This window comes from Formosa sp. Hel1_31_208, from assembly GCF_900104785.1.
GTDB lineage: Bacteria > Bacteroidota > Bacteroidia > Flavobacteriales > Flavobacteriaceae > Psychroserpens.
The window spans coordinates 2,760,344-2,875,686 of record NZ_LT629733.1; the positions used below are offsets into that span (position 1 = coordinate 2,760,344).

At 35.0% G+C, this 115,343-nt stretch carries 100 protein-coding genes, 2 tRNA genes and 1 riboswitch (2 of these 103 running past the window's edge); of the genes, 58 read left to right on the top strand and 44 right to left on the bottom strand.

Annotated features, from left to right (window positions below):
* Positions 1-527: the start of a molecular chaperone DnaJ gene (gene dnaJ, locus BLT57_RS12505; protein ID WP_091426115.1), read on the bottom strand. 598 nt of this gene lie to the left of the window's left edge; the window shows 527 of its 1,125 coding nt (coding positions 1-527); it begins with the start codon at positions 525-527; its stop codon lies beyond the left edge, outside the window.
* Between the two features lie 7 nt (positions 528-534).
* Positions 535-1,080, bottom strand: a complete 546-nt coding sequence (locus BLT57_RS12510; protein WP_091426117.1) for a nucleotide exchange factor GrpE — start codon at positions 1,078-1,080, stop codon at positions 535-537.
* A gap of 159 nt (positions 1,081-1,239) precedes the next feature.
* Between BLT57_RS12510 and BLT57_RS12515 the strand changes: the two genes are divergently transcribed.
* Positions 1,240-1,914 (top strand): YceI family protein, encoded by a 675-nt coding sequence (locus BLT57_RS12515; RefSeq protein WP_091426119.1) that lies wholly within the window; start codon positions 1,240-1,242, stop codon positions 1,912-1,914.
* An 83-nt stretch (positions 1,915-1,997) separates the two neighbouring features.
* On the opposite strand, the gene BLT57_RS12520 is transcribed toward BLT57_RS12515, so the two are convergent.
* Positions 1,998-2,510, bottom strand: a complete 513-nt coding sequence (locus tag BLT57_RS12520) for a fasciclin domain-containing protein (protein ID WP_091426817.1) — start codon at positions 2,508-2,510, stop codon at positions 1,998-2,000.
* Between the two features lie 127 nt (positions 2,511-2,637).
* On the opposite strand from BLT57_RS12520, the gene BLT57_RS12525 reads away from it, so the two are divergent.
* A complete protein-coding gene (locus BLT57_RS12525) occupies positions 2,638-3,195 on the top strand; it encodes an RNA polymerase sigma factor (RefSeq protein WP_091426820.1) in 558 nt (185 codons plus the stop codon).
* 2 nt (positions 3,196-3,197) lie between these two features.
* On the top strand, positions 3,198-3,971 hold the full coding sequence (locus tag BLT57_RS12530; protein ID WP_157717187.1) for an anti-sigma factor: 774 nt from the start codon (positions 3,198-3,200) through the stop codon (positions 3,969-3,971).
* Positions 3,972-4,298: 327 nt separating this feature from the next.
* On the opposite strand, the gene BLT57_RS12535 is transcribed toward BLT57_RS12530, so the two are convergent.
* Both BLT57_RS12535 and BLT57_RS12540 read right to left on the bottom strand, forming a co-directional pair.
* Positions 4,299-5,024 (bottom strand): energy transducer TonB, encoded by a 726-nt coding sequence (locus BLT57_RS12535; RefSeq protein WP_091426123.1) that lies wholly within the window; start codon positions 5,022-5,024, stop codon positions 4,299-4,301.
* Between the two features lie 89 nt (positions 5,025-5,113).
* On the bottom strand, positions 5,114-7,264 hold the full coding sequence (locus tag BLT57_RS12540) for a carboxypeptidase-like regulatory domain-containing protein (RefSeq protein ID WP_091426125.1): 2,151 nt from the start codon (positions 7,262-7,264) through the stop codon (positions 5,114-5,116).
* Between the two features lie 134 nt (positions 7,265-7,398).
* Here BLT57_RS12540 and BLT57_RS12545 point away from each other — a divergent pair, with 134 nt between their 5' ends.
* From BLT57_RS12545 to BLT57_RS12560, 4 genes are all read left to right on the top strand, one after another.
* The gene (locus BLT57_RS12545) at positions 7,399-8,067 is read left to right on the top strand and encodes a lysoplasmalogenase (RefSeq protein WP_091426127.1); all 669 of its coding nucleotides are present in this window, start codon (positions 7,399-7,401) and stop codon (positions 8,065-8,067) included.
* Between the two features lie 138 nt (positions 8,068-8,205).
* Complete coding sequence (locus tag BLT57_RS12550) at positions 8,206-8,700, top strand: RNA polymerase sigma factor (RefSeq protein WP_091426129.1); 495 nt, start codon at positions 8,206-8,208, stop codon at positions 8,698-8,700.
* A 4-nt stretch (positions 8,701-8,704) separates the two neighbouring features.
* Positions 8,705-9,343 carry a hypothetical protein gene (locus tag BLT57_RS12555; protein WP_091426131.1) on the top strand — a complete coding sequence of 213 codons (639 nt, stop codon included), beginning with the start codon at positions 8,705-8,707 and terminating at the stop codon, positions 9,341-9,343.
* A 3-nt stretch (positions 9,344-9,346) separates the two neighbouring features.
* Complete coding sequence (locus BLT57_RS12560) at positions 9,347-9,811, top strand: hypothetical protein (protein ID WP_091426132.1); 465 nt, start codon at positions 9,347-9,349, stop codon at positions 9,809-9,811.
* Here the strand turns inward: BLT57_RS12560 and BLT57_RS12565 are convergent, their stop codons facing one another.
* Positions 9,812-10,612: a 1-acyl-sn-glycerol-3-phosphate acyltransferase gene (locus BLT57_RS12565; protein WP_091426134.1), complete on the bottom strand. Its 801-nt coding sequence runs from the start codon at positions 10,610-10,612 to the stop codon at positions 9,812-9,814.
* A 47-nt stretch (positions 10,613-10,659) separates the two neighbouring features.
* Positions 10,660-11,301, bottom strand: a complete 642-nt coding sequence (locus BLT57_RS12570) for a CoA pyrophosphatase (protein WP_091426136.1) — start codon at positions 11,299-11,301, stop codon at positions 10,660-10,662.
* Positions 11,302-11,336: 35 nt separating this feature from the next.
* Here BLT57_RS12570 and BLT57_RS12575 point away from each other — a divergent pair, with 35 nt between their 5' ends.
* The 4 genes from BLT57_RS12575 to BLT57_RS12590 all read left to right on the top strand — a co-directional run bounded on the left by BLT57_RS12575 (position 11,337) and on the right by BLT57_RS12590 (position 15,353).
* Entirely contained in the window at positions 11,337-12,014 is a 678-nt protein-coding gene (locus BLT57_RS12575) for a peptidylprolyl isomerase (protein ID WP_369825381.1), read from the top strand.
* A 93-nt stretch (positions 12,015-12,107) separates the two neighbouring features.
* Entirely contained in the window at positions 12,108-14,255 is a 2,148-nt protein-coding gene (locus BLT57_RS12580) for a M3 family metallopeptidase (RefSeq protein ID WP_091426139.1), read from the top strand.
* A 105-nt stretch (positions 14,256-14,360) separates the two neighbouring features.
* A complete protein-coding gene (locus tag BLT57_RS12585) occupies positions 14,361-14,888 on the top strand; it encodes a hypothetical protein (RefSeq protein WP_091426142.1) in 528 nt (175 codons plus the stop codon).
* A gap of 12 nt (positions 14,889-14,900) precedes the next feature.
* Entirely contained in the window at positions 14,901-15,353 is a 453-nt protein-coding gene (locus BLT57_RS12590) for a nuclear transport factor 2 family protein (RefSeq protein WP_091426144.1), read from the top strand.
* 37 nt (positions 15,354-15,390) lie between these two features.
* Here BLT57_RS12590 and BLT57_RS12595 read toward each other — a convergent pair whose 3' ends face one another.
* Entirely contained in the window at positions 15,391-16,002 is a 612-nt protein-coding gene (locus tag BLT57_RS12595) for a trimeric intracellular cation channel family protein (protein ID WP_091426145.1), read from the bottom strand.
* A 145-nt stretch (positions 16,003-16,147) separates the two neighbouring features.
* Positions 16,148-16,891 (bottom strand): RDD family protein, encoded by a 744-nt coding sequence (locus BLT57_RS12600; RefSeq protein WP_091426148.1) that lies wholly within the window; start codon positions 16,889-16,891, stop codon positions 16,148-16,150.
* 23 nt (positions 16,892-16,914) lie between these two features.
* Between BLT57_RS12600 and BLT57_RS12605 the strand changes: the two genes are divergently transcribed.
* The 7 genes from BLT57_RS12605 (at position 16,915) to BLT57_RS12635 (ending at position 23,754) form a co-directional block, all read left to right on the top strand.
* Positions 16,915-17,892 carry a stage II sporulation protein M gene (locus BLT57_RS12605; RefSeq protein ID WP_091426822.1) on the top strand — a complete coding sequence of 326 codons (978 nt, stop codon included), beginning with the start codon at positions 16,915-16,917 and terminating at the stop codon, positions 17,890-17,892.
* Positions 17,879-18,820, top strand: coding sequence for a hypothetical protein (locus BLT57_RS12610; RefSeq protein ID WP_091426150.1), 942 nt, complete (start codon positions 17,879-17,881; stop codon positions 18,818-18,820). Before BLT57_RS12605 ends, BLT57_RS12610 begins: the two co-directional genes overlap by 14 nt.
* Entirely contained in the window at positions 18,813-19,571 is a 759-nt protein-coding gene (locus tag BLT57_RS12615; protein ID WP_157717188.1) for a DUF4129 domain-containing protein, read from the top strand. Before BLT57_RS12610 ends, BLT57_RS12615 begins: the two co-directional genes overlap by 8 nt.
* Positions 19,568-20,764 carry a DUF4350 domain-containing protein gene (locus BLT57_RS12620; RefSeq protein ID WP_091426153.1) on the top strand — a complete coding sequence of 399 codons (1,197 nt, stop codon included), beginning with the start codon at positions 19,568-19,570 and terminating at the stop codon, positions 20,762-20,764. Before BLT57_RS12615 ends, BLT57_RS12620 begins: the two co-directional genes overlap by 4 nt.
* 3 nt (positions 20,765-20,767) lie before the next feature.
* Positions 20,768-21,862 (top strand): MoxR family ATPase, encoded by a 1,095-nt coding sequence (locus BLT57_RS12625; protein ID WP_091426155.1) that lies wholly within the window; start codon positions 20,768-20,770, stop codon positions 21,860-21,862.
* A 24-nt stretch (positions 21,863-21,886) separates the two neighbouring features.
* Positions 21,887-23,218 carry a DUF58 domain-containing protein gene (locus tag BLT57_RS12630; RefSeq protein ID WP_231928701.1) on the top strand — a complete coding sequence of 444 codons (1,332 nt, stop codon included), beginning with the start codon at positions 21,887-21,889 and terminating at the stop codon, positions 23,216-23,218.
* A 122-nt stretch (positions 23,219-23,340) separates the two neighbouring features.
* Positions 23,341-23,754 carry a DUF2141 domain-containing protein gene (locus BLT57_RS12635; protein ID WP_091426158.1) on the top strand — a complete coding sequence of 138 codons (414 nt, stop codon included), beginning with the start codon at positions 23,341-23,343 and terminating at the stop codon, positions 23,752-23,754.
* Between the two features lie 76 nt (positions 23,755-23,830).
* Here the strand turns inward: BLT57_RS12635 and BLT57_RS12640 are convergent, their stop codons facing one another.
* From BLT57_RS12640 to BLT57_RS12650, 3 genes are read right to left on the bottom strand one after another with little or no spacing between them, the layout of a single operon-like run.
* A complete protein-coding gene (locus BLT57_RS12640) occupies positions 23,831-26,131 on the bottom strand; it encodes a TonB-dependent receptor domain-containing protein (RefSeq protein WP_091426159.1) in 2,301 nt (766 codons plus the stop codon).
* Positions 26,128-27,054 carry a FecR family protein gene (locus tag BLT57_RS12645; protein WP_091426161.1) on the bottom strand — a complete coding sequence of 309 codons (927 nt, stop codon included), beginning with the start codon at positions 27,052-27,054 and terminating at the stop codon, positions 26,128-26,130. Before BLT57_RS12645 ends, BLT57_RS12640 begins: the two co-directional genes overlap by 4 nt.
* A gap of 50 nt (positions 27,055-27,104) precedes the next feature.
* The gene (locus BLT57_RS12650) at positions 27,105-27,617 is read right to left on the bottom strand and encodes an RNA polymerase sigma factor (protein ID WP_091426162.1); all 513 of its coding nucleotides are present in this window, start codon (positions 27,615-27,617) and stop codon (positions 27,105-27,107) included.
* 133 nt (positions 27,618-27,750) lie between these two features.
* On the opposite strand from BLT57_RS12650, the gene BLT57_RS12655 reads away from it, so the two are divergent.
* Positions 27,751-29,073 carry a Kazal-type serine protease inhibitor gene (locus tag BLT57_RS12655; RefSeq protein WP_091426164.1) on the top strand — a complete coding sequence of 441 codons (1,323 nt, stop codon included), beginning with the start codon at positions 27,751-27,753 and terminating at the stop codon, positions 29,071-29,073.
* 74 nt (positions 29,074-29,147) lie between these two features.
* Here the strand turns inward: BLT57_RS12655 and BLT57_RS12660 are convergent, their stop codons facing one another.
* Positions 29,148-29,627 (bottom strand): Dps family protein, encoded by a 480-nt coding sequence (locus BLT57_RS12660; protein WP_091426166.1) that lies wholly within the window; start codon positions 29,625-29,627, stop codon positions 29,148-29,150.
* A gap of 109 nt (positions 29,628-29,736) precedes the next feature.
* Here BLT57_RS12660 and BLT57_RS12665 point away from each other — a divergent pair, with 109 nt between their 5' ends.
* Positions 29,737-30,675 carry a LysR substrate-binding domain-containing protein gene (locus BLT57_RS12665; protein WP_091426168.1) on the top strand — a complete coding sequence of 313 codons (939 nt, stop codon included), beginning with the start codon at positions 29,737-29,739 and terminating at the stop codon, positions 30,673-30,675.
* Positions 30,676-30,734: 59 nt separating this feature from the next.
* Here the strand turns inward: BLT57_RS12665 and BLT57_RS14250 are convergent, their stop codons facing one another.
* From BLT57_RS14250 to BLT57_RS12680, 3 genes are all read right to left on the bottom strand, one after another.
* Complete coding sequence (locus tag BLT57_RS14250; protein WP_091426169.1) at positions 30,735-30,932, bottom strand: hypothetical protein; 198 nt, start codon at positions 30,930-30,932, stop codon at positions 30,735-30,737.
* 130 nt (positions 30,933-31,062) lie between these two features.
* Positions 31,063-31,860 carry a TIGR00266 family protein gene (locus BLT57_RS12675; RefSeq protein ID WP_091426170.1) on the bottom strand — a complete coding sequence of 266 codons (798 nt, stop codon included), beginning with the start codon at positions 31,858-31,860 and terminating at the stop codon, positions 31,063-31,065.
* A gap of 60 nt (positions 31,861-31,920) precedes the next feature.
* Positions 31,921-32,376, bottom strand: coding sequence for a DUF4442 domain-containing protein (locus BLT57_RS12680; RefSeq protein WP_091426172.1), 456 nt, complete (start codon positions 32,374-32,376; stop codon positions 31,921-31,923).
* Positions 32,377-32,520: 144 nt separating this feature from the next.
* On the opposite strand from BLT57_RS12680, the gene BLT57_RS12685 reads away from it, so the two are divergent.
* From BLT57_RS12685 to BLT57_RS12705, 5 genes are all read left to right on the top strand, one after another.
* Complete coding sequence (locus BLT57_RS12685; protein ID WP_091426174.1) at positions 32,521-32,967, top strand: DUF4870 domain-containing protein; 447 nt, start codon at positions 32,521-32,523, stop codon at positions 32,965-32,967.
* Positions 32,968-33,138: 171 nt separating this feature from the next.
* On the top strand, positions 33,139-33,483 hold the full coding sequence (locus BLT57_RS12690; protein ID WP_091426176.1) for a PadR family transcriptional regulator: 345 nt from the start codon (positions 33,139-33,141) through the stop codon (positions 33,481-33,483).
* A complete protein-coding gene (locus BLT57_RS12695) occupies positions 33,476-35,329 on the top strand; it encodes a PspC domain-containing protein (RefSeq protein ID WP_091426177.1) in 1,854 nt (617 codons plus the stop codon). The genes BLT57_RS12690 and BLT57_RS12695 overlap by 8 nt, the downstream gene beginning before the upstream one ends.
* A gap of 117 nt (positions 35,330-35,446) precedes the next feature.
* Complete coding sequence (locus tag BLT57_RS12700; RefSeq protein ID WP_091426179.1) at positions 35,447-36,175, top strand: head GIN domain-containing protein; 729 nt, start codon at positions 35,447-35,449, stop codon at positions 36,173-36,175.
* Positions 36,176-36,284: 109 nt separating this feature from the next.
* Positions 36,285-37,118 carry a GIN domain-containing protein gene (locus tag BLT57_RS12705; RefSeq protein ID WP_091426180.1) on the top strand — a complete coding sequence of 278 codons (834 nt, stop codon included), beginning with the start codon at positions 36,285-36,287 and terminating at the stop codon, positions 37,116-37,118.
* Positions 37,119-37,193: 75 nt separating this feature from the next.
* Here the strand turns inward: BLT57_RS12705 and trxB are convergent, their stop codons facing one another.
* The 4 genes from trxB to BLT57_RS12725 all read right to left on the bottom strand — a co-directional run bounded on the left by trxB (position 37,194) and on the right by BLT57_RS12725 (position 40,718).
* The gene (trxB, locus tag BLT57_RS12710; RefSeq protein WP_091426182.1) at positions 37,194-38,171 is read right to left on the bottom strand and encodes a thioredoxin-disulfide reductase; all 978 of its coding nucleotides are present in this window, start codon (positions 38,169-38,171) and stop codon (positions 37,194-37,196) included.
* A 194-nt stretch (positions 38,172-38,365) separates the two neighbouring features.
* A tRNA-Pro gene (locus BLT57_RS12715) sits at positions 38,366-38,440 on the bottom strand.
* Between the two features lie 38 nt (positions 38,441-38,478).
* Positions 38,479-38,567 (bottom strand) — tRNA-Ser (locus tag BLT57_RS12720).
* Between the two features lie 105 nt (positions 38,568-38,672).
* Complete coding sequence (locus BLT57_RS12725; RefSeq protein WP_091426183.1) at positions 38,673-40,718, bottom strand: HD family phosphohydrolase; 2,046 nt, start codon at positions 40,716-40,718, stop codon at positions 38,673-38,675.
* 164 nt (positions 40,719-40,882) lie between these two features.
* Between BLT57_RS12725 and BLT57_RS12730 the strand changes: the two genes are divergently transcribed.
* The gene (locus BLT57_RS12730) at positions 40,883-42,061 is read left to right on the top strand and encodes an acetyl-CoA C-acyltransferase (protein ID WP_091426184.1); all 1,179 of its coding nucleotides are present in this window, start codon (positions 40,883-40,885) and stop codon (positions 42,059-42,061) included.
* Between the two features lie 9 nt (positions 42,062-42,070).
* Positions 42,071-42,820, top strand: coding sequence for a C40 family peptidase (locus BLT57_RS12735; protein WP_091426186.1), 750 nt, complete (start codon positions 42,071-42,073; stop codon positions 42,818-42,820).
* 48 nt (positions 42,821-42,868) lie between these two features.
* On the opposite strand, the gene BLT57_RS12740 is transcribed toward BLT57_RS12735, so the two are convergent.
* Together BLT57_RS12740 and gyrA are read right to left on the bottom strand one after the other, a co-directional pair.
* Entirely contained in the window at positions 42,869-44,140 is a 1,272-nt protein-coding gene (locus BLT57_RS12740; RefSeq protein ID WP_091426187.1) for a tetratricopeptide repeat protein, read from the bottom strand.
* 25 nt (positions 44,141-44,165) lie between these two features.
* On the bottom strand, positions 44,166-46,715 hold the full coding sequence (gyrA, locus tag BLT57_RS12745) for a DNA gyrase subunit A (protein WP_091426189.1): 2,550 nt from the start codon (positions 46,713-46,715) through the stop codon (positions 44,166-44,168).
* Positions 46,716-46,972: 257 nt separating this feature from the next.
* Between gyrA and BLT57_RS12750 the strand changes: the two genes are divergently transcribed.
* Positions 46,973-49,522, top strand: a complete 2,550-nt coding sequence (locus tag BLT57_RS12750; RefSeq protein ID WP_091426824.1) for an ATP-dependent Clp protease ATP-binding subunit — start codon at positions 46,973-46,975, stop codon at positions 49,520-49,522.
* Positions 49,523-49,606: 84 nt separating this feature from the next.
* Positions 49,607-49,972 carry a hypothetical protein gene (locus BLT57_RS12755; protein ID WP_091426191.1) on the top strand — a complete coding sequence of 122 codons (366 nt, stop codon included), beginning with the start codon at positions 49,607-49,609 and terminating at the stop codon, positions 49,970-49,972.
* A gap of 246 nt (positions 49,973-50,218) precedes the next feature.
* Here BLT57_RS12755 and BLT57_RS12760 read toward each other — a convergent pair whose 3' ends face one another.
* Both BLT57_RS12760 and hutH read right to left on the bottom strand, forming a co-directional pair.
* Positions 50,219-60,370 (bottom strand): T9SS type A sorting domain-containing protein, encoded by a 10,152-nt coding sequence (locus tag BLT57_RS12760; protein WP_157717189.1) that lies wholly within the window; start codon positions 60,368-60,370, stop codon positions 50,219-50,221.
* A gap of 370 nt (positions 60,371-60,740) precedes the next feature.
* The gene (gene hutH, locus BLT57_RS12770) at positions 60,741-62,252 is read right to left on the bottom strand and encodes a histidine ammonia-lyase (protein ID WP_091426195.1); all 1,512 of its coding nucleotides are present in this window, start codon (positions 62,250-62,252) and stop codon (positions 60,741-60,743) included.
* Between the two features lie 127 nt (positions 62,253-62,379).
* Here hutH and BLT57_RS12775 point away from each other — a divergent pair, with 127 nt between their 5' ends.
* Entirely contained in the window at positions 62,380-63,759 is a 1,380-nt protein-coding gene (locus BLT57_RS12775) for a TlpA disulfide reductase family protein (protein WP_091426825.1), read from the top strand.
* Between the two features lie 60 nt (positions 63,760-63,819).
* On the opposite strand, the gene BLT57_RS12780 is transcribed toward BLT57_RS12775, so the two are convergent.
* Positions 63,820-65,367 carry an NAD(P)H-hydrate dehydratase gene (locus tag BLT57_RS12780; RefSeq protein ID WP_091426197.1) on the bottom strand — a complete coding sequence of 516 codons (1,548 nt, stop codon included), beginning with the start codon at positions 65,365-65,367 and terminating at the stop codon, positions 63,820-63,822.
* Between the two features lie 318 nt (positions 65,368-65,685).
* On the opposite strand from BLT57_RS12780, the gene thrA reads away from it, so the two are divergent.
* The 3 genes from thrA to thrC are packed head-to-tail and all read left to right on the top strand — an operon-like array spanning position 65,686 to position 70,358.
* Positions 65,686-68,130 (top strand): bifunctional aspartate kinase/homoserine dehydrogenase I, encoded by a 2,445-nt coding sequence (thrA, locus tag BLT57_RS12785; protein ID WP_091426198.1) that lies wholly within the window; start codon positions 65,686-65,688, stop codon positions 68,128-68,130.
* Positions 68,130-69,050, top strand: coding sequence for a homoserine kinase (locus tag BLT57_RS12790; RefSeq protein WP_091426200.1), 921 nt, complete (start codon positions 68,130-68,132; stop codon positions 69,048-69,050). Before thrA ends, BLT57_RS12790 begins: the two co-directional genes overlap by 1 nt.
* On the top strand, positions 69,051-70,358 hold the full coding sequence (gene thrC / locus BLT57_RS12795) for a threonine synthase (RefSeq protein WP_091426201.1): 1,308 nt from the start codon (positions 69,051-69,053) through the stop codon (positions 70,356-70,358).
* Positions 70,359-70,386: 28 nt separating this feature from the next.
* On the opposite strand, the gene BLT57_RS12800 is transcribed toward thrC, so the two are convergent.
* Positions 70,387-71,865 carry an aminopeptidase P N-terminal domain-containing protein gene (locus BLT57_RS12800; protein WP_091426203.1) on the bottom strand — a complete coding sequence of 493 codons (1,479 nt, stop codon included), beginning with the start codon at positions 71,863-71,865 and terminating at the stop codon, positions 70,387-70,389.
* Positions 71,866-72,053: 188 nt separating this feature from the next.
* Here BLT57_RS12800 and gcvT point away from each other — a divergent pair, with 188 nt between their 5' ends.
* The 5 genes from gcvT to BLT57_RS12825 all read left to right on the top strand — a co-directional run bounded on the left by gcvT (position 72,054) and on the right by BLT57_RS12825 (position 77,317).
* Positions 72,054-73,136 (top strand): glycine cleavage system aminomethyltransferase GcvT, encoded by a 1,083-nt coding sequence (gene gcvT / locus BLT57_RS12805; RefSeq protein ID WP_091426205.1) that lies wholly within the window; start codon positions 72,054-72,056, stop codon positions 73,134-73,136.
* A 22-nt stretch (positions 73,137-73,158) separates the two neighbouring features.
* Positions 73,159-73,995, top strand: coding sequence for a sugar nucleotide-binding protein (locus BLT57_RS12810; RefSeq protein ID WP_091426207.1), 837 nt, complete (start codon positions 73,159-73,161; stop codon positions 73,993-73,995).
* 110 nt (positions 73,996-74,105) lie between these two features.
* Entirely contained in the window at positions 74,106-74,396 is a 291-nt protein-coding gene (locus BLT57_RS12815; RefSeq protein ID WP_091426210.1) for a 4a-hydroxytetrahydrobiopterin dehydratase, read from the top strand.
* Positions 74,397-74,442: 46 nt separating this feature from the next.
* Positions 74,443-76,500: a carboxy terminal-processing peptidase gene (locus BLT57_RS12820; protein ID WP_091426212.1), complete on the top strand. Its 2,058-nt coding sequence runs from the start codon at positions 74,443-74,445 to the stop codon at positions 76,498-76,500.
* A gap of 94 nt (positions 76,501-76,594) precedes the next feature.
* Complete coding sequence (locus BLT57_RS12825) at positions 76,595-77,317, top strand: YebC/PmpR family DNA-binding transcriptional regulator (protein WP_091426214.1); 723 nt, start codon at positions 76,595-76,597, stop codon at positions 77,315-77,317.
* A 52-nt stretch (positions 77,318-77,369) separates the two neighbouring features.
* Here the strand turns inward: BLT57_RS12825 and BLT57_RS12830 are convergent, their stop codons facing one another.
* Positions 77,370-78,605, bottom strand: coding sequence for a glycosyltransferase (locus BLT57_RS12830; RefSeq protein ID WP_231928702.1), 1,236 nt, complete (start codon positions 78,603-78,605; stop codon positions 77,370-77,372).
* 7 nt (positions 78,606-78,612) lie between these two features.
* Entirely contained in the window at positions 78,613-79,080 is a 468-nt protein-coding gene (locus BLT57_RS12835) for a heme-binding domain-containing protein (protein ID WP_091426216.1), read from the bottom strand.
* A 48-nt stretch (positions 79,081-79,128) separates the two neighbouring features.
* Between BLT57_RS12835 and BLT57_RS12840 the strand changes: the two genes are divergently transcribed.
* The gene (locus tag BLT57_RS12840) at positions 79,129-79,695 is read left to right on the top strand and encodes an adenylosuccinate lyase (RefSeq protein ID WP_091426218.1); all 567 of its coding nucleotides are present in this window, start codon (positions 79,129-79,131) and stop codon (positions 79,693-79,695) included.
* Here the strand turns inward: BLT57_RS12840 and BLT57_RS12845 are convergent.
* Positions 79,692-80,672 (bottom strand): DUF1028 domain-containing protein, encoded by a 981-nt coding sequence (locus BLT57_RS12845; protein ID WP_091426221.1) that lies wholly within the window; start codon positions 80,670-80,672, stop codon positions 79,692-79,694. The genes BLT57_RS12840 and BLT57_RS12845 overlap by 4 nt on opposite strands.
* 88 nt (positions 80,673-80,760) lie before the next feature.
* Between BLT57_RS12845 and purB the strand changes: the two genes are divergently transcribed.
* Complete coding sequence (gene purB, locus BLT57_RS12850) at positions 80,761-82,104, top strand: adenylosuccinate lyase (RefSeq protein WP_091426223.1); 1,344 nt, start codon at positions 80,761-80,763, stop codon at positions 82,102-82,104.
* A gap of 409 nt (positions 82,105-82,513) precedes the next feature.
* On the opposite strand, the gene BLT57_RS12860 is transcribed toward purB, so the two are convergent.
* The 4 genes from BLT57_RS12860 to BLT57_RS12875 are packed head-to-tail and all read right to left on the bottom strand — an operon-like array spanning position 82,514 to position 84,650.
* Complete coding sequence (locus tag BLT57_RS12860) at positions 82,514-83,059, bottom strand: DUF4252 domain-containing protein (protein WP_091426226.1); 546 nt, start codon at positions 83,057-83,059, stop codon at positions 82,514-82,516.
* A gap of 4 nt (positions 83,060-83,063) precedes the next feature.
* Positions 83,064-83,633, bottom strand: a complete 570-nt coding sequence (locus BLT57_RS12865) for a DUF4252 domain-containing protein (protein ID WP_091426228.1) — start codon at positions 83,631-83,633, stop codon at positions 83,064-83,066.
* A 5-nt stretch (positions 83,634-83,638) separates the two neighbouring features.
* Positions 83,639-84,154: a hypothetical protein gene (locus BLT57_RS12870; protein WP_091426230.1), complete on the bottom strand. Its 516-nt coding sequence runs from the start codon at positions 84,152-84,154 to the stop codon at positions 83,639-83,641.
* Entirely contained in the window at positions 84,141-84,650 is a 510-nt protein-coding gene (locus BLT57_RS12875; RefSeq protein ID WP_091426232.1) for an RNA polymerase sigma factor, read from the bottom strand. Before BLT57_RS12875 ends, BLT57_RS12870 begins: the two co-directional genes overlap by 14 nt.
* A 169-nt stretch (positions 84,651-84,819) precedes the next feature.
* Here BLT57_RS12875 and BLT57_RS12880 point away from each other — a divergent pair, with 169 nt between their 5' ends.
* The gene (locus BLT57_RS12880; protein WP_091426233.1) at positions 84,820-86,259 is read left to right on the top strand and encodes a S41 family peptidase; all 1,440 of its coding nucleotides are present in this window, start codon (positions 84,820-84,822) and stop codon (positions 86,257-86,259) included.
* Between the two features lie 36 nt (positions 86,260-86,295).
* Here BLT57_RS12880 and BLT57_RS12885 read toward each other — a convergent pair whose 3' ends face one another.
* Complete coding sequence (locus BLT57_RS12885; protein ID WP_091426235.1) at positions 86,296-88,227, bottom strand: TonB-dependent siderophore receptor; 1,932 nt, start codon at positions 88,225-88,227, stop codon at positions 86,296-86,298.
* Positions 88,228-88,291: 64 nt separating this feature from the next.
* Positions 88,292-88,499, bottom strand: a riboswitch (cobalamin riboswitch).
* Positions 88,500-88,691: 192 nt separating this feature from the next.
* Between BLT57_RS12885 and BLT57_RS12890 the strand changes: the two genes are divergently transcribed.
* From BLT57_RS12890 to BLT57_RS12910, 5 genes are all read left to right on the top strand, one after another.
* On the top strand, positions 88,692-89,846 hold the full coding sequence (locus tag BLT57_RS12890) for an ABC transporter substrate-binding protein (protein ID WP_091426237.1): 1,155 nt from the start codon (positions 88,692-88,694) through the stop codon (positions 89,844-89,846).
* Positions 89,847-90,869: an iron ABC transporter permease gene (locus BLT57_RS12895; RefSeq protein ID WP_091426238.1), complete on the top strand. Its 1,023-nt coding sequence runs from the start codon at positions 89,847-89,849 to the stop codon at positions 90,867-90,869. It begins immediately after the preceding gene.
* A gap of 6 nt (positions 90,870-90,875) precedes the next feature.
* Complete coding sequence (locus BLT57_RS12900) at positions 90,876-91,673, top strand: ABC transporter ATP-binding protein (RefSeq protein WP_091426240.1); 798 nt, start codon at positions 90,876-90,878, stop codon at positions 91,671-91,673.
* Between the two features lie 75 nt (positions 91,674-91,748).
* Positions 91,749-93,071, top strand: coding sequence for a DNA recombination protein RmuC (gene rmuC / locus BLT57_RS12905; protein WP_091426242.1), 1,323 nt, complete (start codon positions 91,749-91,751; stop codon positions 93,069-93,071).
* Positions 93,058-93,633 (top strand): acyl-CoA thioesterase, encoded by a 576-nt coding sequence (locus BLT57_RS12910; RefSeq protein ID WP_231928703.1) that lies wholly within the window; start codon positions 93,058-93,060, stop codon positions 93,631-93,633. The genes rmuC and BLT57_RS12910 overlap by 14 nt, the downstream gene beginning before the upstream one ends.
* A 72-nt stretch (positions 93,634-93,705) precedes the next feature.
* Here the strand turns inward: BLT57_RS12910 and BLT57_RS12915 are convergent, their stop codons facing one another.
* The 3 genes from BLT57_RS12915 to rpmH all read right to left on the bottom strand — a co-directional run bounded on the left by BLT57_RS12915 (position 93,706) and on the right by rpmH (position 97,818).
* Positions 93,706-94,569 carry a T9SS type A sorting domain-containing protein gene (locus BLT57_RS12915; RefSeq protein WP_157717190.1) on the bottom strand — a complete coding sequence of 288 codons (864 nt, stop codon included), beginning with the start codon at positions 94,567-94,569 and terminating at the stop codon, positions 93,706-93,708.
* A gap of 135 nt (positions 94,570-94,704) precedes the next feature.
* The gene (carB, locus tag BLT57_RS12920; RefSeq protein ID WP_091426246.1) at positions 94,705-97,557 is read right to left on the bottom strand and encodes a carbamoyl-phosphate synthase large subunit; all 2,853 of its coding nucleotides are present in this window, start codon (positions 97,555-97,557) and stop codon (positions 94,705-94,707) included.
* A 99-nt stretch (positions 97,558-97,656) separates the two neighbouring features.
* Positions 97,657-97,818: a 50S ribosomal protein L34 gene (gene rpmH / locus BLT57_RS12925; protein ID WP_091426250.1), complete on the bottom strand. Its 162-nt coding sequence runs from the start codon at positions 97,816-97,818 to the stop codon at positions 97,657-97,659.
* Positions 97,819-98,067: 249 nt separating this feature from the next.
* Between rpmH and BLT57_RS12930 the strand changes: the two genes are divergently transcribed.
* From BLT57_RS12930 to BLT57_RS12940, 3 genes are all read left to right on the top strand, one after another.
* A complete protein-coding gene (locus BLT57_RS12930; RefSeq protein WP_091426251.1) occupies positions 98,068-98,967 on the top strand; it encodes a DUF6263 family protein in 900 nt (299 codons plus the stop codon).
* The gene (locus BLT57_RS12935) at positions 98,957-99,514 is read left to right on the top strand and encodes a hypothetical protein (RefSeq protein ID WP_091426252.1); all 558 of its coding nucleotides are present in this window, start codon (positions 98,957-98,959) and stop codon (positions 99,512-99,514) included. Before BLT57_RS12930 ends, BLT57_RS12935 begins: the two co-directional genes overlap by 11 nt.
* 138 nt (positions 99,515-99,652) lie before the next feature.
* Positions 99,653-100,339: a hypothetical protein gene (locus BLT57_RS12940; protein WP_157717191.1), complete on the top strand. Its 687-nt coding sequence runs from the start codon at positions 99,653-99,655 to the stop codon at positions 100,337-100,339.
* Positions 100,340-100,379: 40 nt separating this feature from the next.
* Here the strand turns inward: BLT57_RS12940 and BLT57_RS12945 are convergent, their stop codons facing one another.
* Positions 100,380-101,324, bottom strand: a complete 945-nt coding sequence (locus BLT57_RS12945) for a lytic transglycosylase domain-containing protein (RefSeq protein ID WP_091426255.1) — start codon at positions 101,322-101,324, stop codon at positions 100,380-100,382.
* A gap of 41 nt (positions 101,325-101,365) precedes the next feature.
* Positions 101,366-102,034 (bottom strand): alpha/beta hydrolase, encoded by a 669-nt coding sequence (locus BLT57_RS12950; RefSeq protein ID WP_091426257.1) that lies wholly within the window; start codon positions 102,032-102,034, stop codon positions 101,366-101,368.
* Positions 102,035-102,151: 117 nt separating this feature from the next.
* Here BLT57_RS12950 and BLT57_RS12955 point away from each other — a divergent pair, with 117 nt between their 5' ends.
* Positions 102,152-102,448, top strand: a complete 297-nt coding sequence (locus tag BLT57_RS12955) for a GNAT family N-acetyltransferase (RefSeq protein ID WP_172827456.1) — start codon at positions 102,152-102,154, stop codon at positions 102,446-102,448.
* A gap of 56 nt (positions 102,449-102,504) precedes the next feature.
* Here the strand turns inward: BLT57_RS12955 and BLT57_RS12960 are convergent, their stop codons facing one another.
* The gene (locus BLT57_RS12960; RefSeq protein WP_091426258.1) at positions 102,505-103,032 is read right to left on the bottom strand and encodes a hypothetical protein; all 528 of its coding nucleotides are present in this window, start codon (positions 103,030-103,032) and stop codon (positions 102,505-102,507) included.
* Positions 103,033-103,095: 63 nt separating this feature from the next.
* Complete coding sequence (gene mtaB, locus BLT57_RS12965; protein WP_091426260.1) at positions 103,096-104,421, bottom strand: tRNA (N(6)-L-threonylcarbamoyladenosine(37)-C(2))-methylthiotransferase MtaB; 1,326 nt, start codon at positions 104,419-104,421, stop codon at positions 103,096-103,098.
* 91 nt (positions 104,422-104,512) lie between these two features.
* Here mtaB and BLT57_RS12970 point away from each other — a divergent pair, with 91 nt between their 5' ends.
* Positions 104,513-106,147 carry an ABC transporter substrate-binding protein gene (locus tag BLT57_RS12970; protein WP_091426832.1) on the top strand — a complete coding sequence of 545 codons (1,635 nt, stop codon included), beginning with the start codon at positions 104,513-104,515 and terminating at the stop codon, positions 106,145-106,147.
* 31 nt (positions 106,148-106,178) lie between these two features.
* Here BLT57_RS12970 and BLT57_RS12975 read toward each other — a convergent pair whose 3' ends face one another.
* Both BLT57_RS12975 and BLT57_RS12980 read right to left on the bottom strand, forming a co-directional pair.
* Positions 106,179-107,360: a GlmU family protein gene (locus BLT57_RS12975; RefSeq protein ID WP_091426262.1), complete on the bottom strand. Its 1,182-nt coding sequence runs from the start codon at positions 107,358-107,360 to the stop codon at positions 106,179-106,181.
* 101 nt (positions 107,361-107,461) lie between these two features.
* Positions 107,462-107,716, bottom strand: coding sequence for a type B 50S ribosomal protein L31 (locus BLT57_RS12980; RefSeq protein WP_091426263.1), 255 nt, complete (start codon positions 107,714-107,716; stop codon positions 107,462-107,464).
* A gap of 160 nt (positions 107,717-107,876) precedes the next feature.
* Here BLT57_RS12980 and BLT57_RS12985 point away from each other — a divergent pair, with 160 nt between their 5' ends.
* The 7 genes from BLT57_RS12985 (at position 107,877) to BLT57_RS13015 (ending at position 114,897) form a co-directional block, all read left to right on the top strand.
* On the top strand, positions 107,877-108,407 hold the full coding sequence (locus BLT57_RS12985) for a DUF4199 domain-containing protein (protein WP_091426265.1): 531 nt from the start codon (positions 107,877-107,879) through the stop codon (positions 108,405-108,407).
* A gap of 43 nt (positions 108,408-108,450) precedes the next feature.
* Positions 108,451-109,398: a glycosyltransferase family 2 protein gene (locus BLT57_RS12990; protein WP_091426266.1), complete on the top strand. Its 948-nt coding sequence runs from the start codon at positions 108,451-108,453 to the stop codon at positions 109,396-109,398.
* Positions 109,399-109,496: 98 nt separating this feature from the next.
* Entirely contained in the window at positions 109,497-111,224 is a 1,728-nt protein-coding gene (locus BLT57_RS12995; RefSeq protein ID WP_091426268.1) for a phospho-sugar mutase, read from the top strand.
* Between the two features lie 3 nt (positions 111,225-111,227).
* Complete coding sequence (locus BLT57_RS13000) at positions 111,228-113,054, top strand: ABC transporter ATP-binding protein (RefSeq protein WP_091426269.1); 1,827 nt, start codon at positions 111,228-111,230, stop codon at positions 113,052-113,054.
* A gap of 291 nt (positions 113,055-113,345) precedes the next feature.
* A complete protein-coding gene (locus tag BLT57_RS13005) occupies positions 113,346-113,897 on the top strand; it encodes an RNA polymerase sigma factor (RefSeq protein WP_091426270.1) in 552 nt (183 codons plus the stop codon).
* Between the two features lie 32 nt (positions 113,898-113,929).
* Positions 113,930-114,433: a hypothetical protein gene (locus BLT57_RS13010; protein WP_091426271.1), complete on the top strand. Its 504-nt coding sequence runs from the start codon at positions 113,930-113,932 to the stop codon at positions 114,431-114,433.
* Between the two features lie 14 nt (positions 114,434-114,447).
* Complete coding sequence (locus BLT57_RS13015) at positions 114,448-114,897, top strand: sensor of ECF-type sigma factor (protein WP_157717192.1); 450 nt, start codon at positions 114,448-114,450, stop codon at positions 114,895-114,897.
* Between the two features lie 29 nt (positions 114,898-114,926).
* On the opposite strand, the gene BLT57_RS13020 is transcribed toward BLT57_RS13015, so the two are convergent.
* Positions 114,927-115,343, bottom strand: partial view of an oxidoreductase gene (locus tag BLT57_RS13020; protein ID WP_091426274.1) — the 3' portion only. Its footprint extends 678 nt past the window's final position; only the last 417 of its 1,095 coding nucleotides appear in the window; its start codon lies off the right edge, out of view; the stop codon is at positions 114,927-114,929.

The window sequence follows — 115,343 nt, forward strand, 5'->3', positions numbered from 1 at the left end:
GTATTCGTTACTCGAGTAACTTGACCTGCCCCGTTGCAAGTGGTACAGGTTTTATAAGTGGTTCCTGACGCTTGAACTTTTCGTTTTACCTTAATTTTTTTCTCTACACCATTGGCAATTTCCTCAAGTGATAATGAGACTCTAATTCTGAGATTACTTCCTTTTACTCGTCTTTGGCCTCCACCAAATCCGCCTCCAAAACCAGAGAATCCACCACCTCCAAAAGCACCTCCAAAAATATCTCCAAACTGACTAAATATGTCATCCATATTCATGCCACCACCACCAAATCCACCGGCACCCTCAAAGGCTTGGTGACCAAATTGGTCGTAACGTGCTTTTTTATCTGCATTGCTTAATACTTCATAGGCTTCAGCTGCTTCTTTAAATTTAGCTTCAGCATCTGTGTCATCTGGATTTTTATCTGGATGAAATTTTAAAGCCATTTTTCGATACGCTTTCTTAATTTCAGCTGCGGAAGCGTTTTTATCAACTCCTAATACTTCGTAATAATCTTTTTTTGCCATGTCTTATTTATTGTCCAATTACAACTTTAGGAAATCGAATCACCTTATCGCCTAATTTATAGCCCTTTTCAATCACATCAATAATCTTACCCTTCATATCATCACTTGGTGCTGGTATTTGTGTAATAGCTTCGTGATCATCTGGATTAAAAATATCTCCTTGAGAGACTTCAATTTTTTTCAACCCTTTTTGCTCCAAGGTATTAATCAGTTTTTGATAGATTAATAAGACGCCTTTACGCAATTCTTCAGCCTCTTTATCCTCTTCAATATGTGCAAGCGCACGCTCAAAATCATCGAGAACTGGTAGCATGGCTACCATCACCTCTTCATTTGCAGTTTTAAAAAGATCAATACGTTCTTTTGTAGTTCTCTTTTTATAGTTTTCAAATTCTGCAAATAAACGCATGAACTTGTCTTTCTCTTTCTTTAATTCCTCTTGTAGCTGCTCTTCAACCGTTAATGTTTCGGTGTGATTAGCTTCAGCTGTATCGATAGTTTCCTCTTGTTGTTGAGGCTCTTCTATGGTTTGTCCTTTATCTTTCTTGCTCATGTTTCAGGATTGTTAAATAAATCTTCGATTTAAAGATGGCAAAAGTACTGCCATTATTATAAAAATGTCAAAATGTCATCAATTTATTTTTGTTGAGATTAAAAGATCTTAAAGCAATATGTATTTTTACAAATTCAAACACTAAAACGCATACATACTATGAAAACAAAATTTTTAAAGCTTTCTTTATTATTAACGATTATACTGACCTTCTCAAACTGTAAGGACAAGGCAGATGCAGCAACCATTTCTGAAGCTGAAGAAGCAGCCAAAAGCGAAAACACTTCTGAAAAATATACTGTTAATGTGGTGGAATCCTCTATTCATTGGAAAGGATTTAAACCTACAGGTACACATATGGGAACTATTAAGCTACAAAATGGCTTTATGAATGCCATTGATGGCACATTAGAAAGTGGTTCTTTCGAAATAGATATGACATCTATTAATGTTACCGATTTAGAATCAGGTGACGGCAAAGAAAGTTTAGAAGCGCATTTAATGGGCACTGTTGAAGGTAAAGAAGGTGATTTTTTTAATGTCAATGAATTTCCTACAGCTGCTTTTGAAATTACTGGAATAACACCTATGGATAATGGTATTACTAAACTTTCTGGAAACTTAACAATAAAAGGAAAAAAGCAAAATATCTCTTTTCCTGTAAATATATATCCTGAAGGTGACAGTATGATTATAAAAAGCGAGCCGTTTTTGATTGATAGAACACTTTGGGGAATTAATTACGGTTCTAAATCAATCTTTGATAATCTTGGAGATAAATTTATCAATGATGATATGGAATTACAAATTGTAGTCATTGCTAAAAAAGCATAAGACCCTACTACGATTTTTATTTAACACAAAAAGCATTCACGATTGTGAATGCTTTTCTCTTTTTCATAGCAGTTATTCCCTAATTATTTAGGCATTACTACTGTGTTAATTACATGGATTACACCATTACTTCCCATTACATCCGTTGCAGTAATCTCACTGTAATTTCCGTTTTGGTCTTTCAACCATATTTTTCCATCTTTTTGCATTACAGTTAATGTTTGTCCGTTAAGTGCTTTTAACTCCACTGTGCCATTACCCTTCTTTAAAGCAGCTACAACATCTGATGCAACAAGTTTTCCTGATACCACATGATATGTTAAGATATTAGCTAATGCTTTTTTATTTTCTGGCTTTAATAATGACCCTAAAGTATTGGAGTCGATTTTGCCAAACGCTGCATTTGTAGGTGCAAACACTGTAAAAGGACCATCACCTTGTAGAGCTGTTACTAAATCAGCAGCTTTTAAAGCTGTTACCAACGTTGAGAAATTTTCATTTCCAACTGCTGCGTCTACAATAGTTCCTTGTGCTTTTGCATTTTGACTAAATGTTAATGCCGCGAATGTCGTTAAAATCAATACTAACTTTTTCATAATTTTTGTGTTATTGGTTAAACTATTTGGAGTACTTGTTTTGTTTTGAAGTACTTTCATTTATATTTACACAGCAATGCAATCTGTGGATGAGCTACGGATTTATTTTGTGAAATCTTTAACATTAATGAGTGACGACAAAACCCTTATTTTAAAACTCCAAAACAGAGACGAAACTGCTTTTTCACTGGTTTACGACAAGTATTCTGCTGCACTTTATGGTGTCATTATTAGACTTTGTAAAGATGAGCACGACGCAAAGAATTTACTTCAGGACACCTTTATGACTATTTGGGATAAAGCGGATGGCTACGACTTTGATAAAGGTCGTTTTTATACTTGGGCACATCGCATTGCTAGAAACAAAACGTTAAATTTTTTGAGAAAATCTGATAAACTCATCCAAGTTGAAGATTTAAGTGTATATAAAAATAGAACCGAAGAAGTAACTGATAAACTAGATGACCTAAAACTGAAAGGCACGATTAAGCGCTTAGATGCTCATCACCAAAGAGCTATTGAACTTGTTTATTTTAATGGGCTGACCCATCGAGAAGCACATGAAGAAATGAATGTTCCTTTAGGAACTTTTAAATCTTACATAAAACAAGCTTTAAAACAATTGCAACAATCGTACATAAAGATTACAGTATTTATTACAATCTTAATTGAAGTAATGAGATGATGATGGATAAGACTTACATATTAGATAATGGTATATTAGAACTATACGTGTTAAGCGAACTTAGTCAAAGCGAGCAACAACAAGTGCAGCGTGTCATACAACAACATCCTGAATTAAAAACAATAGTAGAGACCATTGAATATAGTTTTGAATCTTTAGCCTTTGAAAACGCTATTGATCCTCCTACTTCGGTCAAAACAAACCTACTGAGAGACATTTCAACTTCACCTACAAAAATTATTGCTATAAGTCCACAAAAATCATTGCGTTCATATCTTGCAATTGCAGCGAGTATTGCTGCGTTTTTGTTTGTTGGTACTATTTATATGTACACCCAACTAAATACCACAAAAAATCAGTTAAAAATTGTGGAACAAGAGAATACCAAACTCAATAATAACATTAACAATCTGAATACGTCTTTGGAAGAAACGAGCACCTGGTATGTCATGATAAATAATCCAGATGTTGAAAAATATATTCTTACTGGGAACTCCCAAATGCCAGAGGCTAAGGTCATAAGTTATGTGAACAATACTGATAAAACCGTTGTGATAAACACGGCATATTTACCAGAACTCGATAAAGATCATGATTACCAAATGTGGGCAGATGTAGAAGGGGAAATGATCAACATGGGTGTAATACATAAAAATAAAGACATGCTCGCAATGACTTATATTGACCATGCTGAGTCACTAAATATCACTATAGAACCTGCAGGCGGTAACGATCATCCAACAGTATCTCAGTTGATTACTAATATCTATTTATAATAAGATAACCATTTATTTCACGGAAATTTTAAATAGCTTACATCATTCCGACCAAAGAAAAACTTAAAGACTACTATCGGGATTTTGAAACGAATCAGCTCTTTAGTATGACCCTGATGTTTTTTTAATAACACGCGAGACACATCTAAAATTTATCGACAAGAATTGAATTTACTTTAAAACATTTAGGAACACTAATAAATAAAAAAAGCGCATGTGTAAAACAAGCGCTTTTTTCTAAATATGAATTTATATCATTGGAAGTTAAAAATTCCTTAATTAATTCACTATCCACAGATCTGATATCTGCCCTTCGTTTTAGATTAATTAGTTACGTAGCACGAAACTAATTGGGATACTGTATGGCATTTTTACTGCTCTTCCACGTTGTTTACCAGGTACCATTTTAGGCAATAACCCGATAATACGTTCTGCTTCTTTTTCTAATATTTTATCCGGACCTCTAGATCTAATTCCAGATACGTGTCCTGTTTGATCGATAGCGAACAATACATACACCTTACCTTGCATCCCTAATTCTAAAGCTGTTTCGGGATACTTAAAATTCTTTTTAACGTGCTGTTGGATAGAACGCTCAAAACAAGCTATTTTTTCTTCTTTTGTGCCAGACTCACATCCAGGAAATACAGGAACATGTTCTATAACTGAAAACGGTACAGAAATTTCTTCTTCTACCTCTTCTACATCGACATCATCCACACTAACAATAGTTTCAATTGCGTCAGACTGACTTACTTCACTACTTTCGATAATAGTTTCTTCAATTTCTACCACATCTTCAACAATTTTTAAATCTTCCGATACAATAGCTGGAGGTGGTGGAGGTGGCGGTGGGACATCAATATTAATAATTGGAATATCTTCCTCTACAAGCTTATCCATTTGAACAATATCTCTTACGTAACTATCATCTGCGTAAAATTTATGCTCAAACATGAGATAAGTTGTTAATAACATCAAATTTAAGCCGATTGCGAAATAGAGACTACTATTTCGTCCGACATCTACTTTTGGGTTCTTTTTAACTTCCATGATTACAATGATTTATACCTTAAAGTTAAATTAATATGCTCTGGAAAAATATGACTTATGTCATATTCTATTTTTTATCACCAATTTTTTTACAAATTATCCAATTGATTATCTGTTCCATCTTCACTGATAGTCCAAAAGAATCCCACAAAGAAAAACTGATCTGCCGCAGGTTTCAATGCTCTTCGTGCAAAATTCCCATTCATATCCGGGGTATTAGCATACTGGTAGCCATTAATGTTTTTAAAAGCTAAAACATTGTTCACTGATAGATATAATATTTTCTGCGGACTTAATAAATAAGCCCAATTCAAACTCAAACTATTAAAACTCTTGGTCTTCTCGCCTAAAAACTGAGTGGTATTTGGGTTGGTATATGGTCTTCCGGAAGCAAAGGTATATGCAAATCCTACCTGACTTTTCCAGTCTTCAATCCAATACTTTGCTACCGCAGAAAAATTATGTGTGTTAGCAAAACTTGGTTGCGACTGTGTTGGGAAATTGCGGTAATCACGTTCTGTATCTAAATAAGAATAACTAAGCCAGTAATCTACATTTTTAATACTTTTATTATCTCTCCAAAACAGATCTATTCCTTGAGCAAAACCAGAACCTGAATTGTTAATATTAGAATCAAAACTCGCGAATTCTGTATCAAACTTGATGAGTTTATTATAATCCTTACGATAGGTTTCAGCTCTAAAAATTTTGCCATCATTAACGTATTGATAGTTCATGATATAGTGTTTGGTATTTTGAGTTCCTACCTCAGGATTGAATTTTAAAGTAGCACTTGTGGCATTTTGATAAAAGTCTCCATAAGCTAAAGATAGTTGTCCGTTTTTTGAAGTCTTATACGCAATTGAAACTCTAGGGGCCACTTGAAACTCGTCAGAAAGCTCATAGTTATCAGCTCTTAGCCCTACTTTTAAAGCAAGGTTTTTATTAAAAATGATATCTGACTCTACAAAAGCTGCTGAATTATTATTGATATAACCATATGTGGCATTAACACCTTCCGAAGCATATGTTTCATCAAAATTGGTAGTAAAATGCTCAAGTCCAAAATTTAGTTTAAATCTACTACTAAACCTTTTCTTAATTTTAATTTTCGCGTGCAATGAGTTTTCATCGTCATTAATAGCGTCATTCACAATACCAATATCCGTTTTAGCAATGGTACAGCTCAAACCTGTATTAAGTGTCCATCCTTTGCCAAGGACACTCACATATGAGGTATTTGTATAAAAGTTTCTGTTTTTTAATTTAAAACGTAAGCCTTCTGTGCTATTAATATCCTCTTGAGTCAATTCAAAATTAGTCGTATCAAAAGCCGCATAAATTTTAAGGAGTCCATATTCAAATTTTTGACGAAATACGGCTTCTCCCTGTGCACCTTCAAATGGCTTTTCCCAATCGTTACGATCTGAATATATCGCTAAATATGGCGCCAAATTAATATAAGACGCGTTAACGCTTAAAGAAGAGTTCTCCCATTTTTCAGTGCGTCCCAAGCTACCTCCTACGGTCATGAGACCAATATCAGTTTTTTCCTGATCTGGTTCGTTGATGGTGTTTAATAATAATACGCTAGATAGAGCATTGCCATATTCTGCAGAATAACCACCAGTAGAAAATGTTATCCCATCAAATAAAAAAGGTGAATATCGACCTCGTGTTGGAATATTATTTGTAGAAGGCGTAAATGGTGTAAATACACGAATTCCATCAATGAAAATTTGTGTCTCTTCAGCATCGCCGCCTCTCACGAATAATCGACCATCTTCAGATACGGTAGACGTTCCTGGCAGCGTCTGTAAGGCTCCAACAAAATCTCCTAGGGCACTAGCCGTTGTTACTACATCTAAAGAATTTAACACCGATACTTTACTGTTATCATTAGCCTCAAAAGTTCCTGCAGTAATTACCACACCATCTAACGCTTCGACATCCTCTCTTAATTTTATTTGTAAATTATGTAACGTAGATACCTCACCAACAATAGTTTTAGTTTCATAGGAAATAAAGGAAATCTTAAGAATCTGAGCACCGGTTTCTTCTGTAGTAAAACTAAAATCCCCATGTTCATCTGTAGTATCGCCATCGTAAGTCCCGTCTAAATAGACATTGGCTCCCGGAATAGGTTCACCCTTAATATCTGTTACTTTTCCGTTGATTATTGTTTGCCCAAATGTCATGGTAGATATGAGAAGTATTAAAAATGTAGTTAGCGTTTTCATGATTGATGATTTTAACTGATTGTTATTGATTGATAGTTCAAAGGTGCAATAAGAGTAGTACCAATTAAATTCTATGATACCGAATTGTTAAAAATCACGACCGAATTGCATATTTTTGAAAAAACGCACTATAAATGCTCTCCGAAACCGAAAAAAAATTCAGCATTATCTTTAGCTTGATACTAATTTCCGAATTAATAACCGGCAGTCATCCAGATTATGAAGTCCTGCATTATATCTGTAAACCAGCCATTGTAATATCCTTATTAGTATTTTTCTGGATTCACAGTAAGAGATTCAATGTAAAGCTGAGATATTTAACGGTTTTAGCGCTTCTGTTTTCATTGATGGGTGATATTTTACTCATGTTTGTTGACCGCTCTCCAAATTATTTTCTATTTGGCTTGGTTGCCTTTTTAGTCGCACATACCATGTATATATCAGTGTTTTTATTGCATCGCAACAAACAGATATATCCATTTAGGTTCTCTGCTATATTAATTGTTTACGGTTTGGGATTATACTCTTTTTTACAAGACGGATTGAATGATATGCTTTTTCCGGTACTCATCTACATGCTCGTAATTTTGATAATGGTAAATACGGCCTTTTTAAGAATAAAACAAACATCCAGCTTAAGTTATAAATTGGTGTTTATTGGTGCTATTACATTCGCAATCTCTGACAGCATATTAGCTTTAAACAAGTTCAACACACCCATAGCCTATTCCAATATAGGCATCATGTTCACTTATGGTCTTGCTCAATATTTAATAGTTTTAGGCATATTAAAACATCGCTAAAATTAAGCTAAAACTCTTAAAATAAGTTGATTACCAAAAAATAAACGAATAGAGAGAATGGCTCTATTAAAAAAAAAGAACATTGGCTGTAACATATCCTAATATTCGTCTACAAATAAGTAACTAACTAATAAAAATTTGGATAAAAAACTCGAACATAGTTTTGTTGAATTACTTGAAAAGCATCAAAATATTGTGCATAAAGTTTGTCGATTATACACTAATAATCAAGATGCACATAATGATTTGTTTCAAGAGATTACCATACAATTATGGAAAGCGTATCCAAAATTTCGAGGGGATGCCAAGTTTAGTACCTGGATGTATCGCGTTGGTTTAAATACAGCCATAACACTGTACCGAAAGTCAAAACGCACCATTAAAACACAAGAGTTTGAATCGGTGTCTTTTAAAATTAAATCGGAAGATTATGATGATACTCAAGAACAGCAGCTCAAATTATTATACACAGCGGTTCATCAGTTAAATGACATTGAAAAAGCACTAGTATTGTTGTATTTAGAAGATAAAAATTATAGCGAAATAAGTGAAACCCTGGGTATTTCAGAAGTTAACGCGCGCGTTAAAATGAATAGGGTAAAGAAAAAATTAAAAACAGTTTTAAATCCGTAACACTATGGATGAATTAGATATATTAAAAAAAGATTGGCAAGCCAATAATTCGAAAGACGCGTCTAAATTGACAAGTCAGGAGATCTATCCAATGATGCATAAAAAATCATCTTCGATAGTAAAAACTTTATATTACATCAGTATTGCTGAACTCTTGTTCTGGGTATTGGTTAATAGTATTCCATATTTCTATTCGGAAGAGTATAGAGCTGAATTAGCGGATATGTACGGCAATAGTGCAGTAATATTGGGGCTAACGATATTCAGTTATGCTGTTATTTTAATCTTTGTGTATTTACTTTATAAGTCACATCAATCCATTTCGGTGACTGATAATGCCAAACGATTAATGGAAAGCATCATTAAAACTAGAAAAATCATTAAATACTATGTGATTTACAATCTGGTTATGGCCTTTTTATCAATGACGTTTGGATTGTATTATACCATCTATGAAAACCCGGAAATATCTCAGCAATTTGCTCAATTTTCAGATAAACAAATGTTCATAGCAATGCTAGTAATGGTGTTTGCTACAGCATTATTTATTTTGGTGTTTTGGATCTTTTATCGAATCATTTACGGCATTTTACTTAGTCGCTTAAACAAGAATTACAAAGAACTTAAAAAACTTGAAGTCTAATATATGAAACAAATAGAATTCTTAGTAGACAATCATATCATTATATATCGTTTGAACTGGTTGGGTATTGAAACGATTATAATGGATGGAAGGATTATTTCTAAAAAACTGTCACTAGGTAAAAGAGTACATACCTTTAATCTTACAGTAGATGATATAGTTCATTCATTTCATATCGAATCAAAACAAAGCTTTTCTACCAGTAGTGTGAGAATTCAATTGTTTCAAAATGGTAAACTTATAGATACAGATTATGTTGAGTTTTTTGAAAACACGAAGAAGGAGACTGCAAATTTTGATAATTCATCATTAATGATCGGTGTCCTATTTATTGCAATGACGCTATGCTTTGGATGGTCTAAGTTATTTCTATTTGTCGGTTTGGGATTTCTTTTTGATGCTATGAGTAAAACACATAAGGTTAACGAAAAGGCTAAAACGGATAAAAACCAACAGACTAACGATTAGTTACCAATTGCGAAGTTCTCTATTCAAGCGCTCTTTTTCTTCTAGCTCCTCCTGTGGAATCACTTTTAAAAAGGAAGGATGTTGTTCAATGGCGTATTCAATCTTTTCTACGATCTCTGCTATTGATTCATTATCATAATCAATTTGAAGCGGTTCTTTAATTTCAAAAGACTGATAGACGTTTTTCTTTTTAACACGTAATCCCTTTTTATCAAACGAACGTCTAAAACCATCAATGACAATTGGAACAACGATAGGCTGATACTTTTTAATAATATGAGCAGTCCCCTTACGAATAGGTTTAAATGGTGTGGTTGTCCCTTGCGGAAATGTAACCACCCAACCATCATCTAATGCTTTTTTTATACTCGTGATATCACTCATTTTCACTTGTCGATTCACATCTTTACCCTCAGAACGCCAAGTACGTTCAATACTTATAGAACCTGTGTAAGCAAATATCTTTGGTATTAATCCCGACTTCATGGTTTCCTTTGCCGCAACATAGTACATATTAAGCTTTGGATTCCATAGGTAACCAACGTTTTTAATATTATCCAATCGACCACTCAAGCTAGCATTAAACACATGAAACATGGCAATGACATCAGCGAAATAAGTCTGGTGATTAGAGATAAATAATACATTGGTATCTGGAAGGTTTTTAATGATTTCCGAACCTTCAATTTGCAAATCGTTAAAGCCTCTAAATCTGCGATGTGTAAGAAGACCTAGTATTCTGATCAACCATTTCTTAATAAAAAGTATGTGCCCAAAAGGGTTTCTTTTAAATAATGCCATTCATTTTAATTCTTAAGCGGAACGACAAACTTACAAAAATCTAAAACTTATAATGTCATTTTTAACAAGTCTTTTAGTTCGCTCATCATCATAGCTGTAGCACCCCAAATCACATGCCCATTAAGTTTAAAAGCTGGCACTTCTAATTCTACATTTAAGGAGGTCATCACTTTAACATCGGTTGTATTTGAATCATCCAAAAAATCTATAATAGGAACTTCTATCAGATCTTCGACTTCTTCTTCTTGTTTAACGAAATTTGGTGTTTGATGAGTAATTCCTAGGAATGGTGCTACCGTAAAATTACTCGGCGGAATATATAATTGTGTCATGGGTTTAATCACCTCAACCGTATTCATAAGCACACCTACCTCCTCTTGAGTTTCTCTAAGTGCAGTAAATTCTAAGTTAGGGTCTTCAGTTTCGAACTTTCCACCAGGAAAACCAACCTGTGCCGAATGCACACCTTTATAGGTCTTTCTTAAAATTAACACCAAATGCGTTTCTACCTTATTATCAGGATAAAACAAAGCCATTACTCCTGCCCTTTTTGCATATTTCATTTTCTCCCGGTTTTCATCAATGAGTTCTTTTCTAAAGGGAGGTGACATTTTAAACTGAGAGGGTTCACCTGGTAGATTTATATTTTTTATTTTTGATACCGATTTAATAAACGTTTCAAAATTCATTACTTATGAGGTTTTTGCTGCTAACCGCATGCTGCTTGCTATTATTCAATTGTGAAGATAAACAATCTCAAAAGAAAAGTCCTACTCAAAATACAGTTTCTAATAAGGTAGAAACTCAAACTAAGGCAAAACCAAAAGACACAACCAATACCCAAGTACCAGAAGAATTTCTCCTCACCAAAGACAATGCTATGGAATTCTTTTTGCAGTATGATAAAAAGCACAAAGAGAATAAAGTGCGTATTGTCACAGACTACGGAAACATCGACATCTTACTATTTAATGAAACTAAATTTCATCGCTCTAATTTCATTTATCTAGCAAAAAAAGGCTATTTCGACAATACTCAATTCTATCGCGTAATAGAAAATTATATTATTCAAGGTGGTAGTACCGATGATAGACACGTCATGCGGAAACGACGTTTTATTGGTAAATATTTATTACCTACTGATACCAAGCGTGGATTTCATCATGACAGAGGCATGATTTCTATGCCAAGTAGTGATATTGAAAACCCATATAAGCTAGCGTCACCATATGAGTTTTTTATCATGTTACGCGATGTGCACGAATTAGATGGCGATTATACCATCTTCGGAAAGGTCATTAGCGGATTAGACGTGGCTGACAAAATTGCTAATGTCGACACAGATGATGCCGATTGGCCTCTTAAAAATGTCTACATACGACGTGTTGAAATTTTAGAATAATGACGCTTAGTATCCAGTATATTTTTAAGTAATCGTTACGAGATTTATTGAAAATTGAGTATCTTCAAGCTCATAAAATTAAACCTAATTTTCATGTTCACAAAACACCTAAAAGCTGCAATCCTATGTAGCTTAATACTCTTTGCTAGCTGCAAAGAAGAAGCAAAAATCGAAGATAATAACACAATGAGTGACAACCTACTATTACAAGAATGGACTGGTCCATATGAGGGTGTGCCTGCTTTTGATAAAATGAATGTGAATGATATTAAAGACGCTGTAGAAACTGGAATGGCTCTTGGCTTAGAAGACATTGAGGCAATCGCTAATAATTCTGAAGCACCAACATTCGAAAACACCATTGTAGCATTAGAGGCCTCTGGCGACGAATTAAATCATGTATTTACATATTACGGCATACTAAGCAGTAATATGTCATCACCAGAATTTAGAGCAATACAAAGTGAATTGGCACCTAAACTTTCCGAATACAACTCAAAAATATCGCAAAATGAAAAGCTCTTTCAACGCATCAAAGCGGTTTACGACGCGTCACAAGAAATTCCATTACCAGCAGACCAACAGCGAGTTGTTGATTTGACCTATAAACAGTTTGAAATGAATGGCGCTAACCTAAATATTGAAAAGAAAAAGCGCTATGCCGAAATCAACAAAGAACTATCGTCGTTGTACACCACATTTTCTAATAATGTACTTCATGATGAAGAGAACTATGTAACGTATTTGAATAAAAATCAGTTGGGTGGTTTGTCAGAGTCTTTTATTAATTCCGCAGCTAAGATTGCAACCGATAAAGGGCAAGATGGGAAATACGCGATTACAAATTCTCGATCATCAATGGATCCGTTTCTTACATATTCTACAGAAAGAGAACTGAGAAAAATCGTTTGGACCAATTATTATTCAAGAGGTGATAATGGTGACGACTATGATAATAACACCCTTATCGCCGACATTTTAAAACTCCGAAAAGAGCGTGTTGGCCTACTAGGATATGAAAATTATGCCCAATGGCGCTTGCAAGATCGAGTGGCGAAAAACCCTGAAAACGCCATGGCTTTAATGGAAGCTGTTTGGCCTGCTGCGATTGCACGTGTTGACGAAGAAGTTGCTGATATGCAAGCCATTGCAGATACTAATGGAGATAACATCACCATTAAACCTTGGGACTATCGCTACTATGCGGAAAAAGTCCGACAAAATAAATACGATCTCGACAGCGATGAAGTAAAGCAATATTTGCAATTAGACAAACTCACCGAAGCTTTATTCTATACTGCTGGTCGTTTATTTAATTATAAATTTACACCCGTTGAAAGCGGGAAAGTTCCAGTATTTCATCCCGATGTAAACGTTTGGGAGGTTAACGATAAAGACTCTGGTAAGCATATCGGACTCTGGTACTTAGATCCATTTGCACGTCAAGGCAAGCGTTCTGGTGCATGGGCAACAACTTATAGAAGCTACACCTCCTATCAAGGAGAAACAAATGTTTTAGCGTCTAACAATTCAAATTTTGTAAAACCAGCACCAGGAGAGGCTGTACTTGTCTCTTGGGATGATGCGCAAACCTTTTTCCATGAGTTTGGTCATGCTCTGCATTTCTTCTCTAGCAACGTTAAATACCCAACGCTAAATGGAGGTGTAAGGGATTATACAGAATTCCAATCACAACTTTTAGAACGTTGGTTATCCACTGACGACGTGATCAATCAATTCTTAGTACATCATAAAACAGGAGAACCAATTCCAGCATCCTTGGTAGAAAAAATTAAAAAAGCATCGACTTTTAACCAAGGTTTTGGCACTACTGAATATTTAGCATCGGCACTTATTGATATGAAGTTGCATTTAGCTGATCCCACTGACATTGACATTGACACATTTGAACGCGAAACATTGGCAGAGTTGAACATGCCTGATGAATTGCCAATGCGCCATCGCACACCACATTTTGGTCACGTTTTCTCAGGCGAAGGTTATGCCACAGCTTATTATGGATACATGTGGGCAGATGTATTAACCAGTGATGCTTCAGAAGCATTTAGAGATGCCCCAGGCGGATTTTATGATGAGGAAGTAGCTGCGAAATTAGTGAAGTATTTGTTCGCACCAAGAAATTCTATGGATCCAGCTGAAGCCTATCGCCTATTTAGAGGTCGTGATGCAAAGATTGAAGCATTAATGCGTGATCGCGGTTTCCCAGTGCCTCAGAACTAAATTAAATAATATATGTTCCGCCTATCTTGTCTTCAATAGATAGGTGGAATTATCAAAATAAAATTAAAATTCTTACGTTTAAAGACCAAATTTTACATACCAATTATGAAACCTATTTTTAAATTTCTTTGTATTGCAATATTCTCGTGTGCACTTGTCGCATGTTCATCAAGTGATGATTCTACTGAAGATTGTACTAAAACCATTACTATTCCTCAAATTTATTTTGTCAATAATCAATCTTATAACTATGACATTTCTCAAGAAGTTCCATGTGATTTTCCAGAACCTGAAGATGCTGTTGTTGTTGAGCCTCCAACATTAGATAACTTTAACTATCAAGTATTAAGTTTCGTTTTTACACCAGATACAGGAAATAATACATCTCGCCTTCAATTTGAAATACAACTCAATAATCCAAATGATTTTGTTGCTAATGGTGTGCCTATATTAACAATTAGTTCTGACGAATTAGAGTTTTCGGGAAGCTATTCAAACAATGCAGCTGTGCCCTGTTATCAAATAGATGCCAATTCCAATTGCATCTTAACATTTGACATGGAAGAATCTTTAGACCTGGGTGCTCCAAGTTCAGTTGAATTATTAGATGTTGTGTATTATTTGACCAACTAAGCTTTAAAAAATATGCGAACTATTACGCTTTTATTACTATTTATTACGAGTTCATCTATGGTGTTTGCTCAAAACAACAATGACATAGAGCTGATTTCATCTACTATTGAGAATTATTATGAAGGGTATATTGAACGTGATATTAATAAACTGAATAAAGCCTTCGACACAGTTCATGGCACAATGAAGGTACCCGTCGTTGAAAATGGCAAGATTACCGCTTATGAGAATAGGTATTTTAAGGAGCTTATGCCTAAGTGGGGAAACAGAGAAAAACTTTCTGCTGTCGCATTACAAAACTGTGCGCTGACAATTTTAAATATTGATATTGAAGATGAAACCATTGCCTCCGCGAAAATGAGTATGAAAGTGGATAAGGTCACTTATATTGATATCTTGTCGTTACAAAAAATTGATGACCAATGGAAAATTACAAATAAAATCTTCAGTGTTGACAATCAATAACTTGATCTTTAATCTCAAGCATATGAATCAAACTAAATTATACTTGATTTTTATACAAACTCGGTAAACTAATCTTTAATCGCACAGCCAATAGTCTTGTAATAATTACAATGAGGCCAGCAATTACAAATATGAAATTGGTATCTGCAACGAATTCGCGCATCAAGAAATAAGAAAAACCACCCAAAATACAAGGTGTTGCGTAGATTTCCTTTCTAAAGATAATTGGAATTTCATTACATAAGATATCTCTTAATACACCTCCAAAACAAGCGGTCATGGTACCAAGTGCAATACAAATAATGGGATGTAAGCCTGACACTATACCCGTTTCAATACCTACAACCGTATACAAACCAATACCAATGGTATCGAACAAGAAGAGTGATTTGCGTAGGTAATTGATTTTGTTTTTAAGTAAAACCGCAAAAACCACTGAAGCAATAATGACATAAACATAGGTCATATTTGTCATCCATGACACTGGATGAATACCAACCATCATATCACGAAGTGAGCCTCCTCCTACTGCTGTTACAAAAGCAATAATTAACACGCCAAAGGCATCCATGCGTTTATCTAACGCAACCAAAACACCTGAAATTGCAAAGGCAATAGTTCCTAATATATCTACGACTTGAAAAAACATAGGTCTTTTTTAAAACAGTTCAACAAATTTACTTTTCAAATTTGATATGTCATGACTATTCTAGGAAAAATTGGAATTATCAAATTTCGAACTTGTTTCGAGAAAAGCGACTCACAAAATTTTCAAAGAACATTTTATTCGCCACTTACATGCCTTGAGTATAGTAGTTATAATCTTTTAAGATGATATCAATAAATTCCAAATCATTTGAATTGTAACCTTTAATTTCCATGACTTCCACAATCTTTTTTCGAAGTTTGATTAAGGTCTCATAGTCTCTCGAAGCTTTGGCTTTAACATATGTTTCTTTAATAATGCGTGCATCATTATCAGAAAGTTTAATAACATTAGGATACGTCGGTACATAACTATCATCCAACTCTTCTAATATGGTATGGCTGATATTCACATTGTTTTTAAGCGTAATCACAGACGTACCAGCTGTCATATCCCCTAGTCGTTGGCTCTTTTTACTGGTAACAATTGCAATAAGTGCCACAATACCAGACATCATATTTAAATCGATAATCCTAAAAAACCAACGCACCAAATAATCGGCTAACGCAGCTTGGTAACCATCAATTTTGACCACTTTGATTTTCATAATGCGCTTACCAATCGTTTGACCATCTAAAAATGTTTCAAAGATTAAAGAATAGAAAACCACTGGTAAATAGAAAGAGACGAGTATGGCTATTCTTGACCAATCATCCATGTCCTCTATTATCTTATCAATCTCAAATAAATTAAATACAATTTGATAGGTTACCACGAGATAAGCAATCTTTATTATCCAATCAATAACGTACGCCAGAATGCGCTCACCAACACTTGCTGCGATGAAATTTATATTGACGTTTTGTGTGGTATTTATTTGTAACTCTACCATTAATTGCTTTAATTTGAATGCGTATGAGAGAAGTTGCTTTTATTAAAGAAAATAAAGAAAAATGGCTCAATTTTGAAAAGGCTATTTTTGGAAAAACCCTTAAAAATCCTGATGAACTTGCATCTCTTTATATTCAATTAGTAAATGACCTATCCTACGCTCAGACTTACTATCCCAAAAGTAAAACAATTCTTTATTTAAACAACCTCGCAGCTAAAGCATTTCAAAAAATTTATAAAACCAAACGTGAAGACACGAACAGGTTCGTACATTTTTGGAAAACTGAAGTTCCGCTTATTGTCTATGAATACCGACGATATGTGCTCTATGCTTTTATCATCTTTATAAGTTTCATGACAATTGGAGCTGTTTCTGCAGCTTACGACGATTCTTTTGTGAGATTAATTTTAGGAGATAGCTACGTGAATCAAACCCTTGAGTATATCGAAGAAGGCGACCCGGTAGCCGTGTATAAAAGTGGTAGTAATTGGGGGAGTTTTATTGGCATTACCCTAAACAACCTTTATGTAGGTATTCGCGCTTTTATTTTTGGCATATTTGGCGGATTAGGTACGGCATTAGTTATGTTGTATAATGGTATTATGGTTGGTGCTTTTCAGTATTTTTTCTTTAAAGAAGGTGTGTTATGGGAGAGTGTTCGTGGCATATGGATTCACGGATCTATGGAAATATTCGCCATTGTTATTGAAAGTGCCGCAGGCTTGATTCTTGGCGCTAGTATCTTATTCCCTAAAACCTATTCAAGAATAACCTCATTTAAAATGGGTGTAAAAAATGGTGTTAAGATCTTAATCAGTACCTTCCCGTTCACCATTGCTGCTGGTTTTCTCGAAGGTTATGTTACGAGGTATTCCAATATCATGCCCAACTGGTTGTCTGTTGGTATTATTTTAGTAACCCTGAGTATCATTTCATTTTACTACTTAGTATATCCATTTCTTTTAAACAAAAAAATCAGAAAAGCCCATGCAATTATATAAATCCAGAGGTTTTGGTGAGTTCTTTCAAGATACCTTTGCATTTTTAAAGCAAAATGGTAGACACCTATTCAAACACTTTTTCATTGTTAATGGCATCTTTCTTTTGATCTTAATGGTCATGGGGTATTTCTTTAGTAAATTCTATACAGACATTCTTTTTGGAGGCCTTATGACAGGGAATACAAATGCCGTTGATGCATACATGAATGAAAATGTAGGGCTCTTCATTATACTAGTCTTTGTGTTTGTGATAGTAGGGCTGATTGCTGGTATTATTTCCTACTCATTTGTACCAATCTATTTGAAACTTTTTAACACCAATGAAGGTAAACAGTTTACCGCAACAGACATTATTAATGCTTACAAAGAAAATATCGGTAAAATTTTAATCTTTCTGGTTTGTAGTATTATTATTGCTATTCCTTTAATGATTTTTGTCGGGTTGATTGCTTTTGTGCTTACCATAACAATTATAGGGATATTAGGTCTGCCTTTAGTTTTAGGAGCTGTGAGTTTATACTATCAAGGTTCGCTAATGGAATACCTAGAACACAAAAAAGGAATTTGGAGCAGCTTTGGCTATTCATGGAAACTCATGAGTTCTAAATTCTGGGCGGCCATTGGCTGCGTGGGAATTTTTTACCTAATGAGTTATATTGCCCAAAACATCATAGCCCTCATACCTTATATCTTTTTTATTGTAGATATGGTGGCCGAAATACAACCAGGCGTTAATCCCGACCCTCAAGAACTTGGTAAATCAATGACGGTAGTTATGCTAGCTATTTTCTTATTAACCTTCTTGGTGAGTACCTTTTTGAATATTATTGTACAACTTAATCAAGGCATTGTATTTTATAGCTTAAAAGAAGACAATGAAAATATTAATACGAAGAGTGATATTGATCTCATAGGTGCAGGTGAATAAATATTTGTACCTACATATCATCCTATTGTTCTTCGGAATATCCTATCACGCTCATGCATTGGATACTGACACCGCAGTTATTTTGCAAACTTTGCAAGACTCGGTCTATATCGACAAAGAACCTATAGAGAGGCGTCAATATAACGATCTTAAAGATAAATATAGCGGTAATGAATTTATCTATGAGCGGACGGTAGAGAACTCGGGGTGGTGGTCGAGATTTAAACAATGGCTATCCGATTTTTTTAAAAATCTTTTCGATATCAATTCAGATGCTAGAGCCTCAGATTTCACTGATACAGCCTTAAAGATCTTTTATATAGTCATCTTTTTATTAGTAGTCTATTTCATTGTAAAAGCCATCATTAATAAAGAAGGAAATTGGGTCTTCGGAAAATCATCCGACAAGAATATCATTCCTGTTGTTGATGTGGAACATAATATTCACGAAGCCGATTTCAAAACCCTGATTTCTAAAGCTGAAAGTGAGGATAATTATCGATTAGCCATTCGATATTATTACTTATGGCTACTTAAAACACTTTCTCAGGCTGAAGTTATTGAATATGATGTCGAGAAGACCAATAGTGACTACTATCTGGAAATAGACAACGAAACGATTAAAAAAGAGTTTTCATATACCTCATATCTTTACAATTATATATGGTATGGCGAATTTGATATCGATTCCCAGCAGTTTGACAAAGCCAAAAATGCATATACTCAATTTTTAAAAACCCTTTGGAAATGAGTAGAACGCTAAAAATATATGTCGGTATTTTGGTCCTGCTATTAGTAGGCATCATCGCTATTGAATTCTCAACACCTGTCCCAATAAATTGGACCAAAACGTATAATGAGACACATAAAATCCCTTATGGTACCTTCGTGTTCTATGAGGAACTAGATTACTTGTTTCCTGAAAGTAAAGTGCAAGATATTAAAACAACCCCTTACGAGTTTTTTGATGATTATTTCAGTTGGGAAGACAGCACCTATTTAACCACAGGCACCTATATTCTTATTGATGATTATCCTGAAATGGATAATACATCTGCTCAAGAATTGCTAGATTTTGCCTCTTTTGGTAATGATATTTTTATCTCAAGTAACTACTTCCCTGATCGCCTATTGGATTCTCTCGGATTTAGTATTCGGAATAAATATAATTTAAAAGGAAAGGCGGAGTTTACATTAACCAATCCGCGCTTTAAAAATGACTCTATTGCTGTTGAAAAAGGCATGAGTAATATTTATTTCTCAGATATTGACACGTTGTATACCACTGTTTTAGGACATCAGAAATTTGCAGATTCCACCTATACCAACTTTATCAAAACATCTTGGGGTGATGGCTATTTCTATATTCATCTTCAACCAGTAGCTTTTACCAATTATAATTTATTGAAAAAATCAAATCAAAAGTATGTGTCTAGTGTCATGTCATATCTTAGTGACGATACCATCTACTTCGATTCCAGAAACAAAAGAGGCAAAGAACTGGGTAGTTCTCCATTACGATTTATATTTAGTCAACCACCATTGAAATGGGCTTGGTATCTCGCTTTGATTACTACCTTACTATTTATGATCTTCAATGCCAAACGAAAGCAACGTGTTGTAAAAGTGATTACACCACTAAAAAATACGACGGTAGATTTCACTAAAACCATCGGAAACTTATATTATGAAACTAAAGATCATAACAATCTCATAGAGAAAAAAATCACTTACTTCTTGGAGTATATACGTCGTGTCTACTATTTAGACACACAGCTTCTAGACGATAAGTTCGTCAAAAATTTATCTTTAAAATCTGGAAAAGATAACAGCGACGTTAAAAAATTAATAAACCAGATTGTATATTTAAAAGCAAAAACAAATTGTAGTGAAGGAGATTTATTACGATTAAACAACGCTATTGAAGATTTTTATACCACATAATTTATGGAACATTTAGACGACAAGCAGAACGAAGATTTAACGCCAAATAACGAGCAATTTGATGAGTCCTTGTTAGGTAATACATCAAAAACCAATACTTCGGAAGAAGGGGCAAGCACAGATGCTGATATTAGTTTTAAAAATCGTATCGACCTGAGTGAGCTTCAGGACGGTATTGAACTTATTAAAAATGAGATTGGGAAAGTTATCGTTGGACAAAAAGGCATGATTGATATGCTCATCGCCTCTATCTTAGCTAACGGTCACTCCCTTATTGAAGGTGTTCCCGGAGTTGCAAAAACCATTTCTGCTAAATTATTAGCCAAATCCTTAAATATTGGATTTAGCCGAATTCAATTTACGCCAGATTTAATGCCTAGTGATATCTTGGGAACCTCTGTATTTAACATGAAAAATTCTGAATTTGAATTCAAACAAGGTCCTATTTTCTCAAATATGATCTTAATTGATGAGATCAATAGAGCACCTGCAAAAACACAAGCTGCGCTTTTTGAAGTGATGGAAGAACGCCAGATTACTATTGATGGAAACAAATATAAAATGGATCTCCCTTTTATTGTGTTGGCAACTCAAAACCCAATAGAACAGGAAGGAACGTACCGCTTACCAGAAGCACAGTTAGACCGTTTTCTTTTTAAAATAGATATTGATTATCCAAATGTAGAAGAAGAAGTAGAGATACTCGTACGTGAACAAAACCTTCAAGGCGCCCTTAAAACTGACCAAGTGACTGCACATTTAAGCAGGGCACAGATTAACAAATTTCAAGGTTTAGTAGATCAGGTGATTATTGAATCACACCTCATCAAATACATTGCAGATATGATTATCAGTACTCGTAATAATCCGTTCTTGTATTTGGGTGCTTCGCCAAGAGCATCTATTGCTATTTTAAAAGCAAGTAAAGCTTTTGCGGCCATGGACGGTCGCGATTTTGTGACGCCTGAAGATATTAAACGTTCTGCCATACCAGTATTACAACATCGTGTAATAGTGACTCCAGAGCGGGAAATGGAAGGTGTCACTACAAAACAAATTATTAAGCAAATTATTGAAGCCGTAGAAATTCCGAGATAATCGAGAACCCTATAACATAAACCATTGAAACGCATTAAACCCTTTTATTTACAAAACAGATTTTTCTATGCTTGCATAGGCATCATGGTATTGTTTGTTTTGAGCTTTATCTTTCCAAGAGGTTTTGCCGTTGTAAAGCTGTTACTGCTGTTATTAGTAACCCTTACCGTTTTAGATACCATTATTTTATTTGTGGCAAAAAATGGTGTTAAAGGGAATAGAAACTTACCCGAGAAGTTTTCGAATGGGGATCAAAATCCGGTGCATTTAGTGATTAATAACTACTATACGTTTCCCGTACATGTAAAAATAATTGATGAAATTCCTGAGCAATTTCAAGTACGGAATTTTAGCATCGAACGGAAACTCGACCCGTCGAGCTCATCGGAAATACAATACCAATTAAGACCTGTAGATCGCGGTGAGTATCACTTCGGAAAATTGAATATTTACGTCACCTCTGTTTTTGGATTAATTGCACGACGCTTTATTTCCGAAGATAATGCCATGATACCAACCTATCCAAGTTTCATGCAATTGAGAAAGTATGATCTTATTGCCATTAGCAATAATTTATTGCAATATGGTATCAAGAAAATTAGAAAGATTGGTCATACCATGGAATTTGAGCAAATTAAAGAGTACGTGCTGGGTGATGATTTACGTACCATTAACTGGAAAGCGACAGCTAAAAGCAACCAATTGATGGTGAATCAATTTCAAGACGAAAAATCACAACCCGTTTATTCTATTATCGATAAAGGTCGTGTGATGAAAATGCCTTTTGAAGGTCTCACACTTTTAGATTATGCGATCAATGCCTCATTGGTGATTTCTAACGTTGCACTAAAAAAACAAGATAAAGCTGGGATTTTAGCCTTTTCAAAAAAGGTTGAGAATATTGTAGTTGCTCAACGACGTACCTCACAAATGAATCTCATATTAGAAACACTCTACAATGTGAGTACCGATTTTTTTGAAAGTGATTACAGCAGACTTTATGCCGATGTGAAACGAAATATCACACAGCGCAGTTTAATGCTCTTGTATACCAATTTTGAAACCTTAGATAGTCTACACCGACAATTACCGTATTTGAAAGGTATTGCTAAAAACCATTTATTGGTGGTAATTTTCTTTAAGAATACTGAATTAAATACGCTAATTACAGAAAAAGCAGAAACCGTTCAACAAGCTTACGATAAAGTTATTGCAGAAAAATTTGCCTTTGAAAAACGACTTATCGTTAACGAACTCCAAAAATATGGCATCCAATCTATACTCACCTCTCCACAAGATTTAACCATCGATACCATTAACAAATATCTGGAAATAAAGGCGCGAGGACTCCTTTAAATGCCCTTATACTACAATTCAACCATAACATTTGACAATTCAGTGAGACACTTTAGGTAACATTTTATTTTCGTTTGATATTTGAGCTATTAATAACAATCAAACCATTAAAACACAATATCATGAAAACTTTATTTTTAAGCTTCGCATTACTTATGTCCACTTTAGGATTCGCACAAGATACAACAGGACATTCCATTACAGTTACTGTAGAAAACTTTCTGACTAACGACGGAAAAGCAGTCATCTCGTTACATACTTCTGAAACCTTTATGAGAGGCCCAGGATTACAAAATCTAGATGCTAATATCGTAGATGGAAAAGCAACATTCACATTTAAAAACGTACAAAGCGGAGAATATGCCCTATTAGTTCTTCACGACAAAAACGGAAACAATCAAATGGATTTTGAAGATAATGGCATGCCTAAAGAAGCTTATGGCACATCTAATAGTCCGAGAAGTTTTGGACCTCCAAACTACGATGAGGCTAAATTTAAATTAGAAAAAGACGTAGAACTTTCCATCCGACTTTAATACTAATTACTGTCATCAATCGAATAGTTAGTCAATTCTTATAAAAAAGAGCCTTAATGGATAAGGCTCTTTTTTATTACCAATAGACTCTGAACATCAGATTTGGCGTTAAACCTATTGAGAATTTATCAAGCACTTCAATAGCGCTATTTAAATCGTTATTTCCTATATATTCTCTACTGATTAAATTTTTTCGATTGTAAACATTGCGTATGGAAAACCCAACCTTAGCTCTTAATTTACTATCTCTTGAAAACCTAAACTTATAAGTTGATGAAATATCTAAACGATGATAGGTTGGTAAGCGTTGCGTATTAATACCGTCATTGAACTCTAATCCATTAACGCCATTGGTAGATTGGGTAAAGGGTTTACCTGTTTGCAAACGCCATCCTAAGGCTACTTGAAAATTAGATAGCTTATAGCTCAATGATGATGACACGGCATGTATTACATTAGATCTTGAAGTAAAAAACTCCTCATTATTTAAGTTTTGATAGCGACTTTCAGAATTATTAAACGAATAACTCACCCAAGTATTAAAACTGTTAAAGCGTTTTTTTAAAAACACATCAATACCAAAAATGCGTTGTTCTCCAATCTTAAACTGACTATTTTCCGGATTTAAAAACCCAAATGATAAAGCCGTAATATTATCTAAGGTCTTGTAGTAATTGTCGATATCTATGGTCCAACCGTTATTTGCATATATCAAACCTGCAGATACTTGTTTACTATTAATAATTGGAAACTCATTACCATTAGCCAAACGCCACAAACGGTTTTCTAAGGACAGATCCGAAATGATGGTCTCATCAATTTCACTAATAATCTGATTTTTAATTTCACCAGAAACTTGAAGCTTTACATGTTTAAAAAGCGGTTTAAAAATCAACAGTCTTGGTTCAAATCTAAACGTATCTAATTCATCAAAATAAGTAGCTCGCACACCAAAAGACAAATCAAATAATTTGGGATTACTATACTCATAGTTTCCATATACACTGTGGGTTTGGACCACCGTTTTATCTTCGTCTAAAACAAATTCTAAATTCGTCGTGTTTAAAAATGCATAACCCACATCTTTTAGCACATATTGATACCCAAAAGTCGCTTTATTTTGCTCATTAATCTCTTGAGTTAATTCTGTCGATATTCCTGAATCAAATATGACATTTCGTTTCTCAAAATCAGATATCTGCTGTTCATCTTCCGAAACAATATAATTATAATTAAGCTCATACTCAGAAAAATAGGCATTGGTAGATTGCGTTAATTTTGAACTCCAAACGGTATCCCATCCTAAGCCGTAACCTCTATTTAAGATCGACATTTGATCATTGAAGGTATCATTTGTTGCAGCATCAGAAACAGTATAATCTAAGTTGTTATCAATTGCAATCGCACTCGCATAGATCTTGTGTGATGAATTAGGCTGGTAATTAAGTTTGATATTATAATCGAAAAAATCAAACTCGTTATTAGGGTTGTTCCCGTTTTCTATTTTAGTGCTTTCAAAAACCTTATCTGCCAACTGATCAAAGGTATAAGTCTGATAAAGATTGGTGTAACTAGAACGCACCGAAGCTTGAAGGCCAAGTTTGTTTTTTATGATTGGAATATTTACATAAGCATCGCCATTAATACCGTTGAATCCCATTTGCGCTCTCACCCTATTCTCAATTTTAGAAGTCGATGTCATAGAAATTACACTGGATGCTCGCTCACCATATCGCGGATGGGAACCTTTATTAATAAAACTTACTGCTTTGGTGGCATTGGGATTAAAGGGAGAGATCATTCCAAAGAGATGACCTTTATGATACATATTAATCCCATCCCAAATTAGACGGTTTTGATCCATTTTACCTCCTCGAACTAAGAATCCAGAAGCCGTTTCATTTGGACTGATAACACCTGGTAATAATTGGATACTTTCTAAGACATCAGGTTCGGTTAGACCCGGCAAAATACCCAAGCTTTGTGGTCGAATTTGATATGTTGCATCCTTTTGTTTTGATATCCCGTTTGCTAAGTAACTATTGAGTACGATCTTTTTTAATTGCTGTAAACGTATTAATTCTTTAGCGTCATTTACAATAATATATCGTTTTGCAACCACTTCAAATTTCAGATTGATTTGATTGGATAAACTATTCAAGAGCTGCGATAAAGTGCGCTTCTCCTTAGGTAAATTAACAGTTTTGTCTTCGATAACCTGGTCTTGATAAGAAAATCGCACGTCATAAAGCGCTTCAATTTGTTCAAACGCATCTTCTACCGAATCATTATCGAAACCCATGTAAAATTTAGCCTCTTCTTGCGAAAAGGCTAAAACGGGTAAAATTAGTACAATACTAAAAATCAGTTTTCTCACTTTGTGCTCAAATAGATGTTTCCTTTTTCTTTTTCAATATATTGTATTTGTAAAGACTTAAAGACCGTTTGTAAAGCAACGTCTTTGTCTTCATGTGTAAAACTACCCGTATAAATTAGTGTGTCATCAACTTGCTCGGTATAGATTGAAATATCGTACTGCGATTCTAAAGCAGCAATGACATATTTCAGTGGTACACTTTTGAACGTACGCTCACCATGAATCCATGACGGATCCGTTTCGGCAGTTTTAGATGCTTCAGCCTTAAAACCATTAATACGTCGAACGGACTGCTTAGGCATTAAAATGTAATCTTCACTAAGTGTATTTACACTCACTTTTCCTTCAAAACAAACCACTTCAAAGTAATCGCTAACCGAATTCACATTGAACTGTGTCCCTAAAACATGTACACTTCCATTCTCAGTGTTTACTGTAAAAGTACTGCCTTTTTTTACTTTAAAATATGCTTCACCATCAAGCGTCAAAGATCGGTTTGATTCCCAATCTTCTTTATTATAGCTTATGGTAGATTTGGAATTGATAATAACCTCAGAACCATCTAACAAGGCAATAGATTTTTGCTCACCATAATTCGTCGTGATTGTCATAACATCATCACCCATTAAGGAAAACAATCCAAAAAGTAATATGATAGAAGCAGCAATACCAATCAACCAACTATTAGAATTCAATTGACGGACTTTCACTTTAGGCTCTGAAATATGACGTTGAATTTTAGCAAACGATGTTGCGGTTGATGATTCTAAAGACACATGGGTATCAATACCTTTTCTTAGTTTTTGAAAGGCATCAAAATCGTCTTCAGACACTAATTGTTTTAGCTCATCATCAGTGAGCTTACCTTCCATCCACTTGGCTAGAAATGTCTCATTATCGCTATGTAAGTTTTGTTCTTTCATGACTTATCTATTACTATGACAACTACAGACTAAAAAACCCTACTTTTATTTTAAATATTTCCAATATCTCGCCTCATGACGATTAAAGCTTGGTGCATTCGCTTTTCCACAGCCTTTACTGAAATATCTAATTGTTGGGCAATCTCCTTATAGGTTTTCTTTTCAATTCTACTCAGTAAAAACACTTCTTTTTGTTTCGCAGGAAGCGCATTAATCGTACGCTCCAATTTTTCCATGAATTCACTTTCTATCATTATAAATTCTGGAGATTCATTGGTTTGAGAAGACGACAGAGTTGCTTGATGTTTTCTTTTAACCGCTTGATGTTTCACCGTATTTAAAAACGAATTTGATGCCACGGTGTATAGGTAACTTTTTACTTTCTCAAATTTTACTTTACCACAATTATCCCACAATTTAATAAATGTCTCTTGTAAGATGTCTTCGGCGGCATCAACGTCTTGAGTTTTATAGAAAACAAATCGTCTTAAATCTTTTGCATACTTTTGGTAAAGCATTTCAAAAGTTTTAGACTGACAAATATGATGTTGCTCTTTTGACATTCTGAGTTTTGATAATAACGTCTCAAAACTAAATAAAAAAAAATTAGAGAAAAAAAGTAGGGTTATGTTCTTGAGTGTTGTCTTAGTATTGATTAATCACTCAAAATAAATTGTTAACTATAAAAATACTATGATGAAAAATTTGAAATTATTCTTTTTAAGCTTCGTATTAATAACAGGTGTCTTAACGTCTTGTACCAATGATGAGCCTGTAATTGAAGAACAAAACATTGACGAAAGTCAAGCGATAACCACCTCTTTATCTGCATTAAGCCTTCAGTTTAATAGCCAAGGTGATGTAGAGCCAACCGATAACCCATCAGGAAATATTGTTTTTGATTTCTGTTTTGATTTTGTTTATCCCTTAAATTTATCTTACAATACAGGAACGACAGTTACGGTAAATAGTCTTGAAGATTTAATTGCTATTATTATTAACTCAAACCAAGATTTATTTATTAACGGTATTGCATTTCCTTTTGATGTAGAAACCTATAACGATGATAGTGATGCTATTGAAATCGTTACTATTAACAATGAAGACGAATTTATTGACCTCCTAGAAGATTGTGATTTTGATAATGAATTTGATTGTGAGTGCTCTGAAGAATACGATCCGGTATGTGTGGAAATTGAAGCTCCAGACGGACAATCATTTGTAGTAACCTATCCAAATGAGTGTTACGCACTTTGTGATGGTTTTACAGAAGATGACTTCACCGAAAACTGTGAAGATGACTTCAATAATACAGGTGGATACGAATGTTTTACATTTAATTTCCCATTAACTATAGTTACCGACAACAACGAAACTATTACAGTAAACTCTCAAGCTGAGTTAGATACAGCTTTATATAACTCTTATTATTTTGATTTTGTATATCCCTTCAGCGTTACTGATGATGAAGGTGAAGTTGAAACTATAGAAGATGAAATTGACTTTATTGAGCTCCTTGAAGATTGTTATGATGATTTCGAAGATTGTGATTGTTCAGACGAGTTTAATCCGGTATGTGTGCAGGTAACTGGTCCAACTGGTAATATTGAAATTTTTGTTTTTCCAAATGAATGTTTCGCCTTATGTGAAGGGTTTACCGGAGAAGATTTTATAGAATGTGAAGATAATAACACAGGTGATTGTACTGAAAATGACTACGTTTTAAATTTAACGCAATGTAATCACTTTGCCTATTTTTTAAATGGTAATGATCAGCAAGCATATCTAGTTGAATTCTCAGCTAATGGTACTTTAACAATCACTAATGAAGATGAATCGTTCAGTACTACTGGGATTTGGGAATTTGGAGCTACAACAGCAGATGGTTTTGCGACAATTGAAATTGACGCAGTAGCTGATGATTTTGATGATGTTTGGGGAATAACAGGCTGTGAAGCTGAGTTCCTTTATATGTTTTCAACGTCGCAAACTTTTGTTATCGACGTCATTTGTGAGTAATTATAAAAGTTGATTTTGATTATAAAGAAACCCTTCAAAAATATATCTGAAGGGTTTCTTATTTGTATACCTGATTAGATACTTTCTCCTAACCATGCTTTCATCATCCATACTGTTTTTTCCTGTTGTGTTATAAAATCACTCATCATAGAATTTGTTCCTTCATCATTAGCCTCACCTGACGATTCTAGAATTTGACGTTCAATCTTCAACAATTCAGTTAAAGAACTAACAATTAATTTCACAGCTTTTTCATCTTCGGAGATGTCTTTGCCAACCGGTACTTTAGCTGCCTTTGAATAATCATCAAAGGTGTGTAAAGGCGTTGCTCCAAGGGTTAAAATACGTTCTGCTATTTCATCCACTTTCAAATTAGCATCTGTATACAACTCTTCGAACTTTACATGTAAATCGAAAAAACGCTTTCCTCTTATGTTCCAGTGAATACCTCGTAAATTTTGATAATATATTTGAAAATTTGCTAAAAGCTGATTTAAATCTGTTGCGATTACTTTTGTTTTTTTGGTGTTTAAACCTATACTATTTAATGTCATATCTTATATTGTTTTTATGAATACGAAGTTAACATGTAATTCATTAAATTTATTATAGTATTTATGAATAGTTTTTATATCTTTATAGTCTTAATGAATAGTAACGCGTATGACAATCACACAATTACATTATGTACTGGCGATAGCTGAATATAAAAACTTTACCAAGGCTGCAGAAAAATGCTTTGTAACACAGCCCACACTAAGTACTCAAATTCAGAAATTAGAAGAAGAATTAGACATTCTTATTTTTGATAGAAGCAAAAAACCTATAGAACTCACAGATGTGGGTAGAAAAATTGTTCAGCAAGCCAAAAATATAGTCAATGAATCTGATCGCATTCAAGATATTGTAGATCAGCAAAAAGGATTTATAGGAGGTGAATTTAAACTGGGTATTATTCCAACGGTAATGCCAACGCTTTTACCTATGTTTCTGAAAAGCTTTATCAAAAAATATCCGAAAGTAAAACTCAAAATAGAAGAGCTTACCACAGAAGAAATTATTACTCGTATCATGGATGGTCATTTAGATGCCGCAATTGCTGCAACACCATTAGAACATGAAAGTATCAAAGAACGTGTCTTATATTATGAACCATTTGTGGCGTATATTCCAGATGATCATCGCCTAAAAGACAAGAAAAAAATAGCCATTTCTGATTTAGATATCAATGACATGTTACTTCTTGAAGATGGCCATTGTTTTAGGGATGGTGTTCTTAATTTATGTAAAGCTTTTAAAAGTCATGAAGACGATCAATTTCAATTAGAAAGTGGTAGCATTGAAACTTTAGTGAAATTATCTAACGAAGGGCTTGGCATGACCTTGCTGCCTTACTTGAATACTTTAGACCTCAATGAAAAGATGTCAAGCATGCTGCATCATTTTAACGAACCCTCTCCGGCTAGAGAGGTTAGTGTTATTTATCATAAAAGTGAATTAAAAATGCAGATTATTGACGCACTACATAAGGTAATATCGGGTATCATTAGAGGCGCCATTGCGTTTCAAAATGTAGAAATTATAAGTCCATTACCTAAATAATAATGCTCATTATTTGGAAGCGATTAAAATAAAAAAAGCGACTCGTAAGTCGCTTTTTTCTATTCTTTTAAATAAATTAAACATTGATCTAAGTTTGGGTTCTGCAAAATCAAAGATTTTATAAAAATCTTTAGCTCTTCAATTTCATAAGGTAATAGTCGTTGAAGTGCTTTTTGTAATTCTTTACAGAACAATGTCGCGTCAAAACTAACTTTATTAAGCACAGTTTTGGTGTACTCATACATCGCTCTTGCCATTCTTTAATTGGGTTTAGGGTTTCTAAGTAGATTTTTTTTATAGGCTCTTTTTTAAATTATACTTCAATAAATTTAGTAAAAAAAATTTTGTGATTGAAGTTTCATTAAAATTTTAACAGCTAATACATTGTTAAAATCTATTATCACCATCCAATAAATCGCCCAAACCACCAAGTATACTGCCTTCGCCTTTGCTATTTCCACCCTTAGGCAAAGAAGCTACAATTCGTCCTGCTAATCTGCTAAACGGTAAAGACTGGATATAAACAACTCCTGGCCCTTGTAATGTTGCGAAAAACAAGCCTTCACCACCAAAAATAGTATTTTTTATTCCGCCAATGAATTCTATATCATAATCGATGTCTTGGGTAAAACCAACGATACAACCTGTATCTACTTTTATTACTTCTCCAGGCTGCAATACTTTACGAGCCATAGTGCCACCTGCATGTACAAAAGCCATACCATCTCCCTCTAATTTTTGCATGATAAAACCCTCGCCTCCGAAAAGTCCGCGACCTAATTTTTTCGTAAATTCAATTCCAACGCTTACGCCTTTTGCAGCACAAAGGAATGCATCCTTTTGACAAATAAATTTCCCTTTAAATTCAGTGAGATCTATTGGGACAATTTTTCCTGGATATGGAGATGCAAAAGAAACATTACGTTTCCCAGATAAATCATTATAAAAAGCTGTCATAAACAGACTTTCACCAGTGAGAATACGTTTTCCAGCACCTAAAATCTTACCTAAAAACCCTTTATCTTTTTGTGAACCGTCACCAAAAATAGTTTCCATTTTGATACCATCGTCCATCATCATAAAGCTACCAGATTCTGCAACTACCCCTTCTTGAGGGTCGAGCTCTATTTCAACAAATTGCATTTCTTCTCCGTAAATTCTGTAATCGATTTCGTGTGATGTCATTTTAAATATGTTTTTAATTGATTACCTATATGTTTCTTCTTCTATGAATTTGTTACACTATCAACTTTTTACTTTTAAAGTCCACTCAAAATTAAAGTCGGAAACTTGAACACCTTCTTTATTAATACCCTTAGAATTTAATGTAACCGTTTGTCCTTCTCCAGTTTTAATAGCCTTATTAATAGCACTATCAATAGCTTCTCCTTGGTGACATGTAAAAGTGATTCTACCCGTTGCTTTTTTTGTAAACAATGCATTATTACTAGCAACAAGTATAGATATGTTTTTTCCGCTTTCTTTCACTTTAGACATCACTAATGCCCCTGTGGTTAGTTCAGCTGCCATACCTTGTACGGCCCAAAACATAGATTTAAACGGATTTTGATTAATCCAACGATGCTTTACTGAAACTGTGCATACGTCGGCTGTTATGGATGTTGTGCGCACACCACAAAAATATGCAGCAGGTAATTTGAATAATAAAAAAAGATTAAGTTTTCTTGTTGAAACAGGCATATTTATTGGATATTTCAGCTAATGTATTGAAAATTATTGAGACTTCTATTTGTTAATGTTATGTTAAATTATAGTACTGTGCGTAACATAATACCTTCTTTTAGACATATATTTGTATAAGAAATTACTATATGTTTTAAAATCATGCTAGACAATCATCAAAAAAACATTGCGACATTTATTCATTTATCCACCTTTAGTCGCTTCATTATTCCTTTAGGAAATTATATTGGTCCTATAGTGTTATGGATGGTCAACAAGGATAAATCAGAATTTATAGATAACCATGGTAAGCAAGCTATCAATTTTCAGATTTCCATTTTGCTTTACACCTTAATTATTGGAACATTAACTATTCCGTTTTTCATTTTCAAATTTTTTAATGGTTTGGACTTTGTAGATTTTCATGGATTTAATGACTTCCATATCAACATTGGAGAGCCATCTCCCTTATTATTTATTACCGGAGGTTTAGGGTTCTTAGCTATTATTGGGTTTATTTTGGAATTAGTATTTATCGTTATCGCAAGCTTAAAAGCAAGAGATGGGGAGATATATCAATATCCACTAACTATCAACTTTTTAAAATAACAGGTTGCTAAATCAATCACATTATATCATCAATCAATCAAAAAATGAACAGTTTATTAAAAATTAATCTCATCAAAATATGACACGAGCATCTTATCGTAAAATATTACATGACCTAAATGTCTTGAATGCGAACCGCATAAGACCTTTAAAAAACCTTAGTAGAAACTTATGAAAATAGAAAACACAAAAGCACAAATGCGCAAAGGTGTATTAGAATACTGTATTTTATCAGTATTAAAAGATGATGATGCTTACGTTGCAGAAATCTTAGGTACACTTAAAGACGCTAAACTTCTTGTGGTTGAGGGAACAATTTATCCGCTTCTCACAAGACTTAAAAATGCTGGACTCCTCAATTATCGTTGGGAAGAATCCACTTCAGGGCCACCAAGAAAATATTATGGTCTTACCGAAACAGGGCAATTATTTTTGAAAGAATTAAACACGACCTGGAACGAATTACAAAACGCAGTTAACTTAGTAACAAGAGAAAAAACAAAAAATAATGAATAAAACAGTCAACATAAATTTAGCAGGTATTTTCTTCCATATTGATGAAGAAGCATACTTAAAATTACAGCGCTATCTTGAGGCTATAAAACGTTCATTTACTGACTCTCAAGGTCGATCAGAAATCATATCAGATATTGAAGCGCGTATCGCAGAATTATTTAGTGAACGTGTTCAAAACGAAAGACAAGTAATAGGTACAAAAGAAGTAGATGACGTCATCACCATTATGGGACAACCAGAAGACTATCTGGTTGATGACGAAATCTTTGAAGACGAACCTAGACAATCGTATTCGTCTACATCGTCCTCTTCTCCTTCTAAAAAACTCTATAGAGATACAGATAACTCCTATATAGGCGGTGTATCTGCCGGCTTAGGTCATTATTTCGCAATTGATGCGTTATGGATTCGTTTAATTTGGATACTCCTCATTTTTGGTGCAGGTACAGGTGTCTTACTATATATCTTGCTATGGATCTTTGTTCCAGAAGCAAAAACTACGACTGAAAAACTCATGATGAAAGGTGAACCCGTCAATATAACAAACATCGAAAAAAAAATCAAAGATGGGTTTGACAGTGTAACCACAGCAGTTCAAAATGTAGATCTAAAAAAACAGGGAGAGAAAATCAAAGAGGGATTTGAACATGTCTCAGACTCCATTTCTGAAAGCGTAAAAAAAGTCGATTTACCAAAACAGGGTGAACGCATTAAATCAACATCTACCTCGTTTTTTGAAACTTTAGGGAACATCATTATGTTTTTCCTTAAGATATTTGCAAAATTCTTCGGATTAATATTAATGTTCGTTGGGGCTGTTACGATTATTTCATTAGTTGTGAGCTTACTGAGTTTAAGTTTATTAGAATCGGTACATATTCCTGGAACCAATTTCTTTGATATAGCTGATGCTGCCAGTGTACCACTTTGGTTAATGTCACTCTTGGTCTTTTTCTTTGTAGGTATCATTGCATTTTTCGTCTTCTATTTAGGATTAAAAATATTGATTACCAATTTAAAATCTATAGGGAATGCTGCAAAGTATACCTTACTCGGATTATGGTTGATATCTTTTGTATCCCTAATCATATTGTCGGCAAGATTCGGATTGAGTTTTAAAGAGGAAGGGTCCTTGATTAAAACGGAAAAATTAGTAACACTAACTTCCAATGACACCATTACTGTAAGAATGAGTAATAACGATTTGTTTGCCAGTCGATATAGTAGAAATTATGGTTTTGACACCGCCTATGATGAAAATGATAATAAAGTATTGTACTCTCAAGGTGTGCGCCTTATTGTTAAATCTACAAAAGATAGTATCGCCAAAATTAGAATTGAACGCAGTGCCCGTGGATTTGATTTTGAAGATGCAAAAACAAGAGCAGAACGCATAAGTTACAAATACGATTTACAAGGCAAGGAGCTCTTATTAGATAGCTACTTAACAATCCCTTTAAAAGAATCTAGAAAAGGTCAAGAAGTAACTGTTACCATTTATTTACCAGAAGGCTCTGTGTTATTTGCTGATAGAAACACTTATAATTTCCACAGTAATCAATATTATTATAATGATATTCTTGATCACGACATGGAAGAACGTCACCTTAAGATTATAACTAATGGTGTAGAATGTTTAGACTGTCCTGAAGATGAAAATTTTAAGGTCAAAGTAGATGTCGAAGACGAAGGGTCTAGTTTGCAAATTGACGAAGACGGTATCAAAGCTAAGTCTGACAATAGCAGTCTTCAAATAGATGAAGATGGTATTAAAGCCACCTCAGATGACGTTAAAGTGAATATTGACGACAGCGGCATTGAAATAACGACAGAGGATGACAATTAACAGGTCATCCTAAGCTAACAACGGTTCAGATATTTAAATTAGAACTAATCAACCATTTTTTTAATATTTGAACCATCATCAATCAAAAACAAACAGTTTATTTTAAAACAAACAATCATGACAACACTAACAAAAATTACCATAGCAGTAGTCTTAAGTATATTGCTTATGTCTTGCAACTTTGATCTTAATTTAAGTCCCGGAGTTAATGGAAATGGAAATGTACAAACCATTGAACGCATACTTGAAGATGACTTTAATCAAATTGAGGTGAGTCGAGGTATCGATGTTTATTTAACTCAAAGTGATAGGCCTATGCTGAAAGTACAAGCAGATGAAAATTTACATAATATTATCATTACTGAAATTGACAACGGTGTATTGAAAATATATGCTGATGAAAACATTAGCTCTTCCGAATCGAAAAAAGTAATGGTAAATGTGAATACCCTAGATTTAATAGGCGCAACCAGTGGAAGCCACGTTTATACTACAAACACTATTGAAACTAACAGCATTAAACTAAATTCAACAAGCGGAGCCCACATCGAAATTGATTTAGATGTACAGTCAACCGCTTTGAGTTCAACTAGTGGCAGTTTTATCAAGGTATCTGGGCGCACTATACAATTGAGTGCTAATGCTACAAGTGGCGCTAATATTAAAACCAAGTCACTCATCACCCAAAATTGCACAGCTTCTGTAACAAGTGGCGCTAATATTGTAATATATGCTGAAGAAAAATTAACTGCAAGTGCATCAAGTGGCGGGAACATATCTTACCATGGAGATCCGAAATCAGTAAGCAAAAGTGCCGGTGTATCTGGCAGTATAAGAAAGCTATAACTCCTAGCTAGCAACCAATTAATCAATCATTTTTTAAACCATTTCAAACTTATTACTGAGTTTGGGATGGTTTTTGTTTTATATTTGTTCTAATACTTAATTTATTATAATGAAAAACATTGCCTTATTTCTATTGATTATTTTTGGTGTTGGTTCAACTAGTTTTGCGCAAGACACCGAAAGAATAAAAGGAGATAAAAATTTAACCATTAAACAAACCTACGTTGATGGTTTTAAAAAAATTGTGATTGGTGGAGACTTTGAGGTTGAGCTATATTACAATAAAAAACCTTCTGTAGAAATTGAAACCGACGATAATCTTCATGAATATATCAATGTACAAGTTATTGATAGTGTTCTCACAATTACAACAAAACGTGAGATTAGAGCAAAAAAACTAGAAGTAAAAGTTAATTATGGTGATGCATTCTCTACCATTGAAGTTAAAGACAATGGGGAAGTTAGATCTGTAACATCGTTAGAATTAAACAATGCTTCATTGAAAACCAGTGGTTCTGCTAGAGCTTATTTAAATATTAAAACAAATGATTTTAATTTTATAAGCACCGACAAAACTAAGGTGAAATTAAATGTAACCGCTACAAATGTGAAAGCAGAAATTAGCGATAACACCAAATTAGATGCACTTATCAATGCAAATGATCTAAAGATAGATTTATACCAACGTGCTAATGTGAATATCGAAGGCACAGTAGACTCTCTCAATTTGAGAACAGATAACAACTCACAGTTTAACGGTAAGAATTTCACCTCTAAAACGTGTAATATTATTGCAGAAATGGCCAGTGATATCTATGTAGAAGTTACCGAAAATATTATCATAGAAACTTCGGGTTCAAGCGAAATTTATTTGTTTGGAAATCCGAAAATCATTATTAATAGGTTTACAGATACTGTTAAACTCCAAAAGAAAGAGAAATAGATTTATCCCTGTTTATAACACAAAAAAAATCCGAAATCATATGACTTCGGATTTTTTTTGTTGTAATTCTAGACTTTAATATACAGGAGTAGAAACTTCAAAATCCGACTCTTTTGCTGCTAAGTAACGTTCTGCATCTAAGGCTGCCATGCATCCAGTACCTGCAGCTGTCACTGCTTGACGGTAGACATGATCTGCCGCATCACCTGATACAAAAACGCCATCAATATTCGTTTTTGCTGTTCCAGGCACATTAATTATATAACCTGTTTCGTCTAAATCTAAATAGCCTTTAAAAATATCTGTATTGGGTTTATGACCGATAGCCACGAAGAATCCTGTTGCTGGGATTTCAAACTTCTCTTTGGTTTTATTATTAAATGCTCTCACTCCAGTTACAACTTGACCATCTCCTAATACCTCATCGGTTTCGGTATTGTAAAGAATCTCAATATTAGGTGTGTTAATAACACGATTAGCCATAATTTTTGAAGCTCTAAACTCATCTCTACGAACTAGCATTGTCACTTTGGTACATAATTTTGACAAATAGTGAGCTTCCTCACAAGCGCTATCTCCTGCTCCAACAATTACTACTTCTTGGTTTCTGTAGAAAAATCCATCACAAACCGCACAAGCAGAAACACCTCCACCTAATTTTAAATACTTTTGTTCAGACTCTAATCCTAAGTATTTAGCAGATGCGCCAGTAGAAATAATTACGGTTTTACAATGTATCTCTTTTGTATCGTTAACCCACACTTTATGTACATCTCCAGAAAAATCAACTTTAGTTATCCAACCATCACGAATATCAGTTCCAAATCGTGCAGCTTGATTTTGTAATTCGATCATCATTGCCGGACCAGTAATTCCGTCAGGATAACCAGGAAAATTCTCAACATCATTAGTCGTTGTTAATTGACCTCCTGGCTGAGTTCCTTGATATAATACAGGTTCCATATTTGCTCTTGATGCATATATTGCTGCGGTATATCCTGCCGGTCCCGAACCTATAATAAGGCACTTTACTTTTTCTATTGTATCAGACATATTCTTATTTCAATTTATATTCAACAAAAGTAGGATTTTTGATGAAAACCTTACATCAAAGTTATCAACAGTTCTAATAAAGATATTAGTAAATTCAATGCGTTTTAATTAGGTAAAGCGGTGACTAATATTATCACCGAGGTTTCTAAGCGTCTAAAAAAAAAAAGCTGAACAATATTGTTCAGCTTTTTTAGTCGGGGTGGCAGGATTCGAACCTGCGACCTCCGCGTCCCAAACGCGGCGCGATAACCGGGCTACGCTACACCCCGAATTGGCTATCTATTTCATCCATTACAAATGAAATTTGCGGAGAGACAGGGATTCGAACCCTGGGTACCTATTTCTAGGTACGACGATTTAGCAAACCGCTCCTTTCGGCCACTCAGGCACCTCTCCAGTTTTTTATTAGAACTTAGCATTTTTTGTTTCAAATGCGGATGCAAATGTAACTTTTCATTAGCAACAATACAACAGTTTTTTGGATTTTTTTCTACGAAAATATTATTCTGGGTATTCAATTCTCAGATGAAAGATATTAGCTAACTTCATTTTGAGAACTTTCTTGATAGACTGTATTTCTTTAAACGTAATATTTGCATTTAAAAACTGATCGTCTTCCATTTGTTTACTAATAATACTCTCTACGAATTTATCGATTTTTGTGGTAGTAGGTTCTTTTAAACTCTTTGAGGCTGCCTCAACACTATCACACATCATTAATATTGCCGTTTCCTTGCTGAATGGCTTTGGACCCGGATATCTAAAATCGGCATCATTTGTTTCATCATTCAGGTCTTTTTCTTTTCGATAAAAATAATACACCATACTCGTGCCGTGATGCGTTCTAATGAAATCTATGACACGATCTGGCAGGTTATTTTTCTTTGCAATTTCAATACCATCTAGTACATGATCAATTATAATTTCGGTGCTTTCTCTTGAAGATAATTCATCATGAGGATTAATACCTGTGGCTTGATTTTCAGTAAAATATGTAGGATTCTTCATTTTGCCAATATCATGATACAATGCACCTACTCTAATAAGCATCGCATTAGCACCTATTTCGTTAGCAGAAGCTTCCGCCAAGTTAGCCACGTTTAAAGAATGATGGAATGTTCCTGGCGCCTTATTGGAAAGCTCTTTTAAGAGTTTCGTATTGGTATCAGATAATTCTAAAAGTGACACATCAGATACAAGTCCGAATAGTTTTTCATAAATATATATCAACGGTTGAACGAACAATGTTGCCAAACCACAAAGCACAAAAAGCCCAAAAGTTCTAGGGTCCAAATTTGTGATATCACCTTCCTGTATCACAAAAAACGCAAAATAGGCTATGATGTAAATAAGCGTAATCTGTCCTACTGAAATAAATAAATTTGCTCTTTTATATAATTCTGAAACCGTTAATATAGTAACGATACCCGCAATGATTTGTAAAAACATATACTCATAACTATTGGGTACTATAAACCCCAAAAGAAGTACTGTTAATACATGGGCAAACAAACCTAATCTCGCGTCAAAAAAGGCTTTTAGTACTAATGGAAGAATACATAAAGGTACTACATAGACGTATTGTGCATTATAATTGATGACCAACGTAGTCAAAAGAATCATCAATAAAATATTAAAAAATATGAAGGTGACTTTGGTGTTATCTAAAAACACCTCAATTCTATATTTTCTTAAAAATAAAAGTAACATCAATAAGGCTAAAGCAACTAATAAAGCATATGCAAATATGATGAGATTATAGTTAGATTCATTCCAAACCTGAGATTCGTACTCTGACTCTAGCGACTTTAATTCTTCATATTTTTCTCCTTCTACAATTTCGCCTTTAGAAATGATAAGTGTTCCTTTTTCAATACTTCCTCTAACCGTAGAAATACTACCAAGACGCTCCTGAAGTGCGTTTTGTGTAAATGAAGTATTTAGCTTTAAATTTGGTTGTATGACATCGAAAAAAACAGAAGTCAAGGCTGCGTTAAACTGTTCTAGTCCGCTATTTGAAAGGTTATCACCCAAAATATTAATAAACCCATCAAGCTTAGTGAGGTTCGCAAACTTTGTTTCTCCAAATTGTCGCTGTGCATCGAGTAAAATAACATTTTTATTGGAAGAATACTTATAGTCTTCATCTAAAACACCGAAGGTATACAGCTCATTAATAGTTCTTTCTCCAATGTCATATAAATTTCTGTGTTTAGCAATAATACTATCAGAAAATGTCTTACTAAACTGTTCCGAATAATCAGTCAAAACACTATCTATAATAGCCTTGTCGATATCAAAATATAGCGAACTCTTTTCGGTGGCTTCAATTCGTTCTTTTTCAATTTCTTCAGAAGATTTCTTAATAGCGAAGTCAAAAGGAGCCAATAAGCTTTCTGATTGCCAGGGCTTCCCTTTATCAAAATCGTATTTAAATTTTCCACTCTTCGGAAAGAGATACACAATTAAAAAGGTCGTACTTAAAAACAATAGCACTTTATACATTAGTGCATGATTTTTATACCACTTATTCACCCAGTCATTCATTTGAAATCTGATTTCAGCACAGAAATACCATCTATTCCTTTGGTTCTATTTGTGCTCATACTGTCAAAAGTAAGAAAATATAATAGAATTGAGGTTATTAGTTCATAGGGGCTATTTAATTAAAAATTGATTAATTTTGCAGCTAGAAAATAAAAAGATTTAAAATGAGTAGAGATGTCGTAATTGTATCAACAGCAAGAACTCCAATAGGAAGTTTTTTAGGTGCTTTATCAACCATACCTGCACCAAAACTAGGTGCTATTGCCATTAAAGGCGCATTAGATAAAATCAAGCTGAATCCAGAACTTGTGGAAGAGGTTTTAATGGGAAATGTTGTACAAGCTGGAACTGGTCAAGCTCCTGCTAGACAAGCTGCCATTTATGCAGGTATTCCCGATTCAGTACCATGTACTACGATTAATAAAGTATGTGCCTCTGGAATGAAGGCGGTCATGCAGGCTGCTCAATCAATTGCACTTGGCGATACTGATATTATTGTAGCTGGAGGAATGGAAAATATGAGTATGATTCCACACTATCTTCATGCAAGAACAGGAACCAAATTCGGACCTGCCACCTTGATAGATGGTATGCAAAAAGATGGATTGGTTGATGCCTATGATCAAAATGCAATGGGTGTTTGTGCCGATGCTTGTGCTACAGAATATGAGTTTTCAAGAGAGGACCAAGATACGTATGCCATTCAATCCTACCAGCGCTCTTCTGCTGCTTGGGATGCTGGAAAATTTGACAACGAAGTTGTTCCTGTTGAAGTACCACAAAGACGCGGAGAACCAATAGTGGTCTCAAAGGACGAAGAATATACGAATGTTAAGATGGAAAAAATTCCAGCGTTAAGACCTGCTTTCACCAAAGAAGGAACTGTAACCGCTGCGAATGCGTCAACTATAAATGATGGTGCCGGAGCTATGGTATTAATGAGTAGAGAAAAGGCCGATGAATTAGGATTAACACCTCTTGCAACGATTAAAAGTTATGCCGATGCCGCACAAGAACCAAAGTGGTTTACTACTGCGCCAGCCAAAGCTTTACCAAAAGCTTTGGACAAAGCAGGCATTTCAATAAAAGATGTTGATTATTTCGAATTTAATGAAGCATTTTCTGTTGTTGGATTAGCCAATATGAAAATTTTAGGGTTAGAAGACAGTACTGTCAATGTAAATGGTGGCGCTGTCTCGTTAGGGCATCCATTAGGCTGTTCTGGCGTTAGAATTATTATTACCTTATTGAGTGTACTTCAACAAAATAATGCAAAAGTAGGTGCTGCCGCAATCTGTAATGGTGGTGGCGGTGCATCAGCAATTGTAATAGAACGTAATTAATATAACCTAATGCAATACGGAATTTGTAATCTGAGTATTGTTCCTCTTAGAGTTGAACCAAGTGATGCTTGTGAATTAGTTTCTCAAGTATTATATGGCGAATTATTCAAAGTACTAGAACAACGTAAATCTTGGAGTAGAATTCGATTGGCATTTGACAAATATGAAGGTTGGATTGACAACAAACAGTATCTTGAAATTACAGAGGATAACTATAAGAATATAACGCAACAGCAACCGATCCTTTCTAGTGATCTCATTGAGTATGTTCAGGATGAAAACGACCAATTATACACGATTCCGATTGGCTCATCTCTTAATGGTTTAGAATTGTTAAATCACACACATGACGGTAATTCAATAGCATTAAAACAGGACAAAACCAACCTGATCAAAACAGCATTTACCTACCTTAATGCCCCCTACCTTTGGGGAGGAAAAACTCCGTTTGGGATAGACTGTTCAGGTTTTACTCAAATGGTATATAAAATCAATGGTTATCATTTACTTCGTGATGCATCACAACAAGCAACACAAGGTATAGCATTAAGTTTTATTGAAGAAAGTGAACCAGGTGACCTCGCATTTTTTGATAATTCTGAAGGTCATATCACCCACGTGGGTATCATCATGGAAGATAATTACATCATTCATGCGCATGGCAAAGTTAGAATAGATCGACTAGATCACTCCGGAATTTATAATGTAGACAAAGGAATGCATTCTCACAAATTGAGAGTTATTAAAAAGATTATATAAAAAAAGCGATTAGAATTCTAATCGCTTTTTTTACGCTTATTTGCTAAATTAATTTCCTGCTTCTAATTCTGCAACTTTAGCTTTCATGGCCTTAAACTTATCAGTTTCGCCAATAGCACTATATATATTCATTAGCGTTTGTGCAGCTTGAATATCTTTAGGCTTCAATTTTAAAGTTGTTTCAAGGTAAGGAATAGCAGACTCATAAATACTTGTACGTTGCGCCTTTAACTCATCATAGCGCTTATTGTCAGCTTTTGATGTGCCTAGAGAATTCATCTCTGCTACTAAATCTTTTTCAGTACTTAATAAAAGTACAGCCATATTATTATAAGCATCTGTATATGATGGATCTAATTCTATTGCTTTTTCATAATAAGCCATAGCTGATTCGCTATCGCCTGATTCTGCCGAAATAACTCCTAAGTTATACTGAAGTTCAGCATTATTAGGATCTTTCGCTGTAGCTTCTTGCATTAAGTCTTTAAAGCGATCTGTGTTTCCCATTTTAAGTTGCACATTGGCTTCAGAAAGCAATAAACCTAAATCATCAGGGTTTTTCTCTCGAGCCAACTTCATAGCTTCAACTGCCTTCTCATCATTACCGTTAGCAACGTGGATTAAAGCAATATTTTTTACAATCTCTGCAGCTTTCGAATCCGTTTTCTTATCCTTTGGAGCGATATGTGTGCCAGCTCTAACCGAATAATCTCTCAGACTTTTAGTATCAAATGGATCTATTTCTCCAGTTTCTTTATTCGTTGCAGTGTACTGAATTGCGATTCCTTCAAAACCTAAATCTCTTAATTCTTCATAATATTTTAAAGAGGTATTATAGTCTTGTGCCGTCACCGCTGTTGATGCTGCATAATAAAGATATAAGGTGTCTTTTGGCGACATGCGATACGCCTTTTCAAAATCTGCTGAAGATTTTAGATAGTCTTTACTTGTTAAAGATGCGTTTGCTTTCGTAAGAAAATTATTGAGCATTTGAGATTTTAAATCCTCAATCTGCCCACTATATTTCCCACTGCCACCTTCAATAGTTCCTACCATATCAAAGCTTTCAATAGCTTTATCGATATCAGCATTTGATGCTGTACCATTCGCGTACAGCGCTTGACCCATTAAAAAATGGTATTTTGCTTTTGATTTATCATCTGCTGCACCCATCAATGACTCTGCCGATTGTAAAGCCGATTTAGCATCGGCAAAGTTTCCTGTTTTAATTGCTTTTTCAGCTGTTTTAAGTTCTTTCTTTTGTGAAAATGAAACAGTACCTACCAAAAGTGCTAGAGCAACTACAATTTGTTTTTTCATTGTTAATTGTTTTTATTATTAATCGTTATTCTTCTTCTTGGTTATTATCAAGAGTTGTGCCATCATCATTAACGTCTTCAATATCAGTGTTTTCAGAATCAATATCTTCTTCATCTTCTTTCATGACTTTTGCCACAGCGGCTATTGAATCACTCCCTTTAAGGTTAATGAGCTTCACACCTTGTGTGGCGCGTCCCATGACCCTTAAATCATTGACTCCCATTCTTATGGCAATACCAGACTTATTAATGATCATTAAATCATCATCATCTGTCACCGTTTTAATCGCGACTAAATGACCTGTCTTCTCAGTAATAGAAATGGTTTTAACACCTTTTCCTCCACGATTCGTAATACGGTATACAGCTTCTCCATCTTCTGGATCATCAATATAACTGCGTTTTCCAAATCCTTTTTCAGAAACAACTAAAACAGATTCTTCTTGTGGATTTTCTATAGCAATCATTCCAATGACTTCATCTTTATCATTTGCTAATCGAATACCTCTCACACCTGAAGCATTTCTTCCCATTGGTCTTGTTTTCTCTTCTTCAAATCGAATTGCCTTACCAGATTTCAATGCCAACATCACTTGACTATTACCAGTAGTTAATTTCGCTTCGAGTAGTTCGTCATCCTCTTTAATTGTAATCGCATTGATTCCATTAGTACGAGGTCTAGAATACTGTTCTAAAGAGGTTTTCTTAACCTGGCCTTTTTTAGTTGCCATGATGACGTAATGACTATTGATATACTCTTCATCTTTTAAATCTTGAGTACAAATGAACGCCATAACTTTATCATCTTGCTCAATATTAATCAAATTTTGAATGGCTCTACCTTTGGAAGTCTTGCTACCTTCTGGAATTTCATAAACACGCATCCAGAAACATTTCCCTTTTTGAGTAAAGAACAACATGTATTGGTGATTCGTTCCTACAAATAAATGCTCTAAGAAATCTTCGTTACGCGTTGTTGATGCTTTTTGTCCAACACCACCTCTATTCTGTGTTTTATATTCCGTTAAAGATGTTCTTTTAATATATCCAGCGTGAGAGATGGTAATCACCACTTGCTCATCTGGAATCATATCTTCAATACTCAAGTCACCACCTGCGTATTCAATAAGTGAACGACGTTCATCACCATATTTATCTTTGATAACAAAAAGTTCATCTTTGATAATCTCATAGCGACGTTCTTTCTTATCTAAGATATCTTTAAGATCTTCAATTGTCTTCATCAACAGGTCGTATTCAGAACGTAATTTATCTTGTTCTAATCCTGTAAGTTGACGTAATCGCATTTCTACAATTGCTTTAGCTTGTATTTCTGATAGCTTAAAGCGCTCAATTAATTTGGCTCGGGCTTCGTCTGCATTTGAAGATGCACGAATAAGCGCAATAACTTCATCTATATTATCTGAAGCAATAATTAAACCTTCAAGTATATGAGCACGTTCTTCCGCTTTGCGCAATTCATAAACAGTACGCCTTACAACAACATCATGTCTATGCTCTACAAAGTAATGAATCATTTCTTTCAGATTCAATAACTGCGGACGGCCTTTAACTAAGGCAATATTATTAACACTAAATGATGACTGTAACGCTGTATATTTATATAAGGTATTTAATACAATATTTGGAATAGCGTCACGCTTTAAAATATAAACGATACGCATTCCATTTCTATCCGATTCATCTCTAATAAGAGAAATACCATCAATTTTCTTGTCATTAATTAAATCGGCAGTCTTTTTAATCATATCTGCCTTATTGACTTGATATGGTATTTCAGTAACAATAATAGTTTCTCTACCTTGCACTTCTTCAATTCTAGCCTTTCCTCTAATCACAATTCGCCCACGACCTGTTTTAAAAGCCTCACGAACACCATCATAACCATAAATGGTTCCTCCCGTAGGAAAATCTGGTGCTTTCACATGCTGAATTAACTCATCAATCTCAATATCGTTATTATCTATATAGGCAATCGTTCCATCAATGACCTCTGACAAATTGTGAGGTGGCATGTTAGTGGCCATACCTACTGCAATACCAGATGCTCCGTTTACAAGTAATCCTGGGATTCTAGTAGGAAGTACTGTAGGTTCTTCAAGCGTATCATCAAAATTTAATTTGTGATCAACAGTTTCTTTATCGATATCTGCCAGCATTTCTTCAGAAATCTTTTTCATTCTGGCTTCAGTATAACGCATTGCTGCAGGACTATCACCATCAATAGATCCAAAGTTCCCTTGTCCGTCCACAAGCATATAACGCAAACTCCATTCTTGAGCCATACGCACCATGGCGTCATATACCGAAGTATCACCATGAGGGTGGTACTTACCTAATACTTCACCGACAATTCTTGCTGATTTTTTATGAGCAGTATTTGATCTAACACCTAGTTCATGCATTCCATAAAGGACACGTCTGTGAACTGGTTTTAAACCATCTCTTACATCAGGTAATGCACGTGACACAATGACCGACATTGAATAATCAATGTAGGCTGATTTCATTTCATCCTCAATGTTAATAGGAATCACTTTCTCTCCGTCTTCCATAAATATATAAATTAGATTTTTTGTAGGTTTTCAAATCGTGCTAAGATAACTATTCTCATAGTGTTTGAGAAGATTTAAGACCCAAAATTTAAAACTTTTTATTAACAAATTTTAGGGCAATTTTTAATAAGTATGTTGTTAAATCTTTTGAATTTCTAAAGTTTTTTCACTCTATTAGTAGCAGTCCTATATTTAAGGTACAGTTTTTGCTTTTTTATAGGTAGATTTTATTATTTTTAATGCAGAAAGAGTTTACTATGGATGATAATTTTTCCCCAAGAGTTAAAGATGTAATTGCATACAGCAAAGAGGAAGCATTGCGACTAGGTCACGATTTTATTGGTACCGAACATTTAATGTTAGGGCTGCTCCGTGATGGTAATGGGAAAGCAATAGATATATTGAATGCGCTGGATATAGACCTCAATCATTTAAGGCGAAAAGTCGAGATTCTAAGTCCGGCAAACCCCAATATAAGTGTAGCTTCAAATGAGAAAAAGAACTTACACCTCACACGACAAGCCGAACGCGCACTGAAAACCACGTTTTTAGAAGCTAAATTATTTCAGAGCACGTCGATAAATACAGCACATCTTTTATTGTGCATTCTAAGAAATGAAAACGATCCTACCACGAAACTTTTAAATAAGCTCAAGGTAGATTATGATAATGTAAAAGAACAATTCAAATTTATGATAACTAATGATGATGACTATCTAGACCTTCCAAAATCAGAGTCGTTCTCTGATGACGAACCTAATGATGAAGGTGAAGCTAAAGAAAATCCGTTCGGACAATCTTCAGCGAAATCAACAAAAAAATCTAAAACACCTGTGCTTGACAATTTTGGTCGAGATCTCACCGTAATGGCCGAAGAAGGTAAATTAGATCCTGTTGTGGGACGTGAAAAAGAAATTCAACGTGTGTCTCAAATATTGAGCCGACGTAAAAAGAATAATCCCTTATTAATCGGCGAACCAGGTGTTGGTAAATCGGCTATTGCTGAAGGACTTGCACTTAGAATCGTAAAACGTAAAGTATCAAGAATACTTTTCAATAAACGCGTCGTAACCCTTGATTTAGCGAGCTTAGTAGCTGGTACAAAATATCGTGGTCAATTTGAAGAGCGCATGAAAGCCGTGATGAACGAATTAGAGAAGAATGATGATATTATTCTTTTTATTGATGAAATTCATACCATTGTTGGTGCTGGAGGTGCCACTGGAAGTTTAGATGCTTCTAATATGTTTAAACCTGCCTTAGCACGTGGAGAAATTCAATGTATTGGTGCCACCACATTAGATGAATACAGACAGTATATCGAAAAAGATGGTGCCTTAGAGCGTCGTTTCCAAAAAGTTATTGTAGAACCGACTACCGTAGAAGAAACCGTAGAAATTCTTAATAATATTAAAGGAAAGTACGAAGAACATCACAATGTAGATTACACACCTGAGGCCATTCTAGCCTGTGTAAAACTTACGAATAGATATATGACCGAACGCTTTTTACCAGACAAAGCTATTGATGCTTTAGATGAAGCGGGTTCGCGGGTTCACATCACAAATATTGATGTTCCTAAACAAGTTATCGAACTTGAAAAGAAGCTCGAAGAAGTCAAGGAAACCAAAAATACAGTTGTTAAAAAACAAAAGTATGAGGAAGCCGCAAAATTAAGAGATGATGAAAAACGTCTTGAAAAGGAACTTGCTATTGCTCAAGAAAAATGGGAAGAGGAAACCAAACAGCACCGTGAAATTGTCACTGAAGACAATGTTGCAGATGTGGTGTCAATGATGACTGGCATCCCTGTAAATCGCATTGCACAAACCGAAAGTAATAAGCTTGCAAAGCTCCCTGAACTCATCAAAGGAAAAGTTATTGGTCAAGACGAGGCAGTTGCGAAGGTTGTGAAAGCCATTCAGCGTAATCGTGCCGGACTTAAAGATCCTAATAAACCCATTAGGTCATTTATATTTTTAGGGCAAACAGGCGTCGGAAAAACGCAATTAGCAAAAGTACTGGCTCGTGAACTCTTTGATAGTGAAGACGCACTGGTTAGAATTGACATGAGTGAATACATGGAAAAATTCGCTATTTCAAGATTAGTAGGTGCACCTCCAGGATACGTCGGTTACGAAGAAGGAGGTCAATTAACCGAAAAAGTGCGTCGTAAGCCTTATGCGGTGATTTTGTTAGACGAAATAGAAAAAGCGCATCCAGATGTGTTTAATATGTTATTGCAGGTATTAGATGATGGCTATTTAACAGATAGTTTAGGTCGTAAGATCGATTTCAGAAATACCATCATCATTATGACCTCAAATATTGGTGCGCGTAAACTGAAAGATTTCGGACAAGGCGTTGGATTTGGAACCTCTGCAAAAGCAGCACAAGCGAATGACAATTCTAGAAGCATTATTGAAAATGCGCTTAAGAAAGCTTTTGCGCCCGAATTCTTGAATAGAATTGATGATGTCATGGTCTTTAACGCTTTAGAGAAAGAAGATATCAATAAGATTATTGATATAGAATTAGCGTTTCTTGTGAAACGTATTGAAGATCTTGGCTATCAACTAAAATTAAGCAAAAAAGCGAAATCATATATCGCTGAAAAAGGCTTTGATAAAGAATATGGTGCGCGACCTTTAAAGCGTGCAATTCAAAAGTATATCGAAGATGCTTTAGCAGAAGAGATTATTAACTCACAGCTTCAAGAAGGTGACACGATTCATATGGATCTAGATACTAAACTGGATGAGTTAACGATTAAGATTGTTAAATCTGAAACACAAACAAAATCGTAGGGTTACCCCTCGAAATTAAAAACCTCTTTTTAAATAAAGAGGTTTTTTTTTGCTTCAAATTTTAAGATTGCCTAACTTTAAAATATGGCAGATCATTTAACACTTGATTTTTGTGAGGTTCATCTCTACGATAACTATATGGTTGTAACCGTAAATACTGGTGAAAATATCAGTTTGGAATACCATCATGTATTACAAGGTATTGCCGACACCCATTTTAAGGATACCCCTTTTGTCTATATCACACATAGAATTAATTCGTATTCTGTAGACCCTTCTGTTTATGCAGAAACTTCTAAAATCAAAAACCTTGTAGGGTTTTGTGTGGTTTCTAAAAACTATATGGCCAAGAGTGCTGCGAAGATTGAGCAGTTGTTTCTGGATAAGCCCTTTGAAATTTTCGATACGTTACCAGAAGCCATTGAATGGTCAAAAACTATTACTAAATAATATCCTTTTCTTTTGTCTTAAGCGCACCTCATATGAATTCTCATATCATACTGCTGTCATCTAGACAATTTTAATAGCTAGCTTCACAAGTCTTGGCTTCATATTACTTGAATAGATTTATTATATGCAGTAACGTGTATCCTCTCAAACTATAAACTTTGAAATAATGGTATAAAAAAAAGGCAGCTATTTCTAGCTGCCTTTTAGTTATACCCTTAGGGAATAATGTCCCTAATTATTTATCAATTACTTCTTACCAGAAGATACGATCTTCTTAGTAACAGAACCTTGATTAGTTGTCAACTTCACATAGAACAATTGGTTTGAGTATCTAGATAAATCGAAAGTCGATGTACCTTTAGATCCTGTAACATATCTAGTGTTAGTTTCAGTGAATACTAATAAACCTTTAGTATCAAATAACTCAATAGTTACGTTAGTTTCAAACTCAAATGAGTATGCAATATTAACTTCTTTATCAAATGGTACTGGATAAGCAGTAAAGTCTATCTCAGTTCCTGCAGTTCTAGCTTGAGGTGCACCACAAGCCACATTCACAGCGAATGTGAATCCTGATACAGAGCTATCACTATCAAATGTAACGTATACTGAATCTCCAGTTGTTGTTACAGATTGACCTATTAAGTTTCCATCAAATGCGCCAAGGAATGGTGCCGTAGCATCAAGACCGTCATAAACAAATATGAAATCAAATCCTGCTTCAGTTGAACCATCAAAATTAATTGTTAATGGATCTCCTGTACTAGACGTAAATGCCCATTCTAGGAATTGATTGTTTTCAGTACCTATTACTTCAACAGTCTCTCCTGGTCCACCACATTCAACGATAGTTGCTCCAGTCTCACAAGATGCATTCACAGCGAATGTGAATCCTGATACAGAGCTATCACTATCAAATGTAACGTATACTGAATCTCCAGTTGTTGTTACAGATTGACCAGTTAAGTTTCCATCAAATGCGCCAAGGAATGGTGCCGTAGCATCAAGACCGTCATATACAAATATGAAATCAAATCCTGCTTCAGTTGAACCATCAAAATTAATTGTTAATGGATCTCCTGTACTAGACGTAAATGCCCATTCTAGGAATTGATTGTTTTCAGTACCTATTACTTCAACAGTCTCTCCTGGTCCACCACATTCAACGATAGTTGCTCCAGTCTCACAAGATGCATTCACAGCGAATGTGAATCCTGATACAGAGCTATCACTATCAAATGTAACGTATACTGAATCTCCAGTTGTTGTTACAGATTGACCAGTTAAGTTTCCATCAAATGCGCCAAGGAATGGTGCCGTAGCATCAAGACCGTCATATACAAATATGAAATCAAATCCTGCTTCAGTTGAACCATCAAAATTAATTGTTAATGGATCTCCTGTACTAGACGTAAATGCCCATTCTAGGAATTGATTGTTTTCAGTACTTAATACTTCAACAGTCTCTCCTGGTCCACCACATTCAACGATAGTTGCTCCAGTCTCACAAGATGCATTCACAGCGAATGTGAATCCTGATACAGAGCTATCACTATCAAATGTAACGTATACTGAATCTCCAGTTGTTGTTACAGATTGACCAGTTAAGTTTCCATCAAATGCGCCAAGGAATGGTGCCGTAGCATCAAGACCGTCATATACAAATATGAAATCAAATCCTGCTTCAGTTGAACCATCAAAATTAATTGTTAATGGATCTCCTGTACTAGACGTAAATGCCCATTCTAGGAATTGATTGTTTTCAGTACTTAATACTTCAACAGTCTCTCCTGGTCCACCACATTCAACGATAGTTGGAAGAGTTTCACAAGTTACTGATAACTCATATGCTCCAGTTTGTCCATTGAATCCAGACACAAATACCTTGTATTCTTGACCTTCAACAGTATCAAATACTATTTGAGAATGAAGATTACTATGTATACAATTAGTATCATTTGACGTATCATCATTATTAGCTACACAAGTTACACCACAATCAGAATACACACTTAAGTACGTATCATACGTCGTGTTGGCACTACATGTACTAATAGTTGCTGTTTGACCAGTTCCTACTAATGTATACCAATCACCTGAGTTACTTCCAATAGACGTACAGTCTTGATTATCGTATTCTGGAACTCCAGTTACAGATGTATCTCCGCTGATTACGTCACCACAAGCAATTTCTGCAGCTACTTCACAAGCGTCGAGGCATTCTACAGATAATTCAAATGCTCCTGTACCGCCAGCGAATCCAGATACAAAGATTTTGTATTCTTCACCTGCAACAGTATCAAATTCTATTTGAGAATGCAAATTGCTATGTACACAATTAGTGTCATTTACAGTATCATCATTATCAGCTACACAAGTAATTCCACAATCAGAATAAGCACTTAAGTACGTATCATACGTTGTGTTTTCACTACATGTACTAACAACTATTGGACTTCCTGTTCCGACAACTGTATACCATTGACCTAAACCTTCTCCAAAAGAAGTACAGTCTTGACCGTCTACTTGAGGGCCACCAGTAACAGATGTATCACCGCTTACAACAGCGCCACAATCTAATACCTCAGCATTATCACAAGTACTTAATTCAACAGACCATGTATACGTTACATCACAAGACGCAGTATTATCACAACCATCATTAGCTGTAAACGTACGTACTAAAGTGTAATCTCTAGTTGGTACTGAACCTACAGAATAGGTTAGGTTGTCTAAACATCCATAGTTATTACCGAAATCTTGAACTACAAAGTCTAAACTTGTAATTCCAGTCTCCGTAAGCGTAACGATGTTACCTGCATCTCCATTTCCATTTACAGAAAGAACCGAAGTTCCTCCATCATGGTTTACGGTAACCTCTACAAGTGTATTATCTGCAATTGCAAATGACACATCAAATGCTGGTACAGCGAATGAAATAGTTGCACTAGGATCATTACCACCCACATCTGCTGAAGATTGAGCTGTGTTCCAAACTAATGAATTAGGAGTAGATAAGGCAGCACAATTAAATGTTGACGTATCTAATACTTCCCAGTTCCCAGCAGTTAATGATGCGTAAGGAGATGTGAAGTAATCATTAGTAGAAGTGTTTTGAACAGAGAAAAGTGAAGGAGCAAATAGCCCATCAAAATTCTCAGTATACGTCTCAGCAGCACTACCCTCATTAACTACAGATGTTAAATTATCTGAGAAATCCTGAGTATCACCACCTACTTGACAGTTGTCAGTATAAGGCGCCTTATCAGCAAATCCTGATGGCGTTTGAGTAACGACACCAAAGTCTTGACCTTCTGGGCACTCTACTATAGGATCAGTATCATCAACGATGATAAATGTACAATCGAATGGTAAAGATACGTTTCCACAAAGATCTTCAACTTCCATAGTTAATACTATAGTTGTAGAACAATCATCAGTTGGCGTAGCCACGTTGCTTACAACTCTGAAAATTAATTCATCCTCGTCAGCACAGTTATCAGTATAACATCCTAGGAAGGCAGTACCTTGACCTATGTCTCCTATACTCACTCCTGCTACAGTCCATGATGTATCTCCTGCAGAGACTTCATCACCTTGTTGTAATGAAATTACAGCATCTGCTGGGCAAGCTGCGCCAGCATCAGTACCAATAACTACAGCTTCAACAGGACATCCTCCAGTTGGAGCTTCTTCGTCTAATCCTTCATAGTTAATCTTAACAGGATCAGAAATAAGTCCACAAGCATCTTCAGCTGTGTAGATGAATACTTTCAACCACTGACAGTCAGAACCGAATTCTTGAACTGTTTTAGTTATGATTAAATCATCAGTACTTGTACAGTTATCAGAGAACATTGCTCTCATATCTTCTGCACTTGGCTCACCTAATTCAGCATCAAAACATAACGTTGTATTAGTAAATGAATCATCTAATTCACCGTTATAAACAGGCTTCATAGTATCAGCTCCACTATTTACGATAGTTACGTTATCTGCGAAGTTTCCACAAGAATCTTCAACAGTAAATGTGTAAGTCGCAGTCCATGCACAATCAGTACCTTCAATAATAGGCTCTAATGGTGACACTAATACTTCTCCACATGTTTCAGTGTATGCTGCAGCGATTTGATTCATAACTTCTGGAGATACTCCAGGGTTATCACTTAAGCACTGTAATCCAGTAACACCTGTTGGTAATGTTCCTACTAATACAGGAGCACTATCATCACCACCGAAGTAGCTAATTTTGATGTTATTTGCGAAGTTATCGCAATCATCAGAAATTGTGTATACATAGAATACTGCCCATTGACAATCTGAACTTTCAACTATAGTTTCTTCTTTAGTTACATTCACATTACCACAGTTATCTTCAAATAACTCTATGATTGTTGCAATAGATGGTCCTACTGGACGATCTGCGAAACAAGCATCAATAAATGACTCACCACCTGGTGCTTCACCTACTAACATTGGTGCAGTTTCATCAACAACAGTAACAACATGTTTAGCTGTTATTGTTCTATTACAATCATCAGTATATGTAAAGTTTACTTCAAACGTTCCACAGCTTCCTTCGAAAGCATCTGCTTCACCTTGAACTTCTCCTGCAATCTCACAAGCGCCAGTTCCACCATTTGAATATGATAAGAATTGTGGTTCATAAGTTGCTAAATCTTCACAAGCGATAGTCACATCAATGATTTCTGCAAATACAGCTTCTGGAGCTGGTTCAACAGTAATCACTTTTTGTGCAGTAATAGTTCTATTACAATCATCAGTATATGTCCAGTCTAAGAATAAAGTACCACCACACTCATCGTATGATCCACTTAATACAGCTGGTACAGAACCTGCGATTTCACAAGCGCCATTGCCACCATTAGTGTAGTTCAAGAACGTTCCACCAACTACAAAGTCAGAAATTGTTAATACTCCTGGTCCTGCAACACCATCTTGACTAGTTACGCTAAATCCAATCACATCTCCAGCAGCACAGTTTACAGAAACTGATCCTGATTGATTATCTGGCCCGTTAGAATCAGTTAACTCAATAACAGCTACTCCATTTACATAGAACGCTGGATCCCAGAATGCACTATCTGTTGTATTAAAATCCCAACTAAAGCTATAGTTTCCGCTTGTAGGACATGTAGCAGTAGCAATTACTGGTACATCGTTTGAACCATCAGCAGCTCCTGTTATAGTCATATCAGTTGCTGTAATAGCGATAGTTCCATCGGTTCCACCAGTATTAATTGACCAGTTTCCTGGTGCAAAATCACCAACAAATCCTTCTACAATCGTAGCATTTATTACAACAGCAGCAGCTTCTTCACATGACACAGTCATATCCTCAACAGGATCGAATGCTGCCATAGGTGCTGGTTCAACAGTAATTGTCTTTTTCGCTGTGATTGTTCTATTACAATCGTCAGTGAATGTATAATCTACTTCTAATATACCACCACACTCATCGTATGATCCAGTAACTTCACCAGCAACTTCACCAGAGATTTCGCAAGCTCCAGTTCCACCGTTAGTATAAGATAGACAACCTGGTCCACCAACAACTACGTTATCTACATAGATGGTAAAGTCTGATGGCTCAGCCCAAGTGTTAGCAGCAGCATCCCAACCAGGGAATAATGCTAATAATCCATATGCCTGATCTCCAATGTTACCATTAACAAGTTGATCTTGTTCAAACGACACAGTTATTGTTTGCCATTGTCCTACGTTAGTGTATGATCCAGCAGTTTCAGCAAAGTCATCTGGCGAAGTTTCTACTTTCACTAAGATATCAAATGCTTGATCTGCTAATACATCAATCTTTACAGATTTGGTATTAGTTAGATCAATATTATTGACTAAACTAGCACCTTGCCATGGATTTCCTGCAGCTTGAGAAATAAGCTCTAATACTTGGTTATTACCATCCTGAGGATCGGCAGTAACAGCAGCACTAGCTAAACCTTCAAATGCAGTTATTACACCTGGGTTTGTGAAGTCTTCAACTAAAGTTGAACTCACAAAAGCAGCAGCTTCTTCACATGAGATTGTCATGTCTTCAACTGCTTCAAATTCAGCTTGAGGTGCTGGTAAGACTGTAATTACTTTTTTAGCTGTGATTGTTCTGTTACAATCATCAGTATACGTCCAGTCTACTTCTAAAGTACCACCACACTCATCGTATGATCCACTTAATTCACCTTCAACAGATCCTGAGATCTCACAAGTACCAGTTCCACCATTTGTATATGATAAAGAACCTGGTTCGAATACATTAGCGTCTTCACATGTAATTTCCATGTCAATAACGTCTTCGAATTCAGCTTGAGGTGCAGGTAAGACAGTAATCACTTTCTTAGCTGTGATTGTTCTGTTACAATCATCTGTAAACGTATAGTCTACTTCTAATGTACCACCACACTCATCGTAAGTACCACTTAATTCACCTGGTACAGATCCTGAGATCTCACAAGCGCCAGTTCCACCATTTGTATATGATAATGGCATCATACTTCCAACTGCAAAGTTTGAAATAGTTAATGTTCCAGCACCGGCAATACCGTCTTGTGAATTTACGCTAAATCCAATCACATCTCCAGCAGCACAGTTTACAGAAACTGATCCTGATTGCGCTGATAAGCCATCATCAGTTAACTGAATCACAGCCACTCCATTTACATAGAATGCTGGATCCCAGAATGCAGAACTATCATCAGTAGTAAAGTCCCAACTGAAACTATACACTCCACTAGTAGGGCAAGTTGCTGAAGCAATTACATTGCTACCTACACCATTATTACCTCCAACAATAGTCATGTCAGTTGCAGTAATGTTTATAGATCCATCAGAACCACCTAAATCTTGTATCCAATTTTCAGGAGCAAAATCACCTGCAAATCCTGTAGAGAAGTCGTCAACAAAAGCAGCAGCTTCTTCACATGAAATCGTCATGTCAATAACGTCTTCGAATGCAGCAGCTGGTGCTGGTAATACAGTAACTGTATTACTTGCCGTAATTGTTCTATTACAGTCGTCAGTATACGTCCAGTTTACAAGAATTACACCTCCACACTCATCATAATCTGGTGTAGCTTCTCCTGTTACAGATCCAGAGATCTCACAAGCGCCAGTTCCACCATTTGAATATGTTAATGATCCTGCTTGGAAAGTATTAGCTTCTTCACATGTAATCTCAAATCCATCTACTTGTTCAAATTCAGCCATTGGTGCTGGTTCAACAGTAACTTCTTTTTGAGCTGTAATTGTTCTCTCACAAGCATCAGTATATGTCCAGTTTACAAAAAGAGTACCACCACATTCGTCGTAAGTACCGCTTAATTCACCTGGTACAGATCCTGAGATCTCACAAGCTCCAGTTCCACCATTTGTGTAAGCTAAATCTTGTGCTTCATAAAGTGCAGCATCCTCACATGTAATAGAAAGGTTTTGAACTTCTGTAAATTCAGCAGCTGGTGCTGGTAAAACAGTAATCACTTTCTTAGCAGTGATTGTTCTATCACATTTATCAGTAAATGTCCAGTCAACTTCTAAAGTACCGCCACATTCAGTATATGATCCACTTAATTCACCTACTACAGATCCTGAGATCTCGCAAGCTCCAGTTCCACCATTTGTATATGATAAAGAACCTGGTTCGAATACATTAGCGTCTTCACATGAAATCTCCATGTCAAAAACGTCTTCGAATACAGCAGCTGGTGCTGGATTTACTTTAACTTGTTGGTGAGCAGTAATTGTTCTCTCACAATCGTCAGTATATGTCCAATCGATAAATAATACGCCTCCACACTCATCGTATGTTCCGCTTAATTCACCTAGTACAGATCCTGAAATTTCACAAGCTCCAGTTCCACCATTTGTATATGATAATGAACCTGCTTGGAAAGAATTTGCTTCTTCACATGTAATAGTAATATTTTCAACAGCTTCAAATTGTGCTTGAGGTGCTGGTAAAACAGTAATTGTTTTCTTAGCTGTGATTGTTCTCTGACAAGCATCAGTGTAAGTCCAATCTACAAATAATTCACCACCACATTCGTCGTATGATCCACTTAATTCACCTGGTACAGATCCTGAAATCTCACAAGCGCCAGTTCCACCATTAGTATATGATAATGAACTTGGTTCGAAAGAATTTGCTTCTTCACATGAAATTTCCATGTCTTGAATTGCATCGAATTCAGCAGCTGGTGCAGCTAAAACAGTAATTGTTTTCTTAGCTGTGATTGTTCTCTGACAATCATCAGTGTAAGTCCAATCTACATATAATGTTCCTCCACATTCAGTGTATGATCCACTTAATTCACCTACTACAGATCCTGAGATCTCACATGCTCCAGTTCCACCATTAGAGTATCCTAATGATCCTGGTTCGAAAGAATTTGCTTCTTCACATGAAATTTCCATGTCTTGAATCGCATCGAATTCAGCAGCTGGTGCTGGTAAAACAGTAATAGTTTTCTTAGCTGTGATTGTTCTCTGACAATCATCAGTATAAGTCCAGTCTACTTCTAAAGTACCACCACACTCATCGTATGATCCACTTAATTCACCTGTTACAGATCCTGAAATCTCACATGCTCCAGATCCACCATTAGAATATCCTAATGATCCTGGCTCTAAAGAATTTGCTTCTTCACATGTAATTTCCATATCTTGAATCTCATCGAATTCAGCAGCTGGTGCTGGCTCAACATTAACTTCTTTTTGAGCTGTAATTGTTCTATTACAGTCATCAGTAAATGTCCAGTTTACAAAAAGAGTACCACCACATTCGTCGTAAGTACCACTTAATTCACCTGCTACAGATCCTGAGATCTCACAAGCTCCAGTTCCACCATTTGTATAAGCTAAATCTTGTGCTTCATAAAGCGCAGCAGCCTCACAAGTAATAGAAAGGTTTTGAACTTCTGTAAATGAAGCCATTGGTGCTGGTAAAACAGTCACTACTTTCTTAGCAGTAATTGTTCTTTCACACTCATCTGTAAATGTATAGTCTACTTCAAGAGTACCACCACATTCTGTGTAAGATCCACTTAAAACACCTTCTACAGATCCTTTGATATCACAAGCGCCCGCTCCACCATTACTATAAGATAGGAATCCTGGTTCAAATACATTAGCCTCTTCACATGTAATTTCCATGTCTTGAACTGGGTCAAATACGGCTGGAGGTGTTGGTAAAACTGTAATCGTTTGTATTTGAGACGTTGTACGTCCACAATCATCTGTTACAGAATACGTTCTTAAAATTGTTCCACCAAAGCATGTTCCATCAAATTGACTTTCATCATCAGTTACTACAACATCTACTTTATCAGTACAATTATCTGCACCTGAAACATTTTTTGTATCAGGAGCTGGAATAAGATCAGCACAAGTTACTTCAACATCTTCTGGTACTCCCGTTAATGTTGGATTTTCAAAATCTCCACCATAATAAGTAAGTACTAAGTTTTCTGGTACAAAGTTTCCACAATCATCAGAAATTGTATACGTGTATTCTGCCATCCATTTACAGTCATCTCCTTTAGAAACTCCTGTTTTAACAACATTTACGTTACCACAGTTATCTACAAACAATGCCGCAATATCTTCTTCAGTAGGTCCTTGTTCTTTTTCTAAAAAACATTGGTTTAAAGAATCAGTTACTAGTGGCGGAAGCTCAACATCTTTTCCTAACATAGGAGCTTCTGTATCTCCTCCACTGTAGGTAACATCTAAATCATCTGCGAAATTTCCACAGTCATCAGATATTGTGTATTTGTAAGTAACTGTCCAAGAACAGTCGCTACCTTCTGGAGATCCAGATTTAGTAACATTTACTTCACCACAGTTATCTGAGTACAATGCAGTAATATCTGCAATACTTGGTCCTTCAGGAATATCGTCATAGCATAAAACTAATAGACTACCACCGGTTGGTACCTCAGCATCACCATTAAGTTCTGGTGCTGTACCATCAGCTCCGAAGTATTCAATTTTGAATTGCTCTTCGAACGCTCCACACTTAACATCGTAAGTGATTTCTTTGGTCCAGCCACAATCATTGCCCTCTTCAGTGACAGTAATTGTTACTTCTGGTGTAACTCCGGCACATTCTTCTTGGCCTGAGTACAAATTTTGCACTTCCGCGACAGTAAATCCATCAGGTGCGTCACTTAGACAGCCACTAATTTCCGTACTTCTCGCGAAGCTTTGTTGTGCGAACAACGAACTTGTACTAAACGTCAAAAGCATGAGTAAGACTAACGTCTTCATGCTTCTACTTTGTTTAGTCATAAGATCAATGCTACAACACGATAAATTCGTGATAGATTGCCAGATTTTGGCGCGTCTACCACTTCGAGTAAAATTGCTCATAAACATAACATTTGGTTTTAAATTAAATTATTTAAACATTTATATAGACAATACAAGGATTGTCGGCAAAAGCACAAATACGATATTTGTGCATAAGCTTAAAATTAAATATGACGCACTGCATAAACAGTAAATCATGTTAGGACGCGAGCGCCCTAAATTCATTAAATGTGCTAATAATCAATTGTTATGCTATTAAACAATTTTAGGTAAGAATAGTAAATTGTGTTGCTATTATTCAATTTACTACCAGTCAGAAAATGAGTAAACTCACCTCATCCTAGTTTCAAAAATATATTATAATGTAGTGACTGCCAAATATATTTATTCATTTTTTTGAAATTAAACAGTTGAACATTTTTTTCTGCATTTAGTCGAAGAGCAAGTCATTTTCGATGCAAAAATCATCGATAAAATGTAATGTATCTTGTATCAAATTATAAAATACTTGATCTTCTTCAACAAACGCAACTTTAATTCTATAACTCCTTAAGAACGTTTCAATTATAGGTGACGATTTAAAAGGTCTTCTAAAATAGATGGCTTGTGATGCATTAAGTAATTCAATAGCCAAGATCCGCTCGATATTTACAACTAAACTATAACACTGTGTTGCTGCATTTGCTCCCATACTTACATGATCTTCTTGACCATTACTCGAGACTATACTATCAACGCTTGCAGGTGTTGCTAACTGCTTATTAGCACTCACAATACTTGCTGCTGTATATTGAGGAATCATAAAACCAGAATTTAACCCAGGATTATCTACCAAGAACGTCGGCAATCCTCTTAGACCAGATACCAATTGATAAATCCTTCTTTCAGAAATATTACCCAATTCTGACATCGCAATCTTTAAATAGTCCAAAGCCAATGCTAAAGGTTGACCATGAAAATTTCCTCCTGATATAATTTGATCTTCTTCAACGAATATGTTTGGATTATCGGTTACGGCATTAATTTCTGTTTTAAAAACGTTTCGAACATAATCTAAAGTGTCCTTAGTTGCACCATGCACTTGAGGCATACATCTAAATGAATACGGATCCTGAACATGGTCCTTATGTTTCGAAATCAATTCACTCCCTTCTAAGAACGCTCTTACGCGTTCGGCTGTTTTAATCTGTCCTTTGTGTGGCCTTACGTAATGTACTAGGGCATTAAATGGTTCTATTCTACCATCAAATGCATCCAATGAAATACTTCCAATAAAATCGGCAAAGTAAGATAGTTTATATGATTTCATAAGAAGATGAATTCCATATGCACTCATAAATTGTGTGCCATTTAGCAAAGCTAAACCTTCCTTAGATTGCAATTGAATGGGCTCCCATCCAAATTCTGACAATACGTTCTGAGCATCTTCCTGTTTACCCTTATACATCACCTCGCCTTTGGCGATAAGCGGCAAAGCCAAATGCGCTAGAGGAGCTAAATCTCCAGAAGCTCCTAGAGACCCTTGTGTATATATCACAGGTAATACATCATGGTTATAAAAATCTATTAATCGCTGTACCGTTTGAAGTTGGGCACCACTATGTCCATAACTTAATGACTGAACCTTTAAGAACAACATGAGTTTAACAATGGCTTTAGGCACTTGCTCTCCTATTCCACAAGCATGTGACATGACCAAATTCTCTTGAAGCTGTGTCAAATTCTCATTGGAAATCTTAACATCGCATAAGGATCCAAACCCTGTATTAATTCCGTAAATAGGTTGATCTTGGTTTTTAATTTTATCATCAAGATATGTTCTGCATGTTTCAATCTTATGAATCGCTTCTTTTGAGAGTACAATTTTTTTATTCTGAATTATGATATCATTAATAGTAGAAAGTTCTAATATTTCTGAAGAGATATAATGAATGGTATCCATGGTTCTATTTTACGTGATCAAAAGTGAGAATTAGATTGCTACTTTGCAAGAAATGTTAATAATTAGTAAAGATTCTGATAACATCTTAAGAATCTGTATTTTTGAGTTAATAAACAATTATAAAATTATGAAAAAATTACTTTTTGTATTGATTGCAATTTCTGTGGTTGCTTGCCAGAAGGAACCAAAAATTGATTATGCACTTCTTTCTGGTAATGTCGAAAATTCTCAAGCTACTGTCGCGATCATTAAAAGTGCTGACTTTGAAAAAGAACTTACCATAAACACAGATGGTTCATTCATGGATACGCTGCGTATTCCTGAAAATGGTTTTTACACCCTATCTATTGGACGTGAGTTTACACCGTTATATTTAAAATCTGGGGATAATGTTAGCCTAGGCGTTGATGCACAAAATTTCGATGAATCTATTAAGTATTCAGGTGTCGGTGCATCCGAAAATAATTACCTAGCTACTAAAACCTTGAACAATGGTAAAGTCACGGCAAATGCCGTAGATTTTTACTCTTTGGATGAAGCGGCTTTTAAGACCCAATTAGAAGAAATGCACAAAGAAAATGAATCTCAATTATCTAATTTGACTGATGCTGATGAAGATTTTTTAGCGACTGAAAAACAAAATCTATTGTATGACAATTATGCGATGTTGAGTAATTACGTGCAACGACACGGTTACTATACCAAAAAAGAAGGCTTTGAGGTTTCTGAAGACTTCCTCCCTGAATCTCTAAAAACTATGGTTTTTGATGACGCTAAAGCTTATAAGTCATCACAGTCATATAAAAGCATGGCCTTTGATAAAGTTTTAACAGCAATGTTTGATGAACTTGGGGACGATATTACTGCAATTGGCCCAGAACAGTTAAGTGGTCTAAACGATATCAAAATTCAAGCATTAAAAAATGATGCGATTGATTACTTGGGCAACTTTTTAGTATCCCCTGGAAATTCGCAAATGGAAGCCATATACAACTTCTTCAAAAGTAATACAACCAATGACGATACGATAGCCAAATTAACCGAGACATTTGAAAAAAATAAAAATTTAGTAAAAGGTAAACCGTCACCTCAATTTGCAAATTATGAAAACCATAAAGGTGGTGAAACATCTCTTTCTGATTTAAAAGGTAAATATGTATACATAGATGTATGGGCTACATGGTGTGGACCTTGCATAAGAGAAATTCCTTCACTTAAAGAAGTTGAAAAGAAATTTCATAGTGAGAATATAGAATTTGTAAGCACATCTATTGATCAAGCCAAAGATCATGACAAATGGGTGAGTATGGTCAATGACAAAGAACTTGGGGGATTACAATTAATGGCAGATAATGATTGGAATTCTAAATTTGTGAAAGATTATGCAATTCAAGGTATCCCAAGGTTTATTTTAATTGACCCAGAAGGCAATATCGTAAGTGCTGATGCACCACGGCCATCTGACCCAAAATTAATTGAGTTGTTAGAGGAACAATTAAAAATGTAAATCTCAATCAACAATCCTAAATAAAAAAGCCACTTCATGAAGTGGCTTTTTTATTTAGGATTATTCACTATCCACTTCCTCAACTTGTGGTGGATCTGGTTGCTTAAATAAATCAACATAGGCTTCTCCAATGGCTTCGATAATATAACTAGCTATAAGGCTTTGATAGCCTATATCTTCAATAGCTATATCTCCCGCTCTGCCATGTAAATAAACTCCAAATATAGTTGCGGCTAAAGGTTCATAATTTTGAGAAATTAATCCTGTAATAATACCTGTTAAAACATCACCAGTTCCTGCGGTTGCCATACCTGGATTTCCAGTGGAATTCACATAGTATTTGTCACCAAAAACAGTTATGGTATTCGCGCCTTTAATCACGACAATGACTTTGTGTTTTTTAGAAAACGCTTTAGTTTTTTTTAGCTTATCAAAATCATCTTTCCACGACCCTATCAATCGTTGCAATTCACCTGGATGAGGAGTTAGTACAGATTGTTCTGGCAAATATTTCAATAAGGTCTTTTTCTTCGACACAATATTTAAACCATCAGCATCAACCACCAAAGGTGTTATATTTGATTTCAAGAATTTTTCTAAAGCTGAAATTGTTGCATCATCTGTACCCATACCAATCCCTAAACCAATCACCTTAGGCTCTATATCAAAATTGATATCAGTTATCATCGTTTCATCTTTATCTGTAATCACCATCGCTTCAGGAAAAGCAGTCTGCATGATTTGATAGCCGCATTTAGGAACAAATGCAGTAACTAAACCAGCACCAACAGAGAGCGCAGCTCTACTGGCTAATAACACAGATCCTATTTTGCCATAGCTACCTCCAATAATGAGACTGTGTCCAAAATCGCCTTTATGTGCATATTTTTCCCGAGGCAAATAAATGGGCAATACTTCATTCTTACCAATTAATTCAACTTCGGTTTCGGTGACATATAAAAACTCTCTATCAATACCAATATCAAGCACTTCCCATTGCACCGAAAATTTAGACGTTTGAGGAAGAAAAAACACCAATTTAGGAGACTGAAAACTCAATGTGTAGTTCGCCCAAACCACACCATTATCATCCTCTGGAACTTTATCAGTATACACACCTGATGGAATATCAATAGACAATGTAAATGCTTGGCTGGTTTTAAAATGTACAAATAAGGCTTTTACCCAATCATTAGTAGGTCGATTTAAACCAATACCAAAGATCGCATCTACAATAATATCGTCTTTGTGAATCTCTGGAAAATCTGCTTCACAATTAAGCATTGCAGGCCAGGTTTTAGTCACTTGTTTTATCAGGTCATAATTAACGAGAAAATCCTTAGATCGCTTATCGCTGCAATTCACTACATACGTATGCACATTATAACCATGTGTAATTAAATGTCTAGCAACAACAAGTCCATCTCCTCCATTATTTCCAATACCACAAAACACATGAATTGGGACTTGTGCCCCTTGCATTCTAATATGCAACCAGTTAAAAATTTGCATACCGGCGCGCTCCATTAATTCAGTGGAAGTAATATTTTGTTTTTTAGCTGTAAGCTGGTCACCTTCGTAAATCTGTTCTTTTGAAAATATTTTCATATTAACGCCTTAAAAAATAGTTGTTAAATTATCTGTTTATATCGCTTAACGGTTAATAATCAGCATTTAATTCAGTTTAAACTGAAAAAAATGTAAAATAACCTGTTAAGTTTTTTTATTCTTGTAAAAATAATACATTTGAAAGGTATAGACTATTATTTATGCAAAACCTAAAACAAATATCAAAACACACCAATTTCACTATTGCTGTTGCTATAACTACTGCAACAACCCTTAGGGGTTCATAGTCTATTATTTCACATTACAAGTCCTTAATCAGGCATCAAATCATACCCAACTCAATTATAAATAACTACAATGAATGTTTTAAAATTTGGAGGAACGTCAGTTGGTTCAGCAAAGCACATAAATCAAGTCATTTCGATATTGAATACCTATTCAAAACAGGACAAGGTCATCTGCGTAGTCTCTGCCGTTGGTGGGATTACTGATAAATTGTTAAAAGCTGGAGAATTTGCACAACAAAAAGACATCAGTTATATTAAAATTTTTGAAAATATTACCGACACTCATCACAATATTTTATCGGCTTTAATTCCTAAGGAAAATGAGCATGTATTTGCATATATCAATAAAAAATTAGAAGAATTAAAAAGTCTTTTAGATGGTATTTTTTTAATCAATGAAGTGTCACCAAAAACATCTGACAAACTTCTGAGCTTTGGTGAATTATTGTCCTCTTATATTATTGCTCAAACCATGATTTCGAGAGGTCTTGATTGTGTTAGAAAAAACAGCCAAGACCTAATTGTTACCAACGCTACATTCACAAAAGCCGAAGTCAATTATGAGTTAACTAACAAAACTATTCAAGCTTATTTTTCACAAGCCAAAGAACAAATAACTATTCTACCTGGTTTTATTTCCAAGTCCGACACTGGAGAAATAACAACGCTTGGCCGTGGAGGTTCAGATTTTACAGCAGCAATTGTGGCCGCAGCATTAAAAGTAGAACGCTTGGAGATATGGACGGATGTAAGTGGTATGTATACAACCAATCCAAAACTTGTAAAACAAGCCTTTCCAATTCAGCATTTATCCTATCAAGAAGCCATGGAATTATCGCACTTTGGTGCTAAAGTTTTATATCCTCCAACAGTACAACCTGTATTAGATTTAAATATTCCTATTTACATTAAAAACACGCTTGAACCTCAAGCAGACGGCACAAAAATATCATTAGACGCCAATGGTAATGGCAATCCTATAAAAGGAATTACTAATATCAACAATATTGCATTACTCACCTTGCAAGGAAATGGTATGGTTGGGATTCCAGGGTTTTCAAAACGTTTATTTGAGACATTAGCCCAGGAAAAAATCAATATCATTTTCATCACTCAGGCGTCATCTGAACATTCTATTTGTTTTGGTGTTGACATCAATGATTCTCTCAAAGCAAAAGCGGTCATTGACACCACTTTTGAAAATGAAATTTCCTTACACAAAATCGATCCCATTATTGTAGAGACCGATTTATCGATTATTGCTATCGTAGGTGATAATATGAAAAACCACCAAGGAATTAGTGGTCGAATGTTTAGTACTTTAGGAAAAAATAACATCAATATTAGAGCGATTGCTCAAGGTGCCTCAGAGCGTAATATCTCTGCTGTAATTTCCGAAAAAGATGTCAAAAAAGCATTAAATGCACTTCATGAAAGATTTTTCGAGGTTAAAACCAAACAGCTTAATGTCTTTATAACAGGTGTTGGAAATGTTGGTGAACGCTTGGTCGAACAAATCAAACAACAACGCAAATATCTTAAAGAACAATTAAAAATTAACTTGAAGGTCGTTGGCTTATCCAATTCAAGAATGATGATATTTGATGATGGAGGTCTATCGTTAAAAGATTGGAAATCGGATCTATCTTCCGGAGAACCAGCATCTTTAGAAGGTTTTTTACAACGTGCAAAAGATTTAAATTTACGGAATAGTATCTTTGTTGATGTGACTGCGAGTGAGGCGGTTTCAAATTTATATACAGACTATTTAAAACAGAGCATTGCAGTTGTCGCTTGTAATAAAATAGCGTGTTCAAGTAATTTTGAAAATTATAATGAATTAAAATATTTATCCAGAAAATACAATGCCCCATTTTTATTTGAAACCAATGTTGGCGCAGGTTTACCGATCATTGACACCTTAGGTCATTTAATCACTTCTGGTGATAATATCACTTCCATTCAGGCCGTTTTATCTGGAAGTCTCAATTTTGTATTTAATAATTTTGACGACTCCACAAATTTTCATGATGTTGTAAAACAAGCTCAGAAAGAAGGTTATACTGAACCAGACCCGAGAATCGACTTGAGTGGTGTTGACGTCGCTAGAAAAATATTAATTTTAGCGCGTGAAAGCGGAACTGAGATGAACCTTGATGATATTGAAAATGATTCCTTCCTTACGCACAATAATTTAAACAGTGTATCGGTAGAGGATTTCTATACATCGCTGCAAAAGGATGAAGCACACTTTCAACAGCTTTACGCAAAAGCTAGAGCTAAAGGTTGTCAATTAAAATATGTTGCTGAATTCAATAAAGGAAAAGCTAAAGTAGGTCTAAAAGAAATACCTCAAGGTCATCCATTTTACAACCTAGAAGGTAAAGATAATATCGTCATGTACTACACACAGCGTTACCCAGAGCAACCCATGATTATTAAAGGTGCTGGTGCTGGTGCAGATGTGACGGCTTCTGGACTTTTTGCAGACATCATTAGAATAAGAAATAAGTAATGAACGAAATCAGAATTTTCTCTCCCGCTACAGTGGCCAACGTATCTTGTGGATTCGATGTTTTAGGCTTTTGCCTTGACAACATAGGTGATGAGATGGTGATAAGGAAAACAAGTAAAAAAGGGATTCATATTACCAAAATTGAAGGCTATGAATTGCCTTTTGAAGCTGAAAAAAATGTAGCTGGCGTATCTGCTTTAGCTCTTATTGAAGACGCGCAACCTGATTGTGGTTTTGAAATTGAAATTTACAAGCATATCAAACCTGGAAGCGGTGTTGGCAGCAGTTCTGCTAGTGCTGTTGGAAGCGTATTTGGAATTAATGAATTGTTGGGTAAGCCCTATAACAAAACAGAGCTTACCAATTTTGCAATGAAAGGAGAAGCTTTGGCGAGTCAAAGTGAACATGCTGATAATATTGCCCCTGCAATTTTTGGTGGCTTTACCTTAGTAAAAACGGTTTCACCGCTAGAAATTATTCAGCTTCCTACGCCACACAATTTAGTAGCAGTGATTATTCATCCACAAATTGAAATAAAAACTGCAGATGCACGAGCCCTTTTACCTAAAGAAATTCCACTTCAAGATGCGATTACGCAATGGTCTAATGTTGGAAGTTTAATTCATGCTCTGCATACGAGTGATTATGAGCTTCTCAGTAAATCGCTTATTGACGTTGTTGTTGAACCTTACCGTAGTCAGTTGATTCCTCATTTTCAGTCGGTCAGAGCTGCGGCACTAAATCATGGTGCTTTGGGTTGCGGAATTTCTGGATCTGGACCATCCATATTCAGCTTGTGTCATGGTGAAGCGGTGGCTCAAAAGGTCGTTGAAGCCATTACAAATATATATGCGAAAACCGACATCCCGTTTGAAATCTATAAATCTGAAATCAATACCGAAGGCATAAAAATCTTATAAATGAATTATTATAGCTTAAATAGAAAAGCACCCAATACTAATTTTGAAACTGCTGTCATTAAAGGATTAGCTCCTGATAGAGGTCTGTATTTTCCAGAGAAAATTACCGCGCTCCCATCTGCTTTTTATAAAAACATTGATTCCAAATCCTATTCTGAAATTGCATTCGAAGCTATCAAACAGTTTATATGTCCGGAAATTCCTGAGCACCTTTTAAAAACCATCATAGAGGACACCTTGTCCTTTGATTTTCCTATTGTAAATCTGGATGAGAACATTTCTACATTAGAATTATTCCACGGACCAACCATGGCTTTCAAGGATGTAGGCGCACGATTTATGGCACGATGTTTAGGCTATTTCAATCAAAATAACAACAATGATATTACCGTTCTAGTAGCGACGTCTGGTGATACTGGAGGAGCAGTAGCCAATGGATTCTTAGGTGTAAAAGGTGTTAATGTTGTCATTTTATATCCATCAGGAAAAGTTAGTAATATTCAAGAAAAACAGTTGACGACGCTTGGTCAGAATATTACTGCTTTGGAAGTTGACGGTGTGTTTGATGATTGTCAGGACATGGTAAAAAAAGCATTTTTAGATAGCACTATTACCAGTACTATGCAATTGACCTCAGCCAATTCGATTAACGTGGCGAGATGGTTACCTCAACTCTTCTATTTCATGTTTACTTACAAACAATTGCATCAACAGCACGAGAATATTGTGTTCTCAATTCCTAGTGGTAACTTCGGAAATATCTGTGCGGGAATGATCGCGCAACAGTTAGGTTTACCAGTAAAGCATTTTATTGCAGCAAATAATGCGAATAATGTGGTCACCGAATATCTTAAAACCGAAGAATATCATCCTAAACCATCTGTGCAAACGATAAGTAATGCGATGGATGTTGGAAATCCGAGTAACTTTATCCGCATAAAAGAAATCTACAAAAACGATTTTGATCAATTACGATCAAATTTATCGTCGTATAGTTATACCGATAACGAGACCAAATCAGCCCTATTAGAGATGTATAAGCGTTATAACTACGTGGCCGATCCTCATGGTGCAATTGGATACTTAGGCTGTAAGGACTATTTAAAAACACACCATAATGCGCACTGCGTGTTCTTAGAAACTGCACATCCAACTAAATTTTTAGATGTTGTGGAGGACGTAATTGACACTAAAGTAGATTTACCACCACAAATACAAGCCGTCATGCATCAAGAAAAAGTAGCACTACAAATTTCTAATTATGAGCAATTGAAGACCTTTTTATTGCAATCTGTTTCGAAAACATAAGTTGTTTTCATTAATAATTGCATCCTTATTAATCTAAACTAGGTAGTTTTAACTCTCCCAAAACACTTTTTTGCTTCATTAGTTTTTCGATCTCATCTGAAGTTCTAGGGGCTTCAGCTGACAAGTTAATTGGTCCGTTTTCTGTAATTAAAATATCATCTTCAATTCGTACTGCTATCCCATGCCATTTAGGATCACAATTACTGCCTTCTGGAATGTAAATACCTGGCTCTACTGTTATGACCATATTGGCTTGCAAAGCTCCGTAGGTGCCCGGGTCATGCACATCCAAACCAATGTGATGTGAAGTGCCATGTGGAAAATACTGTCTAGCTTCACTCGAATTTTTGACAATACCTAGCGCTATAAGTCCTTTGTAAATGACTTCTCTGGCGGCTCTATCGGGCGATTGCATTGTATTACCAATAACCGTAGCTTTTATGCCTGCTTCTTGAGCTTCATAAACAATATCATAAATAGCTTTTTGTTCTTTGGTGAAAGTTCCGTTAGCAGGAATTGTGCGCGTCACATCCGCCGTATAGCCATGGTATTCAGCTCCTAAATCCATCAACACTAAATCGTTCTCAACTTTCATTTTATTGTTTTCGATGTAATGAAGTACACAGCCATTGTTACCAGCTCCAACGATACTAGGATATCCTTCATATTCACTTCCATATTTTTTATAAATGTACTCATGAACGCCTTGAACTTCAGTTTCAGACATATCGGGATGCATGGCTTTCATAATTTCACGTTGCCCCATTGCCGAAATTCTAACCGCTTTTTTCAGTAATATCATTTCCTCTGATGTTTTAACCTCTCTTAATCCGGCCATTAATGTTGACAGTGTTTTTGTGTCAGTTTTAACTGTTTCGCCTTCAACATTGCCATTAGTATCTACTTCAATATCGTCAGATTTGTTCTTAATTGAATAGTCATTAACAAGTTTAATTTGCGTTTTAAAAGATTGTATTAAATCATATAAATCTGCACGATTTCTCGTGTTTCTATAATCATCTCTAAAACCCATATACATAACCTTTTCAAAAGCCGTAAAGTCTATCCCAGAATTTAAAAATGCACTACCGTTGTCAACCCTATCAAAGCCTAGTTCAGATTTAGCACCTTCAACACCTAATCTGCGCCCAGTCCACTGCTCTGCTTGTGGGTTGCGCTGTTGCACGTACAATTTTTCATTATATGAATTTCCTTCCGTATCTATTTGATTTTCAGAGAAAATGACTAATACTGCATGTGGTTCTTTATATCCAGTGAGGTAATAAAAATTAGGGTCTTGATGATACACATAATCAACATCATTAGCTCTATTACGAACCGGATTTGCAAAAAACACGGCTACACTGTTTGATGGCATAGTCATTCTTAGGGCATCACGTCTCCCCTTATGAAAATCTTTACTCAAATAGTCTTGAGGTAAACCCTCTTGAGCATATCCAAATGCTAGTCCGATAAAAAATAAAAAAAAAGTAATAATAGGTTTCATATGATGTCTAATTTATGTTGACGAAAATTAACAATTATTGATCGCTTCCAAAGCAAAGAATACAATATTAACATATTTTTAATCGCTTATTAAGTTTAAAAGCATTCTAAAGAATTAATATTTTTCGATACTTTTGCGTGGTGAATTTTTAATAAAACTCACAAGCGACAATCACTAAATAATAGACGATGAAAAATACAGCATTAACCGAAACACATATAGCTCTTGGTGCTAAAATGGTGCCCTTTGCAGGTTATAACATGCCAGTGCAATATGAAGGCGTTAATATTGAACATGAAACCGTTAGAAATGCAGTAGGTGTTTTTGATGTGTCACATATGGGAGAATTCTTGATTGAAGGACCGAACGCCTTAGATTTGATACAAAAGATATCAAGTAATGACGCTTCAAAACTTACAATAGGAAAAGCACAATACAGTTGTATTCCTAATGACACTGGTGGAATTGTAGATGATTTAATCGTGTATCGTATTAAAGAAAACACTTATCTTTTAGTCGTAAATGCTAGTAATATTGAGAAAGATTGGAATTGGATCGTTTCCAAGAACGATGTTGGGGCAGAGATACGTGATTTGAGCGAAGACTATTCATTACTTGCTATTCAAGGTCCGAAAGCCGTTGAAGCAATGCAAACCTTATCTAGTCATGATTTATTTCAGATTGGCTTTTACAACTTCATAGTTGGTGATTTTGCTGGCATTGACGATGTCATCATTTCGGCTACAGGCTACACAGGAAGTGGTGGATTTGAAATCTATTGTAAAAACTCGGACGTAAAACATATCTGGGACAAAGTAATGGAAGCTGGTGCCGATTTTGGAATTAAACCAATCGGACTTGCGGCACGTGATACACTAAGACTAGAAATGGGTTACAGTTTGTATGGTAATGATATAGACGACACGACGTCTCCATTTGAAGCTGGCCTAGGTTGGATTGTGAAATTCACGAAGACTTTTACAAATTCTGAGCATTTATCAGAACAAAAAAAACGTATTCTAGAACGAAAACTTGTGGCGTTTGAACTCGATGAAAAAGGTGTTCCAAGACGGGGGTATGATATTGTAGATTCTAACGGAAAGCAAATCGGAAAAGTAACTTCAGGCACTATGTCTCCATCATTAAAGAAAGGTATTGGCTTAGGTTATGTGGCTCCTATTTTTTCTGACTTTGGAAGTAAAATTCACATTCAAGTGCGAAAAAAAGCAATTCCTGCAACTGTGATAAAGCTCCCTTTTTATAAAGGATAGTGTTAAGATTGAAGATGGTGAAATGAAGGCGTTTGAAAGTAAACATCGTATATTAATTTTAGGTGCTAGTGGATTCATTGGAAACGCTATATACAAAGAGCTCTGTGCCTATTTCAAAACTTTTGGAACTTATCGAATACCCAAAAAAGTCTTTGAAGACAATCATCAATTTTTTCAGTATGATGTTGAAAAAGACGATGTTTATGAAGTACTTGAAGCTACAAAACCATCCATCATTATCTCAAGCCTGAGAGGAGATTTTCATGCTCAAACCATCGCACATCAGCACATATCTGAATATGTATTGGCACACGAATGCAAGATTATTTTCTTATCATCAGCCAATGTTTTTGATGCCTATAGTAAATTCCCAAGTTACGAATTTGATAAAACCCTAAGCGGGAGTATGTATGGGCATTTTAAGATTAAAATTGAAAACATGTTATTGCGCCTTCCGAAGAAAAAAGTAGCTATAGTTAGATTACCTATGGTGCTCGGATCACAATCACCAAGACTTAAAGAAATAAAACAGCATTTACAGGAAAAAACAGCCATCGAAATATTTCCAAATATCATTATGAATGTTACAACCGATTCAAAGGTAACGCAGCAAATACACTACATGATTAACAGAAACAAACATGGTATTTTCCATCTGGGCAGCACAGATCTAGTTCACCATGACGAATACTTTAAAGATATTATCAAACAATTGTCTTCAAAAAATGGAGTGATCTACAAGCACGTTTATACGACAAATGAAGATCGCTATTTGGCTGTATTACCAAAGTATAACAAACTACCCAAACATCTTGAGGTCAGTAGTCTTGAAGTATTAGAAGACTTAATTAAAAACTAAATTACCACTTAAAGTTAAAATTGTTCGGTTTGTCTTTTTTTTCTAGCTTGTTACCCTTATCTCTATTATTTTTAATCAAAATACTGTACATTTAAATAAAAAACGGACCTATGAGCTTGATTAACGAAGAAAACATTGAAAAACGACTACTTCGCTTCCCTGATTGGGAATATAAAAACAATGCGTTACATGCCGAATTTGAATTTGATAATTTTAAAGATTGCTTTAGTGCAATGAGCAGAATCGCTTTTGAATGCGAAGCTCAAAATCATCATCCCAATTGGAGTAACGTCTACAATATTTTAAAGATTTCTTTATCTACCCATGATGCTGAAGGTGTTACTGAAAAAGATTTTAAATTAGCTGAAGCCATTGAATCTATTGTTGAAGTACAAGATTAAATTTTAGTTCAATATTTGATTTCTTTATCTCATTTAACGACTAGTTATGCTTAAACGTCTCCTTGTTTTTATAGGTTTTTTTGCTTTTTATTTGGCCAATAGTCAAAATAAAGGCAGGTTTTGTGACCAATTAAAAGCCCTACAAAAAACGGTAACTACCAATCATTATTTACCCAAAGCTGTAGATGATAGCTTGTCAACTCACGTATTTGATTTGTTCATACAGAGTCTTGACGAAGAGAAACGCTTACTCATTCAATCTGACATTGACGCCTTAGATGATGACCGTTTTAAACTAGATGATTATATTAAAAACAACAATTGTGAATTTATTGATAAGTATATAAACCTAGTTTCAAAACGTATCGAATCTGGTAAAACTATACTTGCCAGTTTAGAACAAGAATCCTTTGATTATTCGGGAAAAGACACACTCCGGTTTAAACCGGATTTAGAATATAACTATTTAAAAGATGAAGCCGCTATTAAGCGTTTCTGGAGCAAACGAATTCGTTATAACATTCTCTATTCACTAATAGAAACTGATTCTGTTTTAAAAACTATTAAAGCGGATTTCATAACTACGGAAAAGGAGCTTAAACCCAAACTCATTCAGAAGGAAATTTGCAAACTCAACGAACTACAAAACCAACTTGGGAGTATCGATTTATATGTAAAAGAATTGTTTTTAAACGCCTATTTACATTATCATGACCCTAACTCGTCATTCTTCAATTCTACGGAAAAAGACATGTTCGAAAACGCCTTATCTAACGATGCATATTCCTTCGGAATTATCACTGCAAAGACTGATGCTGGCGATATTATAATCGCCCATATCACGCCCGGAAGCGCTGCATTCAATGATGGAAACTTTGACGTTAACGATATTATAAAATCACTCAAAACCGACTTTGAAACTTTAGAAACTTATTGTGTATCAAACAATGATGTTTTAGCCTTTACAACTGATGAAAAACACAATACCGTTACTTTTAAAATAAAAAAAGAAAATGGCGCCATAAAAGATATAAAACTCACAAAAACGAAAACTAAAATTGAAGATAATACCGTTTCTGGATATATCATTGAAGACAAATCGAAAGTAGGCTATATTAGTATCACTAACTTTTATACCGATTTAGAATCTCCAAATGGGCTCGGTTTAGCTAATGATGTTGCAAAGGAGCTTTATAAGCTTCAAAAAGAAAATATTAAAGGCCTGATTCTCGATCTTCGTTTTAATGGCGGTGGATCGATGAAAGAAGCTTCAGATCTTTCAGGGCTGTTTATCAATAGAGGTCCGTTATCCATTTTAAAATACAACAATGGCGAAACCTATACGATACAAGATGTCAATAGTGGCTCATTGTTTACAAAGCCAATGGTTATACTCGTTAATAATTATAGTGCTTCAGCATCAGAATTTTTCGCTGCAACTATGCAAGATTATAATAGAGCCGTAATTGTAGGAGCAAGGACTCACGGTAAAGCTTCTGCTCAAGTTATATTGCCATTAGATGAAAACGAAAACCTCGGTTTTTCTAAGCTTACCATTGAAAAATTTTACCGTGTAACAGGTCAAAGTCATCAATCTAAAGGCGTTATGCCTGACATAGAATTACCTAATATTTATGACAATTTCAAAACTCAAGAACAGTACGAAGCTTATGCACTTAAAAATGATTCGATCACTGGTGTTATAAATTTTCCCCGTTTAAAGTCATTACCTATTGTCGAGTTACAAAAACGTAGCACAGCACGTGTGTCGTCAGATATCTCATTTAAAGCAATAAAAGATCTTAATCGATTGATTATTGAAAACTATTTTGAATTGGATACCGAGTATTTACTCACCTTGGATAATGTCTATCGAGAACTAATCAATTATCATAACCGATGGGAAGCTATAAACAAACCCATTAACAATCATGTATCCGAATTTGAAGTAAAAAACTCTGCGTTTAACAAAGAAAATACAAGTAATAATGCGGAAAAAAAGCGCATGAATCAATCCCTACTGCAAGAGATAAAACAAGATATATATATTGGAGAAGCTCAGACAATTCTTCAAGATTTACTCAATTTAAATCCTCTTAATTAAGGATATCCCAAAAGACTAATCTTGAGTATTGTCAATTCGATATAATTTCGATAATTTTGGCTATCACTAATACAAGTATTAAAACTACATACTAATGGGAAGAGCGTTTGAATTTCGCAAAGCAAGAAAAATGAAGCGATGGTCTGCTATGAGTAAAGCCTTTACACGCATAGGTAAAGACATTGTAATGGCAGTAAAAGAAGGTGGGCCAGATCCAGCAAGTAATTCTCGTTTACGTGCAGTCATACAAAATGCGAAGGCTGTTAACATGCCAAAAGATAACGTTGAGCGTGCTATAAAAAAAGCAAGTGAAAAAGACCAAGGCGATTATAAGGAAGTGATCTTTGAAGGCTATGCGCCTCATGGTATTGCGGTTTTAGTAGAAACTGCAACAGATAACAATACAAGAACCGTTGCTAATGTGCGTAGTTATTTTAATAAGTGCGATGGTAGCTTAGGCACTTCTGGCTCTGTAGTATTTATGTTTGACCATACCTGTAATTTTAGAATCGATGCCGAAGGTCTAGATCCAGAGGAAATTGAACTCGAGTTCATCGATTATGGTGCTGAAGAGGTGTTTGCCGATGAAGACGGTATTTTGATTTATGCACCCTTTGAAAGTTTTGGTGCTATTCAATCTGAACTTGAATCCAGAAACATAGAAATCCTATCCTCAGGTTTTGAACGCATTCCTCAAGTTACAAAAAAGCTAACGCCTGAAGACGCTGCAGATGTCGAAAAACTTCTTGAAAAGATTGAAGAAGATGATGATGTACAAAACGTATATCACACGATGGAAGAGTCAACTGAAAACTAAATACTTCTTGTAATTTTTATATCACCCGAACTTGTTTCGGGTTTTTTTATGTTTAACGTAAAGCGTTCTTTGCTTCAATCCATTTACTCATAAACTTGGTGCTCTGTAAACTATGGTGCTGCAGTAGGCCTCCAATAAAATTTTGTTGCCGATGTCTTTTTAGATGCGAAGTGATGTCATCTAATCTTATTAGAAAGTGAGTTTCAAAAACAGATTTCGAGAATTGAGAAGCTAAGATATCAAATCCTAAAAAGTACTGCTTTTCCCATTTGGATTGTTCTGTATATAATGCCACGGCTTGGTTTATAAAAACTTCAGGGGAATCGCAAATAAAGTCCGAATTTCTATTCTCAATTACACCCTCTGCTCCTATAGAAGTCGTAATGAATGGTGTTCCATTTTGCATGGCATCAAACAATTTTCCTTTTAATCCGGCACCAAAACGTACCGGAGCCAATAGGACTCTCGCACTTTGCATTATCGCATTAACATCTTGGGCAAAGCCTTTTATTAAAAACCCATCCTTTTCGTTGTGTAACTGATTTACTTTCTCTGACGCATAAGCGCCATAATTGTGTAATTCTGCTTTGGGTAATTGACGCCTAATACCTTTCCAAAGGTTTTCTTTTAAGTACAATAAAGCGTTATAATTGGGCTCGTGAAGAAAATTTCCAATACTGACAAAATGCTGGCGATCATTAAAAACCGGTTGTACTTGTTTCTGCGCTTCGGAAATATCTTCTAATAAAAACGGCACATATAGCAACAGAGAAGCATCAATTTTAAACGTCTTTTCGAGTAAGGTCATTTCAGCTTTAGATATGATTAAACTCAAATCACAGCGGTAAATACTCGCGATTTCACGCTTGGCGGTATCGTTAAACATATCCTCGGTGGTCATTTCCGAATTGGATTTGATAGCCTGCTGTCTGGCACGCCTTAAAAAATGTAAGTCTTCGGTATCTAATATTCTGACCGCTTCCGGACAGGATTCAGCAACTCGCCAACCAAATTGTTCTTCGGTCATAAAGCGATCAAATAGCACGACGTCTGGTTTCAAATGAACTATAAATTCATCAAAACTAGAATCGTTAAGCACTATTGAAACTGAAGTAACACCAATAGAATGGAGATCAAATGCGTTATCACTTTTCCCACAAGCACTAGCAAAAGTAATATGAAAATTTTGAGTTTGAAAAAACCTAATCAATTGCATCATTCGACTTCCAGCAGCAGAACTTTTAGGTTCTGGCCACACAAAGCCAATAATGAGCAGTTGTTTTTTCAAGAGTGTTTTATTCTGGTTGGATTTGAGCACTATATTGGGCTCTAACCTGTTTTCCCCATGCTACTATTGCTTCAATATCTTCATCGGTTAGGTCACCATGAGTCCATGTATAGGAAGGTAATGGCATATGACGTTCTCCAACTTCTTCAATGAGTTCTTCGATTTTATGATCTTTCTTTTTCACCGAATAACTTTCCCATCCAGACATATTAAAGTCTCCTTTTCCATGTTTAACATGATCAGCCATCCAATAATTTACAGGAGTGATATTGCTATACCATGGGTATTTTGTAACATCGCTATGGCAATCGAAGCAATTGTTTTTTAAAATCTCATGAACCGCATCTGGCGGATTAGTTTCTGTGATAAAGGCATCTACAGAAGCCATATCGCCTTCATTCTTATCTGGTCCGAAAAATTGCATAATAACAAAAACAATCAATAGCGCAACAAGTATCTTTTTTAGGATTTTCATCTGTAAATATTTATTTATTTTTATTGATATAAAAATACAAAAATCAAAGTGACAACAAACGAACTTTATCAAGAATTAAATTACGTGAATCATTCTCGTGAAAAGCGTTTGTATTATGCACATCTGGTCATTAGTGATCCCACTTTAATTCCTAAACTAATGCATATCTTATTCAGGGTTGACGACAAAATATCATGCCGTGCGGCTTGGGTATTTGAATTTATGTGCGGTGAACATTTAGAGACTTGCATCCCTCATTTGGACGAGTTTACAGAACAACTACATAAAGTTCATCTGGACTCAGCAGTGCGCCCTGTAGCTAAAGTTTGTGAGTATTTAGTGAAAGCCTATTATTCTAAAGACAATAACGCCATAAAATCAGCACTTACTCAGAAACATCGTGAGAAAATCATTGAAGCTTGTTTTGATTGGATGATTAATGATGAGAAAATTGCACCTAAAGCTTATGCCATGAATACTTTGTTTTTACTTGGAAAAGACGCGGATTGGATTCATCCTGAACTGGCCATGATATTAGAACGTGATTACCAAATACAGAGTTCGGGATTTAAAGCTAGAGCACGGCAAATTTTAAAGAAGATTAAAAAACATTAAAGCTTCATGACTTTCTCTAATTCTTCTTCTGAAATTACCAATAACTTGCTTTTCTTTAAACGCGACGTCAATTCTCGCCAATTATTATCTTGCTCAAAAATGGTTGTTAATATGGGATGTGCTTTGGTATATTCTTTATTGTTCAATAAGTTTATCGCATACCAATATTGCATCTCAAGATTATCAGGAAATAACTTTTGAGCACTTAAATACAAATTTTCGGCTTCATGAGAATCTCCAGCTTCCATGGCTAAATCTCCTTTATTCATGAAATCGTAAGCTTTATGAATATTTACCAAACGTTCTAATTCTGAAATAGGATTCTCATGATCTTCAACACGTAAATCCATAATGGTATCTTCCCATGAATTTCCAGTTGCTGTACCTTTAACTATTAAAATCGCTGCCGACTGCCTGCCCCGTATATCACCTTTTTCAGCTTCAGCTGCCTTTAAAGCAGCAATAATGCGCTCACTCAAAGTGCCTTCAGTAGTTTCAAATGCATTCGCCATGGCATCCCAAACTGTATTTTTAAGCATCATATTGGCTTGAACCGAGAAGTTTTTTCCTTGTTGGTGTCCTGCAGCCTCGATACATAATTCACCTGTATGTGTGGCGACATCGCCATTCGTATTTAAAAAAGCTACTTGCCGATACATTTCACCAGAATCATTTGATATCAATACATCTAAGGCTTGTTGCGGACTCAGACCTTGCTCCATCAAAGCCAATCCTCTTGGACCATAACTAGGATTTACTAATGATTGAGTGGCAATTACTCCTACTCCTGCTTTAGCATATGTCACCGTGGTGCCCACACTAAACCAATGCGATTGCACAGCCACGCCAATATCGCCTGTAACAGAGTCTCTAGCAACAATAGAATAGGTATGCGTAAACGGTTCAGATTTTTTATAGACTTGTGAAGACATCATTTGAAAACTTAAAATAAAAAGAAAGAGATATAGCTTGTTCATACTAAAATTTTTATCCTCGAAGATAACCAAATTATCTTCAATTTAAGCCTCAAATTACCTATCTTTGCTGCTTCAAAATACACAAGCAATGTCAATATCATCTCTCAACGCCATCTCACCTATTGATGGTAGATATAGAAGTAAAGTCAAAAATTTAGCGCCTTATTTTTCTGAAGAAGCGCTCATCAAATACCGCGTGCTGGTAGAAATTGAATACTTTATTGCGTTATGTGAAGCTGAATTACCTCAGCTATCAACTGTTGATACTGCAGTCTTTGAAGATTTAAGGTCTATTTATAAAGACTTTACTACTAAAGATGCTCAAGCTATTAAAGATATTGAAGCTATTACCAATCATGATGTTAAAGCCGTTGAATACTTTATTAAAGAGCAATTTGACAAACTCAATTTATCGCAATACAAAGAGTTTATTCATTTCGGATTAACCTCTCAAGATATCAATAATACGGCTATACCTTTGAGTTTAAAAGAGGCCATGAATGATGTTTATGTGCCAGAATATTTTGAACTTCTAAATAAACTTAAGGTTCTATCCGAAGATTGGAAAGACATTTCAATGCTTGCCAGAACACACGGACAACCGGCATCTCCAACTCGTTTAGGAAAAGAAATCCAAGTTTTTGTTGTGCGACTTGAAGAACAATTTAACTTATTAAATGACGTCCCAAGTGCTGCCAAATTTGGTGGTGCAACAGGTAATTTTAATGCCCATAAAGTAGCCTATCCTAATATAGATTGGAAAGCGTTCGGAACTAAATTTGTTCAAGAGAGATTAGGATTACAGCATTCATTTCCGACGACGCAAATTGAGCATTATGATCATATGGCTGCTTTATTTGATACGTTAAAACGAATTAATACCATCATCATTGATTTAAATCGCGATATGTGGACCTATGTATCTATGGATTACTTCAAACAAAAAATTAAGAAAGGTGAAGTTGGAAGTAGTGCCATGCCGCACAAAGTGAATCCAATAGATTTTGAAAACTCTGAAGGCAATTTAGGTTTAGCTAATGCCATTTTTGAACATTTATCAGCAAAGTTACCAATTTCAAGATTGCAACGTGACCTCACAGACAGTACGGTATTGCGTAATGTTGGTGTTCCTTTTGGACACACGCTTATTGGATTTAAATCAACATTAAAAGGATTAAACAAACTGTTACTCAATGCCCCTAAGTTTGCTCAAGATTTAGAAAACAATTGGGCTGTGGTTGCTGAAGCGATACAAACTATTCTGCGCCGAGAAGCCTATCCAAATCCTTATGAAGCTTTAAAAGGCTTAACAAGAACCAACGAGACTATTAATGAACGTTCTATTTCAGAATTTATTGATACTTTAGAGGTCTCCGAAGCCATTAAATCGGAATTAAAAGCAATCAATCCAAATAATTACACCGGTATCTAAAATGCTATCAAGAAACACATTAACATTGATTTATTCGGGGCTCATTTTTGCAGGGTTTTTCGTGTCAGGTGTGTTGGATATTTTAGATCTTTTTATTGTGAAAGTTTTATTGTTTGCCGCATTGGGAGTATTAGGGATTCACCTTTTGTTAATAGTCTTAAAAGATTCTGAAAACGAAACAAACGAAAATTAATTGCGATTATTTTTGTTGTTGATAGACACTTGCCAATACCTCAAAGGGTGATACTCATTGTTACATAAAAACACTTTATAAGGTTTTTAACATCGATTTCTCTGGTCAAAAATTGATATACAGCACTACATTGATTGGTGAATTACAGCTCTAAAAGCAAAAACCACCTCAAGTAAATTGAAGTGGTTTTCTATTAACATTTTAAATAAGATTCAGTTATTTAAAAAATTTAGTAATATCTTTAATCTGACTTTCTTCGATATTAGATTCGTCTAAAACAGAAGTTAGTTGCATAATTTTATTGAAATTCATATCGTCTCCAAGAATTCTTACAACGGCAAACCCAGTGTCTTTAGAATTTCCTAAAAGTATAAACTCATCAACATCGTCGCCATCTCCAATACATTTTACAATAAACTTTCCGTCTGTAGAATTTCCACCACGCATGAGTTCTTCATACTTAGGGTCTTTCAAAATGGTTTGAACTTTCTTGTATTCAGCTTCCATCTCTTCTTGATTATCTGCATCGGAAACATAAGCAATCATGCTTAGTTTTTCTACCGATTCATAGGCCTCAAGTTGTTCTGGAGTGAGTTGATCTTCATCGATATTAAGCATACTCACAGGCACATCTAGAGATGTAAAACCTGGTGCTAATTCGTTATCGACATAATAAGTTTGAAGTGTTAAACCCTGATTGCAACTTTGTAAAGTTACAACCAGAATTAACATCTTGATTATGGTTTTGATTGATGTATGCATGTTCTTATTTTTGTTTTCCAGCTTTCTTTAACTGATCACCACCTGGCATGTTCATTTGGTTTGTCAACTTTGAGATTTGTCTCAAATCGATATCACCAGTAAGCGTTAATAAAACCGTTTCAACTTCTCTTTTCTTTCCATTGATAGTGATATCTTGACCGTTTGTAAATTCTTTTAAACCATTAACGAACATTAAAAGTTCTTTCACGTGGTTTTCATCTTTTCCTTCAAGCACATAAAACTTCACAGTTTGGTCACCATCTTTGATACGCATTAACTCTTCTAACTTAGATGTTCTTAAATACTTAGTCACTGTGGCATTCATATCTGCTGAAATTTTCTCGTCTCCAGTTGTGAATACTTTAAGTCCTGTGATATTTTTCGCCATGTCGATATACTCCTGAGCCTCAGGATCATCTACATCAACACCCATAGTAGCGAGCATTTTGAACATTTTTTGATTAACGACTACTGACATTACTCCTTCTTGATCTTCATACTTGTCAAAGATAGTTTGTGCAAACGTCACTGACGATGTTAAAGCAATGGCTAATATTAATATTAACTTCTTCATAATTTCTAGTTTTTAAGTGTTTTTTTCTTTACTAATTTGTTTGTTGTTTTCGCAAATTCACTCATGTGATTTACTTGTTCTGCACCTTTATTAAAACTGGTAGATACAAGGCCCAGTGTATTCACGCTACTTGCTGCATCATTAAAACTTGAAGACAGTAAGGCTAACGCTTCTTTGGTTTGGTTGTAGGCTTGAAGTTGCTCTGATTTTGAATAACCTTCTATTAGAGCGTCTTTATCACCTCCCAAAACATTAGGGATTAAAATTCCCAACATAAGAACCGCAACTGCTGCGACAGAAATCCATTGATAGATATAGCTTTTTCTAGGGTTTAATGGAACGTCTTTGGTATATAGTTCTTGTTTTGTGCTGTTAAAGTATTGAAACATGACTTTGTACGACTCTAAATGTGGAGCGATATCCTCCTGAGCAAAATAAGCCTTAAGCTGCTGCTCTTCCTTTAGCGTAGTTTCGCCGTTATCATACTTTTCCAGTAATTTTTCGATATTATTTAATACCATAGCGATGTGTATTAGTTAATTTTTCTCTTATTGTTTTTCTAGCTCTTGATAAAGCGACTCTAATGGCTGTAGGGTTCATATCCACTACTTTTGCTATGTCTTCAAAGTCATAATCTTCTATATCTCTGAGCTGTAATATTATTTTTTGTTGTTCTGGTAATTCTTCAATGATTTTTGAAACCCAATCAACACTATCTTTATTCTCTACTTGTGTTTGTAAAGACGTGTTATTATCTTGATAATTACTGTGAACAATTTTTAAATTTTGTGCTTGTTTCGATTTTAAGCGATCTAAGCAAAAATTCTTTGTCATTGTCATTGAAAACGCTTCTACATTTTTGTAATCTGCTATTTTCTCATTATTGCGCCACAACTTCATTAAAATCTCTTGTGTAGCATCTTCAGCTTCTTCCGTAGAAACTAAAAGTCTTTTTGCTAGCCTAAAGACCTTATCCTTAAAAGGCATTACCAATTTTGTAAAATCAGCTTGTGTCATTTGTGGTTTGTTAGTTCAAAACAGTTGATTATTCTGCTTCTTGTTATTACGACGAACAACTTTAAGTTTTGTTACACGATATTTTTTAATTCACAATAATGTAAGTAAATTTATAGTTTACTAGACCAATACTCCTGTTGGTTTATTATAATATTGAAAAAGAAAAATTATGCGATTATTAAAATTTAGCCTGCTCGCTCTTTTGGTCATATCGTTGAGTAGTTGTTTCGAGGATCGAGATGACAATGCTATTAGTGCAAGTGAAATTAACGATTTTGTTTGGAAAGGTATGAATGCAGTTTATCTTTATAAAGATGAAATTCCTGATCTAGCAAATGACCGATTCACAACCAATAACGAATACGCCAGTTACCTTAATAGTTTCACTTTCCCAGAAAATTTATTCGAAAGTGTCATTTACGAGCGTGAAACTATAGATCGTTTTAGTGTTATCATTCCAGATTATATAGCATTTGAACAGTTAATTGGTGGGACATCTTTAAGTAGCGGACTTGAATTTAACTTCTATTTTAAACCAGGAAGTAGTACTGAGGTGTTTGGAATTATTCGACTCGTACTCAATAATAGTGTCGCCGATAATTTAGGGTTACAACGCGGTCAAATTTTTGATGCTGTCAATGGAACACCGTTAACAGAAGACAATTTAAGTAGCCTGATTAACCAGGATAGTTATACACTCAATTTTGCAACCTACAATGATAATGGAACCACAATAATTGACGATGATACTATTGTCCCTTCCATGGATAGTGTTCAACTCACCAAAGCTGTATACAGTGAAAACCCAGTACATCAAACAGAGATTATTGATGTGGATGGTGAAAATGTGGGCTATCTCGTATATAATGGATTTAATGCCAATTTTAATAGTCAATTGAATGCCGCATTTTCTGAATTTGCTGCAAACAATGTGCAACATTTAATATTAGACTTAAGATACAATCCTGGAGGATCTGTCAACACTGCAGTCCTATTAGGGAGTATGGTCACGGGTCAGTTTACAGGAGATGTGTTTTCAAAACTCGTTTATAATAGTGGATTACAAGAGTTTAATACTGAATTTCCTTTTGTCAATAGCTTTGATGGCCAGAGCATTAATAATCTCAATTTAAATAAGGTCTACGTATTAACCACTGCTCGTTCTGCTTCAGCCAGCGAATTAGTGATTAATAGTTTGGGTGCTTATATTGATGTCATTCAGATAGGCGATTTTACAACTGGAAAGACACAAGCTTCTGTGACAATTTATGATTCTCCAGACTTGACTTCAAATAACATCAATCCAAACCATACCTATGCGATGCAACCTTTAGTAGCGAATTCTATTAATGTGAATGATATTGCCGTTCCTGGCAATGGATTAACTCCAGATATTACCTTAATTGAATCCCCCAGTAACTTTGGGACTTTAGGTGATATCAATGAACCTTTATTGGCTGCTGCATTGGCAGACATACAAGGACTAGGTAGGTTTAGTCAACCAAGTATCGAATTCAGAACTCTCAAAACAAATATCGATCTCAAACCTTATGAAGATGGTTTGTTTATTGACAATGATTGGTTTTTTAATCGACTTGAATTTGAATAATATAGAAAAAGCCACTTTCACAAGTGGCTTTTTCATTTATAAACTTAGCGTAAACCCTATATTAATATTTCGTCCTCTGGTAGTATAACCAAACAACTCTTCATACGCTTCGTTTAAAATATTATTGCAATTAGTAAATACTGTTAATTTGTCTTTCATAACAATATGACTCACATACAGATCTAGTAAACTAAATGCTTTCAAATTTACCATTTCACTCTCAAACGTGTTGTTATTAAAAAATGTATCATCACGATCATCATTAAATTGATAGTTTAAATTCATGAACGTTTTTTTATTTAATTGGTACTCTAATGCAGCATTAACTTTTAGTTCTGGAATTCTTAAGTCGAAATTCTCGTCCACTTGAGTGTAGGTTGCATTTGCTTTGAGCTTTAGAGTTTTGGTTAAAGCAAGGTCTGCAACTAGCTCTATCCCACTGGCTGTAAATTCATCTTCAACATTGGTGTACTGAAATATAAAATTTCCCTGGTCTATGAAATTGACGAAGTTTTTTTCTCGACGATTAAAATACACCAAAGAAAACGTTGCTTTGTCCTTTAAATGCAGTTCTGCTCCTACTTCAACAGTGGTGTTTTCTTCTGGCTTTAATTCTATATTTCCGAAGGAAGGCTCAAACAATTGGTATAACGATGGCGCGATAAAGGCTGTGCTGTAACTTGCCAATCCTTTTAAGTAACCAAATTCAAATTCTTTTATAACCGACGGATTTAAACTATACACGACATGGTTTCCATATTCACTGTGATTATTCAATCGCAAACCTGCGTTTACATTAAGTCCAAAGTTGGATACATAAACCACATTTGCATAAGGATCAATAATTGTAAAAGACGCATTTTCAGGATTAATATCTTGTACAAAATCAGATTCCCCAAAAGGAATTGATAAACTTTCAATTTCATTTTGCTGAGTATTTACGCCAAGCACAGTATAAAATTTATCGCTAAAATTATATTTATTGTAGATATCACCTACGAAACTTTCAGCTTTAAACTGTATCGGAAAACTCGACTGAATATCACGTTCTATGGCATTATAGGCCGCATTTAAAGTTATACTTCCTTTTCTGTAGCTTAACTCAGGAGAGATTCCAATCCTGTATTGACTTGTAGTAGATAAATTATCTGCATCTGTAAAAGTAAAACCTTCATCAAATTCAGCTTTAAACGTATCAAAACTGGTATAGGTATTCAATTTAAAAGCATCAGAAAACTGATATCCTAATTTCAAATACCCATTATATGTATTAAAAGCATCCGTTTCTTCGCCTGAAGATACTGCCGACAAACCGTTGGTATATTGTTGTCCGAAACTTGCTAAATAATTAAACGTATCGGTTGTTCCACTAACAGATACACTATTTAAAAAATTCTCTATTGCGTAATCATTGTCCTTTTGAGATTGATTGGTCCCAAACGTACTTCTTAAATTAATCACGAACGCATCCTTAGCTACCTGTTTCAACTTAATATTAATCACGGCCGAAGCGGCGCCTGATCCATAAAGCGTGCTAGAAGCCCCTTTTAAAATTTCGATACTCTCCACTTGATCTGCATTAAGTAAACGTAAATCGTAATCGTTAGCAATTTGTGAAGCATCTGTAACTGCAATTCCATCAATTACGATGAGCACTTGACGATTACGTCCACCACGAACAAAGTAATTTAGATTTTGACCGGCGTTACTTCGGGTTCCATTAATTTCAATTCCAACAGTATTATTGATGATATCTGCCACAGATTTCCCTTGTAGATTTTGGAGTTCTTTCTGGGTGATCTTTGTAATCACCTTACCAGAGTTTTCTCTTTTTAGTTTGAATTTTGAATCGGTAACAACAACTTCTTCTAATTGTTCTATTTTTAGTGAATCTGACTGTTGTTGTGCCATACCAAAATACGATATGGTAATGGACAGCATGACAAGAACTCTCAATTTTGTATGCATTATAACAAAATAATACTCGGAATCGCATGGATTATCATACGTAAACTTTTATCCCGAAAGTTTAACTTCTATGTTTGAATTTGGCAGGTCTCCTGACTTGCGTCTTGTTATGCGTCTTCCCAGAAAATTAGATCTAGTGACTTTGAAGGTTATAACAAGCGTTGTAGCTTACAGTTGCGGGAACAGTTCTGGATTAGAAAATGAATTTCGCACCAGATTCCCTTTTAATTCATTCAGTTGAACTGAATAAAACCTAAATTCGAGCCAAAAGTAGCAGGAATTTTAATCGCAGACTAAATAATTTTACTTTTTCTTATGCATTTTATAAATGAGGTAAATAAATCCTATTAAAAAATGAAGTATTATAAGTCCTGCTGCTATATATATTGTTAAATTTGAATTATCGTGCATACCAATTAATTTATATCAATTTTAGAGATTAGCTCACACCCTAACGGTTACAAATGTTACACAATAAGACTCTAGTTATTGCATTTCTTAGCTTTCTATCACTATTTAGTTGTATTGAAGACAAAGGTTTAAATCGAACACTACCTGCTGATGAAAACCAATCCAAAAACAAATATGCTGAAGGATTTTTAATTGAGACCTATGACAATTATAACATTTTAACCATTACAAATCCATGGCCAAATGCTCACAAAAGTTATCGATATGCCTTGATTCCAAAAGAAAATGCTGCAAAAACCACCCTTAATAAAGACGATTACGACGGGATATTAATTACACCCATCGAACGTATTGTTATCACCTCAACTACGCACGTTCCTGCTCTGGAATTACTTAACGTTGAGCATACCTTAGTTGGTTTTCCAGGAACGAATTATATATCTTCAGAAAAGACCCGAGAACGCATCGAAAAAGGCAATATAAGAGAACTGGGAAAAAATGAAGGTATCAATACAGAAGTCTTACTTGAATTAAGACCTGAAGTGGTAATAGCCTTTGGTGTAGATGGCACCAATAAAAGTATGGAAATAGTTTCCAAAGGCAGAATACCCGTTATTTATAATGGTGACTGGGTTGAAAAATCTCCTCTAGCCAAAGCTGAATGGATCAAATTTTTTGGAGCATTATATCAAAAAGAAAAAGAAGCTGACTCCCTATTCAACCAAATTGAGCATGACTATTTAGAAGCAAAAACTATAGCCTCAAAAGCCATATCACAACCTACAGTGTTGTGTGGTGCAATGCATAAAGACGTGTGGTACTTACCAAATGGCTCAAGCCCAGAAGCTCAATTTTTAAAGGATGCGAATGTTAATTATCTATGGAGTGAAACTACAGAATCTGGTAGTATTGCCTTAAGTTTTGAAGCTGTTTTTGAAAGAGCAAAGGACGCTCAACTCTGGTTGAGTCCATCGTATTATGCTAGTTATGAGGCCTTAAGACAATCGAATTCTCATTATACTGAATTTGATGCTTTTAAAAATAGACATATCTTTACTTTTTCTAATACCACTGGAACATCGGGAGGTGTAATTTATTACGAACTAGGCACCGCAAGACCAGACCTCGTTTTAAAAGATATGATAAAAATTTGTCATCCAGACTTACTGAATAACTATGACACTACGTTTTTTAAACCTTTAGATTAATTGAATTCTAAATTCACATATTCATATATACTCCTTGTGGTAATTCTATTACTATGTTTTGTAGCCAATATTAATTTGGGTTCTGTCAGTATTCCTATGAGTGAAGTTTTTAAAAGTATTTTTGGTCTTTCTGAAAGTGATTCTTGGCAATATATTATTCAGAGTTACCGACTACCTAAAGCCATAACGGCAATATTAGTTGGATCAGGGTTGGGCATTTCAGGATTATTGATGCAAACACTTTTTAGAAATCCATTAGCTGGGCCATTTGTATTAGGGATAAGTTCTGGAGCTAGCCTAGGTGTGGCCCTAGTAATTTTAGGCTCTAGTTTGTTTGGAGGTGTTTTTGCAACCGCATTAATCTCAAAATGGAGTATAGTCATTGCAGCCAGTTTGGGGAGCTTTATAGTGTTACTAGCGGTTCTGATAGTGTCTTCTAAAGTAAGAGATACCATGGCAATTTTAATTATTGGGTTGATGTTTGGAAGTATTACAGCTGCCGTTGTTAGTGTACTTTCTTATTTTAGTTCTGCGGAACAATTGCAACAATATATTTTTTGGGGCTTTGGAAGCTTAGGAAATTTATCTTGGAATGAACTCTTCATTTTCTTTTGCATCTATCTTGTCGGATTAATTTTAACCATTACCTCTATTAAATCCCTAAACACCTTATTACTAGGCGAAAACTACGCAAAAAGCTTAGGTTTGAACATCAAACAAAGTCGATTTATCATTATTATAGCAACGAGTTTATTAGCAGGAACCATTACAGCTTTTGCTGGCCCTATTGCTTTTATTGGACTGGCAATCCCACATATGACCAGGCAAATTTTTAAAACCTCTAATCATAAAATATTGTTACCAGCAGTGTTTTTGTTTGGAGCCATTGTGATGCTTATTTGTGACAGTATTGCACAGCTACCAACAAGTGATTACACCTTACCTATTAATGCCATTACCTCTTTAATTGGTGCTCCGGTAGTGGTATGGCTATTGGTGAGACAACGAAAAATGGTATTTTAAATTGAAATGACAATAGAAACAAACCAACATATCATCTTAAAAACTAAAGATCTTTCTATCGGTTACACATCGAAAAAAGAGACATCTGTCATTTCTAAAAACATTAATATAGAACTTAATCAGGGTGAGCTTATTGGATTGGTTGGTGCGAATGGTATTGGAAAATCAACACTTTTAAGAACCTTAACGACCATTCAAGCACCAATAGATGGCAGTATTTTATTGAATGAAAAGACAATAAGCGATTATACTTCTCGAGAATTGGCTCAGACGATGAGTCTTGTTTTAACTGAACAACTCATATCAAAAAATTTATCTGTTTTTGAATTGGTTGCACTGGGTAGACAGCCGTACACGAATTGGATTGGTAATCTTACTGAACGTGACATCAATATTATAACACTAGCTTTAGAACAAACGCATCTGTCAGAACTGAAACATCGTAAGTGTTTTGAATTAAGTGACGGTCAACTTCAAAAAGCGATGATTGCTCGCGCCTTAGCTCAAGATACCAATCTAATTATTTTAGATGAACCAACCACCCATTTGGACATGTATCATAAAGCCTATATTCTAAAATTGTTACAAAAATTAGCCAAAGACACGAATAAAACTATTTTATTTTCGTCTCATGAAATTGACTTGGCTATTCAATTATGTGATACAATGGTTGTGATGGCTAAAGACAAGGTGGTATCAGACTCACCGTGTAATCTTATAGAACAAGGTGTGTTTGAAAGTTTATTCCCAAAAGATCTGATTAGCTTTGATGTGAAAACAGGCAGTTTTAGGGTGAAGAAATAAGTCGGTAGTTTTCACTCGTCAATCTTCGGACTTCAATCCATTTATTTTATCTTTGAGTAAATTTCAATTCTCTCTATGAACGACAATCTCATACTCATTTTAGCCATTCTCATTTCTGCAGCAATAGGTGCCTATTTAGGTATGCTTTTTATTAAACTGAAAAGTAAAAGTGAACAGAGTACTTTAGAAGAACGTCAAAATCAGATGGCTTCAACCATTGAGGAATTGAAACAAAATCTATCAAAAATAGAATCGGAACGCGAAGATATACGAAGAGAAAAAGAGTTTTTAAATACCGAATTAACCCGAAAAAACACCGAGTACGATAACCTTCAGCAGCAAAATTTAAGACGTGATGAAGAATTAGAAGAACGTCAGGAACAACTGCGAAAAGATTTTGAGCTTCTTGCCAATAAAATCTTAGAGGAAAAATCAGAAAAGTTCACCCTGCAGAATAAAGAAAATATCAAAAACATCTTAAACCCCTTGCAAGAGCGGATTCAAGGATTTGAAAAAAAGGTAGAGGATACTCAAAAAGAAAGCATTAGTATGCATTCGGCTTTAAAAGAACAGTTATTGGGACTAAAAGATCTCAACCAACAAATGACAATAGAAGCTACCAATTTAACAAAAGCACTCAAAGGTGATAGTAAAATGCAAGGAAATTGGGGCGAATTGGTATTAGAACGTGTCCTTGAAAAATCTGGACTAGAAAAAGACAGAGAGTATTACGTACAACAAAGTTTCAATCTCTCTGATGGAACCCGTGTTCTTCCTGATGTTGTTTTACATCTTCCAGATAGCAAAAAAATGATTATTGATAGTAAGGTATCACTAACAGATTATGAACGCTATGTCAATGCTGAAGACCATGAACGCGCTTTTCACCTAAAAGCACATATTAATTCTATAAGAAAACACGTCGATCAACTCTCAGAAAAGAACTATCAAGATTTGTATGATATCGAATCACCAGATTTTGTATTGTTATTTATTCCCATAGAACCCGCTTTTGCTGTAGCTATAAATGAAGACAATTCTATTTACAACAAAGCCTTTGAACAAAATATTGTTATAGTAACACCGTCTACCTTATTGGCAACGCTTCGAACCATTGACACCATGTGGAACAACGAGAAGCAACAACGAAATGCTATTGAAATTGCAAGGCAAGCTGGAGCCCTTTACGATAAGTTTGAAGGGTTGGTAAAAGACTTAACCGGTGTTGGTAAAAAGATTGACGATGCTAAAAAAGACTATTCTTCGGCCATGAATAAATTAGTAGAAGGTCGAGGTAATTTAATTACTAGTGTCGAAAAACTCAAAAAAATGGGTGCCAAGGCAAAGAAGTCATTACCTGAAGCCATCATTAAACGGGCTCAAGATGATGATGAATAATAACGCTATGACTTATAAAACGATAGACTCTTCACGCATAAGTATGTCGCAACTTATGCAACCTTCGCACTCTAATTTTAGAGGAAAAATTCACGGTGGATATATTTTAAATCTCATGGATCAAATTGCGTTTGCCTGTGGTTCAAAACATTCTGAAACCTATTGCGTCACAGCTTCTGTAGATACCGTTGACTTTTTAAATCCCATCGAAATTGGTGAATTGGTGACTATGAAAGCCTCAGTAAATTATGTAGGACATACCTCAATGGTGGTTGGTATTCGAGTAGAATCTGAAAATATTCAAACAGGGGCTATTACACATTGTAATTCCTCTTATTTTACTATGGTAGCTAAAGATGATCATGGAAATAGCGTCGAGGTACCCGGCTTAATAATCAATGACAAAAACGAACTTAAACGTTTTTTAAAAGCAATTAAACGCATAGAAACCAAACGTTCGAGGCAGAATGAATTTGATAGTGAAGACTTTTCGCATATGGATTACCTTGACGAATTAAAAAATTACCGTGTTAAAATAGAGCTTCCAGATAGCACTGATTAACTAAAGTTACAGTCTAAAAAAAGACCATCAAATACTTGATGGTCTTTTTTATATTATATAATCATTAGCTTTTTATTGCTTCACAAATCGTTGTGTTAATGTTTGATTATCCGCAGAAACTCTTACCAAGTATACTCCTGAATTCCACCTTGAGACATCTATTGAAGATGTCATAGCACTTAAGGTTTTAGAAAACACCTTTTTACCTAGAACATCATAAATGCTAACGTTGGGATTATCAAGTGAATTGGACAGTCTAATATTCAACATAGATGTTGCTGGATTTGGAGATATCGAGAACTTGTTGTCTTGATCATCCACATCAGCTACTCCTAAAGTTGTTGCTGCAGTTATATTATCCAAATGTAAAGTAGCTGCAATAGCATCTGCACCAGCCCAAGTCGGAGCGCCACTACTTAAAATACGCATAGCACTAACAGTAGTTAACGCTGTTTCAATAGTAGAACCACCAGATACCAGTGTAAAATCGCTTGCAGAAATTGGTATTGTTATTTCTGACCAACCAGTTCCTGCTAATACTGTTACCGCATTAGTGGTACAAATTCTTGTTCCACTACCTTGAAATGCCACTCTTAAATTTAAGTTGTTAGTTAATGCTCTTACATTCATTCTTATGGCGATAACACCTTCAGAAGAAAAATTAGAAGACCATTGTGATGTTGGTCCTGCATTAAAAATAACCATTTTACTGGCTACTCCTGCTCCTCCTAAAGAGGTATATGTAAGGAAATTATCATCCACTCCTGCAGGACCGTCAGTAGCCACATTCATAGGCATATTCTCAGGACCCGCTGCTCCACCAATTTGCCAGTTTTCTGTAGACCCATCTTCAAAATCATCAACTTGATTTGCAACAACTTGTGCCCAAGTAAGTGAAGACATTAATAAAGCAAGTAATAGTAGTTTTGTTTTCATTATTTTTATTTTCTCTTGAACTAACTGATTATCATTATCATGCAATAATGATTCCAATTTTGCAATTTTCTTATTTTCTTCAGCTAAAATACTAATTTCATCGCAACTCTAAGTTACCGTTTATCGAAAAATTAACTATTTAGACAAATACATCTTACGTCGCGAATAGAGATTATAAAACTCATCATCCTTTAAACTATCGATAAAAAGGATGCTTTCTCCCGTACTTTTCATCTCAGGCCCTAATTGTTTATTGACATTAGGGAATTTATTAAATGAAAATACTGGTTGTTTAATGGCATATCCTTCTAATTTCGGATTAAAATCAAAATCGGTAACTTTTTTAGCACCTAACATCACTTTTGTTGCATAGTTTACGTATGGTTCTCCATACGCTTTAGCAATAAATGGCACTGTTCTCGAAGCTCTAGGGTTAGCTTCAATAATGTAAACCATATCATCTTTAATTGCAAACTGGATATTGATTAATCCAACGGTATTAAGAGCTAAGGCAATCTTCTTAGTATGGTCTTTAATTTGTTGCATTACAAACTCACCTAAATTAAAAGGGGGTAGTGTTGCATTACTATCTCCAGAATGAATTCCACAAGGCTCAATATGTTCCATAATACCAATGATATAGACGTTTTCACCATCACAAATCGCATCGGCTTCTGCTTCAATTGCACCATCCAGATAATGGTCTAAAAGTAATTGATTTCCAGGCATTCTTCGAAGTAAATCAACGACGTGCTCTTCTAGTTCCTGTTTGTTAATTACAATTTTCATCCCTTGGCCTCCAAGAACATAAGAAGGTCTCACTAAAATTGGAAAATCTAACACATCAGCAATCGCCGAAGCTTCATCTGCAGTGGTCGCAATATCAAATTCAGGATACGGAATGTTGTTTTCTTTCAACAGATTAGAAAATAATCCTCTATCTTCAGCTAAATCCAACGACTTATAAGTTGTTCCTATAATTTTAATCCCATAACGATCTAATTTTTCAGCTAGTTTTAATGCAGTTTGTCCGCCTAACTGAACAATAACACCTTCAGGTTTTTCATGACGAATAATGTCGTAGATATGTTCCCAGAATACAGGTTCAAAATAGAGTTTATCAGAAATATCAAAATCTGTTGATACCGTTTCAGGATTACAATTAATCATGATGGTTTCATAACCACACTCTGAGGCCGCTAAAACACCATGAACACAGCAGTAATCAAACTCAATTCCTTGTCCGATTCGATTTGGTCCTGAACCTAAAACAATAATTTTCTTTTTATCGGATACTTGACTTTCATTGGCCGAATATTTATTTCCGTCTGCTGTTTCTACTTCATTCTCAAACGTGGAATAGTAATATGGCGTTTGAGCTTTAAACTCAGCAGCACAGGTATCAACTAATTTATAAACACGATTGATTTTAAACTCATCACGTTTATTATAAACTTGACTTTCCAAACATTTTAGCATGTGTGCAATTTGACGATCGCCATAACCTTTTTGCTTAGCTTCAAGTAATAGATTGCGTTCTATAGTATCTATTGTATAAGTCGAAATTTCTTTTTCAAGTTCATGTAGCTCTTCATATTGTTTTAAGAACCACATATCTATTTTGGTGATTTCATGAATTCTACTTAATGGAATACCCATTTGGATCGCATCATAAATCGCAAATACGCGATCCCAACTAGCATAGGTTAGCTTATCAATAATTTGTTGATAATCTTTATATCCTTTTCCATCTGCCCCTAATCCGTTTCGTTTAATTTCTAAAGACTGCGTAGCTTTATGCAATGCTTCTTGGAAACAACGTCCTATAGCCATGACTTCACCTACGGCCTTCATCTGGAGTCCTAATGTTCTATCTGAACCTTCAAATTTATCGAAATTCCATCTTGGTATCTTTACGACAACATAATCTAAAGTTGGTTCAAATAATGCAGATGTTGAGCCGGTAATCTGGTTACTCAACTCATCAAGGGTATACCCTGTTGCTAATTTAGCAGCTATTTTTGCGATTGGATAACCTGTTGCTTTACTGGCTAATGCCGATGAACGCGACACACGCGGATTAATTTCAATAGCAATAATATCTTCTTCTTCGTCTGGACTTACAGCAAACTGCACATTACAACCACCGGCAAAATCACCAATACTTCGCATCATATGTATCGCCATATCACGCATTTTTTGGTATGTTTTATCTGACAGCGTCATTGCCGGAGCAACAGTAATCGAATCACCAGTATGGATTCCCATAGGATCCATATTTTCAATTGTACAAATAATAACGACGTTATCATTTGAATCACGAAGTAATTCTAATTCATATTCTTTCCATCCGATTAAGGCTTTATCGATCATGACTTCATGAATGGGTGAAATTTCCAAACCACGTGTCAACAATTCATCAAAATCTTCTTCCTTGTAAACTATAGCGGCACCATCACCTCCTAAAGTAAACGATGCTCTAATTACTAGAGGAAACCCAAACTCTTGAGCAATCTCTTTTCCTTTTAAATAAGAGGTCGCTGTCGCTTGAGGTGCCATGCCAACACCTATTTTAAGCATGAGCTCTCTAAACTTCTCTCTATCTTCGGTAATGTTTATTGCATCGATATCTACACCAATAATTTCAACATTAAAATCTTCCCATATGCCCTTTTCATCAGCCTCAATACAAAGGTTTAAAGCTGTTTGTCCTCCCATTGTTGGTAAAACAGCATCAATTTGCGGATGCTCTTTTAAAATCTTAATAATTGACTTTGTGGTTAAAGGCAACAGATACACATGGTCTGCCATTGTAGGGTCAGTCATGATTGTTGCTGGATTAGAATTGATAAGTATAGTTTCAATTCCATCTTCTCTAAGTGATCTTAAGGCTTGAGTCCCAGAGTAGTCAAATTCACAAGCTTGTCCAATAATAATAGGGCCTGAACCAATAATTAGGATAGATTTTAGTTTTTCGTTCTTTGGCATTTTCGTTTTTTTTTAGATTTCAAAAATAAGTAAGATATAGGTACAAAAAAAGGTGCTACACCTAAGTAACACCTTTAAAATATTAACAATTGTTAATCATTATTTTTTATGTCTTGTTTCAGTTGATACAGACAATTTCTTTCTTCCTTTAGCTCTTCTGCGTGCTAAAACTTTTCTTCCGTTTACAGAAGCCATTCTTTCTCTAAAACCGTGTTTATTTCTTCTCTTTCTTTTTGACGGTTGAAACGTTCTTTTTGGCATTGTCTTATATTTTTAAAAAACTTATATCTTTTTTAATCGTCTCGAGCTGTTCCCAAAACTGCGTGCAAATATACAAAGACTTTTTACTTTGACAAATCTAAAATTAAAATTATTTCTAATCTTGAAAAAAAGTGTATCATATCACCCCATGGAGATAAAAAACAAGAATTCCTTACATATATGACACTATATATTGCTTACAAATTGGCAAAAAATTAGTTTCTTTGTAACCCGAAAATTAAACATTCAATGAAGTCATTTATTACTACATTTTTAATTATTGGTATTGTAGCAAGCAATTTGACATATGCTCAAACCACCCTGCAATATCGTCTAAATGCCGGTGACACATTTAAAGTACTACAAACTGCCAAACAAGATATTGTCCAAAACATGAACGGGTCTAAACATGAAATGACTAATCTACTTGAAGGTGATTTTACTTTTTCTGTTGAAATCGTTACTGACAGCTTGTATCATATTAAATTTAAATTTGATCGCTTTAAAATGATTTCAACATCAAATTTATTAGGCGAGATTTTTAAGATTAATACTAAAGACGAAATTCCAGAGGATGATATACAAGGTAAAATATTTGCTCAGTTGGTGACAACAGATCTATATATGGAAATGTACAAAACAGGACAAATCAAGTCTGTTTCGGGATCTGAAAAGCTTATTGATAATATGATTAATTCGGCTGGTGACTTTGATGACTTTACTCGAGAGATGATGAAGGAATCGGTTAGAAAAGAGTTTGGCAATGAAAGCTTAGCGCAAAGTTTTGAACAAATGACTTACATTTACACGAATAAAAGTTTACGCACTGGTGACTCTTGGAGTAATAATTTTGATGGTGAAATGTCCGCTACTAATGTATGGACTTTAGAACAGATTACAAATGATGACGTTTTTATTAAAGGGACGAGTGATGTCATCTTTATGACTGATGATGGTGCCATTGCAATGAATTTAACTGGAAAAATGACGACTGATATAGTATCTTCACTTCAAACTGGTTTTATTAAAAGGATGACGTCAACATCTAATGACTCAGGAATCTCTATCATGCGAGACATGAAGAATGTAGAAGTACCAACGACAATTATTTCAGAAATAACATACAAAATAGAAAAACATGTTCAATAAAAATATAAAGCTTGTCATTACAGGTTTAATTATCGCTTACGCTGTATATCAATTTACCGAAGGCTATATTGGCAATGGTATTATGTATATATTATTATCATTTATATTTATATTTCTTTACTTTAAAAATGAGTTCATTCTGCTTGCATTCTTAAGACTTAGAAAACAGGATTTCGAAGGTGCAAAAAAATGGTTGAATAAAATTAAAAACCCTTCCAGCGCTTTGGTAAAAAAACAAGAAGGCTATTACAATTATTTAAACGGTATTATGGTGGCTCAGTCAAATATGAATGATGCTGAAAAATATTTCAAAAAAGCCTTAGGGTTAGGATTATCGATGGATCACGATGTTGCTATGGCTAAATTAAATCTTGCCGGAATTGCTTTTAGCAAGCGCAGACCTTTAGAAGCTAAGCAGTTACTTAGTGAAGCTCAAAAATTGGATAAACGCGGTATTCTTACCGAGCAAATTAAAATGATGAAAGATGGCATGAAACGTTCTCAAGGTCCAAAACAACATTACGGCAATAGAAATATGAGACGATAATCATCTCTAATTCACTGTCAATCATCGACTTAAATCGACAAAAATATACGTTTCTCTAAGATTATACACCTTTTAACGACTATTTTACAGTAGCCCATAAAAGGGCTCTAGCTTTGTCTAAAACTAAATACTTTAGACGTGAGAATATGTATAAACCTCATTGTATTTTTACTTATGTTTTCGGCTTTTTCACAAGAGCCTAAAACCTATTTTGAATATGAAATAGCAAAGCATTTAAAAGCCTATAAGACGAAATCAGACGCGGCCATTAAAAATGACAATCGCGAATATGCGCAGTTTTTGTTCGATTCGTTATTTACTAACTATTTAAAAAATAGCTATGTTTTAGACATGCAAATTAAAATGGTTAAAGGTGGTATTTTGAACACTTCAGATATTGAGCATTCCTTTCTTTTAATTACAAAAACCGCATGGGAGCAAATAAATCGCGATGAAATTAAAGCAATTAATAAAATGGCCAAAATGTATAAAGACCAAATGGATATTGTGATTTTATTTTGGACTTCTAAATCTGTGGCCAAAGACCGTTCTAGAGATTATAATTCACTTATAAATATCACTTATGTGAATGAGCGAGACAATAACGCCAATCAAATTATTAAACCATACAAACATTCGTTTGGTGCGCCTGCATGTTTTTACATTTCTGAGGAAAAGAAACTAGTCAATATTGATCGGAAATTTACACTTCATTTGAAGAACGATGATACTGGAGTTGCTTTTGAAACTGCTCATGAGCAAATTAAATTAATCCTTTTTGGAAACGACAACTCTAACGAAGCTATTATAACAACCTTACACTAAAGACATAGAGCGCCATTAGGTGGTCTAAAAAACCAATCATCTATGGTTTTACTGAATAATGCCCTTCTTTCGGAATCTTAATATAGTATGTCTTTCCAGAAGCATTATTTAATTTCGGTTCTCTTAACCAAGGGTTGTGAATCTTCAATATCTTATAGTTAATACCGAAACGTTCTGCAAACTTTGTGAAATCTGTTACCACAGTATCAACTTCTACTTTATAAGTTGGAATGGTTTGATATAAATCGTCTGTTGAAAAATTGAATCCATATTTCTTAGGATGATTGAGTATTTCCTTCAAAGCAACAATTCTAAATAAATAACGCCCTGTTTCTTCACCGAGCAATAAGTCATAATAATCTGCAACTCCTTGTTCGCTTAATCGTCTTGATATTCCCGAATTTCCAGCATTATATGCCGCTGCAGCCAAAGTCCATGAACCCAATTTTTCTTTCGCTTTCAATAAATATTTACAAGCGACTTCAGTAGCCATTTCTAGATGATAGCGTTCATCAACGTTAGAATTGATTTCCAATCCATTTTCACGCCCTGTTGTTTTCATAATTTGCCAAACACCTCGCGCTCCGGCAGGTGAAACAGCGTTTGTAAGACCGCTCTCGATAACCGCTAAATATTTAAAATCTTCGGGAACACCATTCTTTTTTAAAATAGATTCAATCACTGGAAAGTATTTCTCAGCTCTCTTGAACATCAACAGTCCATTAGATTGCCAGTAGGTATTTACCAATAATTCACGATCCATACGTTCATATATATCGGGATCTTCTAACGGCATTGGTTCTCCCGCAAAATTTAAATTTTCAGGAACAGAAAGCGCATAAATATTATAATCATTGATGATCTTTGGTGGATCTATCACCTCCTTCTTATCCGTTAGACCATTTTCGGCTTGGACAGCAAAAATAAATAGCCCAGACACACAGATTAAACCAATTGCTGCTAAAATATTTTTAATAAACGTCATAATTCATTTTTTTACTAAAGTATAAAATTAAATGCTTGCTTTCAAGCATCTTGGAGTATTAGTTTTGGTAAATTCTCGTTAAACCATTTGTACTTATTTATGATCATAATATGCGTACCTCCCTTAATAACGATACAATTACCTTTACAGGAATGTGGAAATACCATATCCTTATCTCCATGAATATAAATAGCTTCTTCAACCGGTTGATGTTGATTCCATTCAATAACATTTTCAATAGCCCAATCTAAGTATTGTTTATCATTTACAGATAAATACTTTTTGTATAATTCTATGCGCTTTGTAATTGTCTCTCCAAAGGCATACTTGGCCAATACGTCAATATTACTTACTAATTGTGTTGGTAATAGTTTATACGCTTTAGTGAACCTCATTACCTTCATTCGTTTTGGAAGTTCATGTTTAGATTTTACACTGGATACAACAATTAATTTTCGCAGCTCCATATACTTACTCATTTCTTGAACCAGCATACCTCCAAAGGACACTCCTAATAATACCACATTATCATGTGTTATTTTATTTATCATACGCTTGGCATAGGACTCTAGCGACTCATGTTTAACAGGAATTATCCACTCTAACCAATGGATTTCAAATTGGTCTTCTGGTAATTTGATATGCTCAAAAATACTTGGATTTGCTGCCAATCCAGGCATTAAATACACATGTATAATTTCTTGTTGCATAAGCCTTTAAACTAAACGTTTTTTAATATCTATGATATTTTTCGTAAATTTGCATCACAAAACTATACAAAAGTATAGTTCTACCCTACCGACCATTGAAATAAAATACAAAATATTATGATTGATGCTGCTGAATTAACAGACAATGACTTTTTACGTCAATTTGAATTAAAAGTAGATGGTGAACTTGCAAAGATTGAGTATTCGCTACAAGACCGAAAAATCTTTTTAACTAAACTCATTATACCTGACGGTATTTCAAATGACGACTTTGAAGAAGAATTTTTAACACTGGTGTTTGAAAATATCGCAGAACGGAACATTAGTGTGGTTCCAACAAGTCCTGAAATTGCAAAATTTATTAGGCGACATAGAAAATATAAAAAGATGCTACCCGTTGGCATCAGAATATAAGACAAAAAAAAATCCGAAGTTTAATACTTCGGATTTTTTTGTATCGAATAGGTAAATTACTGTTTAGTATACACAAAGGTTAAATCTTCTTCTACTACTACTTCAAAATTATCATCTAAAATTTCATAGCCTTCTGGTATTACGAAAGTCATTGTATTTCCACTTACAGTCGCTATAACAGTAAACATATCTTCATCAATTACAGTTACAGTATTACCACTTACGGTGTAAGACATGCTATATGTATCTTCTTCAATAAAGCAATTTATAGTATAAGTAAACTCGTCCGTTGTTCCAACTACAAGTTCGGCCTCAACATCTAAATATGAATTTGTATTAATTGTTCCTGTTCCATTTGCTCCAAAAGAAATGGTTTCATTAAGGTAACAATCTGATTCTATCAAAAGGTCATTTGATGCAGTTCCATTATTATCAATGTCAATACTAGTCTCGGTAAGCAATGACGTTAATTGCCATGTTCCTACTACATTAGCATCTGTGGTTCCACCATCATCATCACTAGAACAAGAGGATGTTAAAACTAATGCTGACAATACAAATAGATTTAGAAAAAATTTTTTCATTTTAAATAAGTTGTTTTTGATTAAGCGGCAAATATAGTGTAAGAAATATACTACACAAATGTTCTAGTGTAATATTTCTTGTAGAAACTGAAATCTAACCATTCCATCATCTTCAATTTCAGATAATTGAACTTTTTGAAGTGTATTGACCAATGCAGGATCCCAAGGCGCTTTTACTTTTACATAGTTTTCAGTAAAGCCATGTATATAACCTTCCTTATTTTCATTTTCAAAAAGTACCGTTCTTGTACTTCCAATCTGACTTTCATAAAATCCACGGCGCTTCTTAACAGACAAACCTCGAAGCATTTTACTTCGTTTGGCTCTTACATTCTTAGATACAACACCTTCCATAGTTGCCGCTGTGGTATTGTCACGCTCAGAATATGTAAAAACATGTAAATATGATATATCTAGTTCGTTAAGAAAATTGTAAGTTTCCAAAAACAACTCATCTGTTTCTCCCGGAAAGCCAACAATAACGTCAACACCAATGCAAGCATCAGGCATCGTTTCTTTAATCTGCGAAACGCGGTCTATGTATAGTTCTTTCATATAGCGGCGACGCATCAATTTTAAAATCTCATTACTACCGCTTTGTAACGGAATATGAAAATGGGGCACAAATGTCTTGCTTTTTGATACAAACTCAATTGTTTCATTCTTTAGTAAGTTAGGTTCTATTGAAGAAATGCGCAAACGTTCAATACCCTCAACGCTATCCAAAGCTTGCACTAGGTCGTAAAAGGTATGTTCGTGTTTCTTATTTCCAAATTCACCTTTTCCATAGTCTCCTATATTTACGCCTGTAAGTACAATTTCTTTGATATTCTTTGCCGAAATTTCCTTGGCATTTTGAAGTACATTCTCTAAGGTATCACTTCTAGATATGCCTCTTGCCAAAGGTATGGTACAATAGGTACACTTATAATCGCAACCGTCTTGAACTTTTAAAAATGCACGTGTACGATCACCGAATGAATAACTCCCAACGTAAAAATCGGCTTCCTGAATTTCACAACTATGTACCTCTCCCATATCGTTTTTTGAAAGGTCATTGAGATAATCGGTTATTTTAAATTTTTCTGTAGCTCCTAATACTAAATCTACGCCTTCTACATCAGCCAATTCTTGTGGTTTTAACTGCGCATAACAACCCACAGCAGCCACAAAGGCATCAGGGTTTACTTTCTGAGCTTGTTTTACAATAGATTTAAAGCGTTTATCTGCGTTCTCGGTAACCGAACAGGTATTGATAACGTAGATGTCTGCTTTATCTTTAAAATCTACACGCTCAAAGCCTTCCGAAGAAAAATTTCTGGCAATGGTCGAGGTTTCAGAAAAATTAAGTTTACAACCTAAGGTATAAAATGCGACTTTTTTATTCATATCTCTGTTAAGAGTTTCCGGGAGCTGAGAAATCTATTTATATTTACTCGATTCTAATTTTGAGTGGGCAAATTTACAATTAATGAGTAACATGCTAAAATGCGTACGCACTAAATATCTACTTCTAAGGCTAATTCTATCTTTTTTAGGTTCATTCCTACTCATTTCTTGTGGAAATGACACCGAAACAAATAAAGATCAGATGGTGTTTAAATATAACGAGCACAAAAATATTGGGTCATTAGATCCTGCGTTTGCAAAAGACAATGCAGATATTTGGGCTATTAATCAATTATTTAACGGTTTGGTTCAAATGGATGAGAACCTAAGTGTTAAGCCTTGCATAGCGAAAGATTGGACCATTTCAGAAGATGCACTTACCTATACATTCATGCTAAGAACTGATGTACAGTTCCATAAACATGCATTATTTGGTAGAGATTCAACACGACAAGTAAAGGCTAGTGATTTTGAGTATAGTTTTAATCGATTATTAGATAAAAAAGTAGCCTCTCCAGGGCGATGGATACTCAATAAGGTAGCCTCATTTAAAGCTATAAACGACTCTGAATTCCAAGTACAATTGACACAACCTTTTCCTGCATTTTTAGGGTTATTAACTATGAAATATTGCTCAGTTGTTCCTAAAGAAATTGTGGAATACTACGACAGTGACTTTCGAGCGCATCCAATTGGGACTGGTCCATTTCTGTTCAAGCGCTGGGAGGAGAATTTAAAGCTAGTTTTCCGAAGAAACAGCCAGTATTTTGAGCGTGATACGAGTGGAAATTCATTACCCTATTTAGAAGCTATAGCGATCACATTTTTACCTGATAAGCAAAGTGAATTTCTACAATTCGCACAAGGTAATATAGATTTCGTCTCGGGTCTAGACGCTTCCTATAAAGATGAAATCCTCACTGCAAATGGCAGCTTACGCGATACTTATATAGAGGATGTTAATATGATTCGCGGACCCTATCTTAATACAGAATATCTGGCATTTTTTATGGATTCTGAGATTCCTGAAATGCAATCACAGGTGTTAAGACAAGCCATAAATTATGGCTTTGATAGAAAAAAGATGATGACTTACTTGCGTAATGGTATCGGTATTCCTGCTCATGGTGGTTTTATCCCTAAAGGCTTACCTGGGCATGACGCCACTATCGGTTTTACTTTTCAACCAAAAAAAGCCAAACAACTTGTTCAACAATTTAAAACTGAAACAGGTATTTCTAATCCAGAAATCACCATAACTACCACAAGTAATTATTTGAGTTTTTGTGAATATATCCAAAGAGAACTTCAAAAAATTGGCATCACTGTATATGTGGATGTGATTCCTGCCGCCACCTTAAAAGACGCCAAAGCCAATGGAAAACTAGACCTTTTTAGAGCTAGTTGGGTCGCAGATTATCCAGATGCTGAAAATTACCTGTCTTTATATTTCAGTGAAAATTTTGCACCTAATGGTCCTAATTATACCCATTTCAAAAGTAAACTATTTGACGCTTGGTATAAAGACGCCTTTATGATAACAGACATCAAACAACGGGAATTATTATATACTAAAATGGATAGTTTGGTTATGTCTCAAACACCTGTTGTTCCTCTATTTTACGATGAAGTCGTGCGCTTTACAAGAAAAAATGTGTCTGGTTTAGGCATCAACCCAATCAATCTTTTAGATTTAAAACGAGTCAAAAAGAAACGTTTAGAGTAAAACAACAACATTCCTTTTATCATCTTAAAGATTAATCATCACCTTTTCTCCATTTTTTGGTATGTTCAAAGACCTGTTCTAAAATTGCTTTGTCTTTATCAGTAAATTCAATATTTCGACGTTGCATTACAACTTCTGCAACTTCAAAAGCCTTTTTGGTTAAATAGGTTTTAAATCCGGAACTTCCTCCCCAAGAAAAGCTTGGGACAAAATTTCTTGGAAATCCACTTCCAAAGATATTGGCACTCACCCCTACAACTGTACCAGTATTAAACATAGTATTTATGCCACATTTACTATGATCTCCCATCATAAGTCCGCAAAACTGCAATCCGGTTCTGGCAAATCCCTCGGATTCATAATCCCATAGACGCACTTCAGCATAGTTGTTTTTCAAATTAGAGTTATTGGTATCTGCACCCAAATTGCACCATTCACCTATCACCGAATTACCTAAAAACCCATCATGACCTTTGTTAGAGTATCCGAAAATAACTGAATTATTCACTTCACCTCCTACTTTACTATATGGTCCTATTGTAGTTGGCCCATAGATTTTAGCCCCTAATTTCACAGTAGCATACTCACATAAAGCAAATGGCCCTCTTATCATACTTCCTTCCATGATTTCGGCATCTTTACCGATGTAAATAGGGCCAGAATTAGCATTTAAGGTTACAAACTCTAAGGAGGCACCTTTTTCAATAAAGATATGTTCAGCTCCTAGAATATTATTAGTTTTAGAAATTGGCTGTGAGGTTCTATCCTTTGTAAGGAGCTCAAAATCGGCTTTAATTGCTTCACCATTTTTTGCAAAAACATCCCAAGTATGCTCTATTTTAAGAGAGGCATTATCATACTCTATAGCCTCATATGACTCAAAATTGACCTCGTCCTGTGAATCTGTGGTATAAAATGCAATAACATCTTCACCATGAAACACGGCCTGATTTTCTTTAATGTTCTTTATAAGTTCTATTAACTCCTGATTGGGAAGATATGACGCATTAATCATCACATTCTCTTCAAGTTCTACCATTGGGTATTTCTCAGATAAATACGCTTCTGTCAATGTAGTGCAGGTGGAACCTAAAAATGTTTCCCATTTTTCTCTAATGGTTAAAATCCCAACTCTGATGTCAGCTACGGGTCTGGTATAGGTAAACGGTAACAAATTATTACGCGCTGGACCATCAAAAAGAATATAGTTCATAATGATGTTTCGTGTTAGATGTTAAAAGTAAATCAATTATGGATAACAAAAAAGCCTTCAAGGAAAATCCTGAAGGCTTTGTATATAAGATTAGTCTCAGTTTATTTTTTCTGAAACTTAGCGTATTTGTTTTTGAATTTATCAATACGACCTGCTGTATCTACTAATTTAGACTTACCAGTGTAATATGGATGAGATGTTCTAGAAATTTCCAATTTAATCACTGGATACTCAACACCATCAACGTCAATAGTTTCACTTGTCTCAGCAGTAGATTTAGTTAAAAACACATCTTCATTTGACATGTCTTTGAAAGCTACTAATCTATAATTCTCTGGATGTATTCCTTTTTTCATCTCTTCTAACTTTAAAATCCTTGTTATTTTGGAGGTGCAAATTTAAGTAATTTTTGTAAATTACCAATAATTTATTTCTTTTTTTCTTTAGAATAAAGATGTAACAAATATAAAGAACACGATACTAACTGATATAATAACTAAATAATCAAATTAAATTATGGAAAAATCATTAAAATCAATCTCGGCAAACTACGGACTCTATTTAGGATTAGCGCTAGCTGCCATCACTGTTTTAGTTTATGCTGTAATGATAGACCTGTTCACCGCATGGTGGCTAGGAATTTTACTCATATTTATAATAATTGGTTTCGGGCTTGCGGCAGCGCTAAAATCCCGTAAAGCTATGGGCGGTTTCATGTCATTTAAAGACGCCTTTACCTCCTATTTCATAACGATAGCAATTGGTACTTTGATAAGTACCGTTGTTGGTATCGTGATTTTTAACTTTGTAGATCCAGAATCGGCAGAATATATTAACGATAAAATCATAACCATGACTGCAGAAACGATGGAGAACTGGGGAGCACCACAAGCGAATATCGACGAAGCTATGGCGAAAATGGAGGGTCAAAATAACTTTTCTACTGCAGCTCAATTACAATCTTATGTAGTAAGACTTGTTATTTTAGCATTACTCGGACTTATCGTAGCCGCAATTGTAAAACGAAAAGACCCCAACGAAGCTTAAATAAAATCCCTATTTTTGAACTCTAAACATTCAAAAACACTAAATGAACATATCAGTAGTTATACCACTACTTAACGAACAAGATTCATTGACAGAATTACACGATTGGATTGCTAATGTTATGCTGTCCAATCGTTTTTCTTATGAAATCATTTTTATTGATGATGGCAGTACCGATAATTCTTGGTCTACCATTATGCAATTATCTCAAAAAGACACCAATGTTAAAGGGATACGATTTCTAAAAAACTTCGGAAAATCGCAAGCCTTACACGCTGGCTTTGCTAAAGCAGAAGGTGATGTGATTATTACCATGGATGCAGATCTTCAAGACAATCCTAACGAAATTCCTGAGCTCTATAATATGATAATTTTAGAAAAATTTGATTTGGTTTCGGGATGGAAGAAAAAGCGCTACGACTCTGTGATTGCAAAAAATTTACCCTCTAAAATATTCAATTGGGCAGCACGTAAAACCTCAGGTGTAAAACTACATGACTTCAATTGCGGACTTAAAGCTTACAACAAAACTGTTGTAAAACATATTGATGTCAACGGAGAAATGCATCGTTACATTCCCGTATTAGCCAAAAATGCAGGATTTACTAAAATTGGCGAGAAAGTCGTGCAACATCAGGCCAGAAAGTATGGAGAAACTAAATTTGGAATGGATCGTTTTATCAATGGTTTTCTAGATCTTATTACCATCTGGTTTTTATCACGCTTCGGAAAACGACCAATGCACCTTTTTGGTGCTTTAGGTGTATTCATGTTTGCCATAGGATTTGTATTTGCGGTATATTTAGGAATCAATAAACTATTCGTAAATCCAACAGGGCGTCTCATTACGGACAGACCTCAATTTTATATAGCACTAACAACCATGATACTCGGATCACAGTTCTTTATAGCAGGGTTTTTAGGCGAGATTATCTTAAGAACAAAAAGAGATTCTAAACGCTATTTAATTAAACAAGAACTTAATTTTTAAGTAGATTTAATTTAATTTCAAAATCTACCTTTAACTTTGCATAAGCTATCAAATTCAAAAGTATTGAATTACGTATTTTTACAGCATAATATTTACACATGACACAAATTGAACCTCAACTATTAGATCGCGTAAACACTTGGCTCACCCCAACTTTCGATATAGAGACTCAACACTACATAAAAGACTTAATGGCCAACAACACCACTGAGCTTAAAGAAAGTTTTTATAAAGATCTTGAATTTGGTACAGGTGGCATGCGAGGTGTGATGGGTATTGGTACCAATCGTATCAATAAATATACACTTGGTAAAAACACGCAAGGTATCAGCAATTATCTAAAGGCTCAGTTCCCTTCAGAAGATTTAAAGGTGGCCATTGCTTATGATTGCAGACACAATAGCAAATCTCTTGCAAAAGTTGTTGCTGATGTGTTTTCAGCGAATAATATTCATGTATATCTGTTTGAAGAACTGCGTCCAACACCTGAATTATCATTCGCTTTAAAACATCTAGGATGCCACTGTGGCATCGTATTAACAGCTTCTCATAATCCGCCAGAATATAATGGCTATAAAGTATATTGGCAAGATGGTGGACAATTAGTTCCGCCGCAAGATGTAGAAATTATAGATGAGATTAATCGTTTAGATTATGCGACAATCAAGTTTGAAGCCAATCCTAATCACATCGAGTATATTGGACAAGCTGTGGATGATGTATTTATTGATAATTGTATAAAAAACGGAAGTTTCAATACACCCGTTGAGGCGAAACAAAACTTAAATATCGTATTTACCTCATTACATGGCACCTCTATCACTGCTATTCCAGAAACATTAAAACGTGCTGGCTATACCAATGTTCATATTGTTGAAGAACAGCGTGAACCTAATGGTGATTTTCCAACGGTAAAATCTCCTAATCCAGAAGAACCAGAAGCTCTAAAAATGGCAACTGAACTCGCAGAGAAAGTTGAAGGTGATATCGTCATTGGTACCGATCCAGATTGTGACCGTTTAGGTGTAGTCGTGAGAAATCTAGAAAACGAATTGGTGATTCTTAATGGAAATCAAACAATGATCTTAATGACCAATTTCCTTCTAAAACAATGGGAAAATGCTCAAAGAATCAATGGAAATCAATTTGTAGGATCTACAATCGTATCTACTCCAATGATGTCTGTATTGACAAATGCTTATAACGTAGAATGCAAGATTGGTCTTACTGGTTTTAAATGGATTGCTAAAATGATTCAAGACTTTCCAAATATGGATTTTATAGGAGGTGGCGAAGAAAGTTTCGGCTTTATGGTAGGGGATTTTGTGCGAGATAAAGATGCTGTTACTTCAACGCTTTTAGCCTGTGAGATTGCTGCACAAGCAAAAGCTAAAGGTATTAGCGTATATAAAGAACTTATTGATCTATATATTGCACATGGGTTCTACAAAGAACGTCTGGTTTCACTTGTCAAAAAAGGTATTGAAGGTGCTCAGGAAATTAAACAAATGATGATTGAAGCACGAGAGAATCCGCTGCAAACAGTTAATGAGTCTAAAGTAATTCGAATTGAAGATTACCAACTTTCAATAGCAAAAAATTTGACCACTGGAACACAAACAGTTTTAGATATTCCAAAGTCGAATGTATTAATATATTATACCGAAGATGGTAGTAAAATCGCCTTACGCCCAAGTGGTACAGAACCTAAAATTAAGTTCTATATCAGTGTCAATACTAGCTTAGACAATATGGCAGCATTTGAGGCTACGGAACAAAAATTGGAAGCTCGTATTGATGCGATCTTAAATGACATGAATTTGTAATTAATGAATTACTTTAAACAAATACTGCGTTTTGCATTACCATATAAGGTGTACGCCATTTTAAATATCATAGCGAATATCTTTTATGCTCTTTTTTCTGGATTATCTTTTATGGTACTCATGCCCTTATTAAAAGTGTTATTTGATAAAGAAGCCACAAGAATTACTGAAAAACCAGTTTACAAAGGGTTTACTGAAGCCGCGACCTATTTCAATGATTATTTAAATTATCATATCAGTCAACTTGCTGATAACGACGCTGCCAAAGCTTTGACCTTTGTAATCATTCTGATACTGGTGGTTTTCTTACTTAAAAATGTATTTAATTACTTAGCAATGTATTTTATTACATTCTTGAGAAATGGCACCTTAAAGGATATTCGAAATGAACTCTACGGAAAAACAATTGAATTGCCGCTGTCTTACTTTTCTGAAAAACGAAAAGGAGATATTATGGCAAGATTAGGAACGGATGTGTTAGAAATTCAACATTCGTTTTTATCCATTTTAGAGCTGCTATTTAGAGAACCACTTACCATTATTTTTACAATTCTATTTATGCTGACCATCAGTGTTAAACTTACACTTTTTGTATTCATTTTTATACCCGTATCTGGAATTATCATTTCACTTATTGGAAAAAGTTTAAAACGAAAATCTGATAGAGTCCAAAAAGAACAAGGGTATTTTTTATCCTTATTAGAAGAATCTTTAGGCGGACTTAAAGTCATCAAGGGTTTTAATATGGAAACCATTTTTAATCGGAAATTCCAAGAATCGACCCAACGCTTTTTTCACTTTTCGAACTCCTTATTAAACAGAACAAACCTGGCAAAACCAACAAGTGAATTTCTTGGTATTGGAGTAATTGGGGTCTTATTATGGTTTGGAGGACGTATGGTATTAGTGGAACAAAGCTTAGAAAGTGAACAATTCTTAACTTTTATGGGGCTTGCCTACAATATTTTAACACCTGCTAAAGCTATTAGTAAAGCGAGTTATAGTGTTAAAAAAGGGAATGCTGCTGCTGAACGCGTACTAGAAATATTAAATACAGAATCCCCTTTAAAAGATAATGCTAATGCCATCAAAAAAGAAGATTTTACTTCGGAAATAGCACTTAATAACGTCTCTTTTAAATATGAAGAAGACTTTGTACTTAAAAACTTTTCAATCAAGGTAGCCAAAGGAAAAAGTATCGCCTTAGTAGGGCAATCTGGAAGTGGCAAATCAACCATCGCGAACTTAGTCACAAGATTTTATGATGTTACAAGTGGTGATATTTCAGTTGATGGTACAGATATTAGAAGTATGACTAAACACTCTCTGAGAAGTCTTATGGGTTTAGTCACTCAGGATTCTATTCTATTTAATGACTCAGTAAAAAACAATATTTTGTTAGGTAAAGAGGATGCCACAGACGAAGAGGTCATCGAAGCACTTAAAATTGCGAATGCCTGGGAATTTGTAAAAGATTTACCAAACGGTATACATACTAATGTTGGTGACTCTGGCGGCAAACTATCAGGAGGCCAACAACAACGTTTGAGTATTGCCAGGGCAGTCTTAAAGAATCCTCCAATTATGATCTTAGATGAAGCAACATCGGCATTAGATACGGAAAGTGAACGCCTCGTTCAAGTAGCCTTGGAAAACATGATGAAAAACAGAACTTCAATTGTGATTGCACACCGACTGTCAACTATTCAAAACGCCGATAAAATTGTTGTGATGCAAAAAGGCGAAATAGCAGAACAAGGCACACATGTAGAACTAATTGCTAAAAACGGTGTTTACAAAAAGCTGGTAGACATGCAAAGTTTTGAATAGATAAAACTACTCTCTTTTAGTGTATTTAATAAAAAATAGAAAAGGATGCGATTTGGGTCGCATCCTTTTCAGTTCTATTACCATATTTGGGGACAATGGTAATAATTAAGTAGGTTAGGCTGAGACAAACATAAAGCAAATAAATGTACTGTGCAAGAAAAAAGTGCATTTCATCGTAATTATTTTACACTTTATCGATATTATTTAATATATCTTATTGATTATCAATATTTTAATAAAAAATATTTCTTTTGATTAAACTTTAAGTACATTGTAGGGTCTAAATAGAAAATGCTTGCATTGGACAACGAACAGAATTTCATACAACGTCTACAGACCTCAACTACTAAAGAAGCAGCTTTTAGAGAATTACTCAGTCTATATAAGGAACGGCTCTATTGGCATATTCGTCATATTGTGAAATCACATGACGATGCCGACGATGTGTTACAAAATACATTTATAAAAGTTTACAAAAACATTAGTAAGTTTAAGGGGGATAGCAAATTATACTCTTGGATGTATCGCATTGCGACCAATGAATCCATTACTCATATTAATAAAAATGCAAAACGCTTGAATATTGGGAATGTAGAAACTCAAGAACACATGATGAACAATTTAAAAGCAGATGTCTATTTTGAGGGTGATGAGATTCAATATAAATTACAAAAAGCGATTGCGACATTACCAGCCAAGCAACAACTCGTTTTTAATATGAAATATTTTCAGGATATTAAATACAAAGATATGTCTGAAATTCTTGAGACAAGCGAAGGTGCTTTAAAAGCATCCTATCATATAGCCGTAAAAAAAATTGAAGCTATTTTAACATCAGATTAAACCAATGGCTTAAATTGAAGTCATAGAAACAAATGAAAAACAAAAAGTTACATACCATCAAGTCGGCAGGTTTTAAAACTCCTGATCAATACTTTGATTCTTTTGACGCTAAAATAATTGCACGTATAAAAGATAAAAAAACTATTGAAGGTATTGAATTGCCAGGTTTTTCAGTTCCTGAAAATTACTTTGACTCCATTGAGGAGAGTGTTCTTAATAAATTACACCTCGAGAACGACTCACCTGTAATAGCCTTGAGTTATAGAAAATCATTCTACTACATTGCTGGTGTTGCAGCTTCTTTGGTGTTGCTCTTTGCCATTTTCATTAATGGAAATACCAATGATGAATTATCGGTGGATATGGTAGAAAATTATTTAGAGACGAGAGACCTTGACAGCTATGAATTGGCACAGCTATTATCTGATGCTGATTTATTAGAAGATGGTTTCACGATTATTGAAACCTCATATAACGAAGACAACTTGGAATCTTACCTGTTAGAAAATGCAGATATTCAATCTATTTTAGAATAATAAACCTAGAAAAAATGAAAAAATTAATCCTTATACTAACCTTGCTACTCAGTGTATATGGCTTTGCCCAAAGGGACGGTCAAATGAAAGAACGCATTAAAGCGCAAAAAATAGCTTTCCTCACTGATCAATTAGACTTAAGCTCAGAAGAAGCTCAAAAATTCTGGCCAATCTACAATGCTTTTGAAGCTAAAGCCGAAAATGTTCGAGATAAAGATTTGAGGGAAATCAAAATGAAAATGCGACAAGGTAATCTTTCAGATGCGGAAGCGAATCTATTATTAGACAAACTAACGAAAGCTGAAAATGATATGCATGCTGCTAAAACTACTCTAGTCAATGATCTAAAAAAGGTTATTTCAGCTGAAAAGATCATTCGCTTAAAAGCTGCTGAAGATGCGTTCAATAAAAAACTCTTAGAACGCTTAAGAGAATTTAGGGAGAAACGCGGCAAACGTAATTAGAACTGAAAGAAGCCATTATGGCTTCTTTTTTATTCTTTAAAGGTTAATTTTGATATACGTCCGCGACCTGCTGCATAAGCCACACTATCGTTTAAAAAGCGAATCGTATAAAAACCCTCATCACTGAGGTGAGTCCACGTACTTCCTGAGTCTTTAGAATAATCAACCCCTTTAAAACCAACAGCAACTAATTCTTTTGCCTCACTATTAGGGACATATTGCACACAACTCCTGTAACCAGGTGACTGATTTTGTGCAACTAATTGCCATGTTTTTCCACCATCTTGTGTTTTAATCTTATTAGCTGAACTATCCGCCGCTTTAGTATAGTCTCCTCCTATGGCGAATCCGTTGTATTCATCATAAAAATCTATAGAATACATACCCGTGGTCTCTAAGCCCTGCACTATTGGTGTTCCATAAACTTCCCAAGTTTTACCCCTATC

Excerpts from the sequence above, each read along its gene's own strand:
- purB (WP_091426223.1), top strand. The coding sequence starts at position 80,761 with ATGTCAATATCATCTCTCAACGCCATCTCACCTATTGATGGTAGATAT.
- BLT57_RS12825 (WP_091426214.1), top strand. The coding sequence starts at position 76,595 with ATGGGAAGAGCGTTTGAATTTCGCAAAGCAAGAAAAATGAAGCGATGG.
- BLT57_RS12960 (WP_091426258.1), bottom strand. The coding sequence starts at position 103,032 with ATGAAAAAATTTTTTCTAAATCTATTTGTATTGTCAGCATTAGTTTTA.
- BLT57_RS12955 (WP_172827456.1), top strand. The coding sequence starts at position 102,152 with ATGATTGATGCTGCTGAATTAACAGACAATGACTTTTTACGTCAATTT.
- BLT57_RS12735 (WP_091426186.1), top strand. The coding sequence starts at position 42,071 with ATGCAATACGGAATTTGTAATCTGAGTATTGTTCCTCTTAGAGTTGAA.
- BLT57_RS12740 (WP_091426187.1), bottom strand. The coding sequence starts at position 44,140 with ATGAAAAAACAAATTGTAGTTGCTCTAGCACTTTTGGTAGGTACTGTT.
- BLT57_RS12585 (WP_091426142.1), top strand. The coding sequence starts at position 14,361 with ATGAAACCTATTTTTAAATTTCTTTGTATTGCAATATTCTCGTGTGCA.
- BLT57_RS12515 (WP_091426119.1), top strand. The coding sequence starts at position 1,240 with ATGAAAACAAAATTTTTAAAGCTTTCTTTATTATTAACGATTATACTG.
- BLT57_RS12600 (WP_091426148.1), bottom strand. The coding sequence starts at position 16,891 with ATGGTAGAGTTACAAATAAATACCACACAAAACGTCAATATAAATTTC.
- BLT57_RS12970 (WP_091426832.1), top strand. The coding sequence starts at position 104,513 with ATGCTAAAATGCGTACGCACTAAATATCTACTTCTAAGGCTAATTCTA.
- BLT57_RS12565 (WP_091426134.1), bottom strand. The coding sequence starts at position 10,612 with ATGGCATTATTTAAAAGAAACCCTTTTGGGCACATACTTTTTATTAAG.
- BLT57_RS12810 (WP_091426207.1), top strand. The coding sequence starts at position 73,159 with ATGAAGGCGTTTGAAAGTAAACATCGTATATTAATTTTAGGTGCTAGT.
- gyrA (WP_091426189.1), bottom strand. The coding sequence starts at position 46,715 with ATGGAAGACGGAGAGAAAGTGATTCCTATTAACATTGAGGATGAAATG.
- BLT57_RS13010 (WP_091426271.1), top strand. The coding sequence starts at position 113,930 with ATGAAAAACAAAAAGTTACATACCATCAAGTCGGCAGGTTTTAAAACT.
- hutH (WP_091426195.1), bottom strand. The coding sequence starts at position 62,252 with ATGGATACCATTCATTATATCTCTTCAGAAATATTAGAACTTTCTACT.
- BLT57_RS12950 (WP_091426257.1), bottom strand. The coding sequence starts at position 102,034 with ATGCAACAAGAAATTATACATGTGTATTTAATGCCTGGATTGGCAGCA.
- BLT57_RS12610 (WP_091426150.1), top strand. The coding sequence starts at position 17,879 with ATGCAATTATATAAATCCAGAGGTTTTGGTGAGTTCTTTCAAGATACC.
- trxB (WP_091426182.1), bottom strand. The coding sequence starts at position 38,171 with ATGTCTGATACAATAGAAAAAGTAAAGTGCCTTATTATAGGTTCGGGA.
- BLT57_RS12875 (WP_091426232.1), bottom strand. The coding sequence starts at position 84,650 with ATGACACAAGCTGATTTTACAAAATTGGTAATGCCTTTTAAGGATAAG.
- BLT57_RS12780 (WP_091426197.1), bottom strand. The coding sequence starts at position 65,367 with ATGAAAATATTTTCAAAAGAACAGATTTACGAAGGTGACCAGCTTACA.
- BLT57_RS12510 (WP_091426117.1), bottom strand. The coding sequence starts at position 1,080 with ATGAGCAAGAAAGATAAAGGACAAACCATAGAAGAGCCTCAACAACAA.
- BLT57_RS13015 (WP_157717192.1), top strand. The coding sequence starts at position 114,448 with ATGAAAAAATTAATCCTTATACTAACCTTGCTACTCAGTGTATATGGC.
- BLT57_RS12845 (WP_091426221.1), bottom strand. The coding sequence starts at position 80,672 with ATGAACAAGCTATATCTCTTTCTTTTTATTTTAAGTTTTCAAATGATG.
- BLT57_RS12910 (WP_231928703.1), top strand. The coding sequence starts at position 93,058 with ATGATGATGAATAATAACGCTATGACTTATAAAACGATAGACTCTTCA.
- BLT57_RS12815 (WP_091426210.1), top strand. The coding sequence starts at position 74,106 with ATGAGCTTGATTAACGAAGAAAACATTGAAAAACGACTACTTCGCTTC.
- BLT57_RS12835 (WP_091426216.1), bottom strand. The coding sequence starts at position 79,080 with ATGAAAATCCTAAAAAAGATACTTGTTGCGCTATTGATTGTTTTTGTT.
- BLT57_RS12525 (WP_091426820.1), top strand. The coding sequence starts at position 2,638 with ATGAGTGACGACAAAACCCTTATTTTAAAACTCCAAAACAGAGACGAA.
- BLT57_RS12995 (WP_091426268.1), top strand. The coding sequence starts at position 109,497 with ATGACACAAATTGAACCTCAACTATTAGATCGCGTAAACACTTGGCTC.
- BLT57_RS12755 (WP_091426191.1), top strand. The coding sequence starts at position 49,607 with ATGGCAGATCATTTAACACTTGATTTTTGTGAGGTTCATCTCTACGAT.
- BLT57_RS12645 (WP_091426161.1), bottom strand. The coding sequence starts at position 27,054 with ATGAAAGAACAAAACTTACATAGCGATAATGAGACATTTCTAGCCAAG.
- carB (WP_091426246.1), bottom strand. The coding sequence starts at position 97,557 with ATGCCAAAGAACGAAAAACTAAAATCTATCCTAATTATTGGTTCAGGC.
- BLT57_RS12725 (WP_091426183.1), bottom strand. The coding sequence starts at position 40,718 with ATGAATGACTGGGTGAATAAGTGGTATAAAAATCATGCACTAATGTAT.
- BLT57_RS12540 (WP_091426125.1), bottom strand. The coding sequence starts at position 7,264 with ATGAAAACGCTAACTACATTTTTAATACTTCTCATATCTACCATGACA.
- BLT57_RS12635 (WP_091426158.1), top strand. The coding sequence starts at position 23,341 with ATGAAAACTTTATTTTTAAGCTTCGCATTACTTATGTCCACTTTAGGA.
- BLT57_RS12705 (WP_091426180.1), top strand. The coding sequence starts at position 36,285 with ATGAAAAACATTGCCTTATTTCTATTGATTATTTTTGGTGTTGGTTCA.
- BLT57_RS12560 (WP_091426132.1), top strand. The coding sequence starts at position 9,347 with ATGAAACAAATAGAATTCTTAGTAGACAATCATATCATTATATATCGT.
- BLT57_RS12570 (WP_091426136.1), bottom strand. The coding sequence starts at position 11,301 with ATGAATTTTGAAACGTTTATTAAATCGGTATCAAAAATAAAAAATATA.
- BLT57_RS12750 (WP_091426824.1), top strand. The coding sequence starts at position 46,973 with ATGGATGATAATTTTTCCCCAAGAGTTAAAGATGTAATTGCATACAGC.
- thrC (WP_091426201.1), top strand. The coding sequence starts at position 69,051 with ATGAATTATTATAGCTTAAATAGAAAAGCACCCAATACTAATTTTGAA.
- BLT57_RS12625 (WP_091426155.1), top strand. The coding sequence starts at position 20,768 with ATGGAACATTTAGACGACAAGCAGAACGAAGATTTAACGCCAAATAAC.
- BLT57_RS12930 (WP_091426251.1), top strand. The coding sequence starts at position 98,068 with ATGAAGTCATTTATTACTACATTTTTAATTATTGGTATTGTAGCAAGC.
- BLT57_RS12870 (WP_091426230.1), bottom strand. The coding sequence starts at position 84,154 with ATGGTATTAAATAATATCGAAAAATTACTGGAAAAGTATGATAACGGC.
- BLT57_RS12590 (WP_091426144.1), top strand. The coding sequence starts at position 14,901 with ATGCGAACTATTACGCTTTTATTACTATTTATTACGAGTTCATCTATG.
- BLT57_RS12820 (WP_091426212.1), top strand. The coding sequence starts at position 74,443 with ATGCTTAAACGTCTCCTTGTTTTTATAGGTTTTTTTGCTTTTTATTTG.
- BLT57_RS12935 (WP_091426252.1), top strand. The coding sequence starts at position 98,957 with ATGTTCAATAAAAATATAAAGCTTGTCATTACAGGTTTAATTATCGCT.
- BLT57_RS13000 (WP_091426269.1), top strand. The coding sequence starts at position 111,228 with ATGAATTACTTTAAACAAATACTGCGTTTTGCATTACCATATAAGGTG.
- BLT57_RS12900 (WP_091426240.1), top strand. The coding sequence starts at position 90,876 with ATGACAATAGAAACAAACCAACATATCATCTTAAAAACTAAAGATCTT.
- BLT57_RS12660 (WP_091426166.1), bottom strand. The coding sequence starts at position 29,627 with ATGACATTAAATAGTATAGGTTTAAACACCAAAAAAACAAAAGTAATC.
- BLT57_RS12990 (WP_091426266.1), top strand. The coding sequence starts at position 108,451 with ATGAACATATCAGTAGTTATACCACTACTTAACGAACAAGATTCATTG.
- BLT57_RS12665 (WP_091426168.1), top strand. The coding sequence starts at position 29,737 with ATGACAATCACACAATTACATTATGTACTGGCGATAGCTGAATATAAA.
- BLT57_RS12690 (WP_091426176.1), top strand. The coding sequence starts at position 33,139 with ATGAAAATAGAAAACACAAAAGCACAAATGCGCAAAGGTGTATTAGAA.
- BLT57_RS12885 (WP_091426235.1), bottom strand. The coding sequence starts at position 88,227 with ATGCATACAAAATTGAGAGTTCTTGTCATGCTGTCCATTACCATATCG.
- BLT57_RS12730 (WP_091426184.1), top strand. The coding sequence starts at position 40,883 with ATGAGTAGAGATGTCGTAATTGTATCAACAGCAAGAACTCCAATAGGA.
- BLT57_RS12605 (WP_091426822.1), top strand. The coding sequence starts at position 16,915 with ATGAGAGAAGTTGCTTTTATTAAAGAAAATAAAGAAAAATGGCTCAAT.
- BLT57_RS12580 (WP_091426139.1), top strand. The coding sequence starts at position 12,108 with ATGTTCACAAAACACCTAAAAGCTGCAATCCTATGTAGCTTAATACTC.
- BLT57_RS12700 (WP_091426179.1), top strand. The coding sequence starts at position 35,447 with ATGACAACACTAACAAAAATTACCATAGCAGTAGTCTTAAGTATATTG.
- BLT57_RS12945 (WP_091426255.1), bottom strand. The coding sequence starts at position 101,324 with ATGACGTTTATTAAAAATATTTTAGCAGCAATTGGTTTAATCTGTGTG.
- BLT57_RS12545 (WP_091426127.1), top strand. The coding sequence starts at position 7,399 with ATGCTCTCCGAAACCGAAAAAAAATTCAGCATTATCTTTAGCTTGATA.
- BLT57_RS12760 (WP_157717189.1), bottom strand. The coding sequence starts at position 60,370 with ATGAGCAATTTTACTCGAAGTGGTAGACGCGCCAAAATCTGGCAATCT.
- BLT57_RS12685 (WP_091426174.1), top strand. The coding sequence starts at position 32,521 with ATGCTAGACAATCATCAAAAAAACATTGCGACATTTATTCATTTATCC.
- BLT57_RS12980 (WP_091426263.1), bottom strand. The coding sequence starts at position 107,716 with ATGAAAAAAGGAATACATCCAGAGAATTATAGATTAGTAGCTTTCAAA.
- rmuC (WP_091426242.1), top strand. The coding sequence starts at position 91,749 with ATGAACGACAATCTCATACTCATTTTAGCCATTCTCATTTCTGCAGCA.
- BLT57_RS12915 (WP_157717190.1), bottom strand. The coding sequence starts at position 94,569 with ATGAAAACAAAACTACTATTACTTGCTTTATTAATGTCTTCACTTACT.
- BLT57_RS12620 (WP_091426153.1), top strand. The coding sequence starts at position 19,568 with ATGAGTAGAACGCTAAAAATATATGTCGGTATTTTGGTCCTGCTATTA.
- BLT57_RS13005 (WP_091426270.1), top strand. The coding sequence starts at position 113,346 with ATGCTTGCATTGGACAACGAACAGAATTTCATACAACGTCTACAGACC.
- BLT57_RS12800 (WP_091426203.1), bottom strand. The coding sequence starts at position 71,865 with ATGAAACCTATTATTACTTTTTTTTTATTTTTTATCGGACTAGCATTT.
- BLT57_RS14250 (WP_091426169.1), bottom strand. The coding sequence starts at position 30,932 with ATGGCAAGAGCGATGTATGAGTACACCAAAACTGTGCTTAATAAAGTT.
- BLT57_RS12595 (WP_091426145.1), bottom strand. The coding sequence starts at position 16,002 with ATGTTTTTTCAAGTCGTAGATATATTAGGAACTATTGCCTTTGCAATT.
- BLT57_RS12680 (WP_091426172.1), bottom strand. The coding sequence starts at position 32,376 with ATGCCTGTTTCAACAAGAAAACTTAATCTTTTTTTATTATTCAAATTA.
- mtaB (WP_091426260.1), bottom strand. The coding sequence starts at position 104,421 with ATGAATAAAAAAGTCGCATTTTATACCTTAGGTTGTAAACTTAATTTT.
- BLT57_RS12985 (WP_091426265.1), top strand. The coding sequence starts at position 107,877 with ATGGAAAAATCATTAAAATCAATCTCGGCAAACTACGGACTCTATTTA.
- BLT57_RS12655 (WP_091426164.1), top strand. The coding sequence starts at position 27,751 with ATGAAAAATTTGAAATTATTCTTTTTAAGCTTCGTATTAATAACAGGT.
- BLT57_RS12860 (WP_091426226.1), bottom strand. The coding sequence starts at position 83,059 with ATGCATACATCAATCAAAACCATAATCAAGATGTTAATTCTGGTTGTA.
- BLT57_RS12695 (WP_091426177.1), top strand. The coding sequence starts at position 33,476 with ATGAATAAAACAGTCAACATAAATTTAGCAGGTATTTTCTTCCATATT.
- BLT57_RS12650 (WP_091426162.1), bottom strand. The coding sequence starts at position 27,617 with ATGTCAAAAGAGCAACATCATATTTGTCAGTCTAAAACTTTTGAAATG.
- BLT57_RS12535 (WP_091426123.1), bottom strand. The coding sequence starts at position 5,024 with ATGGAAGTTAAAAAGAACCCAAAAGTAGATGTCGGACGAAATAGTAGT.
- gcvT (WP_091426205.1), top strand. The coding sequence starts at position 72,054 with ATGAAAAATACAGCATTAACCGAAACACATATAGCTCTTGGTGCTAAA.
- BLT57_RS12890 (WP_091426237.1), top strand. The coding sequence starts at position 88,692 with ATGTTACACAATAAGACTCTAGTTATTGCATTTCTTAGCTTTCTATCA.
- BLT57_RS12520 (WP_091426817.1), bottom strand. The coding sequence starts at position 2,510 with ATGAAAAAGTTAGTATTGATTTTAACGACATTCGCGGCATTAACATTT.
- BLT57_RS12775 (WP_091426825.1), top strand. The coding sequence starts at position 62,380 with ATGAAAAAATTACTTTTTGTATTGATTGCAATTTCTGTGGTTGCTTGC.
- BLT57_RS12975 (WP_091426262.1), bottom strand. The coding sequence starts at position 107,360 with ATGAACTATATTCTTTTTGATGGTCCAGCGCGTAATAATTTGTTACCG.
- BLT57_RS12555 (WP_091426131.1), top strand. The coding sequence starts at position 8,705 with ATGGATGAATTAGATATATTAAAAAAAGATTGGCAAGCCAATAATTCG.
- BLT57_RS12675 (WP_091426170.1), bottom strand. The coding sequence starts at position 31,860 with ATGACATCACACGAAATCGATTACAGAATTTACGGAGAAGAAATGCAA.
- BLT57_RS12790 (WP_091426200.1), top strand. The coding sequence starts at position 68,130 with ATGAACGAAATCAGAATTTTCTCTCCCGCTACAGTGGCCAACGTATCT.
- BLT57_RS12865 (WP_091426228.1), bottom strand. The coding sequence starts at position 83,633 with ATGAAGAAGTTAATATTAATATTAGCCATTGCTTTAACATCGTCAGTG.
- BLT57_RS12530 (WP_157717187.1), top strand. The coding sequence starts at position 3,198 with ATGGATAAGACTTACATATTAGATAATGGTATATTAGAACTATACGTG.
- BLT57_RS12880 (WP_091426233.1), top strand. The coding sequence starts at position 84,820 with ATGCGATTATTAAAATTTAGCCTGCTCGCTCTTTTGGTCATATCGTTG.
- thrA (WP_091426198.1), top strand. The coding sequence starts at position 65,686 with ATGAATGTTTTAAAATTTGGAGGAACGTCAGTTGGTTCAGCAAAGCAC.
- rpmH (WP_091426250.1), bottom strand. The coding sequence starts at position 97,818 with ATGCCAAAAAGAACGTTTCAACCGTCAAAAAGAAAGAGAAGAAATAAA.